Here is a 112,249-nt window from a genome sequence, read left to right as displayed (position 1 = left end):
CGGCAATTTCTTACCCTCGGCGCAAACCCGATGGTGCACCCGGCAGCTGAAACTAGCGCCCTTCGAACAGTACGTCAAGCCGATGCTTAGTGCTGGCAGTAAGGTTTTTTCGTACGTCGCCATTCGCGCCGATGAGGACTATCGCGAAGGATACGCGTCGAAGAACGAAAGCTTGAAAATACAGATGCCCTTCCGCGAAGCGGGAATCGACAAGGCTGGGGTAATAGAAATTCTCGAATCGTCAGGAGTGGGATTGCCCAAGTACTACGACTGGCGCAGCCGTTCCGGATGCACGTTTTGTTTTTTCCAGCAGAAAATCGAGTGGGTAAGACTCAGGGAGCAGCATCCGGACGCGTTCGAAGAGGCAAAAGCTTACGAGAAAACCGCTTTGGATTGTGGCTCTCCCTTTACCTGGACTAAAGATGAGCCGCTAACGGAATTAGAAAACCCAGAGCGAATCAAAAAAATTAAACTGGATTTTGAGATTCGCGTTGAACGGGAGCGTGCTCGGCGCCCTAAAAACCCGCTTCGCCCTTTTGAAGAGGTGATGGATATTGACGACCTCTATGGTGTGGATGAGGGCGGGGGGTCCTGCAATATTTGCCACAAGTAACTCACGGCTCGGCGCCGACGCACTCACTGCCGCAGCGTTGAGCACCATCTTACCTGCCCCATCGATTGCAGTTTACTTGCGCATTGCGTGCGGTATCCGTTTACTGGACGGTGACAACGTCATATGTGACAGTAGGATGAATGGTGGAACGTCTGTAAATAGTCCAAATGTACGCTACTCGCCCGGCAGTCGAACTGCCTGAATCTCCTCCCTTTCACTTATTTGGCACAAATTGCGCCTCTTTCGCCCAATTTTCCTGCTCGCGCAGGTCGATTCCATAAGGCGGCTCGGGCCAGTCTTCGCCACAGCCCTCCTCGTACTCCATTGATGCCGTCCAAAAGCATGTGGCTTGTTCTGAAAAGGCCTCTCGCCAGCGGTTTTCGTCATCGAGTATCGCTTGCGCTTGTGCTGATAGGGACTCGCTCTTTCTGCGCTGCTCGACGGCAGCGACTGCGGCAAGGTACTGCCAGTAACGGCATTGATGGAGCGGCATGCTGATGGAGTCGTCGTAGGGATGCGGCTGCCACCCAAACCAGCCGGTCAGCGCCGTAGCTCCTTCAAAAAGTGTCAGTGCCTCAGTGGCCACCTCCCCACATAGGCCGAATTGCCGCCGCACGAATTGATGGTGAAATAGGTGGGCATATTGCTGCAGGACAGAGTGACGAAGGCGTCCGTTGCTTTGCGCTTGGGTTTCCTTTAGCCATTTCGCGTAAGACTGCACCAGAGCAGCTGGCTGACTGTGGCGGCAGTAATGCGCCTGCCATAGTTTCGCTACAGTAGGATCACGCATCAGGTTATCGGCCTGCGAGGCAAGCGTGCTTGTCGCAACTGCGGCCTGCAACTTGGCCCAGTGCGCGTCGCAACCTTCCATGCGTAGCGCGAAGCGCAGGTGGTAAAGCTGGAAGTCAGTGGAGATTCTGCTACCCTCAATGATGTCAAAAAACTGTTGAGGCTTATCATCATAGACAGCCAGCAGATTAGTGATGGCTCGCGTTTCCTCTGCGGTGAATGATGAGCTTCCAGTCAATCCGCTGCTCGACGCATATGGCTGCTTTCGGTGCTCGAGTTCCCATTCTAGCTCCAGGCCGTTCAGATGCGCCCACTGCTCCCGTGAGCCTGCTCGTTGGACATCGTGCACCGCAATCGCGAACATTCTTCCGACGAATACGTTGCGAACCTGCTTCCATAAATCGCCGTATTCACGTCGCCCTGCATTTTGGGGCCAATGCAAAATGGCTTGCGACAGTATCGCATCCAGAGACTGCTGGTGCTCCCAGGCATCGTTAGCTGACTCGTCGGCTTGTTCATTTGCCCATCTTTCATGCCCCGAGAGTGGTTCCGAAAATTCCTGCGCCTCCATCCTCTTCCGGTGGAAGGTTCGCATTGCCGATTGACGGCGTCGGAGCGCGATCGCGACGCGGATAAACCAACCTCGTGCGCAAGATGCGTCTCGCTCGATAGCTGAGCAGGCATTTCTATCCGCATTCGCCAAGTCGTCCAGCGCGAGATAAGCATCCGCCCTTGATACAAACTCAGCTGCGCTTGGCAAGCCTGTCCGCACCTTCGCTTCACTCGCCTCCTGCACTTGCAGTGCATGCAGCGCAAAGGGAGCAATAGTCGGTATCTCAGTATTCCTAGCGGCCAACAACCTCTCATCCAGCCTGTCTACCTTTAAATTCAAATGAGGGTCAGCAAGAACGGAGCGCGCTGACGAGATACGATCCAGCCAGTAGCGGTAGATATCGAGGCGTTGCTGCATGCTTTGCTCGACATCATTCAGCCGTTCGTTCAAGATATTCGGATCTATCGCACCAGTGACGACGTCTATCACCGTGGTTGTCTCACCGCTGAAGAGCGCATCGAGGTCCAGCAGGTTACGCACGAGGTTGTCAGTATCTGGGCCACGTAGCTGTCCCAGCTGTTTACGGCGACCATGTGTATTCCCGGCGGTTGCGCCTTCAAATAGCTGTTCCTGGTACAAATACTTGTTCAGCGCACTCCGTAAATACATAGGACAAGGCACTTTGCCTGTCAGTCGCTCGATCGTTGCCAAAACTCCGTCATTCGCCTTTTTTCTTGCCATTGCACACTCCATTTTGGAAGCGGGGCCCGCAAATCGATGCTGCGCGCCCCAAGATATTGCCTTCTATTTTATTTGCGTTTCATGGCCGGTTGCTGAATGGCTCTGCCTTTGTCATGCACTGGGCTTGTGGGATTTCCCTGATTCGAACGATTGTCATTCACCCGCTTGTGCGCGATGTTGTTCGGGTTATGCTGGTTAGCGTTATGATCAGCTTGTTTTTGGTTCATTAAATGCTCCTTTTGACGTGGATGGAGCTTGCAGTGTAATTATGTGACCGTAACAGAAAAGCTTTTTCTCGCGTTTCTGCCTCCAGCGGTCCAAATCCGTTCGTCGATGCCCATTTCGGGGTGCCTTTCAGACTTTCCTTTCTGAACCAATTTAGCCTGCAGATGCGATCGATAATCCGATTGTCCGCCTAGGTTTGAAGCCATCTCGCAATGGGTGATGGCGCACTTGGTGTCTCTTTTTGAGCCAGTTCACTTAGTGTTGAGACAGGCTTTGGCGTTTCGCGAACTTGGGTTGTACCCGCAGCATCGACCAGGCCCGCCGCTTCGGAACTGCGTGCAGCAACCACTGTCGCTTCTTCCCGCCCACTCCGGGACCTCAGCCATGTCGAGATAGCATGGATCTGCTGTTCGACGTCACCTGCTGGGTGACCGATCTCGGCGATGTATCGCTCCAAGGCCAGGCGCACGAGCTTGCCCCGTTCGCGCACTGGCGTCATCGCCAACAGCGTGTGGACGTCCGGTGCCTCCTGAAAAGTCAGGCTGATGCGAACCGTGATCTCGGTACCGATTTTCGGCGGCTTATCCATTGGTGTCGACATGGAGGATCCCTGGATCAGGACTGCAGCAGTGACAGCAGGCCGAGGCGGCAGAAGCCTTCCGCGACCATCATCCGCGGCTCGTCGCTGGTGACAGCATTGGGATATCGTTGTTTGAGTCCCTCAAGAAGCATTTCAGCACCTCCACCACCAATGATGATGCCATCCAATACGGCCGCTTTTTGGCCAAATACCCGGTTGGCTTCATCCATGACGACGGCTTCGAAGCCGGCTTTCGCCTGATTGAGCAAGCGAGAGACGTCGACGCGTTGCCCGAAGTGTTTGATGCTTCCGCTGCGTATTGCCGCATCGACCACGTCCAGTGATGTTGGCAACTTGGCCTGCGCCAGTGCGCTGGACATGCCGTCGTAGACCAGATGCATGCCTGCGCACGATATGGCCGCGTACTCCATCATGGAGCCGCGATCGCACAGCGCGAAGTCGGTAGTGTAGTGGCCGATTTCGATGACGCCCCAGGCCTCGCTGTCGAGATCTCGCTGCGGGTGGAGACATCCGTTATTCTGGATCGAGAGCCACTGCAGCGGTGCATCCGCCTGGCTCTGCACCATCACCCTGAGCGTCTGGCCGGGCAGGAGGCGTGGGGTCAGCAAAGCCACGATGCGGTTGCGCAGCGTGTCGCGCTGCGACCCGACGAACTTGGCCGGCAAGCCCATCACCAGATGCACCCTTGCCGAGGGATTGCCGAATGCCTGCATGGCCTTGCGCCATGCTCCCAGCACTAGTGCATCGTGCTGGGGACTCTCGATCCAATCCGCATTTTGTCCCGTGTATACTTCTGAGCGGCCTTGCCGCAACGCGGTATCGCCGAAGAAGTATCTGCGCCCATCCACCTCGACAGTTTCGAGCTCAGCTTTTTGTCGCGTCTGCTCGTTCGTCAGCGTGATCGCGGGGATCACGACAGTGGGAATCTGAAACGAATGACGCTCGTCTGGCGATGCCAGCGAGGCTGCGCGAATTTTGAACATTGAGTGGCCGCCATCGATTGCGATTGAGATGTTTTCCATTTAGAACTCCAAGTGTCAGTGAAAGATTTAATGTAAAGCGCAAGCCGGCGTGCGCAAGTCAGGTTTTCATCGTGACCATGAGCCGCGACAGGGACCAGAAAGCAGTCCGTGTCGAATATCGAGGTTCGAAAATGCGCCGTTATTAGCTATCACCAGGTGCGGAAATTCAGACAAGCGGCCCTGCAAACAATGTTTCTTGACACGCTAGCCATGCTTGGATAAAGTAGTCAGCGTCGGCCTTTCGGCATTTTTTTCCCCGCAATTTCAAGTTGTTCTGTCCACTGAGAGAGAACAGCTTTTCGCAACGCCAAGCGTTTGGCATCGCTCGCTTTCATCCGATCGCGAGCACTCATCACCATCAAAAAATCCAGTTCTTACTTGGTCAGGTCTTGTCTGCAAGGCCCTACAGGCAGGTACAGAGTGATCCCCAAAACGTGTCGTCATCGGCTTTCCAGCGCAATGGCAGGGAAAACCCGATCACAGATCGACGTTCCTGCTTGAGTGGTTAGCGCAGACGGCCACGCTACAGCCATGTCTCCATCCCTTCTTCGCTCCGAAGAGCAGCACCCTCAAACACTTCAACTGCAAACATCGTGATCGGGCTAGTCACCCCTTAGGCCGCATGTGCTCGTTCGCACGGCACCTATGAATCTCACGCCAGCTCCCACTGGTTTCCCCGCCACCTAGAGGCGCGCATCCTCACGCCCGGACTTGTTCCAGGAATGCGCAGCGAGAAACCGCTTTAACGTTCAGTTCTCTTCCTCGGAAGAGAGACCGATTACCGCAAGGGATCGGCGTATTTGTGATTGGCAGTAAGGCTCACGGATGCGAAATCGGTTTATTTACGACGGGCGCCTTACCCCCGCCGCATCGAGATGCCAATGCTTCCGCCTCCGGCGATAAGCAGTATGGATAGTTTCTTGGAGCGCTAAATGTGGAAGCAAAAAGTGAACGCGATTATGGATTCGGCCGGCACCCGTCGAGTAAATGGCAAGGTGGCGTCCGAACGAACCCAGACACTAACGAAGGAAGTCGTAAACGCAGCGGGCCGACGGCTGCACGAGCTCGGCTACAAGATTCAGGACCCGAAGAACCTGGGGGAGCGGCACATCGACGTACTCGTGAAGGATTCGTGGTACTGCAAACAAAAGAAGATCAAGACCATTCAGAACGAGCTTTCCCGCCTGCGCGTGTTTTGCGCGATGCTTGGCAAGCCAGGGATGGTAGGCGCCGTGCAGAAATATCTCCCGGATGTGGACCCGCAGCTGTTGAAGGTCCGCACGGCCGCGCAAACAACGAAGTCGTGGTCTGGCCAAGGGATTGACCTGGTAACGAAATTTGAAGAGGTGGACGAGCGCGATCGCCGACTCGGTTTGATGCTGCGCCTGGAGCTCGGCTTCGGTCTGCGCCGCGAAGAAGTATTGAAATGCAATCCGCACGCCCAGGACTTTGGCCAATACCTGCAGGTCTTTCCAGGAATGGGGAAGGGTGGGCGCTGGCGCAATATCCCGATCACGTCAAGCGCGCAGCGCGCGCTACTCGATTACGTCAAGGTACGTGTCGCCAAAAATAAACCGCTTGGGTGGGAGTACTCGGAAACTGGCAAGGCCGTCACCCTCGAGCAAAACATTCGACGGTATGAAAATTTGATGACGTCGCTTGGATTCACTAAGGCCGACGCCGGCGTAACCGGGCACGGCCTGCGAGCGCAGTTCGCCGAGAACCAAGCATTACTGCTTGGACTGATGCCGCCCACGATGGGTGGAGACGCAGGGCAGTTGAATGGCGACGGAGTGGGTGTAGTGAAGGCGAAGGTGGCGCAAGCGTTAGGACACAACCGGCAGTCCGTCATTAGCGCTTACATCGGTTCGTTCAAGGCTGGCGGATGCGGCCAGGCGGACGATCAAGGTGTGGAGACAATTCAGAAAGCGCTGCGAATTCTTGAGGTGGTCGGATTGCCGGATATCCCCGCCGAGCGGGTGAGCGACTGCCGATTGATCGTAAACACTATGACCGTCCTTGGCCTCGACGTGCCTGAAAAGCAGATTCATATGCTGTGGGCGAAGAACTCCCGTCGCAACGGCGTGGAGTGGATGACACCGGAACGCGAAATCCCACTTGCGCTGCGCGCCACGGCTGAGGCCCTGTTAATAGATTTTTTGTTGTAAAACCAAGAGGAGAAGTAGATTGGATAGTAATAAAAAAACGATTGTCGACCAAAGCGCCTTGGATCTGTTTGAACACGAATGCCCTATGGTTCGAACGCATTCGTATCCTTTTTGGTGGGGACTGTTGAGCGAATCTGTTACCGAAGGAGTGAAAGAGGAAATGGGCCTTCCGTGCGTCGAATTTGAGTTTGCGGCGCGCGACGTATCGCTGGCATTCCCGGGTCGCTGGCACCTCGTGGACCTATTTACTTGGATGTACTATTGGCATCCACTTCGGCATCGTATTATTGTCCCTAAAGAAGAGGGTATTATTTTCAACATGTCAGTCATTTCCTTCAGAGCAAAGGGCGAGCATGAGATCAAGACTCTCAGGGCTTGGCTGGTCAAGGTTTATATACCGCTGATTTGGCCCGACCTGCTGCGCGAAGCGATGAGGATTGTCACGGAGAAAAAGGCAAGCCTGACGAGCCCGCAATCGCTCGACGAACTCATCGCAGATCGGGCTCGCTACTTGGGCGAGGACCCGAAATCGCTCTCATTTTACAAAACCAACATGCAAATAAGATGAATACATGATATTCAGCCTGCTGGCAGTGCTGCTGATGACTTGCCGCGCAGGCTGACTCTCTGAAATGTTAAACATACGCTTACCAAGGTTAAAATCCTGTTTTTTTTGTGTTGCTGCCCGATGCGCGGCCGCGCCGTCTGCGAGGTACCCGGTCAGGCTGGTGGCATCCGTTGAAGGGCTTTCGCTGAGGCAATTAGGCCGTCCAGAATTCTGTCGGCCACTTTCTCCGAAAATCCCACAGGCAGTTCGCTGCGCACTTTGTCGACAATGGCAGGTGTGCGGGCAATGAAATCGAGCAGGAGCGGTTCTGCGTCCGTGCCGTAGCCGACCGCTTTTGCAGTGCTGTTGAAGTGTCGCCGCTGTATGCCATGCGCGAGATAGTGCCGGTTGCTTCCGAGTAGCGCCATCGCCATCTTGAGTTTGCGTTCGGACCACTGATTGGGACCAGGGCCGATCACAGGATAGCCGGACATCACATCATAGATGGGCGTCAGCTTGAACTGGCCGGCGCCCGCGAGTAGCTGGATACTGAAGTTTTTAGCGTGGCCATCGGGTGCGCGCAGCATCCAGAACAGAAGTTGGGAGGCCATCAGCGTGTGCATGTCGGCAGCGCTCTGCTGCGATTGCTGCAGTAGGGTAAACATCTGTTTTAACCCCGGCCCACCGTCATTTTCGTACTTCAGCAGCGGTGATGTTCCCGTTGCCTGGCAAAAATCCTCCTGAACCAGCCGGAACAGCTGTTTGCCATCGGCTGAGCGCACGCGGTCAAAACGCTCGACGACGAGCACCCGTTGCGCGCCGAACGTCGCAATCTCGGCATTTGCCGTGGGCAGCCCGTACTCCTTGAACAGCCGCAGGCATAGCCATTCGTTATCGACCGACGTGGTGAAGTCGGCTTTTTTCCCGCCTACCATCCCGATCGGGAGCTTGAAGATGTGCGTTGTGGGCGTAGCGCCACGCGGCTTCATCCATTTCCCATCCCACCACAAGAAGGCGTCTTTCTCTTGCGCGCCAGCCAGCGAAATGCGGAAATCATCGTCGGCATCATCTGTGGCGCCGTGTCGCTCTGAGCTAACCGCTTCGAGCAGGTGCCGCTCGATGTTTTCCTCGTCAAGGACGATGCCATCGACCTGGGCCAGTCCTTCCGGTTTGCCGTCTTCGGGCAGCAGCTGCAAGGCGCCGACGCAGTCCCGGCCGATAGCCGCGAGTAGGTCGAACGGTTCGAGAGAGCCTGTCTTGAACCGGGTCGCAACGCGTTTGCGAATGATGTCACTGTCCGGCAGCAAGCCCTCAAAGTAGTTTGCAACACTGGCACCCTTGAGCGGTTCATTGTGTAGATTGAACGGCAGCGACAGCGAGATCGGGCGCCCGAGCCTTGAGCTTTGCCAGGACGCATCGTACTGGAGTTCGGAGTCCCCGTTGGCCTTGACCGTCCAGCGTCCTACATAGTCGCCATTTGCCCAAAGATGAAGCGTCTGGCTGTGTGAGCGGCGGCCCATGATTACCACTCGGCCGAATTGCTTGTGGCGGACGTATCGCGCTCGCCCAACTGCAGCTCCAGCTCGAGTGCGGAGCACCAGCTGAGTAACTGCTTGACACTGATTTCGTCAGGATGGCTCTCCAGGTAGGAGATGCGATTCTGGCTCAAGCCGACGCGCGTGCCTACAGTCGCCTGGGTGATCTTATGCCGTTTGCGGGTCGATGCGAGCAACTGGCCGAGCTGCGACGCCGTGAGGAGACGGTGGGTGGTGGGCGAGAAGGACATGTGTAGTATCCGTTATTCAGATATATTGATATTATCTGAAATGCAGATAAAGTCAAGGTATCTGAATAACGGATGTATCAGAAATAGCTGAGAAACAGATAAAGCAGGGAAGAGATAACGAACAGTTGGCCGGAAGATGCTGCAGATTCTCCTCCTGTTTCACCGAGGTATGTGAGGTACCAAGACCGACTATCAGGTGACGGTCGGCCTTGGCTGTTCAATCAGTCGTAGAAAATGTATTCAGTCTCATCCGGTTGGAGTTTTAGCAGAAGCCTGGTGTACCTTGCCTGAAGAATCGAGGCGCTGATCGACACCACAAAGAATAGTGCAGTAATCGCGAGAATGTCCGCCCAAGAGTCATTGAAGAATATCGCAATCAGCATGATGACCGAGAGGAAGCCGAAAAACCGACACACAATTGTGAGGAGCATTTTCACTAATGGATGGAAATAAAGTAACACATAGAAAGCGCTACTTTTCATTGATCACCTTCCTTCTCGTCCTTTGTTTTCGATCGTCTGAAACGAGAAATCACGGCTGTGGCCAGGCGACGAATCAGGCGTGTCACTATGGTGAACGGTTCGAAAAAAAGGCGGATGTCTTTGATCGCTACTTTTTTAATATGCTCAATAAGTTTGTTCATTTTTTGTCTTCATGATGTTCAGGGTGAAACCACTATGTCCGGCCTTCGCCAACCTCGCTCATGGCTTGGCATCCTTATGGCAGGAGAGCTGCGAGTACGTGGATCCTTCAGACAAACGCGTCTTACCGGCTGAGGAAATCGCGAATCGAATTCCTGCCACAACTCCCTCGGACTGGATTTTCTTTGCCACCTCTTGGACGTCGGCTCGATATTCGAGGTTGAGCAAGGTGAGAATTTGGTGGCGTGAGTGGAAGCAAAACATAATCTTCTCGAGCGAAGCTTTGGCCCTGAAATGCTGGTGAACCCAACGATTGATATTCCACCACAGGACCCGGCCGTCGCCTTTTCCATTGAGGTAGGTCTTCACGGAGCGGGGATCTTCTTTCGCCCAGTCGGTAGTAAAAATGGTCAGGTTCGTGACTTTATCGGTACTCATCAAATAACTCCCTTAATAGGGTTGGTTGAGCGGCATATGTGACCGCGACAAGAGTTATCGTAAGTCGCGTTCGTCCTTGTGCAAGTCGAGTTAAGTTCTGAGGGAGAATGCCGTAAGCGTCCAACCACCCCATCTGTAACACCAGCACCGTTGTCGGCAAAATCGAGGTTCTCAATAAAAGGAACCACATGACGAATCCACGAACACCTGCATCGGCTTGGTGTGAGCGGGTGGCACACTGGCGTAGCAGTGATCTACAGGCGCATGTGTATGCCGCTAAAAACAACCTTTCCGTGGATCGTTTGCGGTATTGGTCTGCACGTATGGGCCGCGAGACGCAAATGGCGCAGCTGTTGTCGGTGCGCGTCCAGCCGCCCCTTCCCACCGCAGCGCCCTTGGAGCTGCGCAGCCCATCGGGTTGGCTGATGCGGATCGAGGCCGGCGCCGATCCGGTATGGCTGGCGGCAGTGCTGCAGGCGCAGCGATGAAGCTACTGCCTGGTGCGAACTGGCTGGCGATCGAACCGGTTGAAATGCGCACCGGTGTCGATAGCCTTTCACTGCACGTGCAGCAGGTGCTGGGGCGCGCACCGCGTGACGGTACCGCCTCTGTGTTCGCCAACCGGCGCCGTACCCGTCTCAAGCTGGTATGCTGGGAAGGCACCGGGGTGTGGATGTGTTTGCGTCGTCTGAACCGGGGCTAGTTCATCTGGCCCCAGGCGGGCGAGGCGTGCTGGCAAATGAGCGCGGAACAATTGTGCTGGCTAGTCGCCGGCGTGGACTGGCAACGCCTGTCGGTGCTGGCGCCGGCCCAGTGGCGGCTGTGACATGAGCCGTGGTGCTTGTAAACATGGCGCCTGGGCTGTAAACTGCATGGGATGAATCCGCTCGACGACCTTGCCCGTACCGATATCGACCCAGCACTGCTGGTGCATTAGCGCGCCCTAGTTGAGCAGCAGCAGACCGAACTGGCGCAACGCAGTGCCCTGCTGGCCGAGAAGGAGTTCACAATCACCGCGCTGACACACGAGCTTGCCAACTACCGGCGAGTACGTTTCGACAAGGCCAGCGAGGCGCTCGTCGGTGAACAACGTCCGCTGTTCGAGGAAACGGACGATACCGACCTGGCCGCCATCGACGAGGAGATCGAAGGCCAGGCGCCGGTCAGGCGCCAACGCCGGCACGCCGACCGCTGCGAGCTGAATTGATTCGCATCGAACATCGCCACGAAACCAAGTCGTGCCAGTGCGGCCTGTGCGGTGCCGGCCTGGTCAAGATCGGCGAGGACGTGAGCGAGCAACTCGATGTCGAACCGGCGCGCTTCTTAGTGCATCGCCATATCCGTCCGCAGTATGCGTGCCATCCATGCGAGACGGTCACAGCAGCACCGATCCCGCCGGCCGTCATTGATGGCGGTATGGCCGCAGTGGGGCTGCTGGCGTGGATCGCCGCCTGTAAATATCTGAATTATTTGCTGCTGTATCGCATCGAGCAGATCGCCGCCCGCCAAGGCGAGGTGCTGGCGCACTCGACCCTGGCCGAGTGGATCAGCCGCATAAGCGTAGCCCTGCAGCCGCTGGCCGACCGGCTCGCCGAGCTGCTGCGGCAACACGCGTGTCTGCACTCCGACGAAACTCCGGTGCGCCAGCTCGACCACGGTAGCGGAAAAACCCGCCACGCCTACCTGTTGGCTTACCAGCCCGGGGCGCGTGACGATGGTCCGCCGATCATCGTGTTCGATTATCAGATCAGCCGCGTCGGCTCCCACGCACGCGCGTTCCTGCACGGTTGGCAAGGCCATCTCATGGTGGACGATTACGTGGGCTACAAGGTTCTGTTCGCCGATGGCCCTATCGAATTGGCCTGCCTGGCACATGTCCGGCGCAAATTCTTCGCCGTGCATGCCGCCAGCGGCAGCCCCGTCGCCGACGAGGCACTACGGCGAATCGCGGTGCTTTACGCGATCGAGCAGCAGGGCGCGGGCCTCGATCCGCCGCAACGGCCAGCGCCTTGGGCGCGCCGGCGCTGGCCGAGCTGCGCTCTTGGTTGCTGACGACCCGAGGCGCGGTCGCCGCCGACAGCGGCACGGCCAAGGCTGTTAATCATGCGCTAAACGCTGGTCGGCGCTGCAGCGCTATGCCGGCTCGGGCACGCTGCCGATCGACAATAATCCGGTCGAAAACGCCATCCGTCCCATCGCCATCGGCAAAAAGAACTGGTTGTTTACCGGCTCGGAACGAGCGGGCCGGCGTGCCGCTGCCATCCAGAGCCTATTCGCTACCCCCAAGCTCAACGGAGTTGATCCGGCGCGCTGGCTGGCTTATGTTTTGAAACGTCTCCCGACGTGCCCCAACTGCCAGATCGACTCGCTGTAGCCATTCCCGGACTTTATCCCGACCTAAGCAGGCTGTAAAAGTGAGGTGGCTGGACGCTTTCCCATTAACTTGGATAACTGGTTATTTGCGTTTTTGTCTTTCTACGAAATACTGATGGTGCTGAAGCGATAGTGCTAGACAGCAATCTTTAAAGGAACGTCAATGTCACGACCCCAACCCCAATTTGGCAATCCCTATGCCAGTTCGATGGACGCTGCGTTAGAGCACTACCACGCGGTTCGCTCAATAAACAAACATGGTGCCATTGCGCATACCAGCGTGTTGGCCAAGCAAATCCTCGCGTCAGACTGTAGCCTAGACGAGTTGCAGGCACTGGATATCGCACGTGCCCAAGTTCGCGCTGTGCGCCAAATCGTTGATGGCCAGCGTTTGCATCGACAGGCGCGGAGCGCGCTGGAGGACAAAGAGTCCGCCAGTCTCCCTGTAACGTTGATGAAAGGAATCGCTTGATCATGTCGAATATGGCCAACTCTCTTCGCAGCAAGGCATCCTCGATTGAGAACTTAGCAGACTTGGAAGAAAGTCAGCGTATCAATCTGACGCAAACGCTGGCTGACATCCTGACGCTAGAGATGCACGATGCTGAAGTGTTAATAAACGACTACCCCAAAGACGCCTTGGACCTCTACGTTGCCTTCGCAGAAACAGTGCAGGAACATGGTGAGCACGCGCGTGAATGGCGTCAGAACACGATGACTTTGCTACCTCTCCAGTACTGGAAGCCGCTTGCGGCTGAATCCGGTCCTTTTCTGGTGAGCGAAAATCCTTATACGTCGCTGAAGTACCTCTCGCATCGCGAGTTCAGCGACACCAAGGCGCAGCAGCAATTTAATAATCGCAAGGCCTTGCATACGGCGCTGAGCGAACTACTTCGCGTAAATGTTTATGAAAAATATGCGCCCTTGTTGTCGTGGGACGCTGAAGACCTGATCGATGCCGGCGGCGTGGCGCGTTACCCGCATTTGAAGGACATCACTCTTTGGCAGCTCACACATGCGGTTGAGGACATGTTCAACCGCGAGTATTACTTGTTTGAGCATGAATATCGCACGCGCCACCGTTCACCCGATACCGAGGCCACGCCATCCAAAACCATCAGAAACTTGGCCAAGGATGCCGCAGAACGCGTTCATCTTCAACTTGCGTCCTGGACCATCACTAGTCTTTTTTCCTGGGCGCCATACGACATGGGCGAGTACGTCGTGGGTGAGCCGCTTCCGGAGGGGGCGGATGCCCAACAGCGAGGCCATCTGATTCTCCGTGTCATGTGCAACATGGCGGCGAACCGGGTATTGCTGGAGCGAGCCAGGTTCGACGGCCTTAGTGCCATAGGGGCCGAGGCCAACCAAGCATTGCTTCAGGCATTAAACCGAAACGGTATTTTTGAAGCCCCACACTTCGATGACTACGACTACGATGAGGACGGTATACGCAAGCTTTTCGATGCTTGGTTCGGTCCGGACGGCTTAGTGGCAACGGACGAAAAATATCCGTGCAGTCTGACGGGACAAGACCTTGAAGTGGTGATCGCTCAAGCCCGCCATATCCGGCAGCAGTATTTAGATACGCGCGGTCATTATGCAGGCGGACAGCACGCAACCGTATATAGTGTTTTCCTGTTTGCGCTGGCGGTTGCTGCCTGCCACTTCAAAAAGATAAAGTTGCCAGATGAGTTTTCCCCTTGCCGAACCAAGCCGGTGATACCCGCTCGTAACTTGGGGGGGCGTCGAATGGAGCTTGTGGGGCCGGAGGCAATCGAATTATTAAAAGCAATGTACGGTCAGCTTTTTTATGGCAATAAAGGTTACCAGTTGAAAGCTGAAGGCACGCGGCAATATGCAGACGATTATCGCTGGCGTCATGCATATCTGCAGAACCTGCTTTTCAATATGTTCAAGCGTCTGTCACCGTCGCAGCTGCTGCACTTTGATGGCGTTATGATGAAGTTGGTTCTTGCGAATGAAAAAGGTCTTGGTGCGCTGGACCGCGAAGCCACGGCGAATGCACATCGCCTCATTCGATTCCGTTTGGCACTTCAGAATTTTTATCAAGCCTGATGATCCTTCGGGTGCTTGCTCCATATCCCGCGGTATCAGTCAAAACTATCAGAGTAGACTCCGGAAATTTTGCCGGGGGGATCACCAACTGTGTTTCCACCAAATTTGCCCAAAATTTTAAAGATGTAATCAACAGGCCTGCGTCGACAAGCATTTTTGGGGTAAATTTAGGGTAATGGAAACAGTTACGTTGTCACAAGCGCCAGTGGGTCGGCGCCGGCGCCGACAGACGCAGCCAATTCACACCGGCACCAGCCAGCGCTATTGTCCTGCGCTCATCTGCCAACATGCATCGTCCGCCTGCGGCCAGACGAACTGGGCACGGTGCAGGCGGCGCAATCCCATCCACATACCGTCTCAGCACACCAGCTTGAGGCGAGTGCGGCGACAGTTGGCAAATAGATAGGCTGTGCCGTCGCAAAGCAGGCGCCCAGCACTTGCTGCACGTGCAGCGACAAGCCATCGATAACCGTGCGCGTGTCTACCGCCGCTGCTGTCAGCCAGATCGCATCGGCCGACAGTTCCATCACAGTGCACGCATCAGTTTTCGGCCAGCCAACTAACCGGCTACATCATCCGGCAGGCTCAACGTCCACCCGCGCTCGTTACGCAGGCTGATTGCCTGCGGCGCCGCATCGACACGGCAGACTCTATCCGCACCGGGAGCAACCCTGGCATGCCCGGCGACTTGAGTATCCGGCGCACGGAATAGCCCATCTGGCGGGTCGGAAACTCCTTGTTCGATGGCGTATGGCCACGTCGCGCAAAGTGCGTTCCGCCGCCGAGTTGTCCATCTCGATGGCACCGTCGTCACAGTAGTGCAGCAGCGCCGGCTAGAGTTTGGCGCGTACAGGATCGTCGCCGCCGTGTCGGACTTGCGCGACAGCGTATCGAGCGTGGTGCGCAGCCAGCGCTCAAGGTCATCGAGCAGCGGACGCGAGCGGCCTTGCCGAATCTGCCTTCGTTCGTCAGGCGACTTACCCCGGATCGGATGCTGACGATAGTGGCCGCGTGTATTCGTGGAAATGGTGGGTTGAAAATTTGTGTCCATAATCGAAATCTGTGGGCACAAGTGCTGTGCCAAAATTCGATCATGAATGACGCTGTTCAGGCAGTCTAGACGTCGTTGCGAAGACGCTCCCCAATTTGCAAAGCGCCCGCGCCTGGCGTCTTAAGCAAGCATTGCGCAGTGCCTACGCGGACGCAGTCCTTTGCAAAGACCCGGCACAGGTTGAAACGGCTTAAGGGAGCTGGATTTCTTGGGCTAGGTGTTGCCGCCTGGAGCCGTTCAAGCGCCTTGCGCAAACGATCACAGATCGCTTGCCAGGCGTGGTGCGCGGCATGCTCGACGGCGGCGGCAATGCTTACGTCGAGGCCATGAACGGCATACTGCCGTAGGCAAAGACGGCAACGAGGGGATTTCGGACGATGAAAAACCTCATCGCAATTGGCTACCTGCGTATGTCCAAACTGGCGCACCTGCCGACTAGTTCCATGATTCCGGTCGCATCACGTGAAATTCGCGCTATACGATATCGCAGCTTCCAGCAATTTCCATACAAAACGGAATAGCGCCCGACTGCTTTGAGGCGCTGTCTGCCCGATGTGATAATTGGTGTATTTTCTTCTTTTGCAACGTGCTAATGTTGCTCTATTCTACTTTAACATCTATCTATCGATATGCCTGCCAAGTTTAACCCTGAAATAATAGGAATATTGCTTTTAGCACTCAGCAACCGCCGCCTCGAATTTCCTTATTGGAGATTTGTTGATGCTTATGATTTAGATTTCTTTCCCCCTGAAGAAATTGGAAATTTGACTGAATATTTTCAGCACTTGAGCGACTGGGGCTTGATTCAATCCGTGGAAAAACAAGACAAATCTGTGTCTCCGCTTGCCCAGTGGAGGCTTAGCACAGAAGAAGAATTTCAAAAACATAATGGCAACAATCATGATGGGAATGATAGCCCAGGCGATAACGGCCCAGGCGACAACGGAGGTGGCCCTGGGGGAGGCGGAGGTGGTCTTGGGGGCAATGACAATGACGGCAATGGTGGGGGGGTACGCGAGGTGTTAAGTCATCCCAATCTGTTTTCACTGCCAACCACCGAATTGAATGCAATCATTGACGGATTATTTGAAGACTTAGGAGCTGAGTAATGGAAAGTAGAAAAAAATCACCACCTTCCTCTCAAACCTCCCCCGTACCCGTTCCACCAATTTTTGAGGAAATCGACACCCTTAGCTTACTCGCACATAAGATTACATCGAATGTCTTCGATTTATCGAGTGGGCAAATTAATGTCAGCATTCGCGATCAAATGGTTCGTGCCCAGCATCTGGTGGAAGATCTTCGGGCTGCGGATAAGGAAGCAAACTCGATTTTGGTTGTCGGAATGGGGGTAGCGGGCATGACTGCTGCGTTAAGGGCCAGTGAGTTGGGATTTAAAGTATGCGCAGTTGAAAATCGCAAGAGGCCATTTGCGATGTTTGATGGTATTACGTCTAGATTTGTGGGTCCATACATGTATGAATGGCCTAGCTCTTTTTACGCATATCAATCTTATCCCTCCCATTACTCAACACCTTGGGCCGAGCATGGGCGAGCCGCACTCACATGGGAAGCCTCCAAACCAGTCACTGCAGATGAGTTCGCTAGGCTGTTAAATCGTAATTTGGAAAAATGGTGGTCTACTAAGGCTGCTTCTGAGATCCATTTGTTTACTCAGGTCTCAACATCCTCTGTGCAGAAATTTGTGAAGAAATTCGTGAACACGGAGAAGAAACGATCGCAGCAGAGGCAAAATGGCGAACCGATAAACGCACAGGAATCAATCTCAAAATTTAACGTTAAGCCCTTTGGCGCATCAGGTATCTGTTGGACACCACATGGTACCGCTGCAGTAAAACGCCCAACATATTTTACGCCTAATTACATTATTTTGGCCGCCGGGATGGGTAAGGAAAACCTCGACATCCCCAACGGGCCAAAACAAGCTTCAAGCTCTTTCTGGGAAAATGATGATCTGAAAGAAAGCGATAAGACAAACCAGCGGATAGTTGTGCTAGGCGGTGGTGATGGTGCTATTCAAGACGCCCTGCGGGCATTGACCATACACGACCATCCACTGTCGTTGATTGATCAATTGGAGGCCTCTCCCGCAGTACGGGCAGCTTTGGAACATGAAATGCCAGCGCTGCTCGATGCTGACCGCCAATTGCGCCAATACGTTTCATGGTCGCGTAGCACCGGCGGCTACAAAATGATCGATAACGCCTGCAAGAGCGCTGCTAAGAATCTTTCTAACAGCGCCGCAGTATTGCAACAGGTTCAGAAGTCTCTCCGTAAAGGTGAAGGTGAGGTAATTCTCTGTGTAAAGGAAGATTATTTCGGAAAATCGTATTTATTAAATAGATTTGTTGCCCACTTGCTGGCTGCCTGCGTAAATATTATCGCTACTAAGGAAATCTGCTATATGAGGTTCTCAGTACACTTTAACACCGAGGTCATAGCCGGTTACCATAATATATCGGAAAAAAAATACCGTCTGGATATTATTACACACCCTACAGCAAAGTGGTCCATCAGTAACATTGATTCTGTTGTAGTTCGCTTTGGCATCAAACACAAGACTATTCCCCGCTTACAGCTGATACAGCTATCCGAGGAGACTGGGAACCCCCAGCAAAGAACGACATTGAAACGCGTAGAGCTTCCATTTGTCGCGATGTGATCGATTGCGGTCCACGAAGTGGCCTATGAAGACCCGAAGGTCCCATTTGGGCGAAGCGGACTTACCTGACGTAAGCGTAAAGTGAGCGCCGGCTTGAGTTAGGCGTTGACTTGCCAGATGATGGCCTCACACCGTTGGGAAGCGGCGTGTTGTCGAGCCGAACGAAGCTGCGCGTCGCAGTTCAAGGGCAGGAAGTCGTCGCTACGGTTGACGGGATGGTCGGCGATGTTGACATGCACATGACGCAACTAGGTTTTAGGGGCAGTGTAGGCCTCCCTAGCTAGGAGTCTGCGCGGCCGAACGATTTCGCCTCATTTTCCGATATTTCCAGGGTTGCTGTATCCCTTCCCAAGGTCGAGAAAATCGATTCTAGAGCGTTCTGAGAGGTCGAAAAATCGAGCCGCGATTTTCATTTCTTCTGCCGCGCAGCCTCCTAGGCGTCGCTTGAATTCAGACAGATAGTTCGGGAGGCATTTGCAGTTGCGGGTCTTTGCGGCTGTCTCCGAAGTAGTGACCATCAAAAAAGTGACAAGAACTACTTTAAAGTAAATTACTTTTAGTGTTAGACATGATGGCTAGACACCTACTATTAAATTTGCCATGAATTAATATGTATTGACTTATTGAAATTTCCAATGGTACTCTTCTACTGTCGCTACGCGGCATTGCTTCTCTGCAGCTTAGGCTGCACTCCCAATAGTCTTCTGGCATCTGGAATGGTTCCGACTCTGTATGAGTTGTGCATTCATTAACTGCCTCAGTTTCCAAACCCCTTCACAATCCTATTCAAATCTTCGTTTGGAGCACACGCGTCTGTTTTGGCATGCGTCACTTCTTCCTCTGCGTCGACAGTTTTTTCGTCTGACGCTTCACCGCCGTACCTTTCCTAAACTTCTTGCCTCTGTCTAGAGCATGCCGTGTACTGCTCCACGGCTTGTTCCGCTTGTGCATGTGCAAAGGTTTGCCCGAGTACGGCCGGGTTGAAGGGGGAGTCCCTCTTCTAGTCGCACAGAGCTTCCGTCAAATCTTAGTTAAGCCTGTATTACTAGAGAAGGAAAGCATGTTTTTTACCCCAAACCAAATAGCCCATCTTGCCGTTGCGTTTGCGCAAGAACACTTGGATCAGATCAAAGCCAAGTCGGCAAAATATGGATTGCCTTGGGAAGATGGTCGCCAAGAATTCAGTCTCATCATCCTGGAAAAAGGTAAGGAGTTCGACCCAACGAGGGGTACGCTATGCCAGTTTATTTTCGGGCATTGGGAAAAGCGAATGCGACGACAACTTGGCGCTCACACGTTCGCAATCTCGCTCGACAGTGACGACATCATTGGCGAACGTACACGCGCGTTGATTGAGAATATCACTGTATCAACCGACGACGATAGCGAAGAAGGAACGTTCCTGTCGGATGAGACTACCGTAGCCAAGTTGCTATCGGTCGCACGCTTTATAAGCGGCAAGTCTACCTCTGATCTTGCGCAGATTTTGGGGGTTACATCACGACGAGTACGTCAGATGCTGCAGCAGTTACGCGAAAAGAAAACGATCCCGCAACGGCTTCAATTTTGCGTAGAGCTGGCTTGCTACAGTTAATCAACAGAGCCTGTTCTCCTCATGACAAGGTTCCTCACAGGTTCAGGCCAGTCTTGTAGCTGCCTGACACATTAGCCAGGCCAAATGGCTGGGACGATGTCTGCCGTCCCCATCTCTGAATATGAAAAACCAGCGTTGCGCCACCAGTGACTTGTCGTTTTTACCGGTAGAGCAACGCGGGAAACTGCATGAGAGTTGTGCTCGGCTCTTGAAGCCGGGTGGGGGCAAGCGTCGAAAGGCGCTTGCGTGTATTGACTGCGCGTCATGGGCGGCGTCGATACAGAACAGTATTCTTGGGCTGGGGCAGTGCCCCGGCATTGTCGGACATGTGCCGGACAATGTGGCGCTGACCATTGAGGTTGGCCTGTTGTTCGGCGCTCAAATTTCGAGGCGATGAATGGATCAGCAACAACCGCGAGCAGTAGAACACCTGATGGTAGGTTCTCAATCTTGGCTTGGCTTTATGCCGCTTGACTTGGAACGGCGGACACATGTCGACACCGCATGTGCTGCTTACCACCTTGGGAGAAAACCGCAGACATTGCGGGTATGGGCGTCCGCCGAAAATGGTCCTCTGCGACCGGTTCGGGTGAACGGCCGGCTGGCCTGGCCGGTAGAGGCTATCCGGCGCGTTCTTGGTGCTTGAGAGAAGGGCGTCGCACCTGTGCATGCGATGTATTCGATAAGAGCCGTTTTGGCTCTTCGATCGTCTGTGCATGGTGTGACAGGCCGCTGGCCCATCCGGCTTGATTGTTCAAGCCGGGTTACACAGGGGTTACATGGCATCCAGAAAGCAAAAAGCCCAATCCTGAGGATTGGGCTAAGTGCTTGAATTTATTGGTGCCGACTGCCGGTTTCGAACTGGCCACCTGATGATTACAAATCAACTGCTCTACCAAATGAGCTAAGTCGGCAAAAACTGCGCGTTGCGAATTATACGCTATTTAATGCGTGTCAGGGTCGGGCGGCCGCCTTTTTTTGGTGGCTCGTCGTCGCCTGGTGTGGCGTTGTCGCGTTGTTCGGGAGAGCTGGTTGGCACGGACGACAGGGTCGGGGCGCTGGCGGTGGGGGCGAGCACAGGCGGCGGGACGTCGGCGGAGGCCGGGCTGTCCGTCGGTTGCGCATCGGGGTCATCGTTGCCCAGCACTGGCTCGAAGGCCATGCCCTGGCCGTTTTCGTTGGCGTAGATGGCCATCACGTTGTCGACTGGCACGTAGATTTCGCGCGAGACGCCGCCAAAGCGGGCGTGGAAGCGGATGGCGTCGTTGTCCATCTTCAGGCCGCTGGTGGCGCCGAAGCTGATGTTGAGCACGATTTCGCCCTTTTTCACATATTCCATCGGTACCGTGGTGCGCGAATCGACTTTGACCGCGAGATAAGGCGTGTAGCCGCTGTCGGTGCACCACTCGTAGATGGCGCGCAGCATATAAGGTTTGGTTGAGATTTCAGACATGGTAGGCACTGTGAGGCGGGAGCGCCGCCGTCAAACTTGAGGCGGGCGCACCGGTAATTCAAAAGACGCAGATATCCCGGCAGGCGTAGCCTGCCGGGCCTATCTTTAGCGGCGCATGACCTTTTCGGAAGGGGTCAGTGCTTCGATATACGCTGGACGCGAGAAGATGCGTTCGGCGTATTTCATCAGCGGTGCGGCCGTCTTCGACAATTCGATGCCGTAGTGGTCCAGGCGCCACAGCAGCGGCGCGACAGCCACGTCGAGCATCGAGAATTCGTCGCCCAGCATGTACTTGTTTTTCAGGAACAGTGGCGCCAGGGTCGTCAGGCGGTCGCGGATTTCCGCGCGTGCCTTGTCGTGGGCCTTGTCGTTGCTCTTGGCGCGTTCGCTTTCCAGCACGTGCACGTGCACAAACAGTTCTTTTTCGAAATTGAACAGCATCAGGCGCGCGCGGGCACGCATCAGCGGATCGGCCGGCATCAGTTGCGGATGCGGGAAGCGCTCATCGATGTACTCGTTGATGATGTTCGATTCATACAGGATCAGTTCGCGCTCGACCAGGATAGGCACTTGGCCATACGGGTTCATGGTCGAAATGTCTTCCGGTTTGTTGAACAGGTCGACGTCGCGCACTTCGAAGTCCATGCCTTTTTCAAACAGAACCAGACGGCAGCGTTGCGAAAATGGGCAGGTTGTACCCGAATAGAGAACCATCATTTTTTATAGTTCCTTAGAAACAAAGGGGGTGAAGCCGCGAACGGCTCACCCCAGGTCGCTTGTCCACTCATGCGGACAACGCAGAAACAGGCATAAACCGGCCTATGGCCGGCGCCTCACTTATTTGACTTCCTTCCAGAACGACGCGTTAAGGCGCCATGCCAGCAGAGCAAAGACCGACAGGAACAGCAGCACCCACACGCCTAGGCGCTTGCGTGTCTGCTGTGCCGGTTCGGCCATCCACTCCATGTAGCCGACCAGGTCGGCTACCGCATTGTCATACTCGATCTTGTTCAACGTACCTGGCTTGACCTGCTCGAAGCCGGTAAATTTGTGGATCTTCTTGCCAGCTTCGTGCGGATCATTCTCTTCCACGAACTTGGCAGTCTGGACACCTTGCAATTCCCATAATACATGCGGCATGGCAACATTCGGCACGACCATGTTGTTCCAGCCGGTCGGACGAGTGTCGTCTTTATAGAACGTACGCAGGTAAGTATACAGGTAGTCGCCGCCTGTGCCAGCGGAAGATGATTTCGCGCGCGAAATTACCGACAAATCCGGCGGTACGACGCCAAAGAATGCCTTGGCGTCCTGCGCTGCCAGGCTTGTCGTCATCAGGTCGCCCACTTTATCGCTGGTGAACAACAAGTTCTGCTTGATCTGGTCTTCGGTCAAGCCCAGGTCGCGCAGGCGGTTGTAGCGCATCGACACGGCAGAGTGGCAATTCAAGCAATAATTGACGAACAATTTGGCGCCATGCTGCAGCGCTGCCATGTTGGTCTGGCGGTCAGGCGCCTTGTCCAGCGGAAAGCCGCCTTCGCTGGCGAGAGCCATGGCGGGCACGAGTGCCAGGATGGCGAGCAGTTTTTTTGCAATCTTCATATGATGTATGTCCTTTGAGCGTGGCGTGAGAGCGGCTTAGTGCGGGTGGAACGTCACACGCGACGGCACGGTCTTGAACTTGCCCATGGCACTCCACCATGGCATCAGCAGGAAGAAGCTGAAGTAAATCAGGGTGCACACTTGCGACACGATGGTTTTTGCATCCGTTGGCGCCTGGGTCCCGAGGTAGCCGAGGATCAGGAACGACAGGCCGAAGATGGCATAGATGTATTTGTGCCAGGTCGGACGGTAGCGGATCGATTTCACCGGCGAATGGTCTAACCATGGCAGGAACGCCAGGATCACGACGGAGCCGCCGAAGAACACCACACCCCAGAATTTCGCGTCCAGCACCTGCGGCAGCATGCCGATGATGGCGACGATGGCGATGCCGGCGATGATGGACTTGACGGTCGTCGACAGGCGCGACTTGAGCCAGATGAACACCACGTAGGCGGCCACGACACCCATCAGCACGTACATGAAGTCGGCCGTGGTGGCACGCAGCACCGAGTAGAACGGCGTGAAGTACCAGGTTGGCGCGATGTGGAGCGGGGTCTTCAGCGAGTCGCCTGGCAGGAAGTTGTTGTATTCCAGGAAGTAACCGCCCATTTCCGGCGCGAAGAAGACGACGGCGCTGAAAATGACGAGGAAGATCGATACGCCGAACAGGTCATGCACGGTGTAGTAAGGATGCGAAGGAATCGAATCGACCGGGTGGCCGTCGGCGCCCAGGTTTTCTTTCACTTCGATGCCGTCCGGATTGCTCGAACCCACTTCATGCAGGGCGATCAAGTGCGCTGCAACCAGGCCCAGCAGAACCAGCGGGATGGCGATCACGTGGAAGGCGAAGAAGCGGTTCAGGGTCGCGTCGGAGACGACGTAGTCGCCGCGGATCCACAGCGACAGGTCAGGGCCGATCAGCGGGATGGCGCCAAACAGGTTGACGATCACCTGGGCGCCCCAGTACGACATCTGGCCCCATGGCAGCAGGTAGCCGAAGAACGCTTCGGCCATCAGGCACAGGAAGATGGCGAAACCGAACAGCCAGATCAGCTCACGTGGCTTGCGGTACGAGCCGTACAGCAGGCCGCGCGTCATGTGCAGGTAGACGATGATGAAGAAGGCCGAGGCGCCCGTCGAGTGCATGTAGCGCACCAGCCAGCCCCACGGTACTTCGCGCATGATGTACTCGACGGAATTGAAGGCCAGGGCCGCATCCGGTTTGTAGTGCATGGTCAGGAAGATGCCGGTGACGATCTGCAAGACCAGCACCAGCATGGCCAGCGAGCCGAAGATGTACCAGAAATTGAAGTTTTTCGGGGCGTAGTACTTGCCCCATTGGTCGTTCCACAGCTTGGTCAGGGGAAAGCGGTCATCGACCCAGCCCAGCGCTTTTTCGGCGACGGGAGCGTCTGCCGGGAATTTCGTCTCTTTGAAAGCAGCCATGATCAAGCCTCGCCTTTCTCGTCTTTACCTATCAGCAATTTGGTGTCGCTCAGATACATATGACGCGGCACTTGCAGGTTGTCCGGCGCCGGCTTGTTCTTGAACACGCGACCAGCCATGTCGAAGGTGGAGCCGTGGCAAGGGCACAGGAAGCCGCCTTCCCAGTCATCGGGCAGCGACGGTTGCGGGCCGGGGGCAAATTTCGAGGAAGGGGAGCAGCCCAGGTGGGTGCAGATGCCGACGGCGACGAGAATTTCAGGCTTGATCGAACGCGCCTCGTTCATGCAATACGGTGGCGTAAATTCGTCGGGGTTGCGTTGGGAGTTGGCATCGGCGACTTTGCCGTCGGTCTTTTTCAGGGACGCGATCATTTCCGGCGTGCGCTTCAGGATCCAGACCGGCTTGCCGCGCCATTCGACGGTGCGCATTTCGCCGGGTTGCAAGGTGGTGATGTCTACTTCGACCGGCGCGCCAGCCGCTTTCGCGCGCTCCGACGGCTGGAAGGTGCTTACCAAGGCTCCCGCGGTTGCCAATCCAACTACACTGCCCGCCGCGCACGTGGCGACGAGCAAGCCGCGACGGCCTGAATCGACCTGCTTTTCGTTACTCATGCAAACCCCAATCAGTCAAAATGCGAATCTTTATTATGAGTGGCAGCCGCGAAAAACCCGTCGCCGAAGCTCTATCCCACTGATTGCCGCGATCCGCATCTTTGTACGGTAACGTGGCAACATCCCTGCGGAACTTCGGCCAATGGCGCAGCCCGTGCCAGTTTCTTGTTGATTATCCGGAAGTGAAAAAGCCACTTCTGGCAACCGCAAATTATAAGTGAAGCAAACAACGAATAAAACAAAAACGTTGCTTGTACCATAATTTATATACTTTTGCAGGAGGTGGCTAGTTCTTTCGAACTAGATGCGCATGGCTGTGCCGGAATTGGTCCTGCCGGCAACCACAAGTTGGTGTCCCCAGGAATCAATAGTATGATCGGCATGTTTTTATATCTATCCGAAGGAGAAATTCATGGCAATGATGCAAGAATTTAAAGAATTTGCAATGAAGGGTAACGTCGTCGATCTGGCGGTCGGTGTCATTATCGGTGGTGCCTTCGGCAAGATTGTCGATTCGCTGGTGCAAGACGTGATCATGCCACCCATCGGCCGCATTTTCGGCGGCCTCGATTTCGCCAACTACTACCTGCCCCTGAATGGCCAGGCCACCACCCTGACCCTGGTGGAAGCGAAAAAGGCGGGCGCCGTGCTGGCCTACGGTAACTTCCTGACCATTCTTCTCAATTTCGTCATTCTCGCCTTCATCATCTTCCAGATGGTACGCCTGATGAACAAGGCCCGCCGCAGCGAACCGGTCGCGCCGGCAGCGGCACCAGCCACGCCGGAAGACATCGTGCTGCTGCGTGAAATCCGCGACTCGCTGCAGAAGAACGGACAGAATAGCAACGATCTGGCAAAATAAGTCGTTCCGGCACGGGCCGGCTGACTTGGGCAGAGAACTGTATGCGACGATTCTGGTTATTGTTTGCGCAAACCGTGACGATCGCGTTGGCGCTGTACTTTGTGTACGGCGCGCTGCGCCCGGCCAGCCGGGTACAGCAGCTGGGTTCTCCCGCGAAACCGGTGCCCGTGGTGGAAACGGCGTCCAGCAGCCTGGCGCCCGGCTCCTACCGCGACGCGGCGGCGCGCGCCATGCCCGCCGTCGTCAACATCCTCACCCTGCAAGTTCCCAAGCGCGGCGCCCATCCGCTGGCGCGCGATCCCTTCTTCAAACGTTTCTTCGGCGACCGCGACCCGGACGACGGGGATGACGACGACTTGAAAAACAGCCTCGGCTCCGGCGTCATCGTCAGCCATGAAGGCTATGTGCTGACCAACAACCACGTGGTCGAAGGCGCCGATGAAATCGAAGTGGTGCTCACCGATGGCCGCAAGGCGCCGGCCAAGGTGGTGGGCCTGGACCCGGAAACGGACCTGGCCGTCATCAAGATCGACCTCGACAAGCTGCCCGTCATCGTGCTGGGCCAGTCGGAACTGGCGCGCGTGGGCGACGTGGTGCTGGCCATCGGCAATCCGTTCGGCGTGGGCCAGACGGTGACCATGGGCATCATCTCCGCCTTGGGCCGCAACAACCTGCACATCAACAGCTTTGAAAACTTCATCCAGACGGATGCGGCGATTAATTTCGGCAACTCGGGCGGCGCCCTGGTCGACACGCGCGGCAATCTGATCGGCATCAATACGGCGATTTACTCGCAAAGCGGCGGCTCGGTCGGCATCGGCTTCGCCATTCCCGTGTCGACGGCCAAGACGGTGATGGAAGCCATCATCAAGGATGGCCACGTGGTGCGCGGATGGATCGGCGTGGAAACGCAGGACATCACGCCCGAACTGGCGCAAAGCTTCAACTTGCAGCGCACCAGCGGCGCCATCATCGCCGGCGTGGTGCGCAACGGCCCGGCCGACAAGGCGGGCATCGTGCCCGGCGACATCCTGCTGACGGTGCAAGGCAAGCCCGTCGGCGACACGACGGAAATGCTGAACCTGATCGCCCAACTGCCGCCCGGCGAAAAAGCTAAAATGACGGTGCTGCGCAAGAATCGCGAAGCGGCACTCGACGTGATGGTGGGCAAGCGCCCCATCCCGAAAGAGCTTTCCAAATAGTTGCTGATCGGAATTTGACACATGCATGTGCGTGATTTGACCCAATTTTTACGTGAACTGAGCGACAACAACAACCGCCCCTGGTTTGTGATGAACAAGCCCCGCTACGACATTCTGCGCGAGGAATTCCTGGCGCTGGTCACCAGCCTGATCGGCGAGCTGGGCAAGTTCGACCCGGCCGTGAAATACTGCAATCCGAAGAAGGCCATGTTCCGCATCAACCGCGACGTGCGCTTTGCCCATGATAAAAGCCCGTATAAAACGCGTTTTTCGGCCGCCATCGCGCCGAACGACATGCGCCGCCCCAGCAAGGCAGGCGGTCCCACGTATTATCTGCAGATCGACGGCCAGGGCAACCTGCTGTTCGGCGCCGGCGAGTACATGCCGCCACCGGGCCGCCTGAAGGCGCTGCGCGAGCACATGGTCAACGATGCGCCAGGCTTTTCCAAAGTGCTGAAAAATAAGCGCTTGAAGGCCCGCTTCGGCACCATCCAGAACGAGGGCAAGCTGCAGCGCCCGCCGAAGGGGTTTGACGCGGACGCCGAGCATATCGAATTCATCAAGCTGAAGAGCTTTTTCGTCTGGACCGAAGTGCCGCTGCCCGTCAACGCCCCCGAGAAACTGCTGCCGACTCTGGCGGAAGGCTTGAAGGATGCGTGGCCGCTGGTCGAGTGGATGCGCGGCGCGAAAGAGCCGGAGGAAGTCACCGAGTAATTGCTGAAGGAGCACATGATGGCATTGGAGCACGCAAGTTCAGGACAGGTGATCGACGTGCTGCGCAGGGACGGCGACGACCTGTCGCAGTTTTCCGCCATTGCGCTGGCCAAGACGGATGAGCTGGAATTGATCCGCATGTGCATGCCCAAAGGCAAGACCATGCCCGAGCATCATGTGCTCGGCGAAATCACCTTGCTGTGCCTGCAAGGGCAGGTGGCGGTGGAAGCGCATGGCGGCGTGCAAGTGCTGGGGCCGGGGCAGATGCTGTACCTGCTCGGCGGCCAGGCGCACGCCCTGGAAGCGCGCGAAGACAGCTTACTACTGCTGACGATCTTGATGGCCAAGGCGGGGCGCTAGGTTTCGCCTTAGGCCGCCTCGGCGCGCGGGTCGCGCGACAGCAACTGCTGCACCATCACGTGCGGCAAATCCCCATCGAACAGCACGCCGGCCACCGCGTTGGTGATCGGCATGTCGACGCCCATGCGGCGCGCCAGTTCGCGCACGGCCTTGGCGCACGGTACGCCTTCGGCCACGTGACCGAGTTCGGCCACGATGGTCTCCAGCGCCTTGCCTTGCGCCAGGCCCAGGCCGACCCGGCGGTTGCGCGACAGGTCGCCCGTGCATGTCAAAATCAAGTCGCCCATGCCGGTCAAGCCCATGAACGTTTCCGTCTGGCCACCGAGGGCCGTGCCCAGGCGCGTGATTTCCGCCAGGCCACGCGTGATCAGCGCGGCGCGCGCATTCAAGCCCAGGCCCAGGCCGTCGGCCACGCCGGTGGCAATGGCCAGCACGTTCTTGACGGCGCCGCCCACTTCCACGCCTACCAGGTCGTCGCTTGCATACACGCGGATGGTGCCGCCATGCAAGGCCGAGACGACGGCGCCACGCAAGGCCGCGCTGTGCGAAGCGATGGTCAGCGCGCACGGCAAGCCGCGTGCCACTTCCTGCGCGAACGAGGGGCCGGACAGGGCGCCGCCGGGGATAGTGTCGCCCAGCACTTCCTGCACGATCTGGTGCGGCAGCAAGCCCGTGCCGCCTTCGAACCCTTTGCACAGCCACACGAGGTTGCCGATGGCCTTGTCTTTCAGCTGATGCAGCATGGGCCGCAAGCCCGCCACGGGGCAGGCGGCGATCAAGAGGCCGTGTTCGCCACTGGCATGCGCGACGGCGGCGTCGAAATCGGCGCTGATGCGCAATTGCGGCGGCAATGGGAAACCGGGCAAATAACTGTTTTCGCCGCTGGCGGCCATGGCGGCCATGGCGTCGCCGTTGCGGCCCCACAGCAGCACGTCGTGGCGGCCGGCCAGGGCCATGGCCACGGCCGTGCCCCAGGCGCCGGCGCCCAGGAGGGTGATCTTGCGGGCGGCGGGAATACTATCGGGAGTGACTTCAGGAGAAACTTGCATGCAACCTCAACGGGGCAGGGGAAACGGGCACGGTGCTTACAAGCCCCACACTTCGCTGGTCTTGACGTAGCCGCTCAGGCCATCCTTGTGGCGCACCTTGACCCAGCCGGAGCTCGCTTGCTCGCTCATTTCCAGCAGCACGCCCTTGTCGACGAGGAGGATGGCAGAGGCGGTATCGTCGGGGCTGGCGCGAACCTTGAGGTTTGCGGCGCGCGCCACGACGTTGCGCTTGGCCGACAGGCCCTTGGCTTCCGTCCAGGCCATTTCGCCGCTGGCGTCGCGTACCTTGACCCATTCGCCGTAGCTGAGCACGACTTCCAGCGGCATGCCGCGTGGCGCCACGTACAGCTTGCCGCCCTTGGCGGACGGCGCGTCATACAGGATCACGGGGGCTGCTCCCACCGTCTTGAAATCGACGGCGTGGCTGGCGGCGGTCGCCAGCAGCAGCACGGCGCCGGCCATCCAGCGGAACTTGCTCAAGAGCGCACTTTTCAACATGATATTTTTGAACCTTAACGAAACACGGCGGCCAGGCCGCCGTTTCTTACCTGCAGTATAGAACACTCACAAAACCGTCGCGAGCGGCAGTGCATTGTGGCCGAGAAGCGCAGCTGTGCTAGAGCACAGCGAGCATCACAGGCCGCAAGGCGCGCCGCGCAGCAGGTTTGGTGAGATGTTCTTAGTGCGTTTCGCTGGCTGCGGGCGCTGCTGCAGCGGCGTCAGCAATAGCTTGCAGACGTTGTTGGTAGAACACTTCGAAGTTGATCTCGGCCAGGTGCACTGGCGGGAAGCCGGCACGGGTGATCACGTCGGCGATATTGGCGCGCAGGTAAGGGTAGATGATGTTCGGGCAGCCGATTCCCAGCAGCGGATCGAGTTGATCGGCAGGAATGTTGCGTGCTTCGAAGATACCGGCTTGCTTGCCTTCAACCAGGAAAGCGACTTTATCGCCGACTTTGGCGGTGACGGTGATGGTCACGGTGGCTTCGAAGATGCCGTCGGCCAGAGGCGCAGCGCCCACGTCCAGAGCGACTTCGATCGCTGGTGCTTCTTGTTCCAGGAAAATAGCTGGGGAATTTGGTTGTTCCAGCGACATGTCTTTCAGGTAGACGCGTTGGATTTGGAAGACTGGTTGCAGGTTTTCGTCAGACATGGAACGCTTTCGTTGTAAAGGACAAGAACGGCACACCGTTCAAATATGGTGCTTGCGGTATGTAAACCGCGCCGGATAGGCGCGGCCAGATCAGGTGCGAGGGCAATTGTATCAAAACAATACGACAAAAAACCAAGCAATTTCTCGAACCAGCTTTATATCAGGCTGCCGTGCCATTTAACAAGGGGTCCAGCTTGCCAGCTTGATCGAGCGCATACAAATCGTCGAATCCGCCCACGTGGGTGTCGCCCACATAGATTTGCGGCACCGTGCGGCGGCCCGTGCGTTCCATCATCTTGATGCGCTCTTCCGGGTCGAGGTCGACGCGGATCTTTTGCACGGCGACGCCCTTCGATTCCAGCAGGCGCTCGGCGCGCACGCAATACGGACACACGGCGGTGCTATACACAATTACGGGGACAGTCATGATGATTCCTTCCAGTTAAGTGCCGGCTTACTTCGCCAGCGACAAGGTTTTCAATGGCAAACCTTGCTTTTTCCATTCGTCGAGGCCGCCTTCCAGACTCGTTGCCTCAGCGAAACCAGCTTTGCCCAGCAGGCCGACGGCGGTTGCCGAACGCGAACCTTTCTGGCAAACCACTACAATGGGGCGCGTTTTGAATTTTTCCAGCTCGCCCAGGCGTTTTGACAGTTCCGGCAGCGGAATATTTTTTGCGTCAGGCAAGTGGCCCGTGGCGAATTCTTCCGCGCTGCGCACGTCGACGATGACACTCTTGCCACGGTTGATCAGTTGCGTGACTTCCAGCACGGTCGCGCGCTTGCCACGCATCGACAGCAGTGGCCAGAGGAGGGCGCCGCCGGAAATAATGACGATGGCAAACAGAAAAATGTGGTCGATAATGAATTTCACGTAGGGTCCAATGGTTTAAGTCAATCCGCGCATTATAAAATAGAAGCTGGACGAGGTCTTTTTACGTTTTGCTTTTTTGATTTGAACCCCTTGAGAAGATAGAACTATGTACAAAATCGTTTTCATGCGTCACGGCGAGTCCACCTGGAACCTCGATAACCGCTTCACCGGCTGGACCGACGTCGATCTGACGGAAAAGGGCGTCAACGAAGCCAAGGCCGCCGGCCAGATCCTCAAGCAGGAAGGTTTTACGTTCGACGTGGCCTACACTTCCGTCCTGAAGCGCGCCATCCGCACCCTGTGGCTGGCGCTCGACGAGATGGACATGATGTATCTGCCGATCAAGAACGACTGGCGCTTGAACGAGCGCCACTATGGCGCCCTGCAAGGCCTGGACAAGGGCGAGACGGCCGCCAAGTATGGCGACGAGCAAGTCCTCGTGTGGCGCCGCAGCTACGACACGCCGCCGCCGCCGCTGGCGGAAGACGACGACCGCGCCTCGTTCAACGATCCGCGCTACGCCGGCTTGCCGAAAGCGTCGATTCCGCTGACCGAATGCCTGAAAGACACCGTGGCGCGCGTGATGCCGGCCTGGGATGACGAAATTGCCCCGGCCATCCGCGCTGGCAAAAAGATCATCATTTCGGCCCACGGCAACAGCCTGCGCGCGCTGATCAAGATGCTCGACGGTATCAGTGACAGCGACATCGTCGGCCTGAACATCCCGAACGGCCAGCCGCTCGTGTATGAACTGGATGCCGACCTGAAACCGATCCGTCACTACTACCTGGGCGACCCGGCAGCGATTGCGGCAGCGCAAGCAGCCGTGGCGAACCAAGGGAAGGCCAAGTAACTTGTCGTCTTTCTTCCGCGGCACAGCCATCGCCCCCTCTGCTGAACGACCCCTGCCGGCGTGGCGCGCCGGTGCCATGCTGTGCCTGGCGCTGCTGCTTTCCAGCGGCGCCGCGCAGGGCGCCAAGCCCACCGAACGCAGCAAGCAGAAGGCGGCCGCGGAAGCACAACGTGCTGGATTGCAACAAAAGCTGACGGCGCTCAAGCGCGACATCAGCCGCACGGAAAGCGCCAAAGATGACGCGGCCGATACCCTGGCCGAGTCGGAAGAAGCCATTTCCAACGCCAACCGCGCCTTGCGCGACCTGGCGCAGGAACAAAGCGAGACGGGCGTGAAACTCAATGCGCTGGGGCAAGAGCACCAGCAATTGACGGCCACCGTCGAGAAACAAAAGACGCAGCTGTCAAAGTTGCTGCGTGAACAATATGTCGCCGGCAACGAAGACCGCATCAAGCTGCTCTTGTCGGGCGACAACCCCAACCGTATCAACCGCGACTTGCAATTGATGGCGTATGTCTCGCAGGCACAGGCGCGCCTGCTGGAAGCCTTGCGCGCCAACTTGCTGGCCGTGGAGAAAAACCAGGCGGACGTGCAGAACGCCAAGGATGAACTGGAAGAAATCGCGCAGGAAGAGCGCGACCAGAAAGCCTTGCTGGTGCAGGAGAAGGCGCGCCGCGCGGCCTTGCTGACGACCCTGTCCCAGCGCCTGGTGGCGCAGCGCAAGGAAGTGGGCAATGTCGAGCGCGATGAACAGCGCATGGGCAACCTGGTCGACAAGCTGGCAAAGCTGATCGAAGAGCAGGCCGCGGCCGCCGCGGCTGAAAAGAAACGCCAGCAATTGCTGGCCGAGCAGCGCGCTGCCGCCAAGGCGGCCGCCGACGCGAAGATCGCGGCGGAAAAACGCGAACGCCTGCTGGCCGCGCGCGCCAAGGCTGCCCAGGCGCAGGCCGAACGCGAACGCATTGCCAAAGAGCAACAAAACAAATCGGGCAAGATCAAGCCGCAGACGCCGCCTCCGCCGCCCGTGAAACTGGAACCGATCGACGACGACGAGCCGCCGCAAGTGGCGAAGGTGACACCGAAGCCCGAACCGAAGCCGGAACCGGAGCCGGAACGCCCGAGCCTGGGCCCGGCCGCTCCAGCCGGCGCCTTTGCCAGCCTGAAAGGACAGTTGCGCGCGCCCGTGGCGGGCAAGATCGCCGCCCGCTTCGGCAGCAAGCGTGGTGACGGCCCCAGCTGGAAGGGCGTGTTCATCCGTACGGGCGAAGGCAGCGAAGTCCACGCCATCGCCGGCGGCCGCGTCGTGTTTTCCGACTGGCTGCGCGGTTTCGGCAATTTGATCATCGTCGACCACGGCGGCCAGTACATGAGTATTTATGGCAATAACCAATCCTTGCTGAAACGGGTGGGCGACGCCGTCAAGGGCGGTGACGCCATTGCCAGCGCGGGCAACAGCGGCGGCAACGAGGAATCAGGGCTATACTTTGAATTGCGTCATCAGGGCCGCGCCTTCGATCCCGCCACCTGGGTGAAGTTTTAAGTTCCCACCATTGCTGCGGCAGCGAATTTGTAGATTGCGAAGAATACATGGGTATCAAAGTCAAAAGTATCGGCCTGATCGGTCTGGGCGTACTGGCCGGCATCGGCATGTCGCTGCAGTTCCCGGCCGTGGCGCAAAAAATTACGAATGCCCCGCTGCCGCTCGACGAGCTGCGCCAGTTGTCCGACGTCTTCGGCCTGATCAAGTCCGATTACGTCGAGAAGGTGGAAGACAAGAAACTTTTAACGGAAGCCATTTCCGGCATGGTCTCGTCCCTGGATCCGCACTCCGTCTACCTCGATAAAAATGCCTTCAAGGAAATGCGCGAAAGCGTGCAGGGCAAGTTTGTCGGCATCGGCATCGAAGTGAGCATGGAAGACGGCTACGTGAAAGTCGTCTCGCCCATCGAGGACAGCCCGGCCGCCAAGGCCGGCATCCAGGCGGGCGACCTGATCACCCGTCTCGACAACATTCCGCTGAAGGGCTTGCAGCTGGAAGAGGTCATCAAGAAGATGCGCGGCCAGCCCGGCAGCAAGCTGGTGCTGACGATGTCGCGCAAGGGCGAAAGCAAGCCGCTGGTCTTCCCCATCGTGCGCGAGGAAATCCGCGTGCAAAGCGTGAAGGCCAAGATGGTCGCGCCCGGCTACGCCTGGCTGCGTATCGCCCAGTTCCAGGAACCGACCGTCGATGACATGGTCAAAAAGATCAACGCGCTGTATGCGCAAGACCCCAAGCTCAAGGGCCTGGTGCTGGACTTGCGCAACGATCCCGGTGGCGTCGTGCCGGGCGCCATCGGCGTGGCCACGGCATTTTTGCCCGGCAACTCCGTGATCGTTTCGACCAAGGGCCAGTTGCCCGAGTCGAAACAGGTGTTTTACGGCCGCCGCGAATTCTATGCGCCGCCGGGCGCCAAGGCCGATCCGCTGGCCAAGCTGCCGGCCGCGCTGAAAACCGTGCCGCTGGTGGTGCTGGTCAATACCGGTTCCGCGTCCGCCTCGGAAATCGTCGCCGGCGCCCTGCAGGATTACCAGCGCGCCACCGTCATCGGCACGCAGACCTTCGGCAAGGGTTCCGTGCAAACCTTGCGCCAGATCACGGCCGACACGGCCGTCAAGCTGACGACGGCCCGCTACTACACGCCGAAAGGCCGGGCCATCCAGGCGCGCGGCATCGTGCCCGACTTGCTGGTCGATGAAACGGCCGAAGGCGACGGCTGGAACAGCCTGCGCGTGCGCGAGGCGGACCTGGAAAAACACTTGAGCAGCAACGACGGCAAGCCGGAAGCGGCCAAGCCGACGATGGAAGGCATGCAGGATCAATTGGAAGAAGAGCAGCGCCTGATCGCCACGGCGAAAAAGCGCAAGCCGCTCGAATACGGCGCCAAGGACGATTTCCAGCTGCAACAAGCCTTGAACCATTTCCAGGGCTTGCCGGTGCAGCTGGCCAAGGTGGACGCCAAGGTTGAAAAGATCGGCGCCAAGCCGGAAATCGCTTCCGACATCAAGGCCGATGACAAGAAGATTCCGGTGCGGAAGCCGTGATGCTTAACCCAATGCAAGTGCCGGGGTCAGTCGCTTCGCGATCGGGATGTGCCCCATTGGGGCGCATCCCCCCAGCGGGTCCGACCCCGGGGTGTGATCTGGGTTTGCAGTAGACGTAAAACCATGAACGACAACCAACTGCTGCGCTACTCGCGCCACATCCTGCTTGATCAGATCGGCATCGAAGGCCAGCAAGCCTTGCTCGATGCGCATGTGCTGGTGATCGGCGCGGGCGGGCTCGGCTCGCCTGCGGCCATGTACTTGGCCGCCAGCGGCGTCGGCAAGCTGACCCTCGTCGATGACGACACGGTCGACCTGACCAATCTGCAGCGCCAGATCGCCCACACGACGGCCCGCGTGGGCCAGCCGAAAGTGCTGTCGGCGCGTGAAACCTTGACTGGCATTAATCCCGAGATTGAAATAGTGGCCTTGCAGGAGCGCCTCGACGGCGCGCGCCTGGCCGAACTGGTCTTGTCCTCCACGGTGGTGCTCGACTGCACCGACAACTTCGCCACGCGCCACGCCGTCAACCGCGCCTGCGTGGCGGCCAGGGTGCCGCTGGTGTCGGGCGCCGTGATCCGTTTCGACGGGCAAGTGAGCGTGTTCGACCCGCGCACGGGCACCCAGCCTTGCTATTCCTGCCTGTTTCCGCAGGAGCAGCAGTTCACGGACGAGGCGTGCTCGACCATGGGCGTGTTCGCGCCGCTGGTCGGCGTCGTGGGCGCCATGCAGGCGGCTGAAGCGCTGAAACTGATCATGGGTGCGGGCGAATCGCTGGCCGGACGGCTGCTGCTGCTCGACGGTTTGCACATGGAATGGAGCAGCATGCGCGTCGCACGCGACCCCGGCTGCGCCGTTTGCGGCAAAGTGGTCTTGCCGGCCTGACAGCCCCCGCAGAAATTTTTCCCTATATGACAGGCTTTGTCATATTTCCGCTTTATACTCTGCTCTCATTACTCACCTTCTTCTCTCTTTCTTATGCAAAACGCAGCAAACCATCCGATACGCCAGCGCCGCGCGCGCGGCTTCACTTTGATCGAAATCATGGTCGTGGTGGTGATCATGGGCATCCTCGCGTCGCTGGTGGTGCCCAAGCTGATCGCCCGCACGGGCGAGTCGAAAGTGGCGGCGGCGAAAGTCGACATCGCCACCGTGATGCAAGCGTTGAAACTGTATCGCCTCGATAACCAGCGCTACCCGACCACCGAGCAGGGCTTGCAGGCGCTGATCGAAAAACCGACCACGGGACCGGCCGCGAATGGCTGGAAAGCGGGCGGCTACCTGGAAAAGATGCCGAAGGATCCATGGGGTAACCCGTACCAGTTCCTGTCGCCAGGCGTGAAAGGCGAAGTCGACCTGATCTCGCTGGGCGCCGACGGCCAGCCCGGCGGTAGCGGCGACGACGCCGATATCGGTTCCTGGGAACTGTAAGTTTTCCATTGCATGCCAGCCATGAGCACCGGTCGCGCACTGCCCCGGCCACGCGCCAGCGGCTTCACGCTGATCGAGCTGCTGGTGGTGATGGTCATCATCGGCGTCACCCTGGGCCTGGTCTCGCTGAACGCCATGCCGAATGGCCAGCAAGCGCTGCAAAAGGAAGCCGAGCGCATCGCCCTGCTGCTGCAGCTGGCGCGTGATGAAGCCATCGTGCGCAGCCGGCAGGTGGCGTTCGAGGCGGACGAAAATCAATACCGTTTCCTGGTTCTCAATGAAAAGCTGTGGCAACCGGTGACGCAGGACGATTTGCTGCGCGAGCGGGCGTTTGCCAACACGCCCATGCTGCTCAGCGTGCAGCCATCGAGCAGCGTGGCCCAGCCGCTGCGCATCATCTTCGGCCGCGAACCGGTCGACAAGCCTTTCGTCCTGACCCTGGCCAGCGGCGAGCGCAGCGTGGCCATCCGCGCCGACGGCATCGGCCACTTCACGGTCGAGCAATGATGCGGTTCTCATTGCGCCGCCACCAGCGCGGCTTCACTTTGCTCGAAGTCCTGGTCGCCCTCGTCATCGTCGGCACGGCCCTGGGCGCCTCCTTGCGCGCCGTCGGCAGCCTGACGCAGAACAGCGATGGCTTGCGCAGCGCCATGATGGCCACCTGGTCGGCGGAAAACCACCTGGTGCGCCTGCGCCTGGCAAAAACCTTCCCGCAGACGGGCAAGCGCACGGTCGACTGCCCGCAGGGCGATCTGAAACTGATCTGTGAAGAGGAAGTGGTGGCCACGCCGAATCCCCGCATCCGGCAAGTGCGCGTGAACGTGTATGACGCGCAATATCCGGCCCGGCGCATCGTGCGCCTGGTGTTATTGGCGTTCAACGACTGATGGCGCGCCGCACTGTCCCTGCCGGCGGTTTCACCCTGATCGAGCTGCTCGTGGCGATCGGCATCCTTGCCATGGTCGCCGTGCTGGGCTGGCGCGGCCTGGACAGCATCATGCGTTCGCGTGAAGTGCTGACCAGCCAGCTTGAGCAGGCACGCGGCATGCAGCTGGCGTTTGCCCAGATGCAGAGCGATTGCGACCACCTGGCCGGCGCCGGCCAGAATACCAGCCTGCTCAATGGCCGTACCAATCTGACAGCCGAGACCGACCGCCTGACCCTGGTGCGCCTGGCCGCCTCGGAACAGGAGCCGCAACAGTTGCAAGTGGTCACTTACCGCCTGCGCGGCGGCGTGCTGACGCGGCGCGAGTCGAACGGCACGCGCGACCTGGCCGTGCTCGACACCCTGTGGCAGGCGGCGCGCGACGATACCGATACCTCGAGCGCCGACGTGACCCTGATGCGCGGCGTCGACAGCATGGTCATGCGCGGATGGAGCAATGGCGCCTGGAACGTGCTGACGGCGGGCGCCGCCATCTCCACGCAAGTGCCGGGCCTGGAAGTGACCTTGCAGATGCCGGGCCAGGACGCGGGCCTGTCCAAAGTCTTTTTATTGGGGCCGGGATGAGGACTTTTACACGTCCCTCGCGCCAGCGCGGCGTGGCCGTCATCACGGCCTTGCTGCTGACGGCGCTGGCGATTACCGTCGTTGCCAGCCTGTTCTGGCAGCAGCAGGTGCAGGTGCGTTCGATGGAAAACCAGCGTTTGCGCCTGCAGACGCAGTGGGCCATGCGCGGCATGGTCGACTTTGCCCGTTTCTGGCTGCGCCAGGATAATGTCACGCTGACGGCGCTTGACGGCGTCTGGGCCACGCCCATCGAGGAAGCGCGGCTTGACGATTATGTGGACCGCGAAAAGGTCGACACGGAAAAATTCGACGCCACCGTGTCGGGCCGCGCGCTCGATGCGCAGGCACGTTTCAATATCACCAACCTGGCCGCCGCCACGGGGATTGTCAGCCAGCCCAACGTGCAGGCCTACCAGCGGCTGCTGTCCAACTTGCAGCTCGATAGTTCCCTGGCGCAGGCGACGGCCGATGCCGTGCTGCGCGCGCGGCCGAAACCGCGCACTGCCGACAGCGGCGCCGACGGCAAGACGCCCTCCGCCACGCCCGCATCGGGCGGCAGCAGCGAACCGGTGGCGTTCACGCAGGTCGAGGATTTGCTGGCCGTGCCCGGCTATACGCCGCAGATGATCGAGAAACTGCGCGACTTCATCATCGTGCTGCCGAAACCGACCGCGGTGAACGTGAATACGGCCCCGGCCGAGGTGCTGTCGGCCATCACCGACATGTCCGTCTCCGAGGCCAGCGCCCTGACCTTGAGCAACCCGCGTAAAAAGTTTGTCGATAGATCAAATTTCCAGAATAATATCAACGGCAAGAAACCGATCGACGGCGTGGAGATCGATGTGAAAAGTCAGTACTTCCTCACCGTGATCCGCGTGCGCCTGGACCGCGCCGCGCTCGATGCGCAGGCACTGGTGTGGCGCGAGCCGAATCCGCAGCGCACCACCAGCCTGGTCTGGTTGCGGGAAAATTAACAGCTGAAAGCGAGTCACTTTGACAATACTGTATATCCGTCACCCGGCCAAGGCGTCCACCGACAGCGCGCCTGCCTGCTCCTTCGTGCTGGCCGGCGACGGCGGCGCCCTGTTGCAGCAGGGCAGCGCGCCGCTGGGCAGCCTGGGCCAGCTGATTGCCGGTGCGCAGCGGGTGGTGCTGCTGCTGGCGGCGGCCGACGTGACCCTGCTGCGCCTGAAAACCCCGCCGCTGGCCGGCGCCCGCTTGCGCGCGGCCTTGCCAGGCCTGGTGGAAGAACATATTCTGGGCGACGCCCAGGATTGCCTGCTGGCTGCCGGCGCGCCCGACGCGTCCGGCATGCGCACGGTGGCCGTGGCGCAGCGCGCCTGGGCCGAGGTCCTCGTGAAAGCCTTGCTGGCGCAGGGGGCGCGCAAGGTGGCGCTGCTGCCATTGCAGCTGTGCCTGCCCTTGCAGCCGGGCAGCGTGACGGCCGTCCTGCAGGCCAGCGGCGACGGCCTGGAACTGGCCTTGCGCCAGGCGCCGCAAGAGGGCCTGGGCCTCGTATTGCCGGCCCAGCCGCAGCAGGCGCTGCTGACGACGCGCGCGTTTGCCGGCGACGTACCGCTGACGGTCTATGTGGCGCAGGCCGATCTGGCGCAGTATCAACAGCTGGCCGCCGGCATGGATGGCGTGACGGTGGAGCTGGATCACTGGGCGCACTGGATCGCCGGCGCCAAAAATGCGGGGCTGGACCTGGCTGGCGCCTTGGGCACGGCGACGGGATCGGCCACTGAGTGGCGCCGCTGGCGCTGGCCGCTGCGCCTGGCGCTGCTGGCCGTGATCGTCAACCTGGCCGGCATGAATATCGAATGGATGCGCCTGAAGCGCGAAGCCGCCACCGTGCGCACCTCGATGCAGCAAACCTTCAAGGCCGCGTATCCGAACGAAGCGCCCGTGTATGGCCTGGAAGCGGAACAGATGCGGCGCAATATCGCCGCCGCCCGCCTGCAAAGCGGGCAAGCCAGCATGGATGATTTCACGAGCATGAGCGCGGCTCTGGGCGAGGCGCTGGGCGGCCTGGCCGGACGCGGCGTGGTGGCCTCGCTGGAATACCGCGAGCGCAGCCTGATCGTCAAGCTGAAACCGGACATGGTCGACGCCAGCGCCCAGGCGCAGGTGCGCGATGGCCTGGCCGCGCGCAAGCTGACCTTGAATGAAACGGCGCCGGGCGTGTGGAAGATCACGCCGGCCACGGGAGCAAAAGCATGAGTGCAGCAGTCAACAAGGCGCGCGCCGCGCTGATGGGCCGGCAGCAGGCCGTGCAGGCCTTCTGGGCCGAACGCACGCCACAGGAGCGCAAGCTCCTGACCATCGGAGGCGTCGTGGCGGGGCTGGCCCTCGTCTACGCCGTATTCTTCGAGCCGGCCTGGACGGGCCGCATCGCCTTGCAAAAGAGCTTGCCCGAGCTGCGCCAGAACGCGGCCCAGCTGCAGGCGCTGGCCCGTGAAGCGGGCGAACTGGCGCGCCAGGCACCCGTGCAGGTGGCTCCCATGGCCCGTGAAAGCCTCGACGCGTCGCTGAAAGCGCGCGGCCTGGCGCCGCAATCGCTGTCGCTGACGGGAGAGTATGCGCGCGTGCAGCTGAACGGCGTGCCGTTCGCCAGCGTCATGCTGTGGCTCGATGGCTTGCGCCGCGAAGGCCGCGTGGCGGTGCAGGAAGCGAAGATCACGGCGCAGGGCAAGGCGGGCTTGGTCGACGCCAGCCTGACCCTGCACCAGAGCCCGGGCGCGGCACGATGATGCGCCTGCTTGGCTGGCTGCTGGCCATCATCGTCAGCGTCTGCGTCACCCTGCTGGTGTTTTTTCCTGCCGGCTGGGTGGCCAGTATCGTGGAAAAACAGACGGGCGGACGTTTGACCTTGGGCGACGCGCAAGGTACCCTGTGGCGCGGCTCGGCCTTTATCGGCGGGGCATCCAGCGCGAATGGCGCCGTGACGCCGCTGCTGCCGGGGCGCTTCAGCTGGCGTATTTCGCCTTCGGTGCTGTGGGGATCGGCGGACGTGGAACTGCAAAACCCGCAGGCGCTGTCGCAGCCGGTGAACCTGCGCGGCTCGTGGTCGCACTGGCAAGTCAGCCCGGCGGCCCTGCTGCTGCCGGCCGATGGCCTGGGCGGCCTGGGCGCGCCGTTGAATACCGTGGCGCCGACGGGCAGCATGCGTCTGTCGTGGAGCACCTTGCAGCTGGCCCTGGAGCAGCGGCAGTTTTCCGCCATCGGCCGCACCACCCTGCAGATGACGGACATGGCGTCGCGCCTGTCGTCCTTGCGTCCGCTGGGCAGCTACGAGCTCGATTTCGATTGGCAGGGGCAGCAGGCGACGTTGACACTGCGCTCCATCAAGGGACCGCTGCTGCTTGACGGCAGCGGCAGCCTGCAACAGGGGCGCATGCAGTTTTCCGGCCAGGCCCAGGCCGCAGCAGGATATGAAGAGACCTTGGCGAGTTTGTTGAATTTGCTGGGACAGCGCCGTAGCAATAGCGAAAAAAACATCATCGCCTTAGAGTTCAGACAATGAAAAAACCATCCGTGAGCCCCATTACCTCCTCCTTCTCGCTGCGCCGCTTGTCGGCCGCCGCCTTGCTGTGCTGTTCCGTGGCCGGCATGCCGGCGCCCGTCTGGGCCGCGCCCGGCGATGAAGCGGCGCTCAATTTCGTCGGCGCCGACATCGAATCGGTGATCAAGGCGGTGGGTCATTACACCAACATCAATTTCGTCATCGACCCGCGCGTCAAGGGCACGATCACCCTGGTGTCGGAAAAATCGATCAGCAAGACGCAGGCCTTCGGGCTGCTGGCCTCCGCGCTGCGCCTGCAAGGCTATGCCGTGGTCTCCGGCGACGGCTATGCGAAAGTGGTGCCGGAAGCGGACGCCAAGCTGCAATCCGTGCCGACCCAGGTGGGCAATGGCGCCAGCCAGGTGAAGGGCGACCAGATCGCCACCCAGGTGTTTTACCTGAACTACGAATCGTCGGCCAACCTGCTGGCCGTGCTGCGCCCCTTGATCTCGCCGAACAACACGATCAACGCCAACCAGGGCAACAACTCGCTGGTGATCACCGATTACGCGGATAACCTCAAGCGCCTGGCGAAGATCATCGCCGCGCTCGACGTGCCCGCGTCGACGGACCTGGACGTCATCCCCGTACGCTATGCGATCGCGTCCGACCTGGCTTCGATGGTGAACAAGTTGATGGAAGGCGGCAATGCGGGCGGCGCCGCAGGGGCAGATGCGGGCAAGGTGTCCGTGCTGGCCGATCCGCGCACCAATTCGCTGGTGCTGCGCGCACCATCGGCGGCGCGCGCCAACCTGGCCAAGTCGCTGATCTCGAAGCTGGACCAGCCCACCACGCAGCTGGGCAATGTGCACGTGGTGTACCTGAAAAATGCGGACGCCACCAAGCTGGCGCAGACCCTGCGCTCGGTGGTGACGTCGGACGGCACGGCCGCTTCGGCGCAGCAGGGCACCAGCAACGTCGCCACGAATAACCAGATCAACCAGAACAACAGCGGCATGAACAGCACTGGCCTGGGCGGCAATACGCAAAGCGGCACCACGGGCGGCGCGTCGCTGAACAACGGGCCGCAGCAGCTGTCGTCGGGCGGCGCGGCCGGCTTCATCCAGGCCGACGCATCGACGAATACCCTGATCCTGACTTGCAACGAAGCCGTCTACCGCAACCTGCGCGCCGTGATCGACCAGCTCGACGTGCGCCGCGCCCAGGTCTACATCGAGGCGCTGATCGTCGAAGTGACGTCGGCCAAGGCCTCCGAATTCGGCGTGCAGTGGCTGGGCCTTTCCGGCGACAGCACCAGCAACTACCGCGTGGGCGCGCTGCAATCGTTCGCTTCCGGCACCAGCAACAACATCGCCGCCATCGCCACGGGCGGCGGCAAGGTCTTGCCGACGGGCGGCCTGACGGTCGGCATCTTCAAGCAGATCAACGGCGCGCTGGGCCTGGGCGCCGTGGCGCATGCGCTGGAATCGGACGGCAACGCCAACATCCTGTCGACGCCGAACCTGATCACGCTGGACAATGAACTGGCGACCATCAAGGTGGGCCAGAACGTGCCTATCCTGACGGGCCAGTACACGAGCACGGCCGGCACCAACACGAACCCGTTCCAGACCATCGACCGCAAGGAAGTGGGCCTGACCCTGAAGGTGCGTCCGCAGATTTCCGAGGGCGGCACGATCAAGCTGGGCATCTATCACGAGACGTCGAGCGTGGACAAATCCACGGCGGCCGCCGTCAGCGGCATCACCATCAACAACCGCGTGATCGAAAACAATGTGCTGGCCGACGATGGCCAGATCATCGTGCTCGGCGGCCTGATCGAGGACAGCACGGGCGACAATGCGGAAAAAGTACGCGGCCTGGGCGACATCCCCCTGATCGGCAACCTGTTCAAGTATCAGACGCGCGAGCGCAAGAAAACCAATCTGATGATCTTCCTGCGCCCCGTCATCGTGCGCAACAAGGAGCAGAGCGGCAGTCTGGCGGCCGACCGCTACGATTACATGCGTTCGGCCGAGACGGCCGCCGTGCCAGCCACGGGCAACCTGATGCTGAAAGACCTGGGCACGCCGGTATTGCCTGCCCTGCAGGATGGCCAGCCCGTGGGCGGCAGCATGGTGACACGTCCCGTGCCGCCGGCACCGACGCCGCCGCCAGGCGCGCCGGCCAACGCGGCCACGCCGCCGCAGCCGCTGCTGCAGCAATACCAGCAGCAGCAATTGCCGCAGCAGCAGAAGTGATGGGGCAGTCATGAGCAATCTGCTTCCCTACGCCTACGCGCGCGATTTCGGCTTGCTGGCCCGGCCGGGCGCCGTCGACGGCGCCCCCGTCGAAGTGCTGGTAGCCGCATCGACGGCGCCGGCGGCCATTGCCGAAGTGTCGCGCCGTTTCGGCCAGATTCAATTGACGGTCTTGCCGCGCGGCGAACTCGATGCGGCCATTGCCGGCGCCTACGCGGGCGGCGGCGGCGATGCGTCGCAGATGGCCGATGAATTCGACGCCGACCTCGATCTGACCAAGCTGCTGCAGGACGTGCCGGCCATCGAGGACTTGCTTGAATCGTCCGACGACGCGCCCGTCATCCGCATGATCAACGCGCTGCTCACGCAGGCGCTGCGTGAAGGTGCGTCCGACATCCATATCGAGCCGTTCGAGCAGACGTCCGTCGTGCGTTTCCGCATCGACGGCAGCCTGCGCGACGTCGTGCGCCCCCGTAAAGCCATCCACGGCTCGCTGATTTCGCGTATCAAGATCATGGCGCAGCTCGACATCGCTGAAAAACGCTTGCCGCAGGACGGCCGCATCACCTTGCGCGTGGGCGGCAAACCCGTCGACGTGCGCGTCTCGACCCTGCCTACGGGGCATGGCGAACGGGCCGTATTGCGTTTGCTGGACAAGGAAGCGGGCCGCCTCGACCTGCAGCACCTGGGCATGAGCGCGCCCATGCTGGCGCAGTTCGATGGCCTGATCACCCAGCCGCACGGCATCGTGCTCGTCACGGGCCCCACCGGTTCGGGCAAAACGACGACGTTATATGCAGCGCTGTCGATGCTCAACGCCACCACCACGAATATCCTGACGGTGGAAGACCCGATCGAGTACGACCTGGCCGGTGTCGGCCAGACGCAGGTCAACCCGCGCATCGACATGACGTTTGCCAAGGCGCTGCGGGCGATTCTGCGGCAAGACCCGGACGTGATCATGATCGGCGAGATCCGCGACCTGGAAACGGCGCAGATCGCCGTGCAGGCATCCTTGACGGGCCACTTGGTGCTGGCGACCCTGCACACGAACGACGCTTCGGCGGCCGTCACGCGCTTGCTCGACATGGGCATCGAACCGTTCCTGCTGTCGTCGTCGCTGCTGGGCGTGCTGGCGCAGCGCCTCGTGCGCAAATTGTGCGGTTCGTGCAAGACCTTCGACGGCCAGTACTGGCAGGCGGTCGGCTGCGAGCATTGCGGCCAGACGGGCTACCAAGGCCGCGTGGGCGTGTACGAACTGCTGCGCACGACGGAGCAGATCCGCGCGCAGATCCACAACCGCGCGTCGGAAGCGGAAGTGCGCACGGTGGCCCTGCAGGACGGCATGCTGAGCATGCGCGACGACGGCGAACGCTGGCTGCGCGACGGCACCACCACGCAGGCTGAATTGCTGCGCGTGACCAAAGACTAGGCCCGCCACCATGCCCGCATTCCGCTATGAAGCCGTCGACGCGCAGGGCGCCACCCGTAAGGGCGTGCTCAATGCCGACAGTCCCCGTTCCGCACGCGCCGAGCTGCGCGTGCAAGGCCTGGTGCCGCTGGCCGTCGAGCCGATCGCCGCGCAGGTCGACGCCGCCGGCGTGACCAAGCGGCGCGGCTTCGGCGAGCGCCTGTCCAGCACCGAGCTGGCCCTGTTTACGCGCCAGCTGGCCAGTTTGCTCGAAGCGGGCCTGCCGCTGGAGCAGGCGTTTTCCGCACTGCTGGAACAGGCCGAGCGGCCGTATCTGCGCGATCTGATCGCCTCGATCCGTTCGGAAGTGATCGGCGGCGCCGCGTTTTCCGACGTGCTGGCGCGCCATCCGCGCGATTTCGCCGAGATCTATCGGGCGCTGGTGGCGTCGGGCGAGCAGATCGGCCATTTGTCGCGCGTGCTCTCGCGCCTGGCTGACTACATCGAGCGGCGCAATGCGCTGGTGCAGAAGGTCAAGCTGGCGTTTACGTATCCGGCCATCGTCACGGTGGTGGCGTTTTCCATCGTGATCTTCCTGCTTACCTACGTGGTGCCGCAGATCGTTTCCGTGTTCGCCAATACCAAGCAGAAGCTGCCCATGCTCACCGTGATCATGCTGGCGCTGTCGGACTTCGTGCGCAACTATGGCATCGTCGTGGCCATTGTCCTGATCGGTGCCTGGTTCGCCTGGCGCCGCGCACTGCAGCAGCCGGCGCTGAAACGGCGCTGGCATACCTGGCTGCTGACGGCGCCCCTGTACGGCAAGTTCGAGCGCAGCCTGAACACGGCGCGCTTTGCCAGCACCCTGGCCATCACCACGGGGTCCGGCGTGCCGATTTTGCGCGCGCTCGACACCAGCCGCGATACGCTCACCAACGTGGCGATGCAGGAACTGGTGACTGACGCCAGCGGCGCCGTGCGCGAGGGCGTCAGCCTGGCGCGCGCGCTGTCGGCGCAAAAGCATTTTCCACCGATGCTGATCCACATGATACGCGCGGGTGAAATCACGGGCGAGCTGCCGGCCATGCTGGAACGCGCCGCCAGCGCGCAGGAGCAGGACCTGGAACGCCGCACGCTCACCATCGCCGGCCTGCTGGAGCCGGCCCTGATCCTGGCCATGGGCGTGGTGGTGCTGCTGATCGTGCTGGCCGTGCTGATGCCGATTATCGAAATCAATCAGCTCGTCAGATAAGAAACCCAAGGAAGCCATGAAGCGTTTGCCTCAATTTACAAGTTTGCTCGCCGTCGTGGCGCTGTCCGTATCGCTGGCCTATTGGGCCATGCAGCTGTTCAAGGCGCCGCAGCGCCCCATCAATCCGCCGGCCGTGCCGGTGGTGCAGGATGCCAGCGTGGAGGCGGGCGCCTCGCTGTTCGGCGGCCAGGTCAGCGTGGCCACGGCCAGCAACTACCAGCTCAAGGGCGTGGTCGCCGCCGGCAATGGCCGCGGCAGCGTGGCCATCATCTCGACCGATGGCAAGCCATCCGTGGCCTTGCCGGAAGGCGCCGAGGTGGTGCCCGGCGTGACGGTGCTGGAAGTGCATGCGCGCCACGTGCTGCTGCGCGATGGCGGCGTGAGCAAGCGCATCGACCTGGTGGCCGACGACAAGGCGCTGGCCTTGCCGGGGCCTGTGTCCGCCACCCCAACGCCGGCCCCGGCCCCGGCGCCGGCATCGAATCTGGTGCCGCCGCCGCTGCCGATGGAGCAGCAGCGTCCCGCCACCGTCATGCCGGCTGCACCGCAGGTGACCACCACCAGCACGCCGCCGTCGAATTAACGCCGTTCTTATCGTATTTTGCCGATGGCGCCGTGCCGCCATCGCGACTGGAGTCTTCATGTTCTCGATCCGTGCCGTCCTGGCGGGCTGCGTGGCGGCGCTGTGCGCCTTGCCGCAAGCCGGCGCCGCAGCCGACGCTCCCGCCGTCACGCCTTCCCCCGTTTCCACCGTGGCCATTCCTGCCTCCGCGCCGGCCCGCCCGCGCATCGCCCTCGTATTGTCGGGCGGCGGCGCGCGCGGCCTCGCGCATATCGGCGTATTGAAAGTGCTGCAGGAGCTGCATGTGCCGATCGACATGGTGGTCGGCACCAGCATGGGCGGCGTGGTCGGCGGCGCGTATGCGGCCGGCGCTTCCGTGGCGGACCTGGAAAAGATGGCGCGCGAGACCAACTGGGCGCGCGTGGTGGCCGACCGGCCGCCGCGCGACGAACTGGCGTTCCGCCGCCGCGAGGAAGATTTGCTGCTGCCGTCGCGCATCGAGTTTGGCACCAGCCGCAACGGCATTTCCACGCCGCCGGCGGCAGCCAGCAATGCGGCGCTGGAAATGGCCCTGAACCGACTGCTGCCGGCCGGTATGCGCGACCGCCCGGCCAGCCAGCTGCCCTTGCCCTTCCGCTCGGTGGCGTCGGACCTGGTCAATGGCGAACTGGTGGAACTGGTCGACACGCCGCTGTTCCTGTCGATGCGCGCCTCGCTGGCCGTGCCGGGCGTTTTCGCCCCCGTGCGCGTGAACAACCGGCTGGTGGTCGATGGAGGCCTGGTGCGCAATCTGCCCGTCGACATGGCGCGCGCCATGGGCGCCGACGTCATCATCGCCGTCAACGTGGGTACGCCGCTGGCGCCGGAAAAAGAGCTGGGCAGCGCCATCGGCGTGGCGCAGCAGATGCTGCAGATCCTCACGGAGCAGAACGTGCAGCGCTCGCTCAAGGAACTGCAATCGCAGGATATCCTCGTGGCGCCCGACCTGACGGGCGTGAGTTTCCTCGACTTTGAAAACTATGCGCGCGCCATGCGCGCCGGCGAACAGGCGGCGCAGGCATTGGCCGCCCGCCTGGCGCCGCTGGCCCTGCCGCCGGAACAGTATGCGGCGCGCGAGCAGCTGCGCCTGGCGGCGCCGGCCCTGCTGGACGTGGCCCTGCCGCTCACGCGCCTGGCCGTGGAGAGCGAAGGCGATATCAATCCGCGCATCCTGCAGGCCCAATCGGGCCTGGTGGAAGGGCAGCCGGTCAGTCAGGAAGATGTGCTCAAGGCGGCCGCCAGGCTGTATGGCCGTGGCGACGTGGCGCGCGTGGAGACGGAAGTGGTCGACGCGGGCGACCAGCGCACGGTCAACATCAAGGCGGTCGAAGCGCCATGGGCCAGCAACCGGCTGCGCGTGGGCCTGGAAATGGCCAGCGATTTCAGGGACAGCAATACCTTTGCCCTGAAGCTGCTGCACGTGCGCTCGAACCTGAACAGCTGGGGCGGCGAATTGCGCAGCATGGCGCAGATCGGCAATGAGCGCGGTTATGGCGTGCAGTTCTGGCAGCCGCTTGGGGCCGGCAACCCGTGGTATATCGCGCCGGAACTGCAGTACAGCTCATCGGCGATGGATTTGTTCGACAAGGGCCGGCGCAGCTCCCGTGTGACGTATAACGGCCAGACGGCGGCGCTGGTACTGGGACGCCAGTTCGGTACCTGGGGCGACCTGCGGTTTGGCGTCACGCGCACGGAGGTCAAGGGCAGGCTGGCGATTCCGGCCGACCCTACGCTGCCGGAATCGCGCGCATTGGGCACCACGCAGTTTGTGCAGCTCCGCGTCGATACGCTCGATTCACCGGGTTTCCCCACGCGCGGCATGCTGGTGGATGCTACCTGGACGCGCGATTCGAGCACGGGTTCGGGCGAAGCGGCCCTGGGCCGCTCTTCCATCACCGGCATGCAGGCTTTTAGCCGCGGCAACTGGGCCGGCCATGTGTATGGCGAATGGGCGCGCGCGCAGCGCGGCGAGGCGCCGCTCAGCCTGGGCGGCTTCCTGCGTCTGTCAGGCACGCAGTTCGAATCGGTGACGGGGCGCAGCGTGGCCCTGGCGCGCTTCGTGATGGCGCGCCGCATCGGTTCCCTGCCCAGCACCCTGGGCGGCGCCGTGCGGGCCGGCTTTTCGCTGGAGATGGGCGGCGGCTTCGATCAGAGCGAGCGCTGGAAATCCACCAAGTTCACGCAAGCCGGCAGCGCCTTCATCTCCGTCGATACGCGCTTCGGTCCCGTGTACGTGGCCTCGGGTGCATCGAAGGGCGGCGAGAGCACGTTTTATCTGTTCCTGGGACCGGTCTGGTAGGGCGCCGCCGGGGCGGTGGATGCCGTACTGCGGCGCAGGGCCGTGAAGGCGGCAAATTCCCATGAGCGAAAGCCCAGCAGCAGGGTAAAGCCATCGCGCTCGGCGGGTGCCAGGCGCCGGTCGTTCTGGTGCAGGCGCGCCAGTTCCTCGGCCAGCTGGCGGATCTTCTGCACCAGCTCCTGCGCGCTCGACAGCGACAGGCGCGCCGGGATGCACATCAGGGTTTCGCCGGCACCGTCGAAATGTCCGCTGAAATAATCGGCTACCACGTGTTCGCGGAAATACTGCTGCACCGGGCCGTCGGCCAGCCAGTGGAAGGCGTTCGAGACGCGCAGGCTGTAGCGGTTCAGCGGCTTGAGTTCGATCAAGCCCAGTCGGTCCAGCTCGGCCAGGCAGCCGATGCATTCGGCCTGCGTCAGCGCATACGTTTCCACCACCTGCTCCAGGCTCCAGTGGCCGAGGCAGCAGATCGCCACCAGCAGCAGGCGCGGATGCGCCACCAGCGACTTTTCCTGTACCAGGGTGAGCGTGTCGGCATGCGGCGTGATGTCGGCCGCGCCGCGCAGCACGTCTTCCATGGCAATGCCCGAGGCCTTGCAGATCAGGGCCAGGCGCGACAGCGACATGTCGTGCTGGCCAAACATGCGCTTGACGCTCGACTCGCTCATGCCGATGCGTTCGGCCAATACCTTGTACGTGATGCCGGCGGCGCGCAGTTGGGTGCGCAGCACGCGCAAAACCAGTTCAGGTGAACTCACGGGATATCCTTTTTTACAAGTTTGGTAGCGGGTAACGGTACCGAATGTAGCCGTTAATGGCACTTTGCACAAGGTGATAGTACTTTTTGGCAAAAGCGATGACACTCCCGCTTGTGGCTCGCGCAGCGCGCTACAACCAGGCAATCCATCCACTTGTAGAGGTTATCCATGTTCCCATCTTTCCGTTTCCCCGCAGCGCTGCTGGCGCTGGCCACCATCGCTCCCTTGCACGCCAACGCAGCCGAAGCTGCACCGGGCCCCATCTATGCGGGCGCCAGCTATGGCTTTCGCGCCAGTAGCGGCCTCGATTGCATCGCCGGACAAAGCGATTGCGACAAAAGCAGCAAGCGCAATGGCAAGGCCTACGTGGGTTACAGTTTCGACGCGCTGCCGTTTCAGGGCGGCGTGGCCGTGCCTTCGATTGAACTGGTGGGGTACATGGGGGGCGAGGTCAAGTCCGGCTTCGACACGGACGCCGGCAAGCGCGCTGGCCGCGGCAAGTTCACGGGCCTCGGCATGCAGGGCGTGCTCGGTTACCAGTTTGACGCGTTTACACTGAGCGGCCGCGCCGGTGCGGCCTACACGCAGGGCAAGGTCGATTATCTGGGCGGCGGTTCGGACAAGAAGAGCAAGATCGGCCTGACCTACGGCATCGGCGCGGCGTATGCGCTGAACAAGAACTGGTCGCTGCACCTCGACTGGGACCGCGTGCCCGTCAAGTACAACAGCAAGCAAACGACCAAGGTCGACATGTTTTCGCTGGGCGCGTCCTACCGCTTCTAAGGGGATGCTGCCGCTGCAGAGAGTGGCCTGATGGCGGACGCCCCCAGAACGGGGTGTCCGCGGGCGGCCTATTTGTCCGTTTCGACTTTCAACAGCAGTTTCGCCAGCAGGCGCTTTTCCTGCTGGCGCTGGCCTGAGACGGTTTTCACGTGCGCTCCGGCGGTGCGCTGCAGGGCTGCAGTGGCGACCGGGTTGCGCGGTTTTTGCGAGGGTTCGACGCGGAACTGCATTTTCTGCCGCGTCGCCAATGCCTTGTTTGCCATCGGTTTCCCCCTTCTTTCTTACAGCACGTAGCGCGACAGGTCCTCGTTGACCGACAGCGCTTCCAGGCGTTCGTTGACGTACGCGGCATCGATCACCAGCAGGTTTTCCGAACTGCTGCTGCCTTCGCTGGCCGTAAACGACACTTCTTCCAGCAGCTTTTCCATCACCGTGTGCAGGCGGCGCGCGCCGATGTTTTCCGTGCGCTCGTTAACCGAATAGGCGATTTCCGCCAGGCGCGTGATGCCTTCCGGCGCGAACTGCAGTTTCAGGTTTTCCGTCGCCAGCAAGGCTTCATACTGCATCGTCAGGCAGGCGTCGGTGCTCGTCAAGATGCGCTCGAAGTCCGAGATCGACAGCGATTCCAGCTCCACGCGGATGGGGAAGCGTCCTTGCAGTTCCGGGATCAGGTCCGACGGCTTCGACAGGTGGAACGCGCCCGAGGCGATGAACAGGATGTGGTCCGTGCGTATCATGCCGTACTTGGTGTTGACGGTCGTGCCCTCGACCAGCGGCAGCAGGTCGCGCTGCACGCCCGCGCGCGAGACGTCGGCGCCGCCCGATTCCGAACGCGAGGCGATCTTGTCGATCTCGTCCAGGAAGACGATGCCGTTCTGCTCGACGTTCTGGATGGCCTTCTGTTTCAGCTCATCTTCGTTGAGCAGCTTGGCCGCTTCTTCCTCGACCAGCAGTTTCAATGCTTCCTTGATCTTGACCTTGCGTGCCTTCTTGCGCTGCGCCCCCACGCCCGAGAACATGGACTTGATCTGTTCCGTCATTTCTTCCATGCCTGGCGGCGCCATGATTTCCATCTGCGGGCCCGCCTCGGCCAGCTCGATCTCGATTTCCTTGTCATCGAGTTCGCCCTGGCGCAAGCGCTTGCGGAAGGTCTGGCGCGTGCTGTCGCCGCTGCCGCCCGCATCCACGGCCGCGGCCGTATTCGGCGTGAAGCCGAAGTCGCGCGCCGGCGGCACGAGGATGTCGATCACGCGGTCTTCGGCCGCATCTTCGGCGCGTGCGCGCACTTTCTTCATTTCCAGCGCGCGCGTCTGCTTGATGCCGATGTCGATCAGGTCGCGGATGATGGTGTCGACGTCGCGCCCCACATAACCGACTTCCGTAAATTTGGTCGCTTCGATCTTGATGAACGGCGCCTCGGCCAGCTTGGCCAGGCGGCGCGCGATTTCCGTCTTGCCGACGCCCGTGGGGCCGATCATGAGGATGTTCTTGGGCGTGATTTCATGGCGCAGGGGCTCGGCCACCTGTTGCCGGCGCCAGCGGTTGCGCAAGGCGATGGCGACGGCGCGCTTGGCCTTGGCCTGGCCCACCACGTGCTTGTCGAGTTCGGTAACGATTTCCGACGGGGTCATGTTCATGATCATAATTGGCTTTCCATTCTTTGCGTAGAGTTCCCGAAAAACGTTCAGGGCAAGGCGCGTGGCCGCAGGCAGTACGTTTTTGTACGCCCAGGCCATGCAACGCAGCCATGGGCGTTTTCTCGGGGACTCTTAGTCGAGGGTTTCGATGATGTGGGACATGTTCGTGTAAATGCACAGCTCGGCGGCGATGGTCAGCGATTTCCTGACCACGTCGGCCGGCGACAAGTCTGTGTTTTCCTGCAGCGCCTTGGCGGCCGACTGGGCGTAGGTGCCGCCCGAGCCGATGGCGCCGATGCCGTCTTCCGGTTCCAGCACGTCGCCATTGCCCGTGATGACGAGGGTCGACTCGCTGTCGGCTACCAGCAGCATCGCTTCCAGGCGGCGCAGCACGCGGTCGGTGCGCCAGTCCTTGGCCAGTTCGACGGAGGCGCGCAGCAGATTGCCCTGGTGTTTTTCCAGCTTGCCTTCAAAGCGGTCGAGCAAGGTAAAAGCGTCGGCGGTGCCGCCGGCAAAGCCGACCAGGACTTTGCCCTGATACAACTTACGCACTTTGCGGGCCGTGCCCTTCATGACGATGTTGCCGAGCGTTACCTGGCCGTCGCCGCCCAAGGCGACTTGCTTGCCGCGCCGGACGCAGAGGATGGTGGTGCCGTGAAATTGTTCCATAGTGACCTCAAAAGATTCGTGCGTATGCGTGCAAGACCATGCGATTGCGCGCCCATGGTTCAAAAGTGGGGATGGAAAAGGCAATTGCAAGCGGCACTTGCCGCTGCCGTGCCTGCTTCAGTGTAGTCGGCGCGGGACGAAAAAAAAGCACGCAACCGAGGTTGTGTGCTTTTTTTATCGCCATCGCGGGGCCGCCGGGGCGGCCGCGCAAGGGGAGGGGCGATCAGTCGCCGTAGAGTTTTTGCTTCAGTTCGCGCCGTTGCTGGGCTTCCAGCGACAGGGTGGCGGTCGGACGGGCGATCAGGCGCGGGATGCCGATAGGCTCGCCCGTTTCTTCGCACCAGCCATAGTCGCCGGCGTCGATGCTGGCGATCGATTGTTGTACTTTCTTCAGCAATTTGCGCTCGCGGTCGCGCGTGCGCAGTTCCAGCGCATGCTCTTCCTCGATGGTGGCGCGGTCGGCAGGGTCCGGTACGAGCACGGTTTCACGCAAGTGTTCCGTGGTTTCGCCGGCGTTTTTCAGCAGATCTTTTTCGAGCTGCTGCAGGCGCGCCTTGAAGAATGCCAGTTGTGCCGGATTCATGTAGTCATCTTCGCTCATGGCGCGAATTTGATCTTCGCTGATGAGAGGGATGTCTTGGTTGGCGGCCGGGGTCGATTTATTAGTTTTGGTCATAACTTCGCTTACCTTCGATACGACAGAGTTTTCAAATTGATCAGTTGATGCGGCGATACCGAGCAACTGTACAGGTTCCGCTTGGCATTGCTGTCCCGCTGTACTGCGTGCGACCTTGGCTTGCCGGCGTGAGCCAGGATTACCGGCCGGCTAAGGTGCCATGTTGATAACTTTTTACCGCTCTATGCCAGTCGCGCTATGCGCGCGTCAACAGGCGTGTTGGGTGGATCGGTTGCATGCCTGGCATGCGGCCAGCGGCAGTTTGCCAGCATTTCATGACAGGCTAACGACATGGGCCGTTTTCGTCGCTGATTTTGGCACGCTTTGCTTTATATTGCCATCCCGATTTGTTGACTAGCCGATCAGAGACGGCTACTTGTTGGTTTATACCAGCAAGATGGGTGTCGGACAGCGGGAAAGCGTGCTTAACTTTCCCTTTTGTTTCTGCTTTGCAACGGATACTTTGCAAAACCCGGCTAGTTTATACCAAACATTGTTCGAGTCCGCGAATAAAAATGTCTTTTGGTAGATTTTTGCCAATAAACACCATTTTGCTGCCACGCACTTCGTTGTCGCCCCATTTGGCGCCCAGGTCGCTGCCCATCAGCTGGTGCACGCCCTGAAAGACCACCTTGCGCTCGGCGCCCTGCATCAGCAGCACGCCCTTGTAGCGCAGCATGCGCGGGCCATACACTTGCACCAGGCCGCCGAGGAACTCGTCGAGCTTGGCGCTGTCAAACGGTTGCGTGCTCTTGAAAACAAAGGCGGCAATATCGTCGCTGTGCTGCGCATGGTGGTGGTCGGCATGGCCACAATCGGTGGCGCAGGCTTCGGTGTGCTCATGTGCGTGCTTGTGCTCATGGCCGTGATCGTGCTCGTGCGCATGGTCGTGATCGTGCACGTGCGCCGTTTCCGTGGCGAGGAAATCCGGGTCCAGTTCCAGCTTTTCATTGAGGTTGAAGCCGCGGATGTCGAGCACTTCGGCCAGCGGCGCACGGCCGAAATCGACCTTGGCGATCGGTGCGCGGGGATTGATGCGCTTCAGGCGGCGCGTCAGGGCGGCCACGTCCTCTTCACTGACGAGATCGGTTTTCGACAGCAGCAACTTGTCGGCAAAGCCTACTTGCCGCTGGGCTTCCTCGTATTCATCGAGTTGCTTCATCGCATGGCGGGCATCGACCACCGTGATGATGGCATCGAGCATGTAGTGGCTGCCCACTTCCTCATCGACAAAGAAGGTTTGCGCCACGGGGCCGGGATTGGCCAGGCCCGTCGTTTCGATGACGACGCGGTCGAATGCCAGCAGGCCGGCGTCGCGCTTGCGTGCCAGTTCCGTCAAGCCCACGATCAGGTCGCCGCGCACGGTGCAGCAGATGCATCCGTTGTTCATCTCGATGATGTGTTCGTTGCTGTCCTGCACCAGGATTTCATTGTCGATGTTTTCCTGGCCAAATTCGTTTTCGATCACGGCGATGCGCATGCCATGGTCTTCCTGCAGTATGCGGTTGAGCAAGGTGGTTTTGCCTGCGCCCAGGAAGCCGGTGAGGATGGTGGTTGGAATCAGTGCCATGAAGATGCCTATGCTGTAATCGGTGGTGCCGCCGCGCAAGCGGAAGAATGCGGACGATTATGCCGGAATTTTGCAAAAGCTTGCAAATGCGCGCCGATCCGCTTGATATGGATCAGGCTGGCCAACGGGCGCGGCTGCCTACTTGACCTTGGCGCGCGGGTGCGCCTGGTCGTACACGTGCGCCAGGTGCTGGAAATCGAGGGCCGTGTAGACTTGGGTCGAGGTGATGCTGGAATGGCCCAGCATTTCCTGCACGGCGCGCAAGTCGCCCGACGATTGCAGCACGTGCGAAGCGAACGAGTGGCGCAGCACGTGCGGATGCACGTTGGCGGGAATTTCGGTGGCCAGCGCGTGCGCCTTCAGGCGCAGCTGCAGCACGCGCGGCGAGATGCGCGTGGCGCGCGTGCTTAAAAACAGGGCGGCGCTGCCATCGGCCGCCGGCGGACGCACGCCCAGCCAGGCAGTCAGGGCCACGAGGGCAGCCTTGCCGACGGGCACCTTGCGCATCTTGTTGCCCTTGCCCGTGACGATGACTTCGAAGCTGGCCATGTCGAGCCAGCCCAGCGAGGCGGGTTGGCCGTTCTCGGCCTTGCAGTAATGGGTGTCCAGGCTGGTCAATTCGGACACGCGCAAGCCGCTCGAATACAGCAGTTCGAACATGGCGCGGTTGCACAGCTGCTCCGGCTCGGCTCCGCCTTGCTGGTGTTGCGCGGGCGCCACGAGGCGCACGGCGTCGTCCACCGACAAGGCTTTCGGTAAGGTTTTGGCCCGCTTGGGGGCGCGGATGCCGTCGACGGGATTGGCGTCGAGGGTGGTCTCGCCGCTGAGCCAGTTGAAGAAGCCCCGCCACGACGACAGCTTGCGGGCGATCGAGCGCGGGTCGAGGCCGCCGGCGTGCAGCTTGGCCGTGTAGCGGCGTACTTCGTTGTGCGCCAGCGCCGTCCACGGCGTATCGCCGCTCAGTTCCAGCAAGGCGCGCAAGTCGCGCCCGTAGGCGTCCAGGGTATGCGGCGACAGCTTGCGCTGCGTGGCCAGCTGCGCCAGGTAGGCGTCGAGCCACTCGGCCTTGCCGCGCGCCGCATTCATGGCGTACTCAGGCAGGCGAGCCGGCGCGCAACGCGGCCAAGGCGGCGCTGGCCGTGGCGCCAATATGCACGAGGAAATCCGTGCCCATGCTCGACGTAAAGCGTTCGCTGTCGGGCGAGCCGAGCACCAGCAAGCCGAAGGTACCCGTGGTGTTCGGGGCGCGCAGGGCGATCATGACGGTCGATTCGATTTTATCTGCCTGCAACCAGTGCACGGCTTCGAAATCGCGGTTGCTGCCGCAGTACGGTGTTTGCAGGCTGTTGGCGAACATGCGCACGTCGGCCGTCACGTCTTCCGTGAACCAGCCGTCGGCGTGTTCCGGCAGCACTTGCCACAGGCGCAGGCTGACGTAGGGCACGTCGAAATTGGTTTGCAGGGCATCGACCAGCACGCGCGGCATGTCGGCATCATTGCGCACTTGCAGCATGGCCTGGTTCCAGCCGTGGAACTTGCTGGCGATGTCGCCATTTTCCTCGGCTACACGGCTCAGCTTGGACATGCGCAGCTCGAGCGCCTTGTACTTGTCACGCATCACTTCCATCTGCCGCTCCTGCAGCGAGATGGTGCGTCCCGTCAGCGGGCTGCTCAGCTTGACCTCACCGAGCAGCGCGGTATGCTCTTCGAAGAAATTCGGGTGCTCGCTCAGGTACTGGGCGACGGTGCTGGAATCGAGTGTGGCGGTCATTGAGAATATCTGTCAGTGAAAGTTGAACGCTTCATTCTAACCGAGAGTGCGGCGGCATAGGCGCAAAGGGCGTGGCGCCGATGCATTTTCCGCACGCCCATGAAAAAAGCGGCATGGTTGCCCATGCCGCCTTGTCTTCCTGGTCAGCTGTCACCCGCGGAGGGTGGCAGGCGGGCCATTAGAAGTTGTGGTGTACGCCCAGACCGATGTAGGTGACCGACGTTGCTGCCTTGCGGTTCGAGATGTCCGCGTACAGGTAGGTGCGCTTCGACAGGTTGTAATCGTAGCCCAGCGATGCCTGCTTGGTTTTGGTCACGCCGTCTGGCGTTTTTTGACCGTAGCCAGCGCGAACCTTGCCTGGGCCGACGTCGTAGTTGGCGCCGAGCAGCCATGCTTTGGTGTCCGTGTTGACGAGCTTGAAGTTGCTGTCATCCTGATGCTGGTACGACGCCATCAGTTTCAATTCCGTGATCGGATTGAACGATGCGGCAACCGACCACAGTTTCGCTTCCAGCGCATTGCGCTCGTAAGCGGCCATGGCGGCAAATTGCGCGTTCGTGTACGTGGCCGAGACCGAATATGGATTCGAATCGGGCGTGGCATTGGCCGGCACGGCGCGGTTGGCAGCCGTGGCAGCGACGGCAGCGTTGCCATTGGCTTCCTTGGCGGCGACGGTGGCATTGACCTGGAAGCCGCTGAACACTGGCGAGTTGTAGAACACGGCGTTCGAGAAGCGGTTACGCGAGTTGCCGGCCGGGCTCAGCGGATCGCTGGTGTAGGCGGCTACGGTGAGGTCGGTCTGGAAACCGGCTGGCGTAGGCATGCCCGACCATGGTTCGAACGCGGTGCTCGATTCCTGGAAGGCGGTCAGGCCACGGCCCAGGCGCACGGTACCGAAGTTGCCTTGCAGGCCGACGCGGCTTTGACCCTGGAACAGCGGACGGGCGTTGCTTTCCAGCGTACCCGTGTCGGATTCATAGCGAATTTCCAGTTGGAAAATAGCTTTCAAGCCATTGCCCAGATCTTCCGTGCCCTTGAAGCCCAGCTTGTTGTTGTCGCGCTTGGTGACCTTGGTGGTATCACCGGTCGACTTGCCCAGGCCAGCATCGATCGTGCCGTAGATTTGGACGGACGACTGCGCTTGTGCGGTTGCGGCAAAGGCGCCGAAGAGTGCGAGGGCAACGAGTGATTTTTTCATGTCTTATTCCCTATTAAAAGTGAGTTCCGTCCGAGATCCGAGCAGATTGAAATGCGCCAACTGCCGCGTTTCGATGAATGAACCTTAATTCGTCGGCGCGCTAGACGTGCGGGATTGGTCAAATATGCGTGAAAAGATTGGTGAAAAGCGGCATAACTGCATGCCCCTGTTGTATTTTTGTAACGCGCGGTTTCTGCCGATCCTGCACCGATGGCACGCGTTCTCCCATCGCCACGGTATCGGCGCCTTGTGATATTGGCATGTCTTGGCCGCGAGATTGTTGCGTTGAATCAAGTTCTTGCGGCCGCTTTGGCGGATTTATGACACAAGGACGTTACACTAAGGGACGGCCTGCACTGATGGGCCTGGAGACGACTCACTATTATTAGAATCATTGACTCAATATCGAGAATCGATGGCAAATCGCGAAACATTAGGATTGATCAAGGGGGCGCGTGCGGGCGATGTGGCTTGCCAGCTGGCGTTGGGGCGGTTGTATCTGTTTGGACAAGGTGTGCCGCAAAGCCTGCCGACGGCCTTGCACTGGCTGGCGCGGGCGGCCCAGGAGGATAGCCAGGAAGCGTGCTTGCTGATTGGCACGCACGTGCCGTTCGAAGTGGCGCAACCGGCAGCCAAGGCGCTGATCCCGTATTACGCGCAAGCGTTCGATGCGGGTCTGGTGCAGGCGGGCTTGGTGCTGGCGCAACTGGTGCTGGGCAACGCCGCCAGCAGCAGTGAAGCCTTGCGCGCCAAGGCGTGCGTGGCGCTGGACGCGGCCGTACGCGCCGGCTTGCCCGATGCGCAATGGTTGCTATCCCTGCAAGAGAGATCATCGGCAACACCCGGGCAGGACAGCAGCGTGGCTGGCGAACAAGTCTTCGATGGCGACGCGCCGCTGTACGCCTGGCTGGAGCAGGCGTGGAGCCAGGGCAACCATGCGGGTTTCCTGTCGCAAGGCTTGCCGCTGGCGCGCGATTTGCTGCAGCGCCAGGCGGCGGCCGGTACGCGCACGATCGCCCTCGACGCGCAACAGGTGCTGTTGCTGTCGCGCTGCGCCCAGGCATTGGCGCCTGGCGGCGATGCCGAAGGGTGGCAGTGCTGCGAGCTGGCCGCGCATGGCGGCGACCGCACGGCGCAGCTGGAGCTGGGGCTCGGCTATGCGCGCATGGATGCGCATGGCCAGCGCCTGGCCACGCGCAATGGCGCAGCCAATTTCAAGCGTGCCGTGCGCTGGCTGACGCAGGCGGGCGAGCAGGGACTGGCCGAAGCCTGGTTCGTGCTGTCGCGTATCTATACGAAGCCGGAATTTTCCCAGCGCAATGTGGTCGAAGCCCATTTCTGCCTGGAGCGGGCTGCCGACCTGGGGCATGGCCCGGCCCAGCTCGAGTGCGGCATGCATGCGTGGCGCAATCGCCGCGACGGCGTCAACAACGATGTGCGTGCCGCGTACTGGCTGCTGCAGGCGCAGGCGCAAGGCAGCAGTGAAGCGGAAGTGGCGCTGGCGAAAATCGCGCCGCAAGGCGAACCCGGAGACTGGGGCCAGTGCACCGCCATGCATGCGCATGGACAACTGCGCCAGTTGGGCCAGAGCCACCCCTTGCTGGCGGCGCGCCTGGAACTGGCGCGCTGCTTTCATCTGTCGCGTGCCGAGGCGCTGCTGCTCGATATCCATGCGGCCGACCAGGGGCATTGCCTGTTGATCGATATCAGCGCCGCGCATGGGCGCGGCAAGCGGCGCCTCGTGCTGATCCGCACGGCGCAGGAGCGCCAGTTGCTCGATCAGGTGGTGCGCCTGTTTGAACGCGTCGATTGCGGCGTGGCGGGACCGGAAGGCAATTACCGGCAGCGCCTGTACCGCCTGAAATGTTACCTGGCCGAATTTGATGTCGCGCAGGAACAGCAGTTCCTGGCGGCATGATACAGCGTTGATTACAGCTCGATCGTGCCTTCGAACACGGTCACGGCCGGACCCGTCATCAGGACGGGATGGCCGGGGCCTTGCCAGGCGATCGACAGTTCGCCGCCGCGCGCGCTGATGCGCACGGGGGAATCGAGCAAGCCGCGACGGATGCCGGCCACGGCGGCGGCGCAGGCGCCCGTGCCGCACGCCAGTGTTTCACCGGCGCCCCGCTCAAACACGCGCAATTTCACGTGCTGGCGGTCGACGATCTGCATGTAGCCGGCGTTGACCCGGCGTGGGAAACGCGGATGGTGCTCGATCAGCGGGCCCGATCGTTCCAGGTCTTGTGCATCGACATCGCCGACCACTTGCACGGCGTGCGGGTTGCCCATCGACACGACGGACACCAGCACGGGCGAGGTTTGGCCCGGCAAGGCCAGGTCCAGCGGCCACAGCAGATCGGTGCCTTGCTCCACACCGGCGAGGCCAGCCGCATCGAACGGCACCAGCGCGGGTTCGAGCACGGGCGCGCCCATGTCGACCGTGATGCTGCCGTCGAGTTCCAGGCGCGGCGCAATGACGCCGGCCATGGTTTCCACGCGGATGCTGGCCTTGTTCGACAAACCTTTTTCGCTGACGAACTTGACGAAGGCGCGCGCGCCGTTGCCGCATTGCTCGACTTCGCCGCCATCGTTGTTATAGATGCGGTAGCGGAAGTCGCAGCCGGGCAGGCGCGGCTTTTCCACCACGAGGATCTGGTCGGCGCCGATGCCGAAACGGCGGTCGGCCAGGCGTTGCCACTGGGCCGGCGTGAAGTTGATATCCTGGTTGATGGCGTCGATGACGATGAAGTCATTGCCGGCGCCATGCATTTTCGTAAAGTGGAGTTTCATGGTTTGCCGTATCACTTGTGCTGGTTATAAAACGACGCTTCGCCTTCCGGACGCGTCTTGAAGCGTTTATGGGTCCAGAAATACTCGGCCGGCGCTTCGCGCACGCGCTCCTCGATGAACTCGTTCATGCGGCGCGTGGCGGCCGTGATGTCGTCGCCCGGATAATCGTCCCACGCCGGATAGTAGGTCACTTGCCAGCCCTGGTAGTTGGGCAGGAAGGTGGCGATGACGGGAATCACCTGCGCCTTGGCGGCCAGCGCCAGGCGCGCCGTGGCCGTCAGGGTGGCGGCGGGCACGCCGAAGAACGGTACGAATTCCGCATCCTTTTCGCCAAAATCCATGTCCGGCAGCATGAAATACGGCAAGCCGTCGCGCAGCGCACGCAAAATCGTCTTGATGCCGTCCTGGCGCGTAAACAGCTTGGGCGGCTTGAAGCGGGAACGGCCGTTGCGCAAAGCCTGGTCGAAGGCGGCGTTCTTTTGCTGCACATACATCGATGAAGCGGAAATTTCCATGGCCGTGGCGGCGCCAGCCACGTCGAGGCAGACGAAATGCGGACACAGCAGGATGGTGGGCTTGGCCGCGATCTGCTGGCCCGGAAAGGCGGGCACCTTCTTGATCAGGCGGTTCAGGCGCGCTTCCGACGACCACCACAGGATGCTGCGTTCCCACACGCTGCGTGAATAGGCCTGGAAATGCTGGCGCGCCAGCGCCACGCGCTGTTGTTCCGTCAATTCCGGCATGCACAGGCGCAGATTCGTCAGGGCGATCTTGCGCCGCGTGGGCATGGCGATGAACAGCACGCTGCCGACGGCCACGCCGAAGCGGCCGAGGATAGGCAAGGGCAGCCAGTGCAGCAGCCACATGAAGGCGATCAGCAGTCTCATGCCTGCTCCCCGGCGGCATCGGACGTGGCCGGCGTGGGCGGAGGTGCGCCGCGCGGCACTTTATAGCGGTTGTAGCTCCACAGGTATTGCGCCGGGCTGCGCGCGATCAATTGTTCCATGGCCGCATTGATGGTGCGTGCCTGTTCGGCCGAGGTGCTGTCGAGCGATTCGGTGAACGGCACGAAATGCACGACATAGCCGCGCCCGCCCGGCAGGCGTTCCGCGTAGGTAATGATGACTTCGGCGCCGCCCATCTGCGCCAGCTTGGCGGGCAGGGTCATGGTGTAGGCGGGACGGCCGAAGAAATCGGCCCACACGCCTTCGCCCTCTTGCGGCACCTGGTCGGGCAGCAGGCCGATCGGTTGGCCTTTTTTCAGGCATTTGGCAAAGATGCGCACGCCCGACATATTGGCCGGCGCCAGCATGAGGTTTTCGCGCGCGCGGGCCCCTTCGATCAGCGGTTTCAAGGCGGCGCGCTTGGGCGGGCGGTACATCACGGTGAGCGGCGTGCGCAGCGCGATTTGCTGGGCGACGATTTCAAAGCAGCCCAGGTGCGGCGTCAGGAAGACGATGCCGCGGCCGTGCTGCAGCGCTTTTTCCACCAGTTCCCAGTTTTCCACCGTTGCATGGCGCGCCACGCGCTCGGCCGGCGCGCACCAGATGAACGGTAATTCCAGCACGCTCTTGCCCGCTTCGGCCACGGCCGTGTGCAAGTGTTGCGAAAACCCCGCACCTTGCATGTTCTCGCGCATGCGGCGGCGGTACGACGGGGAAATGGCGTAAATCACCCAGCCGAGCGCAGCGCCCAGGCCATGCAGGACGGGCAGGGGAAAGATGGACAGGAAGCGAAAAATTGGGACTAACATGTATAAGCGGTTTCCAGGAATGGCGTGTTGCCGTGCCAAAATTTTTTAAGAAGCGTAAAATACCACGTATGCAGTAACCGCTGAGTTAATAGACAACTTGCGAAGCGGAATATAAATATCGCTAAAGCGTCGCAGGCAAAATCCTCTTTACTGCGACAGAACATTCACATAGTAAACAGGAGCTTGCAATGTCAAACGATTATCTCTTCACTTCCGAATCCGTTTCGGAAGGCCATCCCGACAAGGTTGCCGATCAAATTTCCGACGCCATCCTTGACGCCATCCTGACCCAGGATCCAGCCGCCCGCGTGGCTGCCGAAACCCTGTGCAACACGGGTCTGGTGGTGCTGGCTGGCGAGATTACCACTCACGCCAATGTGGATTATATTCAAGTTGCGCGCGAAACCATCAAACGCATCGGCTACGACAACACGGAATACGGCATCGACTACAAGGGTTGCGCCGTGCTGGTCGCCTATGACAAGCAGTCGCCGGACATCGCGCAAGGCGTCGATGAAGGTGCAGGCATTGACCTGGATCAAGGCGCTGGCGATCAGGGCTTGATGTTCGGCTACGCCTGCGATGAAACGGCCGAGCTGATGCCGGCCGCCATCCACTACGCGCACCGCCTGGTCGAGCGCCAGTCGCAACTGCGCAAGGATGGCCGTTTGCCATGGCTGCGTCCGGATGCAAAATCGCAAGTGACCCTGCGCTACGTCGATGGCCGCCCCGTCGGCGTGCACACGGTCGTGCTGTCGACCCAGCATGCGCCGGAAATCTCGCACAAGCAGATCGAAGAAGCCGTCATCGAAGAGATCATCAAACCGATCCTGCCGCGCGAATGGCTGACGGACACGAAATTCCTCGTCAACCCGACGGGCCGTTTCGTCATCGGCGGTCCGCAAGGCGATTGCGGCTTGACCGGCCGCAAGATCATCGTCGACACCTACGGCGGCGCAGCCCCGCACGGCGGCGGCGCGTTCTCGGGCAAGGACCCATCGAAAGTCGACCGTTCGGCAGCCTACGCGGCCCGCTACGTGGCGAAAAACATCGTCGCGGCCGGCCTGGCGCGTCAATGCCAAGTGCAGGTCAGCTACGCCATCGGCGTGGCCAAGCCGATCAACATCACCGTCTACACGGAAGGCACGGGCGTGATTCCTGACGCGGAAATCGCCAAGCTGGTGCTGGCGCACTTCGATTTGCGTCCAAAAGGCATCGTGCAAATGCTCGACCTGCTGCGCCCGATCTACCAGAAGAGCGCCGCCTACGGCCATTTCGGCCGCGAAGAGCCGGAATTCACGTGGGAGCGCACGGACAAGGTCGCCCTGCTGCGCGACGCCGCCGGCCTGAAGTAATCTAGTCGAACTTACAAGAAAAGCGCCCCGGCCTTTAGGTCGTGGGCGCTTTTTTTATGTGTTGTTACATGGCAATGTATGGCGAACAAGCTGGCGCGGCAGCCTTGACAATGTTAAAATCCCCCGTCCGAGGAGCGTTGCGACGAAGAAATTCGCCAGGCTCGGAATATCCTGCAACTGCGCTCACGTACCTTTTTCAACTGAAAGGAGGGCGTGATGAACGCCGTACTCAAATCGCAACACGACTACACCATCGCCGATATCACCTTGGCCGCATGGGGCGACAAAGAAATCAAGATTGCTGAAACGGAAATGCCTGGCCTGATGGCCATCCGCGAAGAATTCGCGGCAGCGCAGCCTCTGAAAGGCGCGCGCATCACCGGTTCCATCCACATGACCATCCAGACCGCCGTGCTGATCCAGACCCTGGAAGCACTGGGCGCGCAAGTGCGTTGGGCATCGTGCAACATTTACTCGACACAAGATCACGCCGCTGCCGCCATCGCTGCCGCCGGCACGCCTGTGTTCGCCGTCAAGGGCGAGTCGCTCGACGACTACTGGGAATACACGCACCGCATCTTCGAATGGCCGAACGTGGACGGCAAGGCTGTCTACTCGAACATGATCCTCGACGATGGCGGCGATGCCACCCTGCTGCTGCACTTGGGCGTGCGCGCGGAAACCGACCTGTCGGTACTGGCCAATCCCGGTTCGGACGAAGAAATCTGCCTGTTCAACTCGATCAAGAAGCACTTGCTGGCCGACCCGACCTGGTACTCGAAGCGTCTGCCTGAAATCCTCGGCGTGACGGAAGAAACGACGACCGGCGTGCACCGTCTGTATCAGATGCACAAGGAAGGCAAGCTGGCTTTCCCTGCGATTAACGTGAACGATTCCGTCACGAAATCGAAATTCGACAACCTGTATGGCTGCCGCGAGTCCCTGGTCGACGGCATCAAGCGCGCCACCGACGTGATGATCGCCGGTAAAGTGGCCGTCATCGCCGGTTACGGTGATGTCGGCAAGGGTTCGGCCCAAGCCATGCGCGCCCTGTCGGCGCAAGTATGGGTGACGGAAGTCGATCCGATCTGCGCACTGCAGGCGGCGATGGAAGGCTACCGCGTCGTGACCATGGATTACGCCTGCGAACACGGCGACATCTTTGTCACTTGCACGGGCAACTATCACATCCTCACGCACGATCACCTGACGCGCATGAAAGACCAGGCCATCGTCTGCAACATTGGTCACTTCGACAATGAAATCGACGTCGCTTCGTTGAAACAATACGAGTGGGAAAACATCAAGCCGCAAGTCGACCACATCATCTTCCCGTCGGGCCGCCGCATCATCCTGCTGGCCGAAGGCCGCCTGGTCAACCTCGGTTGCGGCACGGGCCACCCGTCGTACGTGATGAGCTCGTCGTTCGCCAACCAGACGATCGCCCAGATCGAACTGTACGCGAACACGGCCAACTATCCGGTCGGCGTGTACACCCTGCCAAAACACCTGGACGAAAAAGTCGCCCGCCTGCAACTCAAAAAGTTGAATGCGCAGCTGACGGAACTGACGCAAGAGCAAGCCGACTACATTGGCGTGCGCACGGAAGGTCCTTATAAACCTGAACACTACCGTTACTAATCGGTAGTTCGGGGCTGTAACTCACCCTCCGAGGGCCGGCGCGTGCCGCCGGCCTGACCCTACTTTTGACAGGCTAGAGAAATGCGCTTGCTACTGATTTGGTTTATCAATGCGGCAGCCCTGTTTGCCGTCCCCTACCTGATGCACTCGGTGACGATGAGCAGCGGCTGGACCGCGCTGCTGGCCGCTGCCGTGCTGGGGCTGGTCAATGCGCTGATCCGTCCTTTGCTGATCCTGCTGACCTTGCCCGTGACGTTCTTGTCGCTGGGCCTGTTCATTTTCATCATCAACGGCTTCATGTTCTGGCTGGTGGCGCAGGTGATCGATGGTTTCCATGTCGCCAGTTTCTGGTCGGCCGTGGGTGGTGCATTGCTGTACAGCGTCATTTCCTGGGCCCTGTCGACCTTACTTTTGAGTAATGACGATGGAAAAGCATAATTTCAGTATTGAGTTTTTCCCGCCGAAAACCCCGGAAGGGGCGGAAAAGCTGCGCGCCACGCGTGTCAAGTTGTCTGAGTTGCATCCAAAGTATTTCTCGGTGACGTTTGGCGCCGGCGGTACGACGCAGCAAGGTACCCTGGACACCGTGCGCGAGATCCTGGCGGCCGGCGAACAGGCCGCACCGCATCTGTCTTGCGTGGGCGGTTCGCGCGAATCGATCCGCGCCGTGCTGGCCGACTTCAAGGCGGCCGGCGTGAAGCGTATCGTCGCCTTGCGCGGCGACTTGCCCAGCGGCTACGGCGCTTCGGGCGAGTTCCGCTACGCCAACGAGCTGGTGGAATTCATCCGCGCCGAGACGGGCGACCATTTTCATATCGAAGTGGCCGCCTATCCGGAAGTGCATCCGCAAGCCCGTTCGCCGCAGGACGACCTGAACGCGTTCGCGCGCAAGGTGCAGGCTGGCGCGAATGCGGCCATCACCCAGTACTTCTACAATGCCGACGCGTATTTCCAGTTTGTCGAGCAGACACAGAAGATGGGCATCAACGTGCCCATCGTGGCCGGCATCATGCCGATTACGAACTACACGCAGCTGATGCGCTTTTCGGACATGTGCGGCGCGGAAATTCCACGCTGGGTGCGTCTGAAACTGGCCAGCTTCGGCGACGATAGCGCGTCCATCAAGGCGTTTGGCCTGGACGTGGTGACGGGCTTGTGCGAGCGTTTGCTGGAAGGCGGCGCGCCAGGCTTGCATTTCTATAGCATGAACCAGGCGGCGCCCACGACCGCACTGTGGCAGCGCCTGGTGAAATAAACCGTCCTGACTTGTCAGTACAGATCGCCCTCGGTTACGACGTAATCGAGGGCGATGTCGTATGTGCCGCTGGCAAATGATGCTTTCAGGCAGCCGTAGGCCACGCCCACGGTCACTGGCCGCGGCGCATGTTCCAGGGTGCGGTCGTAATAGCCGCCGCCATAGCCGAGCCGGTAACGTTCCGTATTAAAACCCAGGCAGGGCACAAGCAGGGTGGCGGGCGCCGGGCGCAGGCGCAACCGGGCCGGCACGGCCACGCCCATGCCATCCTTGACCATGGGCTCGCCCGGCGTCCAGTCGCTGAATGCCAGCGGCGCATGTTTTTCCAGCACCACGGGCAGACTGAGCGCCACGCCGCGCGCGGCCAGCTGCGCATACGCGCCGTGCAAGTCCGGCTCGCCATGCAGGGGCCAGTACACGCCCAGTTCCTTGACGTTTTCCTGTGCGCACCAGTCCAGCAGGCGTTGCGCGATGGCCGCATCCCACCCCGCGCGCGTGGCGTCGGGCAAGGCGCGCCGGGCCGCCAGCAAGGCTTTGCGCAAGCCGGCTTTTTCCTGTGGCGCAATGGGTGGCCGTGTAGCCGGATCGCATGTTATTCTAGGGTCGCTATTCATATCACCATCAAGTTAAGATTGAGAGTCGTACATTGATTTCCCCACTGAAATGGATTGCCGGCACGATGCTGTGTGTTGCATCGGCCTTGTCTCCCCTGGCCGCCCTGGCCCAGGTTTCCACCACCGTATCCCCAGCCGCCCCCGACACGCGCAGCGAGGACGATGCCTTCCTGCTGCTGCGCGACGCCGCGCGCAAGGATGATGTCGAAAAAGCCGACTTCTATGCGGGGCGCCTGACGAATTACCAGATTCCATCGTATGTTGACTATTATCGGCTGAAACCGCGCATCAAACTGCTGACCGAGGCGCAATTTCGCGATTACCTGAACCGCTACAAGGGCAGCGCCATCGCCGACCGTTTCCGCAACGACTGGCTGCTGGAGCTGGGCCGCAAGCGTGACTGGGTCGTGTTCGATGAACAATACCCGCAATTCGCCCTCGACGACGACACCCAGCTCAAGTGCTACGCGCTGATGTCGCGCGCGGCCAAGGGCCAGAACGTGGCGTCCGAGGCGCGCAACCTGCTCGTCTCGCCGCCCGGCTATGGCGAAGCGTGCGGCAGCCTGATCGCGGTATTGGCGCAAAACGGCCAGTTCGACACGAACGACCTGTGGGCGCAGATCCGCCTGGCGGGCCAGACCAACGCCACGGGCCCGGCGCGCCGCATCGCGCTGCTGCTGGGCGCGTCCGACGCGAAGATGGCGCAAGCAATCGACTTGCCGGCGCTGGTGCTGGCCAAGGGCGCGGGCGCCAGCCGCGCCGACCACGAGATGTATCTGGTGGCCGTCGGCCGCATGGCGAAAAGCACCTTGAAGCTGGGCGTCGTGGCTTTGCAAAAGGCGAGTTCGCAGCTGACGGCGCAAGAACAGGCCATCGGCTGGGCCAGCCTGGCCCTGCAAGCGTCGTATTCGCTGGCGCCGGAAGCGTTTGAATATTGGCAAAAAACCAATGGCGCGCCATTGACCTTGGAACAGATGCAGTGGAAGGCGCGTATCGCCTTGCGCGAAGGCAATTGGCCCGTGGTGAAGTCGTCCATCCAGGCCATGCCGGCGTCCCTGCGCGCCGATCCGACCTGGGTCTACTGGCTGGCGCGCGCGCAGCAGGCGGAAACGCCGGGCCGCCCGAACGCGCAGGCGGATGCCCTGTACCGCACGATTGCCGAGCAATCGAATTTCTATGGCTTGCTGGCCAATGAAGAACTGGGCAACCACCTGGTGCTGCCGCCGCCGGGCCAGCCCATCACGCCGGCGGAAATCGCCGCCATGGCCGCCAATCCGGGTTTGCAGCGCGCGCTGAAATTCTTCAACATGCGCTTGCGCTTCGAAGGCACGCGCGAATGGAACTGGGAATTGCGTTCGATGACGGACCGCCAGCATCTGGCGGCCGCGGAATTTGCGCGCCAGAACAATGTGCTCGACCGCATGGTCAACACCTCGGACCGCACGCGCCTGGAAGTGGACTATACGCAGCGCTACCCGACGCCGCACGACGACGTCATGCACCCGGCCACGCAAACCCTCGGTCTCGACAAAGCCTGGGTGTATGGCTTGATCCGCCAGGAATCGCGCTTCATCATGGATGCGCAGTCGCACGTGGGCGCGTCCGGCCTGATGCAGGTGATGCCGTCGACGGCCCGTTATGTGGCCAAGAAGATCGGCCTCACCGATTTCGTCACGGAAACCTTGAGCGATGTGCGCACCAACGTCTTGCTGGGCACGAATTACCTGAACATGGTGCTTGGCGGTCTCGACGGTTCGCAAGTGCTGGCCAGCGCCGCCTACAATGCGGGACCGGGGCGCTTGCGCATCTGGCGCGCCACCATGACCCGTCCGCTGGAAGGCGCCGTCTTTGCCGAGATCATTCCGTACACGGAAACGCGCGGCTACGTGAAAAACGTGATGGCCAACGCCACGTATTACGCGGCCCTGTTCGAGAAGAGCCCGCAATCGCTGAAAGCGCGCCTCGGTACCGTCGGGCCGAAAAACAGCGCCATTGCGGCCGACTTGCCCTCATCCAACTAAAGATGCCCGACCATGCAAACGACCATCCTTGATCCCAGCCTGACGCAAACCCTGGCCGCCGCGCGCGAGCCGGGCCTGACCCTCATCATCGGCAACAAGAATTACTCATCGTGGTCGATGCGCCCGTGGGTGGCCATGACGGCGTTCGGCATCCCATTCCAGGAAGTGCGCGTGCTGCTCGACCAGCAGGACACGGCCACCAAAATTGCCGAATACTCGGCCTGCGGCCGGGTTCCCGTGCTGCTGGCGGGCGAGATCACGATCTGGGACAGCCTGGCCATTTGCGAATACCTGGCCGAGCAGTTCCCTGACAAACACATGTGGCCGCAAGACGTGGCCGCGCGCGCCATGGCGCGCTGTGTCTGCGCGGAAATGCACTCGGGCTTCACAGGCTTGCGCACGGACATGTCGATGAATATCAGGGCCAAGTTGCCGGGACGTGGCCGCACGGCCGCCGCGCAGGCCGACATCGGCCGCATCAGCGAAATATGGGAAGAGTGTCTGTCGCGCTTTGGCCACCACCAGTTCCTGTTTGGCGATTTTTCCATTGCCGATGCGTACTTTGCCCCCGTCGTCATGCGTTTCCGCACGTATGGCGTCAGCCTGGCGCCGGCGCTGAACGCGTATTGCGAGCGCGTGCAGGCGCACCCGGCCGTGGCCCGCTGGATCGCGGAAGCGCTGGCGGAGACGGAAACGGCGCCCAAGCACGACGCGGAACTGCCTGATTAAGAAAAGAGTGTTATGAAGATATACACGGTCGGTGGCGCGGTGCGCGACCAACTGCTGGGCTTGCCCGTGAAAGACCACGACCACGTCGTCGTCGGCGCCACGCCGGACGACATGCTGCGCCGGGGCTTCCGGCCCGTGGGCAAGGATTTTCCCGTCTTCCTGCACCCGAAGACGCAGGAAGAATACGCGCTGGCCCGCACGGAACGCAAGACTGCCCCCGGCTACCGGGGCTTTGTCTTCCACACGGCGCCCGACGTCACCCTGGAAGAAGACCTGGTGCGCCGTGATCTGACCATCAACGCCATCGCGCAGGCCGAGGACGGCAGCCTGACCGACCCGTTCGGCGGCATTGACGATATTCAAAACAAAGTGTTCCGCCACGTCTCCGATGCGTTTGGCGAAGACCCCGTGCGCATTTTGCGCCTGGCCCGCTTTGCCGCCCGTTTCGATACTTTTACGGTGGCGCCCGCCACCATGGAACTGATGCGCCGGATGGTGGGCGATGGCGAAGTCGACGCCCTGGTGGCCGAGCGCGTGTGGCAGGAAGTGGCGAAAGGGTTGATGGAAGCGCGGCCGTCGCGCATGCTGACGGTGTTGCACGAGTGCGGCGCCCTGGCGCGCATCCTGCCGGAATTGGCAATCAACGACCATCTGCTGCGCGTGATCGACCGGGCGGCGGGCGCGGGCCACGCACTGTGCGTGCGCTTTGCCGTGCTGATGCTGGCCGTGCCGCTTGAGCAGATCAATGTGCTCAGCGAGCGCCTGCGCGTGCCCAACGATTGCCGCGAGCTGGCCGTGATGGCGGCGCGCGAGCAGGCTGTCGTCGCCGGTGCGCTGGCCTTGAGCGCCGAGGAACTGGTGCGCTTGTGCGAACGCTGCGACGGACTGCGCAAGCCGCAGCGCTTCGTGCAGATGCTGGACGCCATCGCCTGCGACGTGCAGGCCCAGAATCCGGCGTTCCCCCAGTCCGCCTGGCTGCAAGCCATGCTGGCGGCCGTGCGCGGCGTCGATGCGGGCGCGCTGGCACAAGCTTGCGCACACGAACCGAAGCGCATTCCCGAGCTCATCCATGCGGCGCGGGTCGAAGCCGTCACGAACGCGATCAGCGGCACGGAGCTGTCATGACCCTGCCCAAATTGTTCCAGAACCCGTTTCGCCGCTGGCTCAGCCGTAGCGGCGGCGGGCGTCCGACCGTGCTCGTCAAGCAATTGCATGAGCGCGACCGGCGCCGCATGATGAAGCATTTCCTGAATCTGGAGAAAAGCGACCGCCTGCTGCGCTTCGGCAGCGCCTTGCCCGATGAGCTCGTTGCCCAGTACGTGCAAAAGATGGATTTCTCGCGCGACATGGTCTACGGCGTCTACAACAGCCTGTTCAAGCTGGTGGGCGTGGGGCATCTGGCGTTCGCGCCGAAGGACACGTCGCCGGCGAAAAGCGTGGTGACGGACAAGGAGCAGGTGGCCGAGTTTGGCGTGTCCGTATCGAAATCCATGCGCGGCATGGGCGTGGGGTCGAAACTGTTCGAGCGGGCGGCAATTCACTGCCGCAACAACGATGTCGATACCCTGTACATGCATTGTTTGTCGTCCAACAAGACGATGATGCATATCGCCAAGAAGGCGGGCATGGAAATCCAGCGCGACTATGGCGAAGCCGATGCCTATCTGAAACTGTTGCCGCCGAATCCGAGCAGCATGCTGCAGGAAGCCGTGCAGGAGCAATTCGCCATGTTCGACTACACGTTCAAGGCCAACGCGCGCGCCGCGTTCAAGTTGTGGGACCGCTTGCCAGGGCGCAAGAAGAAGCCCGGACCGCCGTCACCGCCGTCACAATAAGGGCAGGGCCGTCGTATCCTTGATGCGCTGCAAGGCAAAGCTCGACTTCACGTCCAGCACAGCCGGGTGGCGCAGCAGGGTCGCCATCATGAAGCGCGAAAAGTGCTCCATGTCTTCCACGTGCACGCGCAGCAGGTAATCCATTTCGCCCGTCATCGCATAGCAGGCCACCACTTCCGGCCATTGCGCGACAGCCACGGCGAAGTCGGCGCGCGGCGACGTGTTCGTCACCAGATTCGGCGCCAGCACTCTTGCCGTGCTGTGCGCGGTGGCGTCGCTGTGCTTTTCCAGCCGCACGTTGACATAAGCCAATAGCCCCAGGCCGATCTTTTCCGGGTCCAGCAAGGCCACGTACTGGCGGATCACGCCCGCTTCTTCCAGCCGTTTGACGCGGCGCAAGCATGGCGACGGCGACAGGCTGACCTGCTCGGCCACGTCCTGATTCGACAGGCGGCCATCGGCCTGCAGGACGGCGAGGATCTTGCGGTCCGTTTTATCCAGCGTAATTTTGCTCATGCTTCCTCCGGTGGTTCTTGTTTCACGCAATATTATTGCGCAAATCATGGATGTTCGGGAGATCTTTGGCATTTAATGCCCACAGACCGCGCCTATACTGTGCGCTACTTCTTGGAGGAGACATCATGCAATTTCAGCCTTGGGATAACCCGATGGGTACCGATGGTTTCGAGTTCGTCGAGTATGCAGCACCAGACCCAAAAGCATTGGGCAAGCTGTTCGAGAACATGGGATTCACGGCCATCGCGCGCCACCGCCACAAGGATGTGACCCTGTACCGTCAGGGCGACATCAATTTCATCATCAATGCCGAACAAGATTCGTTCGCGCAGCGTTTTGCCCGCCATCACGGCCCGTCCGTGTGCGCCATCGCCATCCGCGTCGACGACGCAGCCTTCGTGTACCGCCGCGCGCTGGAACTGGGCGCCTGGGGTTTCGACAATAAAACAGGCCCGATGGAACTGAATATCCCCGCCATCAAGGGTGTCGGCGATTCCCTGCTGTACTTCGTCGACCGCTGGCGCGGCAAGGGCGCCGACAAGCCGGATGCGGCCGCACCAGGCGGCATCGGCGACATCAGCATCTATGACGTCGACTTCGTCGCCATTCCCGGCGCCGTCGCCAACCCGGTCGGCCATGGCCTGACCTATATCGACCACCTGACGCACAATGTGCACCGTGGCCGCATGAAGGAATGGGCGAATTTCTATGAAAGCCTGTTCAACTTCCGCGAAGTGCGCTATTTCGACATCGAAGGCAAGCATACTGGTCTGAAGTCGAAAGCCATGACTTCGCCATGTGGCAAGATCCGCATCCCGATCAATGAATCGTCGGACGACAAGTCGCAGATCGCCGAATACCTGGACCAGTACCACGGCGAAGGCATCCAGCATATCGCCTTGGGTACGGACAATATCTACGCTTCCGTGCAAGGCATGCGCGATACGGGTATCGATTTCCAGGACACGATTGAAACGTACTATGAGCTGGTCAACCGCCGCCTGCCGAACCATGGCGAGCAGCTGGAAGAACTGCGCCGTCTGCGCATCCTGATCGATGGCCACAGCACGGAAAACGAACGCGAACTGCTGCTGCAAATCTTCACGCAGACGGTGATCGGCCCGATCTTCTTCGAGATCATCCAGCGCAAGGGCGACCAGGGCTTCGGCGAAGGCAACTTCCGCGCCCTGTTCGAATCGATCGAGCTGGACCAGATCAAGCGCGGCGTATTGAAAGATACGAGCGCGGCGTAAGCTGACTCATACCCGGGATGTCGGATTACGCTGCGCTAATCCGACCTACAACTGGGGCCAGTAATGTAGGTCGGTTTAGCCAGAATGGCGTAACCCGACATGCCCGCAAAAAGAAGCACTAAAAAGCAGCAAAAGGTACGAACGCAGGAGTGCAGTGCAGCAAAAGAACTGTGCGCCTTCCTGTGGTAGTCTACGACAAACAAGTCATTTTTCCGCACCGGCATTGCCCACAAGGTACAGCCGGTACGTGTGAGTTCAACCGACTTTGCACGCGTAGCACAGAGAATAATGGAGACAAGTAATGAATGCACCAATCAAGGGCTCGAGTCTTGAGCCGGGCGCGCACGCGTCCGACATTTCCCTGAACGACAAATACACTTTGGAGCGTGGCCGCGCCTTCATGACGGGCACGCAAGCGCTGATCCGCCTGCCCATGCTGCAGCGCGAGCGCGACCTGAAGGCTGGCCTGAATACGGCCGGCTACATCACCGGTTACCGCGGTTCGCCTGTGACGTCCGTCGACATGACGGCGATCAAGGCCAAAAAATATCTCGATGAACACCACGTCAAATTCCACCCGGGCCTGAACGAAGACCTGGCCGCCACGGCCGTCTGGGGCACGCAGCAAACGAATCTGTTCGAAGACGCAAAATACGATGGCGTGTTCGGCATGTGGTACGGCAAGGGCCCCGGCGTCGACCGCTGCGGCGACGTGTTCAAGCACGCGAACAATGCCGGTTCCGCCAAGCACGGCGGCGTGCTGGTGCTGGCCGGCGACGACCATGCGGCCAAATCCTCGTCCACGGCGCACCAGTCCGACCATATCCTGAACGCCTGCGGCATTCCCGTGCTGTACCCGTCGTCGGTGCAGGAATACATCGACTACGGCTTGCATGCGTGGGCCATGAGCCGCTACACGGGCTTGTGGGTGTCGATGAAATGCGTGACCGACATCATCGAGTCGGGCGCCGCCGTCGATTTCGACCCGGACCGCGTGCAGATCACCTTGCCGACCGACTTCGAGATGCCGGCCGGTGGCCTGAACATCCGCTGGCCCGACACGGTGCTGGAACAAGAAGTGCGCATGAACAGCTACAAATGGTATGCGGCGCTGGCCTATGCGCGTGCCAACAAGCTCAATAAAATCATCTGGGACAGCCCGAAGGCGCGCATCGGCATCATTACGGCCGGCAAATCGTACCTGGACACGCGCCAGGCGCTGGCGGACCTCGGCATCGACGAGCAGACGGCGTCCGACATCGGCATTCGCCTGTACAAGATCGGCATGACCTGGCCGCTGGAAGCCGATGGCGTGCACGAATTCGCCAAGGGCCTCGATGAAATCCTCGTGGTGGAAGAAAAGCGGCAGATCCTCGAGTACGCGCTGAAGGAAGAACTGTACAACCTGAAGGATGGTGAGCGTCCGCGCGTGGTCGGCAAGTTCGACGACACGGGCGAATGGAGCAACCAGAAGGGCACCGGTCACGGCGACTGGCTGCTGCCGGCCACGTATGAGCTGAACCCGGCCATGATCGCCCGCGCGATTGCCAGCCGCATTTCGCGCTACTACGCGGGCCACCCGGTCGAGCAGCGCGTGAAGGAACGTATCGCCTATCTGGAAGCCAAAGAGAATGTGCTGAAAGCGATCAGCGTGAAACCCGATCCGCAAAAGGACCGCACGCCGTTCTTCTGCTCCGGCTGCCCGCACAACAGTTCCACGAAAGTGCCGGAAGGCTCGCGCGCGCTGGCCGGCATCGGCTGCCACTACATGGTGCTATGGATGGACCGCGAAACGTCAACGTTTACCCACATGGGCGCCGAAGGCGTCACGTGGGTGGGACAGGCGCCGTTCACGAATGAAAAGCACGTGTTTACCAACCTCGGCGACGGCACGTATTTCCACTCGGGCATCCTGGCCATCCGCGCTGCCGTCTCGGCCAAGGTGAACATCACGTATAAAATTCTGTTCAACGATGCGGTGGCCATGACGGGCGGCCAGGAATTCGATGGCCCCCTGTCGCCGGCCATCATTTCGCGCCAGATCGCCGCCGAAGGCGTCGGTCCCATCATCGTCGTCACCGACGAACCGGAAAAATACCCGGACGATTACGCCTGGGCCGAAGGCGTCACCGTGCGCCACCGTTCGGAACTGATGGACGTGCAGCGCGAACTGCGCGACATGCCCGGCGTGTCGGCCATGATCTATGACCAGACCTGCGCCTCGGAAAAACGCCGCCGCCGGAAACGCAATGAATACCCGGACCCGGCCAAGCGCGCCGTCATCAACGAAGCCGTCTGCGAAGGCTGCGGCGACTGCTCCGTGCAATCGAACTGCCTGTCGGTGGAACCGCTGGAAACGGAACTGGGGCGCAAGCGCCAGATCAACCAGTCGTCCTGCAACAAGGATTTTTCGTGCACGACGGGTTTCTGCCCCAGTTTCGTGACGGTGGAAGGCGGCGGCTTGAAAAAGCCGAAGAAGGCAGCTGCCGCCGACAAGGACGCGCCAGCCGCGCCGGCCTTGCCGACACCGCAGATTCCTTCGACAGCGGAACCATTCGGCATCCTGGTCACCGGCATCGGCGGCACGGGTGTCGTCACCGTCGGCCAGATCCTGGCCATGGCGGCGCACGTGGAAGGCAAGGGCTGTTCCGTGCTGGACATGAGCGGCCTGGCGCAAAAGGGCGGCCCCGTCATGTCGCACGTGCGCCTGGCGGACCGCCAGGAAGATATCCACTCGACGCGCGTCGGCACGGGCGCGGCTGATCTGGTAATCGGCTGCGACCTGATCGTCACGGCCAGCCGTGACGCCCTGTCGCGCATGGGAGAGGGCCGCAGCTGGGCCATGATCAACTCGACCAGCTCGTCGACGGCCGCCTTCGTGAAGAACCCGGACTGGCAATTCCCCGGCGCTTCCGCGCGCATGGAAATCGAAAAGGCCTGCGGCAGCGACCACGTGGACTTCATCGACGCGGGCCAGATCGCCACGGCGCTGATGGGCGACTCGATCGCGACGAATATGTTCATGCTCGGTTATGCCTGGCAAAAGGGCAAAGTGCCGCTGTCGGAAGCTGCCATCATGAAGGCCATCGATTTGAACAACGTCTCGGTGGCGTTCAACAAGGCGGCCTTCAACTGGGGCCGCGCCGGTGCGCATGACGCGGCCAGCCTGGTGCGCATGACAACGCCAGCCAAGGTGGTGGAATTCAAGCGTATCGACACGCTCGACGACATCATCGAAAAACGGGTCGCCCTGCTGACGGCCTACCAGGACCGCGCGTATGCGCAGCAGTACCTGGACTTCGTCGGTCAGGTCCGCGCCGCCGAAAGCGCCCTGAATGGCCCGCACCTGCGCCTGACGGAAGCCGTGGCCCGCTATTTCTACAAGCTGATGGCGTACAAGGACGAGTACGAGGTGGCGCGCCTGTACACGGACGGCGCCTTCCAGGCGAAGATCGCGTCCATGTTCGAAGGCGACATCAAGCTCAAGTTCCACCTGGCGCCGCCTATCATGGCGAAAACGGATGCCCAGGGCCATCTGGTGAAAAAGGAATTCGGCCCGTGGATGATGAAGGCGTTTGGCGTGCTGGCCAAGTTCAAGGGCTTGCGCGGTACGGCGTTTGACATCTTCGGCCACACGGCCGAGCGCAAGATGGAGCGCGCGCTGATTCTTGAGTACCGCGCGACGGTGGGAGGTTTGCTGCCGAAACTGACGACGGCCAAGCTGGCGCAAGCCGTGGCGATCGCCAGCATCCCGGAAGACATTCGCGGCTATGGCCACGTGAAGGAGCGTCATTTGAAGGCGGCGAAAGAGAAGGAAGCGAGTCTGCTGATCGCCTTCAACGCACCGACGCCGCTGCCGCCCGTCGTGGCAGCACCCGTGGCGGCCACCGTGGCGTAACGGTTTGCGCATGACCTTGTAGCAATGGCGCCTGCGGGCGCCATTTTTTTGTGTCAAAGAAAACAACGCTTGCTGGCAAAACGCATTATAATTTTTCGATAATTTCTTCTTGGAAAGTTTCTCATGCATTCCCTGCGCCTGCGTTGCCTCGTTGTTTCCCTCGGATTCGTGTTGAGCGCCTGCGGCGGCGGAGGAGGAGGCAGCAGCGACAGCGCGCCCGCCGTGCCGCCCGTGACGCCAACCGGGCCGACCGGGCCGACGGCGCTGGTCGCCTCGTCCACGGTGGTGAACCGCTGCGAGGCGCCGCGCAGCGGCAGCAGCATCGACAAGCCGGGCACTTTGCTTGATGAGCAGACGTGGGTGCGCAGCTGGATCGATGAAACGTATCTGTGGTACCGCGAAGTGCCGACCACCTATCTGCCGCAAAGCTTTGCCACGGCGAAGGCGTATTTCGATGTGCTCAAGACAACCGCCACGACGGCGTCCGGCAAGCCGAAGGACCAGTTCCATTTCACGTATACGACGGCCGAATGGGAAGCCTCGCTCAATGGCGTGGAACTGGGCTACGGCATGCTGCTGGCGCTGACGCGCACCACGCCGCCGCGCAAGGCCGTGGTCACGATCGTCGAGCCAGGCTCGCCTGCGGCACTGGCGGGCTTGCGGCGCGGCGATGCGCTGCAAACCGTCGATGGCGTCGATTTCGTCAATGCCCCTGACACTGCCAGCGTGGGTATCATCAACGCGGGCCTGTTTCCTTCGGCGCAAGGCACGCACACGCTGGGGTTCAGCCGCAATGGCGCGCCCATCTCCGCGAGCCTGCAGGCGGTGGATGTCAGCACGAGTTCCGTGCAAAACGAGCGCATCATCGACACGCCCACGGGCAAGGTGGGCTATCTGACCTTCAACACCCACAACAACGTGGCCGAGCGCCAGCTGGCCGAGACCATGGGCCGCTTCCAGGCGGCCGGCATCAGCGACCTGGTGCTCGACGTGCGCTACAACGGCGGCGGCTACCTCGATGTCGCCAGCGAGCTCGCTTACATGATTGCTGGCCCGCAAGTCACCACCGGCAAGACCTTCGAGCAGGTGCTGGCCAATGACAAGACGCGGCCGGCTGCGCCCGTGCCATTCCATGCGCAAAGCCAGGGCTTTGCCGGGCCGAATCCGCTGCCCAAGGGCACGCCGCTGCCCTCGCTGGGCCTCAAGCGCGTGACCTTGCTGACGACGGGCAATACCTGCTCGGCCAGCGAAGCCATCATCAACGGCTTGCGCGGCGTGGACGTGCAGGTCAATCTGATCGGCGGCACGACGTGCGGCAAGCCCTACGGTTTCTATCCCACGCCCAATTGCGGCACCACGTATTTCGCCGTGCAGTTCCAGGGCGTCAACGCCAAGGGCTTTGGCGACTTCGCCGATGGCATGGCGCCGACCTGCGACGTGGCCGACGATTACCAGAACCCGCTGGGCGACCCTGCCGAAGGCATGCTGGCGGCGGCGCTGCGCTACCGCAGCAGCGGCAGCTGTAGTCCGGCCACAGGCGCGCTCAGGCTGTTGAGTTCGATGGAGAGCCCGGCCGACACGGCCACACGGCTGCTGCGTCCTGCCTACAAGGAAATTGCTGTATTGAAACGCTAAAACCCGATTTTGCTCTCCTTCCTGGGTGAAGGAGGGGGAGCTTTCTGCTCAGAAATATTTCTATATAACAATTTTGATATATAGAAAGACGAATCCATTCGTTCTGCACTTACTGGCATTTTGATATCTTTCGCCTTCTCCCTAACCTTGAGAAGCGCAAAGATGCCTATACAATTCAAGTTACCACCGCTCACCGTCGCCGTACTGGCCATCCTGGGCGGTTCCGCATGGCAGGCGCACGCGCAAACGCAAGCGCCCGCAGCGGATCAGCAGCCGGCGGCCACCCCGCCAGCCGTCGTGGTCACCGGTTCGCGGATTCCCCGCGCCAGCCTGGAGGGACCATCGTCCGTCACCATCCTGACGGGCGATGAAATCACCAAGCAAGGCTACAAGAACGTCTTCGATGCGCTGACCAACCAGGTACAGAACAGCGGCTTCACGCAAGGCGAGGACTTCGGCAATACGTTCACGCCGTCGGCCAATACCATCAGCCTGCGCGGCCTGGGCCCGAACCACACCTTGATCCTGCTTAATGGCCGCCGCCTGGCCGACTTCCCCGTCGCCTACGAAGGCACGGTCAACTTCACCAATCTGGCGAATATCCCGTCGAGCATAGTCGACCGCATCGAGATCCTCAACGGCGGCGCCTCGGCCATCTATGGTTCCGATGCGATCGCCGGCGTGGTCAACGTCATCCTGAAAAAGCAGACGGAAGGTTTCGATATCAACGTCAAGGCGGGCGGCACCTCGCGCGGCGGCGCCGGCAACCAGCGCGTGCAGCTGACGGGCGGCGGCAATTTCGACAAGCTGCATACCTTGTTCAGCGTGGAGCTGAGCCAGCGCGATCCGCTGTCGAGCCTGCAGCGCGATTTCATGGCCACGCGCTCGGGCACGCCGACGAATATCGCCTCGCGCCGCGTGGTGCAGGCGGGCACCTCGGGCAGCTACGTGGATCTGGGCGACACCTGCAACCAATTCGGCGACCTGTTCGGCGGCAGCGTCGTCAAGTACCAGGCGAAGAACGGCAGCTATTGCGCCAGCCCGAAAGTCGGCCCTACTTACTGGACCACGCAAACCAAGAACCGCAGCCAGAACGTGTTCGGCAGCGCCAACTATGAGCTGTCGCCGGAAACGACGCTGTTCGCCGACTTCCTGATCGGCAAGAATTCGACCGAGAACAATACGCGCGGCCCGACGTGGACGTCGTCGTCGACGGGCAGCAGCTATTTCCGCAACCAGATTACGAACCGCTACGAAGCGTGGACGCGTTATATCTCGCCCGAGGAAATGGGCGGCGTGGAGCGCTACAACCGCAAGTGGGACGACCTGGCCACGGCCATCTCGCTGGGTGCCAAGGGGCGCATTCCCGGCACGTCGTCGTGGCAGTATGAAGCGAACTACAACGCCTCGGTGTACAAGAGCGAAAGCCACACGCCGCGCGCGCTGGCCAATATCGACAGCTTCTTCCTGGGCCCGAAACTGGGTACCGACACCGCCGGCGTGCCGATCTACGCACCGGACCCGGCGCGCCTGTCGCGGCGCCTGACGGCGGCCGAATTCGACAGCATCACGGGCAATTCCGACAGCGACGACAAGGCCTGGACGAATACCCTGAGCCTGGCCACGAATGGCGACCTGTTCCAGTTGCCCGCTGGCGTGGCGAAGATCGCCACCATCGCCGAAGCGGGCAAGCAGGGCTTCAGCAATGTGCCCGATGCGCGCCTGAACGATGGTTATTTCAACGTCGCCACCAAATCCGATATTACGGCCGGCACGCGTACCCGCTATGCGCTGGGTGCCGAGATCAACCTGCCGCTGCACGAGAAGCTGATCGGTACCCTGGCTGGCCGCTATGACCGCTACAACTTTGCCGGCCGCAGCGATGGCAAGTTCACCTACAACGGCGGCCTGGAACTGCGTCCCGCGCCGGAGCTGCTGTTCCGCGCCAATTACGCCACCAGCTTCCGCGCACCGGACATGAACTACATCTACAAGGCGCGCGGCACCGGTTACTATTCGAGCACCACCGATTACTACCGCTGCGGCGCTGCCGGACAGGCCATCGAGGATTGCGACTATGCGAATAAATCGCCGGGCGCCGACTATGTGCAGAACGGCAGCAAGGATCTGCAGTCGGAAAAGGGCAAGTCATTCGGCGTGGGCGCCGTCTGGTCGCCAAGTTCGAATTTCGACGTCTCTGTCGATTACTGGAACATCAAGATCGATGACCTGGTGACGAATTTGAGCGCCGACAAGATACTGCGCGACGAAGCCGATTGCCGCCTGGGCAAGCTCGACATCAACTCGCCTACCTGCGCCGATACCCTGGGCCGCGTCGAGCGTTTCGCGGCCAATGCCCTGAACCGCGCCGGCGAGATCAAGACCATCACCGTCAATCCGATCAATGCGGCCAAGCAAAGCAGCAGCGGCATCGACGTCAGCGTCAAGTATTTGCTGCGCACGGCGGATTATGGCCGCTTTGCCTTCAAGGCCAATTACGCCAAGGTGCTGAGCAATAAATCGCAGCAATTTGTCGGCGACGAAGAAATCGACGAGCTCAAATCGCTGAACAATTCGGATTGGCGCGACAAGCTGAACCTGAGCGTCAACTGGGCTGCGGGCGACTGGTCGAACACTTTGCTGGTCAGCCGCTACAGCAAGATACCGAACGCCGCCGGCACCGGCTACCTGACGCCGACGGCGCTGGCCAATATCAGCACCGTGTACCGCATCAACGACCGCGCCACCTTGTCGCTGATCGTCAACAACGTGTTCGACAAGATCAAGCGCGACGACAGCGGCGGCTGGCCGTACTACCCGGTGGGCAGCTACAGTCCGCAGGGACGCCAGGGCTGGGTAGAATTCAACTACCACTTTGGCTCATAATTCACGCTTGCCAGAGCAAGGCCGGAGCAGCTGACGCTGTTCCGGCTTTTTTATTTTTCGCTGCAGTTTTACACGCGCCACCACCCTATAATTGCCCGCTTGTTCTCTCTCGATGGAGTTTGACCCATGCTACGCCACGCCCTGCTGTCCGCCGCCTTGTTGTCCACCTTTGCCTTGCCTGCGTATGCCGCCTCGCCGTTGACCACGGTGGCCGAACGCTCGGGCTTTTTGCATACGGGCCGCTATGCGGAAGTGGAAACCTTGTGCCGCCAGTTCCAATCGCGCTATCCGAAGCAGGTGCGCTGCGTGGAATTTGGCCGCACGCCGGAAAACCGCCCCATGCTGGCGCTGGCCGTCTCGAATACGGGCGCCCTGACGCCGGCCGAAGCGGCGCGCCGCAAGCTGCCCGTGCTGCTGATACAGGGCGGCATCCATGCGGGCGAAATCGATGGCAAGGATGCGGGTTTCCTCGCGTTGCGCGAAGTATTGGAGGGCAAGGCGGCACCCGGCGCGCTCGACAAGCAGGTGCTGCTGTTCGTGCCCGTGTTTAACGTTGACGGCCACGAGCGCTTCGGCCAGTGGAACCGTCCGAACCAGCGCGGCCCCGTGGAAATGGGCTGGCGCAGCACGGCGCAAAACTACAATCTGAACCGCGAATACATGAAGGCCGATACGCCCGAGATGCAGCACATGCTGGCGCTGGTGAACGCCTGGGATCCGTTGGCCTATGTCGACCTGCACGTCACCGACGGCGCCCAGTTCGAACCCGATATCTCGATCCAGGTCGAACCCGTGCATGCGGGCGATGCGGCCCTGCGCGTGGCCGGCACGGCCTTGCGCGATCAGGTCCTGGCCGACCTGGCCAAGCAGGGCTCGGATCCGAAACCGTTCTATATTTCGTTTGCCGAGAACGACAATCCCCAATCGGGTTTTGTCGATTCGGCGCCGAATCCGCGCTTCTCGCATGGCTATTTCCAGCTGCGCAACCGTTTCGGCATGCTGGTGGAAACCCATTCGTGGAAGGACTATCCGACCCGCGTGCGCATCACGCGCAACACCATCGTCTCGCTGCTGTCGCAAGTGGCGCAGCATGGCGCGCAGTGGCGGCAAACGGCGCTCGAGGCGGACGCGCGCGCCGCGCAGCTGGCCGGCACGACCTTGCCGCTCACGTATAAAACGACGGACAAGAGCCGCATGATCGCGTTTCGCGGCTACGCCTACACGCGCACGCCATCCGAAGTGTCGGGTGCGCTGATGACGCGCTACGACGAAACCACGCCGCAGATCTGGAACGTGCCGCTGCGCGACGAGATCGTGCCCGACCTGCAGCAGGCAGCGCCCAAGGCCGGCTACCTGGTGCCCGCCGCGCAGGCAGCCATGGTGGCGGCCAAGCTGCGCCAGCATGGCGTGTCGTATCAGGTATTAGCTACCGCGCCGGGCAGGCTGCCGGTCGAAACCTTCCGCGCCACGGCCGTGAAATTCGGCGCGCAGTCTTTCGAAGGACGCCAGACGGCGGCCGTGCAGGGCGAGTGGCAGAAAGAGGAGCGCGTGGTTGGCGCCGGTGACCTGTACGTGCCCGTCAACCAGGCCAAGGCGCGCCTGGTCGTCGCCCTGCTCGAGCCGCGCGCGCCCGATTCCCTGCTGGCCTGGGGCAGTTTCAATACGGCCTTCGAGCGCAAGGAGTACATGGAAGAATACGTGGCCGAAGACGTGGCGCGCGCGCAACTGGCGGCCGACCCGGCGCTGGCGGCGCAGTTCCATCAGAAGCTGGCCAGCGATCCCGCATTTGCCAAGAACCCGGCCGCGCGCCTGGAATTCTTCGCCCGCCGCCATGCTTCCTGGGATGAGCGCCTGAACCTGTATCCGGTGCTGCGCACCGATGCCGCGCCGGCCGGCCTGGCAGTGCCGCCGACGCGCACACCGAAGTTGTCAAATCGCGCAGATTAATCGAAAGAAAATGCTATTCTCCGCTCGATGATGGCGCCGCCACCACGAGCAGAGAACATGCATGGTCAACAAGACACTCTTTAACCAGCACCGCGAGGCGTTTTTTCGCCTTTGCGACGCCGTCGGCGAGAATCAGGTGGAACAGGTGCGCAGCCTGCTCGAGGCCACGCCGCTGCTGTTGACCTTGCGCCGCTACAACATGGACGACGGCGAATCGCTGCTGCACCTGGCCGCGGCCGGCGGCAGCCGCGAGGTCTGCGCGCTGCTCGTGTCGCTGGGCATGGGCGTCGATCTGCCCTTGCCCGGTTACCGCAACCTGACGCCGCTGGACGCGGCGGCAAGCCATGGCCACCTCGATACCTGCCGCTGGCTACTCGAGCAGGGCGCTGCCGTCGATGGCTTGCCGGACAATATACTGTCGCCGCTGGACAGCGCCTGCGTTGGCGGCCACGAGGATGTGGCCGCATTGCTGCTGCAGCGGGGCGCCAATCCGAACCGTTTGCATACGCGCTGGAACCAGGCGCCGGTCGATATCGCCACCGGCTGGGGCTTTCCTGCGATCGCCCAATTGCTCGCTGCCGCGGGCGGCGTCAGCATACTCGACGTGCCGCAGCAGGCGGCCGCGTCGCCGCAGGACGCTATCCGCACCTTCATGCACAACAGCGCCGGCTGGGTGCTGCCGGCCGTGTTCAGCCCGGACAGCGGCGACGTGCGCTTTTCTCTGGGGATCAGCTGCATTGGCGGCAAGCGCGATTTCAAGCTGTTGTTTACGGTTGGCCTGTTCCAGCAATCCCCGATGACCGAACTGGCCATCTGCCTGCCGGCCCGCTGGCCGCTGACCGTGCACGGCTTCGCGGAGCATAGCCCGTGGCGCTTTCCCGTGGCGCTGCTGGCACGCCTGGGACGGCGCACGTTCGATCAGGCCAGCCTGGCGGCGGGCGAGCTGCTGCGGCGCGACGACCCTTATCTGGCGGACTTGGCGTGGCCGGACGGCGTCGATGCGATGCTGGCCATCGACAAGCGCTGGAATTCCGCGCCGGAGGAAGACGACATTGCCGACGATGACAAGGTCACCATCTATCTTCTGGTGCCGGTGGCGTACACGAAGAAAGGCGCGCCCGGCGCCAGCGCCTTGCCTGCCTTGATCGAGCGCAAGCTCAAAGGCAGCTGGAAAGTGTCGGCCTTGCCCGTTCCCGTGAATGGCTAGCGCCGGCCTGCACGCGCGCATGGCCAGATCAAGCCGTACCGCTTGCAGCAATGTTATCCTGCCAATAAATTTTCCGCGTCCGCGCCAACCCGTTTCACGCATCGGTTTTCCATGACAAAAAAAATTCTTCTCCTGAGCGTCTCGGCCGGCGCCGGCCACATGCGCGCGGCGCAAGCCATCGAGGCGTATGCGGCGCGCGATGGCGCCGGCGGCCCAGCAGCGCTGGCCCTGCATCTGGACGTGATGGATTTCGTCACGCCCGCCTTCCGCAAGCTGTACACGGATTTCTATATCAAGCTGGTCAACAAGGCGCCCGCGCTGTGGGGCTATCTGTACCACGCCACCCACGATGCGCCGCGCGACAGCTCGATGCAGCGCTTGCGCCGCGCCGTCGAGCGCGTCAACACGCGCGCGCTGATGACGCAGATCGCCGCCTTCCAGCCCGACGCCATCATCTGCACGCATTTCCTGCCGGCCGAACTGCTGTCGCGCGCCCTGCGCCAGCACCAGCTGTCCTGCCCCGTGTGGGTGCAGGTCACGGATTTCGACTTGCACCGCATGTGGGTGCACGAACAGATGCAGGGCTATTTCGCCGCCACCGACGAAGTGGCGTTCCGCATGCGCCATGAAGGCATTCCCGCCGAGCGCATCCACGTGACGGGCATTCCCATCATGCCCGCGTTCGCGCAGCTGCCCGAGCGCGTGCAGTGCGCACAGGCGTTTGGCCTCGACCCGCGGCGCACGACGATTTTGCTGATGGGCGGCGGGGCGGGACTGGGCAGCCTGGAAACGGTTGCCGCGCGCCTGCTGGCCTTGCTGGGCGACTTCCAGCTGATCGTGCTGGCGGGGAAAAACGCGGCCGCGCTGGCGGCGCTGCAGGTGCTGGCCGGCCAGTATCCGGGCCGTCTGCTGGCGCAAGGCTTTACCAGCGAAGTCGAGCGCCTGATGGCGTGCGCCGACCTGGTGATCACGAAGCCGGGCGGGTTGACCACGTCCGAATGCCTGGCGCTGGGCTTGCCCATGATCGTCAACTCGCCGATTCCCGGCCAGGAAGAGCGCAATGCCGACTATCTGCTGGAGCAGGGCGTAGCCCTGAAGGCATTCGACGCCGTCACCCTGGAATACCGCGTGCGCCTGTTGCTCGATCATCCCGAGCAGTTGCAAGCCATGCGCGCAAAGGCGCTGGCCCTGGGCCGTCCGCGCGCCGCCCTGGATGTACTGGCGCAGGTGCTGGCTTGACGGGGGGCGTAGTAAAACCCTGGCAGATAGGCCTGACCCTGGCCTGGGTAGCCCTGCTGGGATTATTTTTTGCGCAGGTGGAAATCCAGATCGAAGGGCCGGCCGGCTGGGCCGCGAACCTGCCCACCTGGCGCATCGAAAGCCATTGGCTGCTCGATATCTTCTGGGGCGGGCGGCCGATGACGGGCTACCATGCCTGGGTCTTTCCCTTCATCGCCCTGTTTTTCCATTTCCCCATGATCTTCCTGGCGCAATGGTCGCTGCGGCTCGAGTGCCGCGCCATCGGCTGCATCATGCTGTTCTGGATCATCGAGGATTATCTGTGGTTCGTGCTCAACCCCGCCTATGGCGTGGCGCACTTCAATCCGGCCCACATCGCCTGGCACAAGCACTGGCTGTGGTGGGCACCGACCGACTACTGGGTATCGCTGCTGCTGGCTGGCGTACTGCTGTGGTTTTCATACAAGAGGAAGTCATGACCTTGCCGTATCTCCTGCTGTTGTCCCTGGCCCTGGCGGCCGGTTCCGCCGGCGCGCAGGCGCCCCTGCCGCCCGAGCGCAATACCGAGTGGGCCACGCCGCTGCCGCAGGTGTCGAACCTGCACCAGGTCACGCCCGTCCTGTACCGCAGCGCCAAGCTCGATAGCAGCGACGTGGCCCAGCTGCAGGCGCTGGGCGTGAAGACGGTGATCAGCCTGCGCTCCTTCCACTCCGATACGCAGGTGCTCGAAGGCAGCGGCATCCGCGCCGTGCGCATCCCCATCAATACCTGGGCCATCCGCGACAAGCACGTGGTCGAGACCATGCGCAGTATTCGCGCCGCAGAGCAGCAGGGACCCGTGCTGCTGCATTGCCTGCACGGCGCCGACCGCACGGGCATGATGGCCGCCATGTACCGCATGCTGTACCAGGGCTGGCCGCGCGAGAAGGCGATCGACGAGCTGAAAAATGGCGGTTACGGCTATCACGCCGTGTGGAAAAATATCGAAAGCTACCTCAAGCGCGTCGACGTGGCGGCACTGCGCGCGCAGATCGAGCAGGAAAAACCATGAAGACCTTGCTGTTCGCACTGGCCGCCTGCTGCGCCTGTTATCCGCTGGCCACCGTGGCGGCCGCGCCGGCGCTCGAGGTGCGCGACGTCAGCAAGGCTGGCATGCCCGGCAAGACTTTTGCCGCCGCGACCAGCATGCCGGCCAGCGTGGCCACCGTCTGCGCGGCCATCCAGGATTTCGCCGGCTATCCGCAGTTCATGCCCAACGTGGACAAGATCAAGGTGACGGCCGCTGGCGGCGGCGCCTCGCTGGTCGACGTCACGCTCAAGCTGCCGATGGGGAAAATCAAGCAGTACCGCCTGAAAATGACGCCCAAGGTGCTCGATGCCAGCTGCAGCCTGGCCTGGAAGCTGGTGCCCATGGAAGGCGTGAAGGTGGAAGACACCATCGCCGACACCAGCGGCTACTGGCAGTTGTCGCCGGATCCGCTTGATACGGGCGGCGCCGCCGTCAAGTACCAGGTGTACACGGACCCTGGCCCGGTACCGATGGGCCTGGGCTGGATCGTCGACAGCATGAGCCGTGACAGCATCCCGAAAATGTTCGACGCCCTGCGGGCGCGGGTGGCTGCGCGCAAATAGCCGGCGTGGCGCGGCAGCCACTTCACGCTGGCACGCCACTTCAGGCATGATGTTGTCTCATCCACACATCTGCCCGGAATCCGCATGGAACACCACAGCTTTCTCATCAACATACTGTTTTACCTGGTCGCGGCCATCATCATGGTGCCGCTGGCCAAGCGTCTGGGCATGGGCGCCGTGCTGGGTTACCTGGTGGCCGGCGTCGTCATCGGACCGTGGGGACTGGGCCTGATCAAGAATGTCGAGGTGATCCTCAGCTTTTCCGAATTCGGCGTGGTGCTGCTGCTGTTCCTGATCGGCCTGGAGCTCGAGCCGAAGCGATTGTGGCTGCTGCGCCGGCCGATTTTCGGCTGGGGCGGGGCGCAGGTGGGCGTCGTCAGCGCGGGGCTGTGCGCCTTGGCCATGGCCTTTGGCGTGGACTGGCGCACGGCGCTGGTCGGTGCGCTGGGGCTGTCGCTGTCGTCGACGGCCATCGTGCTGGCCACCCTGAGCGAACGAAAATTGATGAGCACGCCGGCCGGTTCCGCCGGCTTTTCCATCTTGCTGTTCCAGGATGTCGCCGCCATTCCCATGATCGCGCTGGTGCCGCTGCTGGGCGGCCTCGTCACGCATAGCGGCGAACCGGGCTGGCTGCGCGTGGCCAAGCTGGCCGCCGTGCTGGCGGCGCTGGTGATCGGCGGGCGCTTCCTCGTGAACCCCATCCTGCGCTTCATCGCCCGGACGGATTTGCGCGAAATCTTCACGGCCTTCGCTCTGCTGCTGGTGATCGCCATCTGCGTGCTGATGGAATCGGTGGGCCTGTCGATGGCGCTGGGCACCTTCATGGCGGGCGTGCTGCTGGCCGATTCCGAATACCGGCATGAGCTGATCAGCGACCTGGAACCGTTCAAGGGACTGCTGCTGGGCCTGTTCTTCATCGCCGTGGGCATGTCCGTCGATTTCGGCGTGCTGCGCGCCCAGCCCTTGCTGATCCTGGCCCTGGTGGCGGGGCTGCTGGTGGTGAAAATCACCTTGCTGTACCTGCTGTCGAAGTTTGTCGACATTCCACGCGGCCAGCAGTTGTTCTTTGCGCTGCTGCTGTCGCAGGGCGGCGAATTCGCCTTCGTCGTGTTTGCCGCCGCCGAGGCCGCGCACGTGTTTGCGCCGGAGACGGCCGCGCTGCTGGTCGTGGTGGTGACCCTGTCGATGGTGGCCACGCCCTTGCTGCTGCTGGCGCATGACAAATTCGTTGCGCCGCGCCTGCAGGGCGACAAGAAGCGCCGTCCCGACGACCATATCGAGGCGCAGGACAACCCCATCGTCATCGCCGGCTTCGGCCGCTTCGGCCAGATCATCGGCCGCCTGCTGGCGGCGAACAAGATCGGCGTCACGGTGCTCGACCACGACCCGGACCAGATCGAGCTGCTGCGCAAATTCGGTTTCAAGGTGTTTTATGGCGATGCCACGCGCGTGGATTTACTGGTGGCGGCCGGTATCGAAAAAGCCAGGGCGCTGGTGATCGCCATCGACAACGTGGACGATAGCCTGGCCCTGGTCGATGCCGTGCGCCTGCGCCTGCCCGAACTGACGATTTTGGCGCGCGCGCGCAACGTCACGCATTACTATGAATTGATGAAGCGGGGCGTGACCCTGATCGAGCGCGAGACGTTTGCCGCGGCCCTGCTGCTGGGCGAGCAGACCTTGCGCCAGGTGGGCTTCAGCGAGGAGCGGGCGCAGCGCGCGGCCGGCATCTTTGGCCGGCATAACCTGAAGACCTTGCTGGAAGTGGCGCCGCACTTCCAGGACCAGCAAAAAGTCATGTCCCTCACGCGCCAGGCGCGCGAGGAGCTGGAAGACATGTTCGAGAGCGATGCGGCGGCGTTTGCGGCAGAGAAGGTGGAAGAACCGGGGTCAGACCCTCAACACCGCTAACGCAGAGGCTTGCGCTAACGCGCGTGGGGGTCTGACCCCAGCCTTTGCTTTTCGGGTTACTTCCCCCGCTTCGCTTCAATCGCCTCGATCTGATCCATGATGCCGTTCATGCGCGCCACCAGCGCCTGGTACGGTTTCGGCGAAGCCAGGTCGACGCCGGCTGTCTTCACCAGCTCATAGGGGTAGGCCGAGCCGCCCGCGCTGAGCATCTTCAGGTAGGCGGCCAGCGCGCCCGGTTCCTTGTCGAGGATGCGCTGTGCGAAATCCTGCGCCGCCGCGATCGAGGTGGCGTACTGGAACACATAGTAGCCGTGATAAAAATGCGGCACGTAAGCCCATTCGAGCGCGTAGGCGGGATCGATGGTCATGACGCCCTGCGCTTCGCCGTGGTAGCGCTTGAGGATGCCGGCATAGATGGCCGTGATCTCTTCGCCCGTCAGCGATTCTCCTTTATCCACCTTGCCGTGGATGGCCGCTTCGAATTCGGCGAACATGGCCTGGCGGAAGAAGGTGCCGCGCAGGTTTTCCAGCGCCGCGCCCAGGTACAGCAGGCGCTCGTCGTCATCCTTGGCCTGCTTCAGGCGCGCGTCGAGCAGCAGTGCCTCGTTCGTCGTCGAGGCGATTTCCGCGACAAAGATGCTGTACGGCGCATAGATCGATGGCTGCGCCTTGTTGGCCAGCACCGAGTGCATGGCGTGGCCCCATTCGTGCGTCAGGGTGCTGACGGCTTCGTAGTTGTCCGTGTAGTTGAGCAGCACGAACGGATGCACGTCGTACGCGTCGCCATTCATGTAGGCGCCCGCCACCTTGCGCGGACGCGGATACACATCCATCCAGCGCGCCTCCACGGCGGCACTGAGCGCCTTGACGTAGTCGGGACCCAGCGGCGCGACGGAGTCGAGCATCATCTGCTTGCCTTCGGCCAGCGGGAACGTGCGGTCGCTTTTCAGCAGCGGCGCATAGATGTCGTAGTAGGCCAGGTCCTTGACGCCCAGCATGCGCGCGCGCAGCTTGAAGTAGCGGTGCAAGGTGGGCAGGTTGGCGTTGGTTTGCGCGATCAGGGTCTGGTAGACGGCCGGCGGCAAATTGTCGGCGTCGAGCGCGGCGCTTTGCGAGTCGGGATAGCGGCGCACTTTTGCATACGCGGCGTCCGTCTTCAGCTGGCCGTACAGGGTTTCGCCGAACGTGCGTTCATACTCTTTCCATTTGCCGAAGAAGGCGTCGAACACGAGCTTGCGGTCGGCGCGCTGGTCGTCGCCCCGGTATTTGGTGTAGGCCGCCTGGTCGAGGCGCACTTCCTTGCCGTCCGACAGTTTCACGGTGGGCCACGGGATTTCCGCATTGGCCAGGGTGCGGTAGACGCTGGCGGCCGAACCTGTTGCCAGGCCGAACTGGGCCACCAGTTGCTCGCCGGCCGCGTCCAGCGTATGCGGCGCGCTGCGCAGCATGTTACTCAATTGGAAACGGTACAGTTGCAAGCCCTTGTCTTGCGCCAGCATGGCGTCGATGCGCTTGCTGCCCAGGGCGAGGATTTCCGGCTGCAGAAAGGTCGTCGCCTGGCTGAAATCGTTGCCCAGCAGGGCGGCGCGCTGGTTCAGCTGGTTGCCCTTGCTGTCGCCCGTATCCTGGTCGTAATACTGCGCCGCATAGGTGGTCAGCGTGTTGACGCGCTTGCGCGCCTCGGCGTACAAGTCCAGGCAGCTTTTCAGGCGGGCCGGCGAGGTTTTCAGTTGCCCCTTGCAGGCGCCCAGTTGCTGCAGCTGGGCCGACAGCTTTTTCGCGTCGGCGTCGAACGCGGCGTCGTTTTGATACAGCGCCGTCAAATCCCAGCGGTCGGCCTGGCGGTCGGTGGGGGCGGCGAAGGCGGTGGAGAGGGAAAAACCGAGGGCCAGCAGGGTCAGTACGGGGCGTTTGAGCGCGGGTGTCGGCATACAGTATCCGTTCATGGTCTGGTTGCAAGGGATGCCGGCACGGGCGTGGCGGCAGACACCGAGCTTACTGCAGCAGGGGGATGAAGGAAAGCATTTCGGACGTCGGGGGCAGCGGGGAAGGCTGGCTTCCCCGCGTACGCCATGTTTACTGCTTCTTGCCCAGCAAATCGAGCAGGATCGACGTTTCCGCCGTGATCGCCGCCTTGATGGTCGGCTGGTACTCGGGCGCCCACTGCGGCGAGTGCGGGCCGGCCAGCGGTTTGCCGCTGGCCTTGGCCGCGGCCAGCTTGGACGGCTCCACGGCGCCAATATGCAGCAGTACGGCTTTTACGCCGGCCTGGCCGTAGTTGGCGAAGTCTTCCGACGTCATCTTGGCCGGCATTTCCGTCACGTTGGCCGCGCCCAGCGATTTTTGCAGGGTAGACACCATGCGCAGGGTCAGGTCCGGATCGTTGTAGACGGCGTCCGTACCGGGGCGAATTTCCACCAGCGGCTCTTTCGGCGCGCCGGCGGCAAACGCTTCGCCCTTGACTTCACGCGCGATGCTGGCCAGCACGCGCTTGCGCACGGCGTCCTTGAAGGTGCGCACCGTCAGCTGCATGGTGACCTGGTCGGGCACGATGTTGGCCTGCGTGCCGCCATGGATGCTGCCCACCGTGATGACGACGGGGTCCATCGGATTGTTTTCGCGCGAGACCAGGGTTTGCAATGCCAGCACGATGCGCGCGGCCATCACGACGGGGTCGCGCGTGTCGTGCGGTGCGGCGCCGTGGCCGCCCTGGCCGTACACGGTGATGCTGATGGTGTCGGCGGCGGCGCGGAAGTAGCCGGCGTGGTAGCCCACCGTGCCCGATGGCAGCGTCGCTTCATCGTGGAAGGACAGCGCGTAGTCCGGTTTCGGGAAGCGCGTAAACAAGCCGTCCTTCAGCATGGCGGCGGCGCCCAGCAGCGGCTCTTCGGCCGGCTGGCCCACCAGCATCAGGGTGCCGCTCCAGTGCTGGCGGTTGTCGGCCATCAGCTTGGCGCTGCCATACCAGGCCGACATGTGCACGTCGTGGCCGCAGGCATGCATCACCGGCACGGTTTCGCCGGCCGCGTTCTTGGCCACTGCGCTGCTGGCAAACGGCAGGCCGGTTTTTTCCAGCACGGGCAGGGCGTCGATCTCCGTGCGCAGCATGACGACGGGGCCGGGGCCGTTGCGCAGGATGGCGACGACACCCGTGCCGCCCACGCCCGTGGTCACGTCAAAACCGAGCGCCTTGACCTTGTCGGCCAGCTTCTTTGCCGTCTCGACTTCCTGGAACGCCAGTTCCGGGTGGCGGTGCAGGTCCAGGTACAGGCTTTCGACGGCCGGGTAATTGGCGGCGAGCTGGGCTGCAATGGCGGGCGGCAGGGCCGCGCCGTGGACGCTGCCGGCGCAGGCGAGAGCGGCGGCGAAGGTGATTTGTTTCAGGGGCAATGCGGAAAATTTCATAGGTTTCTTTGAGAAACAGGTGCGCGGACATGCGCGGTACCCGTAGTTGCGGAGAAGATTTTTAACTTAACAGAAACATTTCTCAAAATCAATAAATCAGCTACATATATTTCAACAATGTATAATCTGCAAGATAAAAAATTCCATATGGAATTAAATATATCTTCGATGCACTTATTGAGAGAAAAGACACCATGGGCTTTATCGCAAATATCAAGATCGGCAAGCGCCTGAGCATCGGCTTTGTCCTGATCCTGGCAATGACCGTTCTGATTGCTACCGTAGGCGTGTGGCGCCTCAATGAAGTGGCGACGTCCACGCGCGCCATGATGGCCGAACCGCTGACCAAGGAACGCCTGATTACCGACTGGTATGGCTTGAACTTTGCCTCGATCCGCCGCACGGCCGCCATCGTCAAGAGCAGCGACCCGGCGCTGGGACCGTATTTCAAGGAAGACTCGGCCGCGTCCGTAAAGAAGGCGGCCGAATTGCTCAAGCAGATCGAGCCGCTGGTTGCGGGCGACAAGGAAAAAGCCCTGTTCGCCAAGATCCTCGAACAGCGCAAGGTGTACAGCGCCTCGCGCGATGGCGCCGTCAAGGCCAAGGCCGATGGCGACGTGGAAGGCGCGGCGCACATCCTCGACACCGCGTTCACCCCGGCCGCCAAGGTCTACCAGGATTTGCTGCAGGAACTGGTGACCATGCAGCGCGAAAGCATCGATGCGACGGCCAAGCAGATCGACGCTTCCGCCGTGCATGACACCACCGTCATCAGCCTGCTGACCCTGTTTGCCGTGGCGTTCGGCGTGTTGTGCTCGTGGCTGCTGACGACGGGCATCACGCGTCCGCTGCGCCAGGCGCTGGCGCTGGCCGAAACGGTGGCCGCCGGCGACCTGACGCAAACCGTCGCCACGACGGCGAAGGATGAAACGGGGGCGCTGCTGACGGCCCTGGGCAATATGAACAACAACCTGGTCGGCATCGTCAGCCAGGTGCGCAGCGGCACGGACAGCATCGCCACGGCCTCGTCGGAAATCGCCGCCGGCAACCTGGACCTGTCGTCGCGCACGGAACAGCAGGCCGGTTCGCTGGAAGAAACGGCCTCGTCGATGGAAGAACTGACCAGCACCGTCAGGCAGAATGCGGACAACGCGCGCCAGGCCAACCAGCTGGCCATCGCGGCGGCCGGTATCGCCAGCCGCGGCGGCGCGGTGGTGGCCGAAGTGGTGGAGACCATGGGTTCGATCAACGAATCGTCGCGCAAGATCGTCGACATCATCAGCGTGATCGACGGCATCGCCTTCCAGACGAATATCCTGGCGCTCAACGCGGCCGTGGAAGCGGCGCGGGCCGGCGAGCAGGGCCGCGGTTTCGCCGTCGTGGCCGGCGAAGTGCGCAACCTGGCGCAGCGCTCGGCTGCGGCGGCCAAGGAAATCAAGGGCTTGATCGACGATTCCGTCAGCAAGGTGGGCGCGGGCGCCAAGCTGGTCGACCAGGCTGGCGCGACGATGGATGAAGTGGTGTCCAGCGTCAAGCGCGTGACCGACATCATCGGCGAGATTTCCAGCGCCAGCCAGGAGCAGACGCATGGCATCGGGCAAGTCAACCAGGCGATTACCCAGATGGACCAGGTGACCCAGCAAAATGCGGCGCTGGTTGAAGAGGCGGCGGCAGCGGCCGGTTCGCTGCAAGAGCAGGCGAACGGCCTGGCGCAAGTGGTCAGCGTATTCAAGCTGCGCGAACAGCCAGGCTTGCTGCGCCGCCCGGCGCCACAGCCGGCAGCCGCGCGTCCTGCGCCGGCGCCGCGTGTTGCCGCGCGCAGCATTGCCGTCAAGACGAAGCCGGCGGCTCCCGCGAAAGCGCTGGCCGGCGACGACTGGGAAGAGTTTTAAGGCAGGTTAATGCAGAAACGGCGCCATCGTCATGATGGCGCCTTGCGTCACGGTCAGGCTTGTTGCAGCGGAATCGTGCCGAACGTCGTGGGCGTCGAGCACGGCTCTTCGTCAAACGCGATGTCGCCCATGGGGTTGGCCACGCCGTCCGCCTTCAAGTCCTTGAAGCCGAACAGTTTCGGGTCCATCAGATGCGATGGCGCCACGTTCGACAGGGCCGAGAAGATGCTTTCCACGCGGCCGGGGAATTTCTTGTCCCATTCGCGCATCAAGCCCTTGATCTGCTTGCGCTGCAGGTTTTCCTGCGAACCGCACAGGTCGCACGGGATGATGGGGAAGCCCTTGACTTCCGCATAGCGCTGCGTGTCTTCTTCCTTCACGTAGGCCATCGGGCGGATGACGATGTGCTTGCCGTCGTCCGATTGCAGCTTGGCCGGCATGCCTTTCAGTTTGCCGCCGAAGAACATATTCAGGAAGAACGTTTCCAGGATGTCGTCGCGGTGGTGGCCCAGGGCGATCTTGTTGGCGCCCAGCTCGTCGGCCACGCGGTACAGGATGCCGCGGCGCAGGCGCGAGCACAGCGAGCAAGTCGTCTTGCCTTCCGGGATCAAACGCTTGACGATGCTGTAGGTATCCTGGTTTTCGATGTGGAAAGCCACGCCCAGTTCCGTCAGGTAGGCGGGCAGGATTTCCGGCGGGAAGTTCGGCTGCTTTTGATCCAGGTTGACGGCGACGATATCGAAGTGGATTGGCGCGCGTTCGCGCAAGGTCATCAAAATGTCCAGCAGCGCATAGCTATCCTTGCCGCCCGATAGGCAGACCATCACCTTGTCGCCGTCTTCGATCATATTGAAGTCGCCGATGGCTTGCCCCACCAGGCGGCACAGGCGCTTGTGCAGCTTGTTGTTTTCCAGGGCGATCTTTTCCGCCTTCTTGCGCGCCAGTTTCTGCGCTTCCACGTTGGCCGGAATTTCCACGGCGGTTTCCATGACTGCGGTGTCGTTCATATTGCTCATGCTTCATCCTTGATCTTGAATACTTCGACGCCCACGCCTTCGCAGTCGGGATACACGTCCGGTTTCATGCTCGACACGCGCGCGGCGCGCACGCGCGGGTGGGCCAGCATGGCGGCCAGCACGTCGTCGACCAGGCTTTCCTGCAGTTGCACGTGGCCTTGGGCCATGCGCTTGGCGATGGTTTCGCGCATGAAGTCGTAGTCGACCACTTCTTCCAGCTGGTCATCCTTCGGCGTCGACAGGGCCAGGGGAATGTACAGGTCGACGTTGATGAGGACGCGCTGCTCGCCCTTTTTCTCGAAGTCGTAGACGCCGATGTTGATGAGGACTTCGTAATTGCGCAGGAACAGCCGGCGGCAATCGGCCAGGCGAGGGTGGTACAGGGCGGACGACATAGTTTTACCTTTTAGGGAATGCTGGAATGCTGGTTGTTTGGTGCGGCTGCTGATTATTTGGTCAAAAACATGACGTCGCGCGGCAAGCCGATCAGATGCTGGCCGCCATCGACCAGCAGGGTCGTGCCCGTCAGCGCGCGCGCGCCGGCCACGTAACAGACGCAGTCGGCCACATCCTCTGGCGTGCTGGAGCGTCCCAGCGGCGTGTTTTCATGCGCCTTGGCAAAGTTCGCTTCCGTCTGTTCGCCGGAGACCATGGTGATGCCGGGGGCGATGCCCACCACGCGCACTTTCGGCGCCAGCGCCTGGGCCAGCATGGTGGTCGCCGACAGCAGCGCCGCCTTGGACAGGGTGTACGACAAAAAATCAGGATTGAGATTGTACAGTTTTTGATCCAGCAAGTTGATGACCACGGCTTGCCCGCCGCTTGGGGTGGCCTGGTACAACGCTTGCGCCAGCAGGATGGGAGCGGCCAGGTTGGCGTGCATGTGGGCGTCGAGCGCGGTGAAGGAAAAATTGCCCGCATTGTCGTATTCAAACAACGACGCGTTGTTGACCACGCAAGTCACTGGCCCCAGCGCCGCCTGTGCCTGCGGCAACAGCTGGCGCACGGCCACTTCCTGCGCCAGGTCGCAGGGGAATGCTTGCGCGCGGCGGCCCAGCGCGATGATTTCCGCCACCAGGCTCTGCGCTTCCTCGCGCGAGTCGCGGTAGTGGACGGCGATATCCCAGCCGTCGCGCGCCAGGCCCAGTGCGATGGCGCGGCCGATGCGGCGCGCCGCGCCCGTGACGAGGGCGACGCGGGGAGTGCTGTCGAAGGGCGTTGTCGTTGCTTCTGTCATGTTTTTGCTATGGTTGAAATATTCGGTGGACGCCACACTGGCGGCATGCGCCGCCGATTCGCTACAATGCGGGAATGTCTCTTCCCGCACCCGATAGCGACGCGCTGGCCGCGTCCCATGCCTTGCAGCACCAGATTGCCGCCGAAATCGCGCGCAATGACGGCGCCATTCCCTTTGTCCGCTTCATGGAACTGGCGCTGTATGCGCCTGACCTCGGCTATTACAGCGGCGGCGCCGCGAAGCTGGGTAAAGATGGCGATTTTACAACCGCGCCGGAGATTTCGTCCCTGTTCGGCGCCACCCTGGCCCATGTGGCAGCCGCTATTATGGCGCAAACGGCCCCGCGCATCCTCGAATTCGGCGCCGGCACGGGCAAGCTGGCCTTCGATATCCTGACGGAAGCGGCGCAGGCCGGCATCGCGATCGAACAGTATGCGATCGTCGAATTGTCCGGCGAATTGCGCGCGCGCCAGGAGCTGGCGCTGGCCGCCTTCCCGCAAGTGGTGTGGCTCGACGGCTTTCCCGACAGTTTCGACGGCGCCGTGTTCGGCAATGAAGTGCTCGACGCCATGCCCGTCAACCTGATCAGCAAGACACCGGCCGGCTGGTGCGAACTCGACGTCAGCATTGCCGATGGCCAGTTCGTGTTTGTCGAGCGCCCGGCCGGCGCCGACGTGGCCGCGCAGATCGCCGCCCAGGTGCCCGGCGCCGATGACTTGCCCGTCGGTTATGTCAGCGAGATTCATGGCGTGGCCTGCGGCTTCATGCGCTCGCTGGCGCAGATGCTGACGAATGGCAAGGGCGGCGCGGCCGTGCTGTTCGATTACGGTTTTCCTGCGCACGAGTATTACCTGGACTTGCGCGCCACGGGCACCCTGATGTGCCATTACCGCCATCACGCCCACGCGGAACCTTTTTATCTGCCCGGCTTGCAGGACATCACGGCTCACGTGGACTTTACGGCCATGGCGGTGGCGGCCCAGGACGCTGGCCTCGAGGTGCTCGCCTACATGAACCAGGCGTCCTTCCTGCTGGGCTCCGGTATCGGCGACTTGCTGCTGCGTACCGACCCCGAACAGGTCAAAACGTACTTGCCGCAGGCCAGCGCCGTACAAAAGCTGGTGTCGCCGGCCGAGATGGGGGAATTGTTCAAGGTGCTGGTGGTAGGGTATGGCGTGGAGTTGCCGGAAGCGCTGTTGTCCAGTGACCGCAGTCACCGCCTGTAAGCGCCGGCAATATCAAGGCAGGGCAGTATCGCCCTGCAATTTCCTGTCCGCCGGCGGTTATTATCTTGTCATATCGTATATGATGACCGACACAGCACGGTTCCATCCTGCAAGAACCCGTCGCCGCGCACCGATTTCAAGATAGAACGATGGGAAAGATACATACACACTATGACAACCTGAAGGTGGCGCGCCTGGCGCCGCAGGAAGTCATACGTGCCGCGTACAAAGCCCTCAGCCAGAAATACCATCCAGACAAGAATCCCGGCGACGAAAAGGCCGCCCGCATCATGGCGATCCTCAACAGCGCCTATGGCACCTTGTCCGATCCACAACGCCGCAAGGAACATGACGAGTGGATCGCCGCCGAGGAGTGGGAAATCGAATGGCTGGAAAGCACCCGCCACGAAGAAGGCAAGACCCGCGATGGCCGTGCGAAAAGCCATGCCCAATCGCATGAGCACGCCTGGGCGCAGGATGTGCCGCCGCCGAAGGGCAAGCCGCGGACCGCGGCGCTGCCCATCTGGCGCAACTGGCGCTGGTGGCTGAGTTTGCTTGTCTGCCTGCTGCTGGGCTGGCTGGGCGCCTTGCTGATGCTCGATACCTCGCAGCCCGTACCTGCCGCGCTGGCCTCGGCCTGGAGCGGCCTGGCCCGCGATGGCGCCAAGGCGCATCCGGACACGGCAACGGCGGACAGCGTCGCCACGCCGCCGGCAAAAAACGAGGCCGTGGCCGTCGATAGCTGGGCGGTAGGCAAACCGTATGCGGCCGAGCCCGCGCAAGCGAAGGCGCCCGAGATCCGCGTGCTGGCCGTGGCGCAGCTGAGCCTGAAAGCCAGCCGGCCCGCCTGCGATGGCGCCGGCCAGGCCGAGTCGGCGGCGCTGGTGGCGCCGAATGGCGAGCCTTGGCCTGCGCGGTCCGGCTATGTCGATGGCTTCCCGATCGGTAACAAGGGCGCCGAACTGAGCTTGACCATCGACAACAGCAGCAACACGGCGCCCGTCTTCGTCAAGCTGTATGACCAGGAACGGCGCTCGAATGTGCGCTACCTGTACATCCTGGCCAATGACAAGCTGACGGTGGAGCAGCTCAGCGCGGGCAAGTACGAAGTGCGCTACCAGGCCGTCGGGCCAGGCCAGGACAATTGCGGCGGCGCCACGCGCAGCGGTGCCTCGATACCAGCCCCGGCCGTGGGAGAGGACGGTACGCAGAATCCTGTTGTAAGCAGCATCTAATCTGATTATGCTTGATATGCGTCAACGCAGCGTCCACATCGAACTTATCCCTTAGGAGTATTCATGACCGACCTCAAAGCCGATGCAGATGATAACTGGCTGCTCGACGAAGATGAGCCGGTGGCCAGTCCCTCGGGGCTGGCCGCGCCCGACCAGCGCCTGTGGCGTGTGCTGATCGTCGATGACGACGTCGATGTGCATGCGGTGACGCGGCTGGCGCTGCGCAATGTCAGTTTCAAGGGCCGCGAACTGGAACTGTTTTCCGCCTACAGCGGCCGCGAAGGATACGAGATCCTGCGCGACACGCCCGATATCGCGCTGGTGCTGCTCGACGTGGTGATGGAAACGGATGATGCGGGCCTGATCCTCGCCAAGCGCATCCGCGCCGACCTGAACAACTCCATCGTGCGCGTCGTGCTGCGCACGGGCCAGCCGGGCCAGGCGCCCGAGCAGCGCGTCATCATCGAATACGACATCAACGATTACAAGGCGAAGACGGAACTGACGACGCAAAAGCTGTTTACCACCGTCATTTCGGCCCTGCGCGCCTACGAGAGCCTGATGATGCTCGAGCGCAGCCGCATCGGCCTGGGCAAGATCCTCGCCGGCGCCACCAATCTGTACCAGATCCATTCCCTGCGCGAATTCGCTTCCGGCGTGCTCAACCAGGTCAGCGCCATCCTCGACGTGGGCGCCGACGGCGTGCTGTGCCTGATGCAGGGCGGCGCCGGACGGCCCGAAGTGGTGGCCGCCACGGGCACATATGCCGTGCTGGCCGAGTCCGAAGCGATGCCGGCAGATCACGCGCTCACGCCCACCATCGACAAGGCGTTCGCGGAAAAGCGTAGCCAGTTCGAGCATCCGGCGAATGTGCTGTTCATCCATACGGAAGGCAACCGCGAGCTGGCCATCTCCGTTACGCCGCCGTGGCCGCTGGCGCAGATCCAGCGCGACTTGCTGGAAGTGTTTTGCCAGCGTATCGCCGCCGCCTTCGACAACCTGTACATGTTCGGCCAGTTGCGCAAGGCGCAGGAAGCGACCGTCGTGGCGCTGGCCGACCTGGCGGAATTTCGCGACAGCGACACGGGCGGCCACGTGCGGCGCGTGCAGCTCTTGTCCGACGCCATCGCCCAGCGCATGCAGCAGCGCGGCGTGTATGCCGACGAGCTCAGCCCGCAGCTGCTCGACATGATCGGCCTGGCCAGCATCCTGCACGACGTGGGCAAGGTGGCCACGCCGGACGCTGTGCTGCTCAAGCCGGGCCGCCATACGGACGAGGAGCGGGCGCAGATGCAGCTGCATGCCAGCGTCGGGCGCACCATCCTCGAGCGGGCCGCCAACATGGTCGACGGCATCAGCTACCTCACGTATGGCGCGCAGATCGCCGGCGGCCACCATGAACACTTCGATGGCGCCGGCTACCCGAATGGCTTGAAGGGGCGCGACATCCCCGTGGCCGCGCGCATCGTTGCCGTGGTCGACGTCTTCGATGCCTTGCTGCACGAGCGGCCCTACAAGGAGCCGTGGCCGTATCCGCAGGTGCGCGAATACATCGAACAGCGCAGCGGCAGCCAGTTCGATCCGGAAGTGGTGACGGCGCTGCTCGACCTGATCGACAACGAGCCGCAACTGTGGCATCCGGAGCGTGCCACCGCTTGAGCAGCAACTTCGTTGGCGCTTTTCGGCACGCCGCCATTCCCTTGCGCGCGGCGCCGTCATATACTCGGCAGCCTCATGCTGGCCGGCGCCACGCACCAGTGTGGCGCGCCGCGGAGTTTTCGGACATCACGACATGAAAGAACTCAAGGGACTCAGCGCACTGATCATCGAGCCGCATCCGGGCATGCGCGCCAGCCTGCACAATATGCTCAACCTGTGCGGCCTGGCGAAGATCGACGACGCGGCCAGCTCGGGCCAGGCGATCCGCATGCTGGGCAGCAAATCGTATGATCTGATCCTGTGCGAATACGACCTCGATGGCGGGCAGGATGGCCAGCAGATGCTGGAAGACTTGCGCCACCACAAATTGATGCACGCATCGACCATGTTCTTCATGGTCACGGGCGAAGGCAGCTTCGCCAAGGTGGTCAGCGCCGTCGAGCTGTTGCCCACCGATTACATCCTCAAGCCATTCACCGCTGACAACATGCTCGAACGCATCGGCCGCGCGCTGGACAAGCGCAATGCCTTCGTGCCCGTGTATGAATTGATCGACGTGGGCAACGAGCGCGCGGCGATCGCCGCCTGCGCCGAGGGCGCCAGCCTGTATCCACGCTACGCCACGGATTTCCTGCGCCTGCGCGCGGAATTGCATCTGCTGCTGGGCGAGGCGGCTGACGCCGAGCCGATCTACGCAGGCCTGTACGAAGCCAAGTCCATCGGCTGGGCGCGCCTGGGACAGGCCAAGACGCAATTCCTGCTGGGCGAATACGAAGCGGCGCAGGGCACCCTGGAAGGACTGCTGGAAAACAACAAGCGTTTTCTCGACGCCTATGACTGGCTGGCGCGCACGCACTTGGCGCAAGGCAAGCCGGAACTGGCGCAGGCGGCCCTGAGCGAAGCGGTGGCCCTGTCGCCGCACGCCGTGCGCCGCTTGCGCCGCTTGGGCGAGGCGGCCCTGGCGGCCGACGATATCGAGATGGCGGAAAAATCCCTCAAATTGGTGGTCAGCAAGGCCAAGTATTCGGAATTCCGCGATCCGGAAGACCATGTGCGCCTCGTGCAGACCCTGGTGCGCAAGGGCGATCCGCTGCAGGCGGGCGCCGTGATCCGCGACCTCGACAAGTCGATGGGCGGGCAAAAGAATGCGGAACTGTGCAGTGCCCTGTGCAGCGCCATGCTGCATGCGCATACGGGCAACGAAGAGCGCCTGCAGCAATCGCTGGACGTGGCGCTGGCCGCCAACCGCCACAGCGTGGGCGGCTCAAACATGCTGAAAACCGAACTGGCGCGCCACTGCCTGGCGCATGGACGCGAGGATGGCGCGGCCGAGGTGATGCGCGAAGTCATGCGCAACGCGCCCGACAGCGCGGCCATGACGCGCGCCATGGCCGTGTTCGAACAGGCGGGGCGCGAAGAGCTGGCCAAGGCGCTGGCGCGGCAAAGCCGCCAGGAAGTGGCCGACATGGTGGCGGCCGGCGCCGCCCGGGCGGGAGCGGGCGATTTCCGCGGCGCCGTCGACCTGATGGGCGAGGCTGTCACGCGCCTGCCCGATAATCCGCAAGTAGTCTTCAATGCGGCCGTGGCCGTGCTGAAATGCCTGGAGCACGAGGGCTGGGATGAGCGCATGGGCCAGCAGGCGCTGACGTTTATCGCCGGCGTGCGCCGTTTGGACCCGCGCAACCCCAAATTGCCGGTGCTGTCGGGCCTGCATCAGCAGTTGTTGCGTAAATATAAGCCCCTGGGCAACAGCTGGATGCATCCGCCTGACGCAAGGTAAATGGAGTAAATGACGGGAAAATGCGGCTTGCGGGCAGGGAGGATAAAAAAAATGCGAAAAAAGCCGACTTTTTCGCGCCAACCCTTGCACATTCTCAAATCGGGAGCTTATAATCACGCCCCGAAGCAGCCAACTTCTTCTTTATACGCAAATGCAGCAGTCAGGCATCAGTAAATAAGGTTGACAGTTGTGAGTAGATGCTTCATACTCTGCGGTTCCCGCGGAGGGGTGGCCGAGTGGTTAAAGGCGACAGACTGTAAATCTGTTCTCTATGAGTACGCTGGTTCGAATCCAGCCCCCTCCACCAAGTTTTTGCAAGGAAAACTGGGTAGTAGCAAAAAGCAAGTGAAGAAAAGTGAACGATACCTCGCGGGTGTAGCTCAATGGTAGAGCAGAAGCCTTCCAAGCTTACGACGAGGGTTCGATTCCCTTCACCCGCTCCAGTTTCCGTTCAGATGCTTGATGCATCGCATGCAACAAATTACAGCCCTTGTAGCTCAGTGGTAGAGCACTCCCTTGGTAAGGGAGAGGCCACGTGTTCGATCCACGTCAAGGGCACCAGAATTCGCAGCAGGCAGCACAGAAGCAATTCAAACCAGACCGTCGGGCGTGTGCCTGAGCAATCTAATCAAATCATTAGGAGTTCAAAATGGCAAAAGGTAAATTCGAACGGACCAAGCCGCACGTCAACGTCGGCACCATCGGCCACGTCGACCACGGTAAAACCACGCTGACCGCTGCAATCGCAACGGTTCTGTCGAAGAAATTTGGCGGCGAAGCTAAAGCATACGACCAGATCGATGCAGCACCAGAAGAAAAAGCGCGCGGTATCACGATTAACACCGCCCACGTCGAGTACGAAACGGAAACGCGTCACTACGCGCACGTTGACTGCCCAGGCCACGCCGATTACATCAAAAACATGATTACCGGTGCAGCCCAGATGGACGGCGCGATCCTGGTGTGCTCCGCAGCTGACGGCCCAATGCCGCAGACCCGCGAACACATCCTGCTGGCCCGCCAAGTTGGCGTTCCATACATCATCGTGTTCCTGAACAAGTGCGACCTGGTCGACGACGCAGAGCTGCTGGAACTGGTTGAAATGGAAGTGCGCGAGCTGTTGTCGAAGTACGAATTCCCAGGCGACGACCTGCCTATCATCAAAGGTTCGGCACGTATGGCGCTGGAAGGCAAAGAAGGCGAAATGGGCGTTGATGCAGTGCTGCGTCTGGCCGATGCGCTGGATGCTTACATCCCAACGCCAGAGCGCGCTGTTGATGGTGCATTCCTGATGCCAGTGGAAGACGTGTTCTCGATCTCGGGTCGCGGTACCGTTGTGACCGGTCGTATCGAGCGCGGCATTGTTAAAGTCGGCGAAGAGATCGAAATCGTTGGTATCACCGATACCGTCAAAACGACTTGCACCGGCGTGGAAATGTTCCGCAAGCTGCTGGACCAAGGTCAAGCTGGCGACAACGTTGGTCTGCTGCTGCGCGGCACCAAGCGTGAAGACGTGCAACGTGGTCAAGTTCTGGCCAAGCCAGGCTCGATCAAGCCGCATGCCCACTTCACCGGCGAGATCTATGTTCTGTCGAAAGACGAAGGCGGCCGTCATACGCCATTCTTCAACAACTATCGTCCACAGTTCTACTTCCGCACGACGGACGTAACCGGTTCGATCGAGTTGCCAGCAGACAAAGAAATGGTCATGCCAGGCGATAACGTGTCGATCACCGTCAAGCTGATCAACCCGATCGCGATGGAAGAAGGTCTGCGCTTCGCTATCCGTGAAGGCGGCCGTACCGTCGGCGCCGGCGTGGTTGCAAAAATCCTCGCATAAGGAAATGTTATGCTTCCACCCGGGGCGTCCTGGGTGGTAGAATAGCACTCCTCGAAAGTTTTACGTAGGGACGTAGCTCAATTGGCAGAGCGTCGGTCTCCAAAACCGAAGGTTGGGGGTTCGATGCCCTCCGTCCCTGCCACCGTCAAGGTGCAGGGCACCGAAAGTAGAAAAATGTCAAATCAATCCGTGCAAACCGTTAGCACGTCGAGTGACAAGATAAAAGTCGCGCTGGCAATAGTAGCTGCGATTGCAGGAGTAGTCGGGTTTTATTACCTGGCAGGCCAACCAGCTCTGGTGCGTGCAAGCGCGCTTGTGGCTGGTTTGGTTATTGCTGTTGCGCTCTTGTATGTCTCGACGACCGGCCGTGAATTTCTTAATTTCGCCAAAGAAGCTGTGCGCGAAACCAAGAAAGTCGTTTGGCCTACCCGCAAAGAAGCCACGCAGATTACTGCGATCGTGTTTGCCTTTGTGCTGGTCATGGCGATTTTCCTGTGGGGCACGGATAAATTGCTCGAGTTTTTGTTGTATGACGTAATTCTTGGTTGGAAAAAATAATGAGCGAAAATGTGCATGATGAAGCGGCGGACGAGTCCGTTCCGGGCGACGCTCCGGTAGCGGACACTGGTGCAGCGCTGAGCGTGCCAGTCAGCAGCAAGCGCTGGTATGTCGTGCATGCTTATTCCGGCATGGAAAAAAGCGTCATGCGCGCACTGACCGAGCGCATCGAGCGCGCGGGCATGCAAGACCAGTTCGGCCAGATCCTGGTGCCGATCGAAGAAGTTGTCGAAGTCAAGAATGGTGTGAAGTCCGTCACCGAACGTCGTTTCTATCCTGGCTATGTGCTGGTTGAAATGGAAATGACGGACGAGAGCTGGCACTTGGTCAAGAACACCAGCAAGGTTACCGGTTTCATTGGTGGCAAGTCGAACAAGCCGACGCCGATCTCCGCGCGCGAAATCGACGGCATCATGAAGCAGATGCAGGAAGGTGTTGAAAAGCCCCGTCCAAAAACCTTGTACGAAGTGGGCGAGCAAGTCCGCATCAAGGATGGCCCGTTCACCGACTTCAACGGCAATGTCGAAGAAGTCAACTACGAGAAATCCAAAGTACGCGTCTCGGTCACCATTTTCGGCCGCGCTACCCCGGTGGAGCTCGAATTCGGCCAGGTCGAAAAAGTTTAAGTATTATCAAGCGCCACCAGGAGCGTCGCAGCAGTCTCAGCAAAATCCGGTCAGAGGAGCCCCGCCAGGGTAGGATCGGCGGGGCGCTACTACTCAATCCAAGATAGGAGCCATCATGGCAAAGAAAATCATTGGTTTTATCAAGCTGCAAGTGCCAGCTGGTAAAGCAAACCCATCCCCACCAATCGGTCCAGCTCTGGGTCAACGTGGTCTGAACATCATGGAATTCTGCAAGGCCTTCAATGCACAGACCCAAGGTCTGGAGCCAGGCATGCCAATTCCAGTCGTGATCACCGCGTTCGCTGACAAGTCCTTCACGTTCGTGATGAAGACGCCTCCAGCAACCTACCTGATCAAAAAAGCTGCTGCGATCACCAAAGGTTCGCCGAAGCCACATACCGACAAAGTCGGTACGCTGACCCGCGCACAAGCTGAAGAAATCGCTAAATTGAAAACCCCTGATCTGACCGCTGCCGACATGGATGCTGCTGTACGCACCATCGCTGGTTCCGCTCGTTCGATTGGTATCACGGTGGAAGGTGTTGTATAATGGCTAAGTTATCCAAACGTATCAAGGCTTTGAAAGCCAAAGTCGACCGTACCAAAGTGTACGCTTTCGACAACGCTGTCGCTCTGATCAAAGAGTGCGCAACGGCCAAGTTCAATGAATCGATCGACGTATCGGTACAACTGGGTGTTGATCCTAAGAAATCCGACCAAGTGGTGCGCGGCTCCGTCGTGCTGCCAGCTGGTACCGGCAAAACCGTACGCGTGGCAGTATTCGCGTCGGGCGAAAAAGCGGAAGCTGCTAAAGCAGCTGGCGCCGACATCGTTGGTATGGAAGACCTGGCTGAGCAGATCAAAGCCGGCGACATGCCTTTCGACATCGTTATCGCTTCGCCAGATACCATGCGTATCGTTGGTACCCTGGGTCAGATCCTGGGCCCACGCGGCATGATGCCTAACCCGAAAGTTGGCACTGTTACTCCTGACGTCGCTACCGCCGTGAAAAACGCGAAAGCCGGTCAAGTTCAGTACCGTACCGACAAATCCGGTATCATCCACGCTACCATCGGCCGTAAATCGTTCGCTGACGCAGATCTGAAATCGAATCTGGTCGCACTGATCGACGCACTGAACAAAGCCAAGCCAGCATCGAGCAAAGGCGTGTACCTGCGCAAAGTTTCGCTGTCGTCGACCATGGGCGCTGGCGTTCGTGTTGACCAGGCTAGCCTGGCAGCTTAAGTAACAGAATCAAGTCCTGTAGCGCCTTCGGGCGCTGCGGGCGCATCTTTGGGCTGTCTGCCCGGTGTTCGCACCAGGCAGGCAGACAATCAAAGACCGTTGGGCCGACTGCGATCGTACATGCAGAAGGTTAATAGGCTTGCCGGCAACGGCAAGTGCCCAACGCAGATGGTGTACCCGAACAAGTTTTGTAGTCCTCATGCTGCGTGAATTCATCCGCTCAGTTTAGTACTTCTTGACTTCGGACGCCGTGTTCGAACCGATGCAAGGCGCTCAACCACTCGGTTGTGATTGCCGAACATCATTTAAGGAGGTTGACCGTGAGTCTCAATCTGAATGACAAAAAGGCCGTCGTCGCCGAAGTTTCCGCACAAGTAGCTAATGCGCAAACGATCGTCGTGGCCGAATATCGTGGCATCCAGGTTGGTCACTTGACGCAACTGCGTGCTAAAGCGCGTGCCCAAGGCGTGTACCTGCGTGTGTTGAAAAACACTCTGGCTCGTCGCTCCGTTGAAGGTACCGCATTCGCCAGCCTGGCAGATGCCATGACCGGCCCGTTGATCTACTCGATCTCGGCCGATGCCGTTGCAGCAGCTAAAGTCATCGCTGACTTCGCTAAAACCAACGACAAACTGGTCATCAAAGCAGGTAACTACGCAGGCAAGCCGCTGGATACAGCTGCTGTCACCGCGTTGGCGAGCATTCCTAGCCGTGAAGTCCTCATTTCGCAGTTGTTGGGCGTTATGCTGGCTCCGGTTTCGGGCTTTGCACGTGGTCTGGCTGCCCTGGCAGCGAAAAAAGGCGAAGGCGCCGAAGCTCCTGCAGAAGCAGCAGCAGAAGAAGCCCCAGCAGCCGCTTAATTGCGCGCGCTTTTTTCTCTCAGTACCAATCTGATGTAACTAACGTAATAAATTTAGGAGTTTCAAAATGGCAATTAGCAAAGACGATATCCTGGAAGCAGTTAGCGCCATGTCCGTAATGGACCTGAACGACCTGGTTAAAGCATTCGAAGAAAAATTCGGCGTGTCCGCAGCAGCGATGGCTTCGGCCGGTCCTGCAGCAGGCCCAGCAGCAGCTGCTGAAGAGCAAACCGAGTTCAACGTTGTGCTGGACACCTTCGGCGCAAACAAAGTTGGCGTTATTAAAGCAGTTCGCGAAATCACCGGCCTGGGCTTGAAAGAAGCTAAAGACCTGGTCGATGGCGCACCAAAAACTGTGAAAGAAGCAGTGTCGAAAGCTGACGCTGAAGCTGCAGTGAAGAAACTGATTGAAGCCGGCGCAACCGCTTCGATGAAGTAATATCTGTACCGGCGGCAGTTAGCGCCCGAGTCAAAGTCTGAGGTTTCCCCTCGCAAGGGGGGAAATCCGACTTTGGCTCCTTTGTCGTCTGCATCGTATTTGTCACGTAGTTGTAGCAGCAGTTTTTATTCGATTCAAGCCGGAAAGCAGAGCCTTGAGGTTTCGTCTGTGTCACACGCAGCGGTGCAAACGAACACTTGCAAAACCTGAATTTTCTATCCTTTCTGTCACTCACGGAGTGTCCATGCACTACTCATTTACTGAGAAGAAACGCATTCGCAAATCATTCGCGAAGCGCGCCAACGTTCACCACGTTCCGTTCCTGCTGGCGACCCAGCTCGAGTCTTATCATAGCTTCTTGCAAGAGGACATAGCACCGTCCGGCCGCAAGAATGATGGCCTGCAGTCGGCTTTCACTTCGATTTTCCCTATCGTTTCGCACAATGGTTTTGCGCGTCTCGAATTCTTGTCGTACGTTCTGGGCGATCCTGCCTTTGACGTCAAAGAATGTCAACAACGTGGCCTGACGTTCGCGTCGCCGCTGCGCGCGAAAGTGCGCCTGGTGATCCTGGACAAGGAATCGCCAACCAAGCCCGTCGTCAAAGAGATGAAGGAACAGGAAGTTTACATGGGCGAATTGCCGCTCATGACGACCACCGGTTCGTTCGTTATCAACGGCACGGAGCGGGTTATCGTTTCCCAGTTGCACCGTTCGCCTGGCGTGTTCTTCGAGCACGACCGCGGCAAGACCCACTCGTCCGGTAAACTGCTGTTCTCCGCGCGTATCATTCCTTACCGCGGTTCGTGGCTGGACTTCGAGTTCGACCCGAAAGACATCCTGTTCTTCCGCGTCGACCGCCGCCGCAAGATGCCAGTAACGATCCTGCTCAAAGCCATCGGCATGTCGCACGAGCAAATCCTGGCGAACTTCTTCGTCTTCGACAACTTCAACCTGCGTTCCGAAGGCGCGGAGATGGAATTCGTCTCCGAGCGTCTGCGCGGCGAAGTGGCGCGTTTCGACATCGTCGACAAGTCGGGCAAGACCCTGGTGCTGAAAGACAAGCGTATCAACGCGAAACACGTGCGTGATATCGAAGCTGCCGGCATCAAGCACATTTCCGTACCGGAAGACTACCTGCTGGGCCGCGTATTGGCGAAGAATATCGTCGATGGCGACACCGGTGAAGTCGTCGCTTCCGCGAACGATGAGCTGACCGAAGATCTGTTGGGCCGCCTGCGCGACGCCAACATTTCCGAAATCCAGACCTTGTACACGAACGACCTGGATCAGGGCGCCTACATCTCGCAAACCCTGCGTATCGACGACACCGCCGACCAGATGGCTGCGAAAGTGGCGATCTACCGCATGATGCGTCCAGGCGAGCCACCAACGGAAGACTCCGTTGAAGCGCTGTTCAATGGCCTGTTCTACAACTCGGACCGCTACGACCTGTCGGCCGTGGGCCGCATGAAGTTCAACCGCCGCATTGGCCGCGATGAACTGACCGGCGCCATGACGCTGTCGAACGAAGACGTGCTGGCCGTGATCAAGATTCTCGTGGAACTGCGCAATGGCCGCGGCGAAGTCGACGATATCGATCACCTGGGTAACCGTCGCGTGCGTTGCGTGGGCGAACTGGCCGAGAATCAATTCCGCGCCGGCCTGGTGCGTGTTGAGCGCGCCGTCAAGGAACGCCTCGGCCAAGCCGAAGCGGACAACCTGATGCCGCACGACCTGATCAACTCGAAGCCGATTTCGGCCGCGATTCGCGAGTTCTTCGGTTCTTCCCAGCTGTCGCAGTTCATGGACCAAACCAATCCTCTGTCGGAAATTACCCACAAGCGCCGCGTATCGGCTCTGGGACCCGGCGGTCTGACACGCGAACGCGCCGGCTTTGAAGTGCGCGACGTGCATCCGACCCACTACGGCCGCGTCTGCCCGATCGAGACACCGGAAGGTCCGAACATTGGTCTGATCAACTCGCTGGCGTTGTATGCCCGCCTGAATGAATACGGCTTCCTGGAAACCCCGTACCGCAAGGTCGAAGGCTCCAAGATTACCGATCAGATCGACTACCTGTCTGCCATCGAAGAAGGCCGCTACATCATCGCTCAGGCGAATGCGACCATCAACGACGCCGGCATGCTGTCCGATGAACTGGTCTCGGCCCGTGAAGCTGGCGAAACCATCCTGGTCTCCCCGGAGCGCATCCAGTACATGGACGTGGCCCCAGGCCAGATCGTTTCCGTCGCTGCATCGCTGATTCCGTTCCTCGAACACGATGATGCGAACCGTGCATTGATGGGCGCCAACATGCAACGCCAGGCTGTGCCTTGCTTGCGTCCGGAAAAAGCGCTGGTCGGTACCGGTATCGAACGCACCGTTGCGGTCGACTCGGGCACCACCGTGCAAGCCTTGCGTGGCGGTATCGTCGATTACATCGATGCGGGCCGTGTCGTGATTCGCGTCAACGATGACGAAGCGCAAGCTGGTGAAGTGGGCGTCGACATCTACAACCTGATCAAGTACACCCGTTCGAACCAGAACACCAACATCAACCAGCGTCCTATCGTGCAAGTGGGCGACCGTGTTGCCAAGCGCGACGTGATCGCCG

104 protein-coding genes, 5 tRNA genes, 1 pseudogene and 1 riboswitch (2 of these 111 cut by a window edge) are annotated in these 112,249 nt (G+C 60.9%); of the genes and pseudogenes, 71 read left to right on the top strand and 39 right to left on the bottom strand.

The window, feature by feature from the left end:
- On the top strand, positions 1–613 hold the 3' portion of the coding sequence (locus MRBLMS1_RS17085; RefSeq protein ID WP_485880586.1) for a phosphoadenosine phosphosulfate reductase domain-containing protein. The gene continues 227 nt to the left of window position 1, outside the view; only the last 613 of its 840 coding nucleotides appear in the window; the start codon falls outside the window, past its left edge; its stop codon occupies positions 611–613.
- A gap of 214 nt (positions 614–827) precedes the next feature.
- On the opposite strand, the gene MRBLMS1_RS17080 is transcribed toward MRBLMS1_RS17085, so the two are convergent.
- From MRBLMS1_RS17080 to MRBLMS1_RS17065, 4 genes are all read right to left on the bottom strand, one after another.
- Positions 828–2,696 carry a hypothetical protein gene (locus MRBLMS1_RS17080; RefSeq protein ID WP_485880584.1) on the bottom strand — a complete coding sequence of 623 codons (1,869 nt, stop codon included), beginning with the start codon at positions 2,694–2,696 and terminating at the stop codon, positions 828–830.
- 68 nt (positions 2,697–2,764) lie between these two features.
- Positions 2,765–2,923, bottom strand: coding sequence for a hypothetical protein (locus tag MRBLMS1_RS17075; protein ID WP_485880583.1), 159 nt, complete (start codon positions 2,921–2,923; stop codon positions 2,765–2,767).
- Between the two features lie 188 nt (positions 2,924–3,111).
- Positions 3,112–3,522, bottom strand: coding sequence for a hypothetical protein (locus MRBLMS1_RS17070; RefSeq protein WP_485880582.1), 411 nt, complete (start codon positions 3,520–3,522; stop codon positions 3,112–3,114).
- Positions 3,523–3,536: 14 nt separating this feature from the next.
- On the bottom strand, positions 3,537–4,544 hold the full coding sequence (locus tag MRBLMS1_RS17065; RefSeq protein WP_485880581.1) for a ParM/StbA family protein: 1,008 nt from the start codon (positions 4,542–4,544) through the stop codon (positions 3,537–3,539).
- Between the two features lie 932 nt (positions 4,545–5,476).
- Between MRBLMS1_RS17065 and MRBLMS1_RS17060 the strand changes: the two genes are divergently transcribed.
- Both MRBLMS1_RS17060 and MRBLMS1_RS17055 read left to right on the top strand, forming a co-directional pair.
- Positions 5,477–6,712: a phage integrase N-terminal domain-containing protein gene (locus MRBLMS1_RS17060; RefSeq protein ID WP_485880579.1), complete on the top strand. Its 1,236-nt coding sequence runs from the start codon at positions 5,477–5,479 to the stop codon at positions 6,710–6,712.
- A 19-nt stretch (positions 6,713–6,731) separates the two neighbouring features.
- Entirely contained in the window at positions 6,732–7,280 is a 549-nt protein-coding gene (locus tag MRBLMS1_RS17055) for a hypothetical protein (protein ID WP_485880577.1), read from the top strand.
- A 152-nt stretch (positions 7,281–7,432) separates the two neighbouring features.
- Here MRBLMS1_RS17055 and MRBLMS1_RS17050 read toward each other — a convergent pair whose 3' ends face one another.
- The 4 genes from MRBLMS1_RS17050 to MRBLMS1_RS17035 form a co-directional block, all read right to left on the bottom strand.
- Positions 7,433–8,779 carry a type II toxin-antitoxin system HipA family toxin gene (locus MRBLMS1_RS17050; RefSeq protein ID WP_485880575.1) on the bottom strand — a complete coding sequence of 449 codons (1,347 nt, stop codon included), beginning with the start codon at positions 8,777–8,779 and terminating at the stop codon, positions 7,433–7,435.
- Between the two features lie 2 nt (positions 8,780–8,781).
- Positions 8,782–9,045: a helix-turn-helix domain-containing protein gene (locus MRBLMS1_RS17045; protein WP_010394120.1), complete on the bottom strand. Its 264-nt coding sequence runs from the start codon at positions 9,043–9,045 to the stop codon at positions 8,782–8,784.
- A gap of 478 nt (positions 9,046–9,523) precedes the next feature.
- A complete protein-coding gene (locus MRBLMS1_RS17040) occupies positions 9,524–9,688 on the bottom strand; it encodes a hypothetical protein (RefSeq protein ID WP_485880572.1) in 165 nt (54 codons plus the stop codon).
- A 58-nt stretch (positions 9,689–9,746) separates the two neighbouring features.
- Entirely contained in the window at positions 9,747–10,124 is a 378-nt protein-coding gene (locus MRBLMS1_RS17035; RefSeq protein ID WP_485880570.1) for a hypothetical protein, read from the bottom strand.
- A 188-nt stretch (positions 10,125–10,312) separates the two neighbouring features.
- Between MRBLMS1_RS17035 and tnpA the strand changes: the two genes are divergently transcribed.
- The 5 genes and pseudogenes from tnpA (at position 10,313) to MRBLMS1_RS17010 (ending at position 14,576) form a co-directional block, all read left to right on the top strand.
- A complete protein-coding gene (gene tnpA, locus MRBLMS1_RS17030; protein ID WP_485880568.1) occupies positions 10,313–10,612 on the top strand; it encodes an IS66 family insertion sequence element accessory protein TnpA in 300 nt (99 codons plus the stop codon).
- Positions 10,609–10,827 carry an IS66 family insertion sequence element accessory protein TnpB gene (gene tnpB / locus MRBLMS1_RS17025; RefSeq protein ID WP_485880566.1) on the top strand — a complete coding sequence of 73 codons (219 nt, stop codon included), beginning with the start codon at positions 10,609–10,611 and terminating at the stop codon, positions 10,825–10,827. The genes tnpA and tnpB overlap by 4 nt, the downstream gene beginning before the upstream one ends.
- Positions 10,828–11,091: 264 nt before the next feature.
- On the top strand, positions 11,092–11,331 hold the full coding sequence (locus MRBLMS1_RS17020) for an IS66 family transposase (protein ID WP_485881030.1): 240 nt from the start codon (positions 11,092–11,094) through the stop codon (positions 11,329–11,331).
- Positions 11,328–12,498 (top strand): annotated as a pseudogene (gene tnpC / locus MRBLMS1_RS17015) (IS66 family transposase). The gene MRBLMS1_RS17020 and the pseudogene tnpC overlap by 4 nt, the downstream one beginning before the upstream one ends.
- 473 nt (positions 12,499–12,971) lie before the next feature.
- Entirely contained in the window at positions 12,972–14,576 is a 1,605-nt protein-coding gene (locus tag MRBLMS1_RS17010) for a hypothetical protein (RefSeq protein WP_485880564.1), read from the top strand.
- Between the two features lie 559 nt (positions 14,577–15,135).
- Here the strand turns inward: MRBLMS1_RS17010 and MRBLMS1_RS17005 are convergent.
- Positions 15,136–15,627, bottom strand: coding sequence for an IS66 family transposase (locus MRBLMS1_RS17005; RefSeq protein ID WP_485880562.1), 492 nt, complete (start codon positions 15,625–15,627; stop codon positions 15,136–15,138).
- 203 nt (positions 15,628–15,830) lie between these two features.
- Here MRBLMS1_RS17005 and MRBLMS1_RS17000 point away from each other — a divergent pair, with 203 nt between their 5' ends.
- From MRBLMS1_RS17000 to MRBLMS1_RS16985, 4 genes are all read left to right on the top strand, one after another.
- Positions 15,831–15,974 (top strand): hypothetical protein, encoded by a 144-nt coding sequence (locus MRBLMS1_RS17000; RefSeq protein WP_485881028.1) that lies wholly within the window; start codon positions 15,831–15,833, stop codon positions 15,972–15,974.
- A 282-nt stretch (positions 15,975–16,256) separates the two neighbouring features.
- Positions 16,257–16,736 carry a hypothetical protein gene (locus MRBLMS1_RS16995; protein ID WP_485880560.1) on the top strand — a complete coding sequence of 160 codons (480 nt, stop codon included), beginning with the start codon at positions 16,257–16,259 and terminating at the stop codon, positions 16,734–16,736.
- Positions 16,736–18,310 carry an FAD-dependent oxidoreductase gene (locus MRBLMS1_RS16990; RefSeq protein WP_485880558.1) on the top strand — a complete coding sequence of 525 codons (1,575 nt, stop codon included), beginning with the start codon at positions 16,736–16,738 and terminating at the stop codon, positions 18,308–18,310. Before MRBLMS1_RS16995 ends, MRBLMS1_RS16990 begins: the two co-directional genes overlap by 1 nt.
- 1,060 nt (positions 18,311–19,370) lie before the next feature.
- Entirely contained in the window at positions 19,371–19,904 is a 534-nt protein-coding gene (locus MRBLMS1_RS16985; RefSeq protein ID WP_485880557.1) for a hypothetical protein, read from the top strand.
- An 838-nt stretch (positions 19,905–20,742) separates the two neighbouring features.
- On the opposite strand, the gene MRBLMS1_RS16980 is transcribed toward MRBLMS1_RS16985, so the two are convergent.
- From MRBLMS1_RS16980 to petA, 6 genes are all read right to left on the bottom strand, one after another.
- Positions 20,743–20,818 (bottom strand) — tRNA-Thr (locus MRBLMS1_RS16980).
- Positions 20,819–20,844: 26 nt separating this feature from the next.
- The gene (locus MRBLMS1_RS16975; protein ID WP_046681987.1) at positions 20,845–21,357 is read right to left on the bottom strand and encodes a ClpXP protease specificity-enhancing factor; all 513 of its coding nucleotides are present in this window, start codon (positions 21,355–21,357) and stop codon (positions 20,845–20,847) included.
- Positions 21,358–21,462: 105 nt separating this feature from the next.
- Complete coding sequence (locus MRBLMS1_RS16970; protein ID WP_010394154.1) at positions 21,463–22,074, bottom strand: glutathione S-transferase N-terminal domain-containing protein; 612 nt, start codon at positions 22,072–22,074, stop codon at positions 21,463–21,465.
- A gap of 120 nt (positions 22,075–22,194) precedes the next feature.
- On the bottom strand, positions 22,195–22,959 hold the full coding sequence (locus MRBLMS1_RS16965) for a cytochrome c1 (protein WP_034753006.1): 765 nt from the start codon (positions 22,957–22,959) through the stop codon (positions 22,195–22,197).
- 36 nt (positions 22,960–22,995) lie between these two features.
- Positions 22,996–24,408: a cytochrome b gene (locus MRBLMS1_RS16960; protein ID WP_230518127.1), complete on the bottom strand. Its 1,413-nt coding sequence runs from the start codon at positions 24,406–24,408 to the stop codon at positions 22,996–22,998.
- 2 nt (positions 24,409–24,410) lie between these two features.
- Entirely contained in the window at positions 24,411–25,019 is a 609-nt protein-coding gene (petA, locus tag MRBLMS1_RS16955; RefSeq protein WP_072455827.1) for a ubiquinol-cytochrome c reductase iron-sulfur subunit, read from the bottom strand.
- Positions 25,020–25,431: 412 nt separating this feature from the next.
- Between petA and mscL the strand changes: the two genes are divergently transcribed.
- Genes mscL through MRBLMS1_RS16935 form a run of 4 tightly spaced genes read left to right on the top strand, consistent with a single transcriptional unit; the run spans position 25,432 to position 28,157 of the window.
- A complete protein-coding gene (mscL, locus tag MRBLMS1_RS16950; RefSeq protein ID WP_034753010.1) occupies positions 25,432–25,881 on the top strand; it encodes a large conductance mechanosensitive channel protein MscL in 450 nt (149 codons plus the stop codon).
- Positions 25,882–25,922: 41 nt separating this feature from the next.
- Entirely contained in the window at positions 25,923–27,083 is a 1,161-nt protein-coding gene (locus MRBLMS1_RS16945) for a Do family serine endopeptidase (RefSeq protein WP_072455825.1), read from the top strand.
- 21 nt (positions 27,084–27,104) lie between these two features.
- A complete protein-coding gene (locus tag MRBLMS1_RS16940; RefSeq protein WP_034753016.1) occupies positions 27,105–27,797 on the top strand; it encodes a DUF2461 domain-containing protein in 693 nt (230 codons plus the stop codon).
- A gap of 15 nt (positions 27,798–27,812) precedes the next feature.
- Positions 27,813–28,157, top strand: coding sequence for a cupin domain-containing protein (locus tag MRBLMS1_RS16935; protein ID WP_223278961.1), 345 nt, complete (start codon positions 27,813–27,815; stop codon positions 28,155–28,157).
- A gap of 8 nt (positions 28,158–28,165) precedes the next feature.
- Here MRBLMS1_RS16935 and MRBLMS1_RS16930 read toward each other — a convergent pair whose 3' ends face one another.
- From MRBLMS1_RS16930 to MRBLMS1_RS16910, 5 genes are all read right to left on the bottom strand, one after another.
- Complete coding sequence (locus tag MRBLMS1_RS16930) at positions 28,166–29,206, bottom strand: NAD(P)H-dependent glycerol-3-phosphate dehydrogenase (protein WP_485880550.1); 1,041 nt, start codon at positions 29,204–29,206, stop codon at positions 28,166–28,168.
- A 36-nt stretch (positions 29,207–29,242) separates the two neighbouring features.
- Positions 29,243–29,704: an SH3 domain-containing protein gene (locus tag MRBLMS1_RS16925; RefSeq protein ID WP_128141000.1), complete on the bottom strand. Its 462-nt coding sequence runs from the start codon at positions 29,702–29,704 to the stop codon at positions 29,243–29,245.
- Positions 29,705–29,885: 181 nt separating this feature from the next.
- Complete coding sequence (gene secB, locus MRBLMS1_RS16920) at positions 29,886–30,359, bottom strand: protein-export chaperone SecB (protein WP_010394167.1); 474 nt, start codon at positions 30,357–30,359, stop codon at positions 29,886–29,888.
- A gap of 160 nt (positions 30,360–30,519) precedes the next feature.
- Entirely contained in the window at positions 30,520–30,786 is a 267-nt protein-coding gene (grxC, locus tag MRBLMS1_RS16915; RefSeq protein WP_034753025.1) for a glutaredoxin 3, read from the bottom strand.
- Between the two features lie 27 nt (positions 30,787–30,813).
- Complete coding sequence (locus tag MRBLMS1_RS16910; RefSeq protein WP_128141002.1) at positions 30,814–31,230, bottom strand: rhodanese-like domain-containing protein; 417 nt, start codon at positions 31,228–31,230, stop codon at positions 30,814–30,816.
- Positions 31,231–31,336: 106 nt separating this feature from the next.
- On the opposite strand from MRBLMS1_RS16910, the gene gpmA reads away from it, so the two are divergent.
- The 17 genes from gpmA to MRBLMS1_RS16825 all read left to right on the top strand — a co-directional run bounded on the left by gpmA (position 31,337) and on the right by MRBLMS1_RS16825 (position 49,434).
- Positions 31,337–32,083, top strand: a complete 747-nt coding sequence (gpmA, locus tag MRBLMS1_RS16905) for a 2,3-diphosphoglycerate-dependent phosphoglycerate mutase (protein ID WP_070280024.1) — start codon at positions 31,337–31,339, stop codon at positions 32,081–32,083.
- A gap of 76 nt (positions 32,084–32,159) precedes the next feature.
- On the top strand, positions 32,160–33,623 hold the full coding sequence (locus MRBLMS1_RS16900; RefSeq protein ID WP_128141379.1) for a murein hydrolase activator EnvC family protein: 1,464 nt from the start codon (positions 32,160–32,162) through the stop codon (positions 33,621–33,623).
- A gap of 47 nt (positions 33,624–33,670) precedes the next feature.
- Positions 33,671–35,164: a S41 family peptidase gene (locus MRBLMS1_RS16895; protein WP_485880546.1), complete on the top strand. Its 1,494-nt coding sequence runs from the start codon at positions 33,671–33,673 to the stop codon at positions 35,162–35,164.
- A 123-nt stretch (positions 35,165–35,287) separates the two neighbouring features.
- Positions 35,288–36,049, top strand: a complete 762-nt coding sequence (locus MRBLMS1_RS16890; RefSeq protein WP_070304513.1) for a HesA/MoeB/ThiF family protein — start codon at positions 35,288–35,290, stop codon at positions 36,047–36,049.
- Positions 36,050–36,142: 93 nt separating this feature from the next.
- Positions 36,143–36,595 (top strand): type II secretion system major pseudopilin GspG, encoded by a 453-nt coding sequence (gene gspG / locus MRBLMS1_RS16885; RefSeq protein ID WP_058051125.1) that lies wholly within the window; start codon positions 36,143–36,145, stop codon positions 36,593–36,595.
- 12 nt (positions 36,596–36,607) lie between these two features.
- Positions 36,608–37,102 (top strand): GspH/FimT family pseudopilin, encoded by a 495-nt coding sequence (locus MRBLMS1_RS16880; protein ID WP_139091406.1) that lies wholly within the window; start codon positions 36,608–36,610, stop codon positions 37,100–37,102.
- Positions 37,099–37,482: a type II secretion system minor pseudopilin GspI gene (gspI, locus tag MRBLMS1_RS16875; RefSeq protein ID WP_223278962.1), complete on the top strand. Its 384-nt coding sequence runs from the start codon at positions 37,099–37,101 to the stop codon at positions 37,480–37,482. The genes MRBLMS1_RS16880 and gspI overlap by 4 nt, the downstream gene beginning before the upstream one ends.
- On the top strand, positions 37,482–38,105 hold the full coding sequence (locus MRBLMS1_RS16870; RefSeq protein WP_139091407.1) for a PulJ/GspJ family protein: 624 nt from the start codon (positions 37,482–37,484) through the stop codon (positions 38,103–38,105). The genes gspI and MRBLMS1_RS16870 overlap by 1 nt, the downstream gene beginning before the upstream one ends.
- Positions 38,102–39,079, top strand: coding sequence for a type II secretion system minor pseudopilin GspK (gene gspK / locus MRBLMS1_RS16865; protein ID WP_485880541.1), 978 nt, complete (start codon positions 38,102–38,104; stop codon positions 39,077–39,079). The genes MRBLMS1_RS16870 and gspK overlap by 4 nt, the downstream gene beginning before the upstream one ends.
- Positions 39,080–39,098: 19 nt before the next feature.
- Positions 39,099–40,328: a type II secretion system protein GspL gene (gene gspL, locus MRBLMS1_RS16860; protein WP_485880539.1), complete on the top strand. Its 1,230-nt coding sequence runs from the start codon at positions 39,099–39,101 to the stop codon at positions 40,326–40,328.
- Entirely contained in the window at positions 40,325–40,858 is a 534-nt protein-coding gene (gene gspM, locus MRBLMS1_RS16855) for a type II secretion system protein GspM (RefSeq protein ID WP_485880537.1), read from the top strand. The genes gspL and gspM overlap by 4 nt, the downstream gene beginning before the upstream one ends.
- Positions 40,855–41,631, top strand: a complete 777-nt coding sequence (locus MRBLMS1_RS16850; RefSeq protein ID WP_230518138.1) for a type II secretion system protein N — start codon at positions 40,855–40,857, stop codon at positions 41,629–41,631. The genes gspM and MRBLMS1_RS16850 overlap by 4 nt, the downstream gene beginning before the upstream one ends.
- A complete protein-coding gene (gene gspD / locus MRBLMS1_RS16845) occupies positions 41,628–43,871 on the top strand; it encodes a type II secretion system secretin GspD (protein WP_485880534.1) in 2,244 nt (747 codons plus the stop codon). Before MRBLMS1_RS16850 ends, gspD begins: the two co-directional genes overlap by 4 nt.
- A gap of 10 nt (positions 43,872–43,881) precedes the next feature.
- Positions 43,882–45,303: a type II secretion system ATPase GspE gene (gene gspE / locus MRBLMS1_RS16840; RefSeq protein WP_034753054.1), complete on the top strand. Its 1,422-nt coding sequence runs from the start codon at positions 43,882–43,884 to the stop codon at positions 45,301–45,303.
- A 10-nt stretch (positions 45,304–45,313) separates the two neighbouring features.
- Complete coding sequence (gspF, locus tag MRBLMS1_RS16835; protein ID WP_485880531.1) at positions 45,314–46,534, top strand: type II secretion system inner membrane protein GspF; 1,221 nt, start codon at positions 45,314–45,316, stop codon at positions 46,532–46,534.
- Positions 46,535–46,550: 16 nt separating this feature from the next.
- Positions 46,551–47,117 carry a type II secretion system protein N gene (locus tag MRBLMS1_RS16830; RefSeq protein WP_080698615.1) on the top strand — a complete coding sequence of 189 codons (567 nt, stop codon included), beginning with the start codon at positions 46,551–46,553 and terminating at the stop codon, positions 47,115–47,117.
- Between the two features lie 58 nt (positions 47,118–47,175).
- Positions 47,176–49,434 (top strand): patatin-like phospholipase family protein, encoded by a 2,259-nt coding sequence (locus tag MRBLMS1_RS16825; RefSeq protein ID WP_485880529.1) that lies wholly within the window; start codon positions 47,176–47,178, stop codon positions 49,432–49,434.
- On the opposite strand, the gene MRBLMS1_RS16820 is transcribed toward MRBLMS1_RS16825, so the two are convergent.
- Positions 49,407–50,192, bottom strand: coding sequence for a helix-turn-helix domain-containing protein (locus MRBLMS1_RS16820; protein WP_223278964.1), 786 nt, complete (start codon positions 50,190–50,192; stop codon positions 49,407–49,409). The genes MRBLMS1_RS16825 and MRBLMS1_RS16820 overlap by 28 nt on opposite strands.
- Positions 50,193–50,360: 168 nt before the next feature.
- Here MRBLMS1_RS16820 and MRBLMS1_RS16815 point away from each other — a divergent pair, with 168 nt between their 5' ends.
- Positions 50,361–50,975, top strand: coding sequence for an outer membrane protein (locus MRBLMS1_RS16815; protein WP_485880526.1), 615 nt, complete (start codon positions 50,361–50,363; stop codon positions 50,973–50,975).
- A 68-nt stretch (positions 50,976–51,043) separates the two neighbouring features.
- Here the strand turns inward: MRBLMS1_RS16815 and MRBLMS1_RS16810 are convergent, their stop codons facing one another.
- The 8 genes from MRBLMS1_RS16810 to MRBLMS1_RS16775 all read right to left on the bottom strand — a co-directional run bounded on the left by MRBLMS1_RS16810 (position 51,044) and on the right by MRBLMS1_RS16775 (position 58,496).
- Positions 51,044–51,238 (bottom strand): hypothetical protein, encoded by a 195-nt coding sequence (locus MRBLMS1_RS16810; protein ID WP_070220858.1) that lies wholly within the window; start codon positions 51,236–51,238, stop codon positions 51,044–51,046.
- A gap of 18 nt (positions 51,239–51,256) precedes the next feature.
- Positions 51,257–52,612, bottom strand: a complete 1,356-nt coding sequence (hslU, locus tag MRBLMS1_RS16805; RefSeq protein ID WP_070304591.1) for an ATP-dependent protease ATPase subunit HslU — start codon at positions 52,610–52,612, stop codon at positions 51,257–51,259.
- Positions 52,613–52,744: 132 nt separating this feature from the next.
- Positions 52,745–53,281, bottom strand: coding sequence for an ATP-dependent protease subunit HslV (hslV, locus tag MRBLMS1_RS16800; protein WP_034783551.1), 537 nt, complete (start codon positions 53,279–53,281; stop codon positions 52,745–52,747).
- 223 nt (positions 53,282–53,504) lie between these two features.
- The gene (dksA, locus tag MRBLMS1_RS16795) at positions 53,505–53,957 is read right to left on the bottom strand and encodes an RNA polymerase-binding protein DksA (RefSeq protein ID WP_034753066.1); all 453 of its coding nucleotides are present in this window, start codon (positions 53,955–53,957) and stop codon (positions 53,505–53,507) included.
- A gap of 481 nt (positions 53,958–54,438) precedes the next feature.
- Complete coding sequence (locus MRBLMS1_RS16790; RefSeq protein WP_485880522.1) at positions 54,439–55,527, bottom strand: CobW family GTP-binding protein; 1,089 nt, start codon at positions 55,525–55,527, stop codon at positions 54,439–54,441.
- A 138-nt stretch (positions 55,528–55,665) separates the two neighbouring features.
- Entirely contained in the window at positions 55,666–56,613 is a 948-nt protein-coding gene (locus MRBLMS1_RS16785) for a tyrosine recombinase XerC (protein ID WP_485880520.1), read from the bottom strand.
- Between the two features lie 7 nt (positions 56,614–56,620).
- Positions 56,621–57,298 (bottom strand): DUF484 family protein, encoded by a 678-nt coding sequence (locus MRBLMS1_RS16780; protein ID WP_139091414.1) that lies wholly within the window; start codon positions 57,296–57,298, stop codon positions 56,621–56,623.
- Between the two features lie 178 nt (positions 57,299–57,476).
- Entirely contained in the window at positions 57,477–58,496 is a 1,020-nt protein-coding gene (locus MRBLMS1_RS16775; RefSeq protein WP_139091415.1) for a porin, read from the bottom strand.
- A gap of 415 nt (positions 58,497–58,911) precedes the next feature.
- Between MRBLMS1_RS16775 and MRBLMS1_RS16770 the strand changes: the two genes are divergently transcribed.
- Positions 58,912–60,414 (top strand): tetratricopeptide repeat protein, encoded by a 1,503-nt coding sequence (locus tag MRBLMS1_RS16770; protein ID WP_485880517.1) that lies wholly within the window; start codon positions 58,912–58,914, stop codon positions 60,412–60,414.
- A gap of 11 nt (positions 60,415–60,425) precedes the next feature.
- On the opposite strand, the gene dapF is transcribed toward MRBLMS1_RS16770, so the two are convergent.
- From dapF to MRBLMS1_RS16755, 3 genes are read right to left on the bottom strand one after another with little or no spacing between them, the layout of a single operon-like run.
- Entirely contained in the window at positions 60,426–61,289 is an 864-nt protein-coding gene (gene dapF / locus MRBLMS1_RS16765) for a diaminopimelate epimerase (protein ID WP_485880515.1), read from the bottom strand.
- A gap of 11 nt (positions 61,290–61,300) precedes the next feature.
- A complete protein-coding gene (locus MRBLMS1_RS16760; RefSeq protein WP_034753075.1) occupies positions 61,301–62,176 on the bottom strand; it encodes an LpxL/LpxP family acyltransferase in 876 nt (291 codons plus the stop codon).
- Positions 62,173–63,042 (bottom strand): lysophospholipid acyltransferase family protein, encoded by an 870-nt coding sequence (locus tag MRBLMS1_RS16755; RefSeq protein ID WP_128141017.1) that lies wholly within the window; start codon positions 63,040–63,042, stop codon positions 62,173–62,175. Before MRBLMS1_RS16755 ends, MRBLMS1_RS16760 begins: the two co-directional genes overlap by 4 nt.
- 188 nt (positions 63,043–63,230) lie before the next feature.
- On the opposite strand from MRBLMS1_RS16755, the gene metK reads away from it, so the two are divergent.
- The 4 genes from metK (at position 63,231) to metF (ending at position 67,293) form a co-directional block, all read left to right on the top strand.
- Positions 63,231–64,397, top strand: a complete 1,167-nt coding sequence (metK, locus tag MRBLMS1_RS16750) for a methionine adenosyltransferase (protein WP_035823888.1) — start codon at positions 63,231–63,233, stop codon at positions 64,395–64,397.
- Positions 64,398–64,520: 123 nt separating this feature from the next.
- Positions 64,521–64,589, top strand: a riboswitch (S-adenosyl-L-homocysteine riboswitch).
- A 24-nt stretch (positions 64,590–64,613) separates the two neighbouring features.
- A complete protein-coding gene (ahcY, locus tag MRBLMS1_RS16745) occupies positions 64,614–66,038 on the top strand; it encodes an adenosylhomocysteinase (RefSeq protein ID WP_092713571.1) in 1,425 nt (474 codons plus the stop codon).
- Between the two features lie 81 nt (positions 66,039–66,119).
- Positions 66,120–66,476, top strand: a complete 357-nt coding sequence (locus MRBLMS1_RS16740; RefSeq protein WP_034753082.1) for a phage holin family protein — start codon at positions 66,120–66,122, stop codon at positions 66,474–66,476.
- Positions 66,463–67,293, top strand: coding sequence for a methylenetetrahydrofolate reductase [NAD(P)H] (gene metF, locus MRBLMS1_RS16735; RefSeq protein WP_034753084.1), 831 nt, complete (start codon positions 66,463–66,465; stop codon positions 67,291–67,293). The genes MRBLMS1_RS16740 and metF overlap by 14 nt, the downstream gene beginning before the upstream one ends.
- Positions 67,294–67,307: 14 nt before the next feature.
- On the opposite strand, the gene MRBLMS1_RS16730 is transcribed toward metF, so the two are convergent.
- A complete protein-coding gene (locus MRBLMS1_RS16730; RefSeq protein WP_485880510.1) occupies positions 67,308–67,835 on the bottom strand; it encodes a 5-formyltetrahydrofolate cyclo-ligase in 528 nt (175 codons plus the stop codon).
- Between the two features lie 104 nt (positions 67,836–67,939).
- On the opposite strand from MRBLMS1_RS16730, the gene MRBLMS1_RS16725 reads away from it, so the two are divergent.
- The 4 genes from MRBLMS1_RS16725 to MRBLMS1_RS16710 are packed head-to-tail and all read left to right on the top strand — an operon-like array spanning position 67,940 to position 72,492.
- Positions 67,940–69,928 carry a lytic transglycosylase domain-containing protein gene (locus MRBLMS1_RS16725; RefSeq protein ID WP_485880508.1) on the top strand — a complete coding sequence of 663 codons (1,989 nt, stop codon included), beginning with the start codon at positions 67,940–67,942 and terminating at the stop codon, positions 69,926–69,928.
- A gap of 12 nt (positions 69,929–69,940) precedes the next feature.
- A complete protein-coding gene (locus MRBLMS1_RS16720; protein WP_485880506.1) occupies positions 69,941–70,657 on the top strand; it encodes a glutathione S-transferase family protein in 717 nt (238 codons plus the stop codon).
- A gap of 12 nt (positions 70,658–70,669) precedes the next feature.
- Entirely contained in the window at positions 70,670–71,782 is a 1,113-nt protein-coding gene (locus tag MRBLMS1_RS16715; RefSeq protein ID WP_485880504.1) for a tRNA nucleotidyltransferase/poly(A) polymerase-related protein, read from the top strand.
- Positions 71,779–72,492, top strand: coding sequence for a GNAT family N-acetyltransferase (locus MRBLMS1_RS16710; RefSeq protein ID WP_034753090.1), 714 nt, complete (start codon positions 71,779–71,781; stop codon positions 72,490–72,492). Before MRBLMS1_RS16715 ends, MRBLMS1_RS16710 begins: the two co-directional genes overlap by 4 nt.
- On the opposite strand, the gene MRBLMS1_RS16705 is transcribed toward MRBLMS1_RS16710, so the two are convergent.
- Positions 72,484–73,008 (bottom strand): Lrp/AsnC family transcriptional regulator, encoded by a 525-nt coding sequence (locus MRBLMS1_RS16705; protein WP_034753092.1) that lies wholly within the window; start codon positions 73,006–73,008, stop codon positions 72,484–72,486. The genes MRBLMS1_RS16710 and MRBLMS1_RS16705 overlap by 9 nt on opposite strands.
- Before the next feature lie 125 nt (positions 73,009–73,133).
- On the opposite strand from MRBLMS1_RS16705, the gene hppD reads away from it, so the two are divergent.
- From hppD to kefC, 11 genes are all read left to right on the top strand, one after another.
- Entirely contained in the window at positions 73,134–74,261 is a 1,128-nt protein-coding gene (gene hppD / locus MRBLMS1_RS16700) for a 4-hydroxyphenylpyruvate dioxygenase (protein WP_128141023.1), read from the top strand.
- A gap of 301 nt (positions 74,262–74,562) precedes the next feature.
- A complete protein-coding gene (locus MRBLMS1_RS16695; RefSeq protein ID WP_485880500.1) occupies positions 74,563–78,159 on the top strand; it encodes an indolepyruvate ferredoxin oxidoreductase family protein in 3,597 nt (1,198 codons plus the stop codon).
- Positions 78,160–78,282: 123 nt separating this feature from the next.
- Complete coding sequence (locus MRBLMS1_RS16690; RefSeq protein ID WP_485880498.1) at positions 78,283–79,794, top strand: S41 family peptidase; 1,512 nt, start codon at positions 78,283–78,285, stop codon at positions 79,792–79,794.
- Between the two features lie 162 nt (positions 79,795–79,956).
- Positions 79,957–82,680 (top strand): TonB-dependent receptor plug domain-containing protein, encoded by a 2,724-nt coding sequence (locus tag MRBLMS1_RS16685; RefSeq protein ID WP_485880496.1) that lies wholly within the window; start codon positions 79,957–79,959, stop codon positions 82,678–82,680.
- Between the two features lie 126 nt (positions 82,681–82,806).
- Positions 82,807–84,627 (top strand): M14 family metallopeptidase, encoded by a 1,821-nt coding sequence (locus MRBLMS1_RS16680; protein WP_485880494.1) that lies wholly within the window; start codon positions 82,807–82,809, stop codon positions 84,625–84,627.
- Between the two features lie 61 nt (positions 84,628–84,688).
- Positions 84,689–85,834 carry an ankyrin repeat domain-containing protein gene (locus tag MRBLMS1_RS16675; RefSeq protein WP_485880492.1) on the top strand — a complete coding sequence of 382 codons (1,146 nt, stop codon included), beginning with the start codon at positions 84,689–84,691 and terminating at the stop codon, positions 85,832–85,834.
- A gap of 111 nt (positions 85,835–85,945) precedes the next feature.
- Positions 85,946–87,073, top strand: a complete 1,128-nt coding sequence (locus MRBLMS1_RS16670) for an MGDG synthase family glycosyltransferase (RefSeq protein WP_485880490.1) — start codon at positions 85,946–85,948, stop codon at positions 87,071–87,073.
- Positions 87,070–87,552, top strand: coding sequence for a hypothetical protein (locus MRBLMS1_RS16665; RefSeq protein ID WP_485880488.1), 483 nt, complete (start codon positions 87,070–87,072; stop codon positions 87,550–87,552). Before MRBLMS1_RS16670 ends, MRBLMS1_RS16665 begins: the two co-directional genes overlap by 4 nt.
- Positions 87,549–88,124, top strand: a complete 576-nt coding sequence (locus MRBLMS1_RS16660; RefSeq protein ID WP_034753105.1) for a dual specificity protein phosphatase family protein — start codon at positions 87,549–87,551, stop codon at positions 88,122–88,124. Before MRBLMS1_RS16665 ends, MRBLMS1_RS16660 begins: the two co-directional genes overlap by 4 nt.
- Complete coding sequence (locus MRBLMS1_RS16655; protein ID WP_485880486.1) at positions 88,121–88,705, top strand: SRPBCC family protein; 585 nt, start codon at positions 88,121–88,123, stop codon at positions 88,703–88,705. Before MRBLMS1_RS16660 ends, MRBLMS1_RS16655 begins: the two co-directional genes overlap by 4 nt.
- 84 nt (positions 88,706–88,789) lie before the next feature.
- A complete protein-coding gene (gene kefC / locus MRBLMS1_RS16650; protein ID WP_485880484.1) occupies positions 88,790–90,616 on the top strand; it encodes a glutathione-regulated potassium-efflux system protein KefC in 1,827 nt (608 codons plus the stop codon).
- 56 nt (positions 90,617–90,672) lie between these two features.
- Here the strand turns inward: kefC and pepF are convergent, their stop codons facing one another.
- Together pepF and MRBLMS1_RS16640 are read right to left on the bottom strand one after the other, a co-directional pair.
- On the bottom strand, positions 90,673–92,547 hold the full coding sequence (gene pepF, locus MRBLMS1_RS16645; RefSeq protein ID WP_485880482.1) for an oligoendopeptidase F: 1,875 nt from the start codon (positions 92,545–92,547) through the stop codon (positions 90,673–90,675).
- A 145-nt stretch (positions 92,548–92,692) separates the two neighbouring features.
- Entirely contained in the window at positions 92,693–94,021 is a 1,329-nt protein-coding gene (locus MRBLMS1_RS16640; RefSeq protein WP_485880480.1) for an amidohydrolase, read from the bottom strand.
- 194 nt (positions 94,022–94,215) lie between these two features.
- On the opposite strand from MRBLMS1_RS16640, the gene MRBLMS1_RS16635 reads away from it, so the two are divergent.
- Positions 94,216–95,913, top strand: a complete 1,698-nt coding sequence (locus MRBLMS1_RS16635; RefSeq protein WP_485880478.1) for a methyl-accepting chemotaxis protein — start codon at positions 94,216–94,218, stop codon at positions 95,911–95,913.
- Between the two features lie 53 nt (positions 95,914–95,966).
- Here MRBLMS1_RS16635 and ttcA read toward each other — a convergent pair whose 3' ends face one another.
- The 3 genes from ttcA to MRBLMS1_RS16620 are packed head-to-tail and all read right to left on the bottom strand — an operon-like array spanning position 95,967 to position 98,166.
- On the bottom strand, positions 95,967–96,920 hold the full coding sequence (ttcA, locus tag MRBLMS1_RS16630; RefSeq protein ID WP_181877973.1) for a tRNA 2-thiocytidine(32) synthetase TtcA: 954 nt from the start codon (positions 96,918–96,920) through the stop codon (positions 95,967–95,969).
- 5 nt (positions 96,921–96,925) lie between these two features.
- Positions 96,926–97,324, bottom strand: a complete 399-nt coding sequence (locus MRBLMS1_RS16625; RefSeq protein ID WP_128141038.1) for a dihydroneopterin aldolase — start codon at positions 97,322–97,324, stop codon at positions 96,926–96,928.
- Between the two features lie 53 nt (positions 97,325–97,377).
- Positions 97,378–98,166, bottom strand: coding sequence for an SDR family oxidoreductase (locus MRBLMS1_RS16620; protein WP_230518174.1), 789 nt, complete (start codon positions 98,164–98,166; stop codon positions 97,378–97,380).
- A 74-nt stretch (positions 98,167–98,240) separates the two neighbouring features.
- Between MRBLMS1_RS16620 and MRBLMS1_RS16615 the strand changes: the two genes are divergently transcribed.
- From MRBLMS1_RS16615 to rpoB, 16 genes are all read left to right on the top strand, one after another.
- Positions 98,241–99,392 carry a class I SAM-dependent methyltransferase gene (locus MRBLMS1_RS16615; RefSeq protein ID WP_485880475.1) on the top strand — a complete coding sequence of 384 codons (1,152 nt, stop codon included), beginning with the start codon at positions 98,241–98,243 and terminating at the stop codon, positions 99,390–99,392.
- A 149-nt stretch (positions 99,393–99,541) separates the two neighbouring features.
- Entirely contained in the window at positions 99,542–100,627 is a 1,086-nt protein-coding gene (locus MRBLMS1_RS16610; RefSeq protein WP_485880473.1) for a J domain-containing protein, read from the top strand.
- Positions 100,628–100,690: 63 nt separating this feature from the next.
- On the top strand, positions 100,691–102,286 hold the full coding sequence (locus MRBLMS1_RS16605; protein WP_128141042.1) for a DUF3369 domain-containing protein: 1,596 nt from the start codon (positions 100,691–100,693) through the stop codon (positions 102,284–102,286).
- Between the two features lie 133 nt (positions 102,287–102,419).
- Positions 102,420–104,066: a response regulator gene (locus MRBLMS1_RS16600; RefSeq protein ID WP_485880471.1), complete on the top strand. Its 1,647-nt coding sequence runs from the start codon at positions 102,420–102,422 to the stop codon at positions 104,064–104,066.
- A gap of 222 nt (positions 104,067–104,288) precedes the next feature.
- Positions 104,289–104,373 (top strand) — tRNA-Tyr (locus MRBLMS1_RS16595).
- A 62-nt stretch (positions 104,374–104,435) separates the two neighbouring features.
- A tRNA-Gly gene (locus MRBLMS1_RS16590) sits at positions 104,436–104,509 on the top strand.
- 43 nt (positions 104,510–104,552) lie between these two features.
- Positions 104,553–104,627: transfer RNA gene (locus MRBLMS1_RS16585), tRNA-Thr, on the top strand.
- An 88-nt stretch (positions 104,628–104,715) separates the two neighbouring features.
- Positions 104,716–105,906 (top strand): elongation factor Tu, encoded by a 1,191-nt coding sequence (tuf, locus tag MRBLMS1_RS16580; protein ID WP_034753125.1) that lies wholly within the window; start codon positions 104,716–104,718, stop codon positions 105,904–105,906.
- 66 nt (positions 105,907–105,972) lie between these two features.
- Positions 105,973–106,048: transfer RNA gene (locus tag MRBLMS1_RS16575), tRNA-Trp, on the top strand.
- Positions 106,049–106,080: 32 nt separating this feature from the next.
- A complete protein-coding gene (gene secE, locus MRBLMS1_RS16570) occupies positions 106,081–106,464 on the top strand; it encodes a preprotein translocase subunit SecE (protein WP_010394308.1) in 384 nt (127 codons plus the stop codon).
- A complete protein-coding gene (gene nusG / locus MRBLMS1_RS16565; protein WP_034753130.1) occupies positions 106,464–107,090 on the top strand; it encodes a transcription termination/antitermination protein NusG in 627 nt (208 codons plus the stop codon). Before secE ends, nusG begins: the two co-directional genes overlap by 1 nt.
- A 115-nt stretch (positions 107,091–107,205) precedes the next feature.
- Positions 107,206–107,640: a 50S ribosomal protein L11 gene (gene rplK, locus MRBLMS1_RS16560; protein ID WP_034753131.1), complete on the top strand. Its 435-nt coding sequence runs from the start codon at positions 107,206–107,208 to the stop codon at positions 107,638–107,640.
- On the top strand, positions 107,640–108,335 hold the full coding sequence (gene rplA / locus MRBLMS1_RS16555) for a 50S ribosomal protein L1 (protein WP_034753134.1): 696 nt from the start codon (positions 107,640–107,642) through the stop codon (positions 108,333–108,335). The genes rplK and rplA overlap by 1 nt, the downstream gene beginning before the upstream one ends.
- Positions 108,336–108,655: 320 nt before the next feature.
- On the top strand, positions 108,656–109,195 hold the full coding sequence (gene rplJ / locus MRBLMS1_RS16550; protein ID WP_034753621.1) for a 50S ribosomal protein L10: 540 nt from the start codon (positions 108,656–108,658) through the stop codon (positions 109,193–109,195).
- A gap of 67 nt (positions 109,196–109,262) precedes the next feature.
- Positions 109,263–109,634 carry a 50S ribosomal protein L7/L12 gene (gene rplL / locus MRBLMS1_RS16545; protein ID WP_128141044.1) on the top strand — a complete coding sequence of 124 codons (372 nt, stop codon included), beginning with the start codon at positions 109,263–109,265 and terminating at the stop codon, positions 109,632–109,634.
- Between the two features lie 244 nt (positions 109,635–109,878).
- Positions 109,879–112,249, top strand: partial view of a DNA-directed RNA polymerase subunit beta gene (gene rpoB, locus MRBLMS1_RS16540; protein ID WP_436484104.1) — the 5' portion only. 1,736 nt of this gene lie beyond the right edge of the window; 2,371 of the gene's 4,107 nt are visible here — the first part of the coding sequence; it begins with the start codon at positions 109,879–109,881; the stop codon falls past the right edge of the window.

Origin of the sequence: Massilia sp. LMS1-1-1.1, from assembly GCF_040815535.1 — a bacterium.
GTDB classification, from domain to species: domain Bacteria; phylum Pseudomonadota; class Gammaproteobacteria; order Burkholderiales; family Burkholderiaceae_D; genus Janthinobacterium; species Janthinobacterium aestuarii.
Note: the sequence above shows the minus strand (reverse complement) of the source record. Positions and strands in the feature narration are given on the sequence as shown.

What these genes read in the sequence shown, in the direction of transcription:
- MRBLMS1_RS16935 (WP_223278961.1), top strand. Translation starts at nt 27,813, where the DNA reads ATGATGGCATTGGAGCACGCAAGTTCAGGACAGGTGATCGACGTGCTG.
- MRBLMS1_RS16895 (WP_485880546.1), top strand. Translation starts at nt 33,671, where the DNA reads ATGGGTATCAAAGTCAAAAGTATCGGCCTGATCGGTCTGGGCGTACTG.
- MRBLMS1_RS16670 (WP_485880490.1), top strand. Translation starts at nt 85,946, where the DNA reads ATGACAAAAAAAATTCTTCTCCTGAGCGTCTCGGCCGGCGCCGGCCAC.
- MRBLMS1_RS17005 (WP_485880562.1), bottom strand. Translation starts at nt 15,627, where the DNA reads ATGGACACAAATTTTCAACCCACCATTTCCACGAATACACGCGGCCAC.
- MRBLMS1_RS16945 (WP_072455825.1), top strand. Translation starts at nt 25,923, where the DNA reads ATGCGACGATTCTGGTTATTGTTTGCGCAAACCGTGACGATCGCGTTG.
- MRBLMS1_RS16990 (WP_485880558.1), top strand. Translation starts at nt 16,736, where the DNA reads ATGGAAAGTAGAAAAAAATCACCACCTTCCTCTCAAACCTCCCCCGTA.
- MRBLMS1_RS16685 (WP_485880496.1), top strand. Translation starts at nt 79,957, where the DNA reads ATGCCTATACAATTCAAGTTACCACCGCTCACCGTCGCCGTACTGGCC.
- MRBLMS1_RS16715 (WP_485880504.1), top strand. Translation starts at nt 70,670, where the DNA reads ATGAAGATATACACGGTCGGTGGCGCGGTGCGCGACCAACTGCTGGGC.
- MRBLMS1_RS16675 (WP_485880492.1), top strand. Translation starts at nt 84,689, where the DNA reads ATGGTCAACAAGACACTCTTTAACCAGCACCGCGAGGCGTTTTTTCGC.
- MRBLMS1_RS16925 (WP_128141000.1), bottom strand. Translation starts at nt 29,704, where the DNA reads ATGTTGAAAAGTGCGCTCTTGAGCAAGTTCCGCTGGATGGCCGGCGCC.
- MRBLMS1_RS16965 (WP_034753006.1), bottom strand. Translation starts at nt 22,959, where the DNA reads ATGAAGATTGCAAAAAAACTGCTCGCCATCCTGGCACTCGTGCCCGCC.
- MRBLMS1_RS16930 (WP_485880550.1), bottom strand. Translation starts at nt 29,206, where the DNA reads ATGCAAGTTTCTCCTGAAGTCACTCCCGATAGTATTCCCGCCGCCCGC.
- MRBLMS1_RS16755 (WP_128141017.1), bottom strand. Translation starts at nt 63,042, where the DNA reads ATGTTAGTCCCAATTTTTCGCTTCCTGTCCATCTTTCCCCTGCCCGTC.
- gpmA (WP_070280024.1), top strand. Translation starts at nt 31,337, where the DNA reads ATGTACAAAATCGTTTTCATGCGTCACGGCGAGTCCACCTGGAACCTC.
- ttcA (WP_181877973.1), bottom strand. Translation starts at nt 96,920, where the DNA reads ATGAACGACACCGCAGTCATGGAAACCGCCGTGGAAATTCCGGCCAAC.
- tnpA (WP_485880568.1), top strand. Translation starts at nt 10,313, where the DNA reads ATGACGAATCCACGAACACCTGCATCGGCTTGGTGTGAGCGGGTGGCA.
- kefC (WP_485880484.1), top strand. Translation starts at nt 88,790, where the DNA reads ATGGAACACCACAGCTTTCTCATCAACATACTGTTTTACCTGGTCGCG.
- MRBLMS1_RS16680 (WP_485880494.1), top strand. Translation starts at nt 82,807, where the DNA reads ATGCTACGCCACGCCCTGCTGTCCGCCGCCTTGTTGTCCACCTTTGCC.
- MRBLMS1_RS16785 (WP_485880520.1), bottom strand. Translation starts at nt 56,613, where the DNA reads ATGAATGCGGCGCGCGGCAAGGCCGAGTGGCTCGACGCCTACCTGGCG.
- nusG (WP_034753130.1), top strand. Translation starts at nt 106,464, where the DNA reads ATGAGCGAAAATGTGCATGATGAAGCGGCGGACGAGTCCGTTCCGGGC.
- MRBLMS1_RS16770 (WP_485880517.1), top strand. Translation starts at nt 58,912, where the DNA reads ATGGCAAATCGCGAAACATTAGGATTGATCAAGGGGGCGCGTGCGGGC.
- MRBLMS1_RS17050 (WP_485880575.1), bottom strand. Translation starts at nt 8,779, where the DNA reads ATGGGCCGCCGCTCACACAGCCAGACGCTTCATCTTTGGGCAAATGGC.
- MRBLMS1_RS16710 (WP_034753090.1), top strand. Translation starts at nt 71,779, where the DNA reads ATGACCCTGCCCAAATTGTTCCAGAACCCGTTTCGCCGCTGGCTCAGC.
- MRBLMS1_RS16775 (WP_139091415.1), bottom strand. Translation starts at nt 58,496, where the DNA reads ATGAAAAAATCACTCGTTGCCCTCGCACTCTTCGGCGCCTTTGCCGCA.
- gspG (WP_058051125.1), top strand. Translation starts at nt 36,143, where the DNA reads ATGCAAAACGCAGCAAACCATCCGATACGCCAGCGCCGCGCGCGCGGC.
- mscL (WP_034753010.1), top strand. Translation starts at nt 25,432, where the DNA reads ATGGCAATGATGCAAGAATTTAAAGAATTTGCAATGAAGGGTAACGTC.
- MRBLMS1_RS16970 (WP_010394154.1), bottom strand. Translation starts at nt 22,074, where the DNA reads ATGATGGTTCTCTATTCGGGTACAACCTGCCCATTTTCGCAACGCTGC.
- rplK (WP_034753131.1), top strand. Translation starts at nt 107,206, where the DNA reads ATGGCAAAGAAAATCATTGGTTTTATCAAGCTGCAAGTGCCAGCTGGT.
- hppD (WP_128141023.1), top strand. Translation starts at nt 73,134, where the DNA reads ATGCAATTTCAGCCTTGGGATAACCCGATGGGTACCGATGGTTTCGAG.
- MRBLMS1_RS17045 (WP_010394120.1), bottom strand. Translation starts at nt 9,045, where the DNA reads ATGTCCTTCTCGCCCACCACCCACCGTCTCCTCACGGCGTCGCAGCTC.
- MRBLMS1_RS16695 (WP_485880500.1), top strand. Translation starts at nt 74,563, where the DNA reads ATGAATGCACCAATCAAGGGCTCGAGTCTTGAGCCGGGCGCGCACGCG.
- MRBLMS1_RS16940 (WP_034753016.1), top strand. Translation starts at nt 27,105, where the DNA reads ATGCATGTGCGTGATTTGACCCAATTTTTACGTGAACTGAGCGACAAC.
- MRBLMS1_RS16810 (WP_070220858.1), bottom strand. Translation starts at nt 51,238, where the DNA reads ATGGCAAACAAGGCATTGGCGACGCGGCAGAAAATGCAGTTCCGCGTC.
- MRBLMS1_RS17060 (WP_485880579.1), top strand. Translation starts at nt 5,477, where the DNA reads ATGTGGAAGCAAAAAGTGAACGCGATTATGGATTCGGCCGGCACCCGT.
- MRBLMS1_RS16780 (WP_139091414.1), bottom strand. Translation starts at nt 57,298, where the DNA reads ATGACCGCCACACTCGATTCCAGCACCGTCGCCCAGTACCTGAGCGAG.
- MRBLMS1_RS16690 (WP_485880498.1), top strand. Translation starts at nt 78,283, where the DNA reads ATGCATTCCCTGCGCCTGCGTTGCCTCGTTGTTTCCCTCGGATTCGTG.
- pepF (WP_485880482.1), bottom strand. Translation starts at nt 92,547, where the DNA reads ATGCCGACACCCGCGCTCAAACGCCCCGTACTGACCCTGCTGGCCCTC.
- MRBLMS1_RS16720 (WP_485880506.1), top strand. Translation starts at nt 69,941, where the DNA reads ATGCAAACGACCATCCTTGATCCCAGCCTGACGCAAACCCTGGCCGCC.
- rplL (WP_128141044.1), top strand. Translation starts at nt 109,263, where the DNA reads ATGGCAATTAGCAAAGACGATATCCTGGAAGCAGTTAGCGCCATGTCC.
- MRBLMS1_RS16760 (WP_034753075.1), bottom strand. Translation starts at nt 62,176, where the DNA reads ATGAGACTGCTGATCGCCTTCATGTGGCTGCTGCACTGGCTGCCCTTG.
- MRBLMS1_RS16615 (WP_485880475.1), top strand. Translation starts at nt 98,241, where the DNA reads ATGTCTCTTCCCGCACCCGATAGCGACGCGCTGGCCGCGTCCCATGCC.
- MRBLMS1_RS16830 (WP_080698615.1), top strand. Translation starts at nt 46,551, where the DNA reads ATGAAGCGTTTGCCTCAATTTACAAGTTTGCTCGCCGTCGTGGCGCTG.
- MRBLMS1_RS16850 (WP_230518138.1), top strand. Translation starts at nt 40,855, where the DNA reads ATGATGCGCCTGCTTGGCTGGCTGCTGGCCATCATCGTCAGCGTCTGC.
- dapF (WP_485880515.1), bottom strand. Translation starts at nt 61,289, where the DNA reads ATGAAACTCCACTTTACGAAAATGCATGGCGCCGGCAATGACTTCATC.
- MRBLMS1_RS17075 (WP_485880583.1), bottom strand. Translation starts at nt 2,923, where the DNA reads ATGAACCAAAAACAAGCTGATCATAACGCTAACCAGCATAACCCGAAC.
- gspM (WP_485880537.1), top strand. Translation starts at nt 40,325, where the DNA reads ATGAGTGCAGCAGTCAACAAGGCGCGCGCCGCGCTGATGGGCCGGCAG.
- MRBLMS1_RS17010 (WP_485880564.1), top strand. Translation starts at nt 12,972, where the DNA reads ATGTCGAATATGGCCAACTCTCTTCGCAGCAAGGCATCCTCGATTGAG.
- MRBLMS1_RS16985 (WP_485880557.1), top strand. Translation starts at nt 19,371, where the DNA reads ATGTTTTTTACCCCAAACCAAATAGCCCATCTTGCCGTTGCGTTTGCG.
- MRBLMS1_RS16880 (WP_139091406.1), top strand. Translation starts at nt 36,608, where the DNA reads ATGCCAGCCATGAGCACCGGTCGCGCACTGCCCCGGCCACGCGCCAGC.
- gspK (WP_485880541.1), top strand. Translation starts at nt 38,102, where the DNA reads ATGAGGACTTTTACACGTCCCTCGCGCCAGCGCGGCGTGGCCGTCATC.
- hslU (WP_070304591.1), bottom strand. Translation starts at nt 52,612, where the DNA reads ATGAACATGACCCCGTCGGAAATCGTTACCGAACTCGACAAGCACGTG.
- MRBLMS1_RS16610 (WP_485880473.1), top strand. Translation starts at nt 99,542, where the DNA reads ATGGGAAAGATACATACACACTATGACAACCTGAAGGTGGCGCGCCTG.
- MRBLMS1_RS16975 (WP_046681987.1), bottom strand. Translation starts at nt 21,357, where the DNA reads ATGTCTGAAATCTCAACCAAACCTTATATGCTGCGCGCCATCTACGAG.
- MRBLMS1_RS16705 (WP_034753092.1), bottom strand. Translation starts at nt 73,008, where the DNA reads ATGAGCAAAATTACGCTGGATAAAACGGACCGCAAGATCCTCGCCGTC.
- secE (WP_010394308.1), top strand. Translation starts at nt 106,081, where the DNA reads ATGTCAAATCAATCCGTGCAAACCGTTAGCACGTCGAGTGACAAGATA.
- MRBLMS1_RS16900 (WP_128141379.1), top strand. Translation starts at nt 32,160, where the DNA reads ATGCTGTGCCTGGCGCTGCTGCTTTCCAGCGGCGCCGCGCAGGGCGCC.
- ahcY (WP_092713571.1), top strand. Translation starts at nt 64,614, where the DNA reads ATGAACGCCGTACTCAAATCGCAACACGACTACACCATCGCCGATATC.
- MRBLMS1_RS16740 (WP_034753082.1), top strand. Translation starts at nt 66,120, where the DNA reads ATGCGCTTGCTACTGATTTGGTTTATCAATGCGGCAGCCCTGTTTGCC.
- petA (WP_072455827.1), bottom strand. Translation starts at nt 25,019, where the DNA reads ATGAGTAACGAAAAGCAGGTCGATTCAGGCCGTCGCGGCTTGCTCGTC.
- gspF (WP_485880531.1), top strand. Translation starts at nt 45,314, where the DNA reads ATGCCCGCATTCCGCTATGAAGCCGTCGACGCGCAGGGCGCCACCCGT.
- tuf (WP_034753125.1), top strand. Translation starts at nt 104,716, where the DNA reads ATGGCAAAAGGTAAATTCGAACGGACCAAGCCGCACGTCAACGTCGGC.
- MRBLMS1_RS16640 (WP_485880480.1), bottom strand. Translation starts at nt 94,021, where the DNA reads ATGAAATTTTCCGCATTGCCCCTGAAACAAATCACCTTCGCCGCCGCT.
- hslV (WP_034783551.1), bottom strand. Translation starts at nt 53,281, where the DNA reads ATGGAACAATTTCACGGCACCACCATCCTCTGCGTCCGGCGCGGCAAG.
- MRBLMS1_RS16635 (WP_485880478.1), top strand. Translation starts at nt 94,216, where the DNA reads ATGGGCTTTATCGCAAATATCAAGATCGGCAAGCGCCTGAGCATCGGC.
- MRBLMS1_RS17035 (WP_485880570.1), bottom strand. Translation starts at nt 10,124, where the DNA reads ATGAGTACCGATAAAGTCACGAACCTGACCATTTTTACTACCGACTGG.
- gspD (WP_485880534.1), top strand. Translation starts at nt 41,628, where the DNA reads ATGAAAAAACCATCCGTGAGCCCCATTACCTCCTCCTTCTCGCTGCGC.
- MRBLMS1_RS16890 (WP_070304513.1), top strand. Translation starts at nt 35,288, where the DNA reads ATGAACGACAACCAACTGCTGCGCTACTCGCGCCACATCCTGCTTGAT.
- metF (WP_034753084.1), top strand. Translation starts at nt 66,463, where the DNA reads ATGGAAAAGCATAATTTCAGTATTGAGTTTTTCCCGCCGAAAACCCCG.
- MRBLMS1_RS16995 (WP_485880560.1), top strand. Translation starts at nt 16,257, where the DNA reads ATGCCTGCCAAGTTTAACCCTGAAATAATAGGAATATTGCTTTTAGCA.
- MRBLMS1_RS16605 (WP_128141042.1), top strand. Translation starts at nt 100,691, where the DNA reads ATGACCGACCTCAAAGCCGATGCAGATGATAACTGGCTGCTCGACGAA.
- MRBLMS1_RS16655 (WP_485880486.1), top strand. Translation starts at nt 88,121, where the DNA reads ATGAAGACCTTGCTGTTCGCACTGGCCGCCTGCTGCGCCTGTTATCCG.
- gspE (WP_034753054.1), top strand. Translation starts at nt 43,882, where the DNA reads ATGAGCAATCTGCTTCCCTACGCCTACGCGCGCGATTTCGGCTTGCTG.
- MRBLMS1_RS16825 (WP_485880529.1), top strand. Translation starts at nt 47,176, where the DNA reads ATGTTCTCGATCCGTGCCGTCCTGGCGGGCTGCGTGGCGGCGCTGTGC.
- MRBLMS1_RS16815 (WP_485880526.1), top strand. Translation starts at nt 50,361, where the DNA reads ATGTTCCCATCTTTCCGTTTCCCCGCAGCGCTGCTGGCGCTGGCCACC.
- MRBLMS1_RS17080 (WP_485880584.1), bottom strand. Translation starts at nt 2,696, where the DNA reads ATGGCAAGAAAAAAGGCGAATGACGGAGTTTTGGCAACGATCGAGCGA.
- secB (WP_010394167.1), bottom strand. Translation starts at nt 30,359, where the DNA reads ATGTCTGACGAAAACCTGCAACCAGTCTTCCAAATCCAACGCGTCTAC.
- MRBLMS1_RS17065 (WP_485880581.1), bottom strand. Translation starts at nt 4,544, where the DNA reads ATGGAAAACATCTCAATCGCAATCGATGGCGGCCACTCAATGTTCAAA.
- MRBLMS1_RS16625 (WP_128141038.1), bottom strand. Translation starts at nt 97,324, where the DNA reads ATGTCGTCCGCCCTGTACCACCCTCGCCTGGCCGATTGCCGCCGGCTG.
- MRBLMS1_RS17070 (WP_485880582.1), bottom strand. Translation starts at nt 3,522, where the DNA reads ATGTCGACACCAATGGATAAGCCGCCGAAAATCGGTACCGAGATCACG.
- tnpB (WP_485880566.1), top strand. Translation starts at nt 10,609, where the DNA reads ATGAAGCTACTGCCTGGTGCGAACTGGCTGGCGATCGAACCGGTTGAA.
- rplA (WP_034753134.1), top strand. Translation starts at nt 107,640, where the DNA reads ATGGCTAAGTTATCCAAACGTATCAAGGCTTTGAAAGCCAAAGTCGAC.
- MRBLMS1_RS16870 (WP_139091407.1), top strand. Translation starts at nt 37,482, where the DNA reads ATGGCGCGCCGCACTGTCCCTGCCGGCGGTTTCACCCTGATCGAGCTG.
- MRBLMS1_RS16960 (WP_230518127.1), bottom strand. Translation starts at nt 24,408, where the DNA reads ATGGCTGCTTTCAAAGAGACGAAATTCCCGGCAGACGCTCCCGTCGCC.
- gspI (WP_223278962.1), top strand. Translation starts at nt 37,099, where the DNA reads ATGATGCGGTTCTCATTGCGCCGCCACCAGCGCGGCTTCACTTTGCTC.
- metK (WP_035823888.1), top strand. Translation starts at nt 63,231, where the DNA reads ATGTCAAACGATTATCTCTTCACTTCCGAATCCGTTTCGGAAGGCCAT.
- MRBLMS1_RS16620 (WP_230518174.1), bottom strand. Translation starts at nt 98,166, where the DNA reads ATGACAGAAGCAACGACAACGCCCTTCGACAGCACTCCCCGCGTCGCC.
- MRBLMS1_RS16790 (WP_485880522.1), bottom strand. Translation starts at nt 55,527, where the DNA reads ATGGCACTGATTCCAACCACCATCCTCACCGGCTTCCTGGGCGCAGGC.
- grxC (WP_034753025.1), bottom strand. Translation starts at nt 30,786, where the DNA reads ATGACTGTCCCCGTAATTGTGTATAGCACCGCCGTGTGTCCGTATTGC.
- dksA (WP_034753066.1), bottom strand. Translation starts at nt 53,957, where the DNA reads ATGACCAAAACTAATAAATCGACCCCGGCCGCCAACCAAGACATCCCT.
- MRBLMS1_RS16660 (WP_034753105.1), top strand. Translation starts at nt 87,549, where the DNA reads ATGACCTTGCCGTATCTCCTGCTGTTGTCCCTGGCCCTGGCGGCCGGT.
- MRBLMS1_RS16600 (WP_485880471.1), top strand. Translation starts at nt 102,420, where the DNA reads ATGAAAGAACTCAAGGGACTCAGCGCACTGATCATCGAGCCGCATCCG.
- MRBLMS1_RS17040 (WP_485880572.1), bottom strand. Translation starts at nt 9,688, where the DNA reads ATGAACAAACTTATTGAGCATATTAAAAAAGTAGCGATCAAAGACATC.